General features: G+C 74.3%; 95 protein-coding genes and 2 pseudogenes. 60 read left to right on the top strand and 37 right to left on the bottom strand.

All coding sequences use genetic code 11. The annotated features are described in order from the left end of the window. The 3 genes from ABD990_RS28985 to ABD990_RS28975 form a co-directional block, all read right to left on the bottom strand. Positions 1–274 (bottom strand): MSMEG_0572/Sll0783 family nitrogen starvation response protein (locus tag ABD990_RS28985; RefSeq protein ID WP_345383948.1); only part of this gene is annotated, 274 nt, incomplete at its 3' end. 62 nt (positions 275–336) lie between these two features. Continuing rightward, complete coding sequence (locus ABD990_RS28980) at positions 337–1185, bottom strand: carbon-nitrogen hydrolase family protein (RefSeq protein ID WP_345383947.1); 849 nt, start codon at positions 1183–1185, stop codon at positions 337–339. A gap of 11 nt (positions 1186–1196) precedes the next feature. Next, a complete protein-coding gene (locus tag ABD990_RS28975) occupies positions 1197–2606 on the bottom strand; it encodes an MSMEG_0569 family flavin-dependent oxidoreductase (protein WP_345383946.1) in 1410 nt (469 codons plus the stop codon). A gap of 1218 nt (positions 2607–3824) precedes the next feature. Here ABD990_RS28975 and ectA point away from each other — a divergent pair. The 4 genes from ectA to thpD all read left to right on the top strand — a co-directional run bounded on the left by ectA (position 3825) and on the right by thpD (position 7201). Further along, the gene (gene ectA / locus ABD990_RS28970) at positions 3825–4442 is read left to right on the top strand and encodes a diaminobutyrate acetyltransferase (protein ID WP_345383945.1); all 618 of its coding nucleotides are present in this window, start codon (positions 3825–3827) and stop codon (positions 4440–4442) included. 10 nt (positions 4443–4452) lie between these two features. Next, positions 4453–5709: a diaminobutyrate--2-oxoglutarate transaminase gene (ectB, locus tag ABD990_RS28965; RefSeq protein WP_345383944.1), complete on the top strand. Its 1257-nt coding sequence runs from the start codon at positions 4453–4455 to the stop codon at positions 5707–5709. 7 nt (positions 5710–5716) lie between these two features. After that, complete coding sequence (locus ABD990_RS28960) at positions 5717–6127, top strand: ectoine synthase (protein ID WP_345383943.1); 411 nt, start codon at positions 5717–5719, stop codon at positions 6125–6127. Between the two features lie 159 nt (positions 6128–6286). Continuing rightward, complete coding sequence (gene thpD, locus ABD990_RS28955; RefSeq protein ID WP_345383942.1) at positions 6287–7201, top strand: ectoine hydroxylase; 915 nt, start codon at positions 6287–6289, stop codon at positions 7199–7201. A gap of 66 nt (positions 7202–7267) precedes the next feature. Here the strand turns inward: thpD and ABD990_RS28950 are convergent, their stop codons facing one another. Continuing rightward, complete coding sequence (locus ABD990_RS28950) at positions 7268–8113, bottom strand: SGNH/GDSL hydrolase family protein (RefSeq protein ID WP_345383941.1); 846 nt, start codon at positions 8111–8113, stop codon at positions 7268–7270. A 118-nt stretch (positions 8114–8231) separates the two neighbouring features. On the opposite strand from ABD990_RS28950, the gene ABD990_RS28945 reads away from it, so the two are divergent. Further along, positions 8232–9020 (top strand): DUF3159 domain-containing protein, encoded by a 789-nt coding sequence (locus ABD990_RS28945; protein ID WP_425569681.1) that lies wholly within the window; start codon positions 8232–8234, stop codon positions 9018–9020. A gap of 365 nt (positions 9021–9385) precedes the next feature. Next, positions 9386–10309: a hypothetical protein gene (locus ABD990_RS28940; protein WP_345383940.1), complete on the top strand. Its 924-nt coding sequence runs from the start codon at positions 9386–9388 to the stop codon at positions 10307–10309. A 9-nt stretch (positions 10310–10318) separates the two neighbouring features. On the opposite strand, the gene thiE is transcribed toward ABD990_RS28940, so the two are convergent. Continuing rightward, the gene (gene thiE, locus ABD990_RS28935; protein WP_345383939.1) at positions 10319–10981 is read right to left on the bottom strand and encodes a thiamine phosphate synthase; all 663 of its coding nucleotides are present in this window, start codon (positions 10979–10981) and stop codon (positions 10319–10321) included. Positions 10982–11126: 145 nt separating this feature from the next. Between thiE and thiO the strand changes: the two genes are divergently transcribed. From thiO to ABD990_RS28910, 5 genes are read left to right on the top strand one after another with little or no spacing between them, the layout of a single operon-like run. Beyond that, positions 11127–12191, top strand: a complete 1065-nt coding sequence (gene thiO, locus ABD990_RS28930) for a glycine oxidase ThiO (protein ID WP_345383938.1) — start codon at positions 11127–11129, stop codon at positions 12189–12191. Further along, positions 12188–12388: a sulfur carrier protein ThiS gene (thiS, locus tag ABD990_RS28925; protein ID WP_345383937.1), complete on the top strand. Its 201-nt coding sequence runs from the start codon at positions 12188–12190 to the stop codon at positions 12386–12388. The genes thiO and thiS overlap by 4 nt, the downstream gene beginning before the upstream one ends. Positions 12389–12396: 8 nt before the next feature. Beyond that, positions 12397–13176, top strand: a complete 780-nt coding sequence (gene thiG, locus ABD990_RS28920; RefSeq protein ID WP_425569680.1) for a thiazole synthase — start codon at positions 12397–12399, stop codon at positions 13174–13176. 55 nt (positions 13177–13231) lie between these two features. Then, a complete protein-coding gene (locus ABD990_RS28915; RefSeq protein WP_345383935.1) occupies positions 13232–13759 on the top strand; it encodes a gamma carbonic anhydrase family protein in 528 nt (175 codons plus the stop codon). A 4-nt stretch (positions 13760–13763) separates the two neighbouring features. Then, on the top strand, positions 13764–14729 hold the full coding sequence (locus ABD990_RS28910) for a Gmad2 immunoglobulin-like domain-containing protein (RefSeq protein ID WP_345383934.1): 966 nt from the start codon (positions 13764–13766) through the stop codon (positions 14727–14729). Here ABD990_RS28910 and ABD990_RS28905 read toward each other — a convergent pair. The 7 genes from ABD990_RS28905 to ABD990_RS28875 form a co-directional block, all read right to left on the bottom strand. After that, on the bottom strand, positions 14716–15342 hold the full coding sequence (locus tag ABD990_RS28905; RefSeq protein ID WP_345383933.1) for a hypothetical protein: 627 nt from the start codon (positions 15340–15342) through the stop codon (positions 14716–14718). The two genes, ABD990_RS28910 and ABD990_RS28905, sit on opposite strands and share 14 nt — an antisense overlap. A 264-nt stretch (positions 15343–15606) precedes the next feature. Continuing rightward, positions 15607–16311: a MadR family response regulator transcription factor gene (locus ABD990_RS28900; protein ID WP_425569679.1), complete on the bottom strand. Its 705-nt coding sequence runs from the start codon at positions 16309–16311 to the stop codon at positions 15607–15609. Beyond that, positions 16308–17762, bottom strand: a complete 1455-nt coding sequence (locus tag ABD990_RS28895) for a MadS family sensor histidine kinase (protein WP_345383932.1) — start codon at positions 17760–17762, stop codon at positions 16308–16310. The genes ABD990_RS28900 and ABD990_RS28895 overlap by 4 nt, the downstream gene beginning before the upstream one ends. A 10-nt stretch (positions 17763–17772) precedes the next feature. Further along, a complete protein-coding gene (locus ABD990_RS28890) occupies positions 17773–19092 on the bottom strand; it encodes an iron-containing alcohol dehydrogenase (RefSeq protein ID WP_345383931.1) in 1320 nt (439 codons plus the stop codon). A 273-nt stretch (positions 19093–19365) separates the two neighbouring features. Then, positions 19366–20484, bottom strand: a complete 1119-nt coding sequence (locus ABD990_RS28885) for an XdhC family protein (protein WP_345383930.1) — start codon at positions 20482–20484, stop codon at positions 19366–19368. 38 nt (positions 20485–20522) lie between these two features. Continuing rightward, positions 20523–21686, bottom strand: a complete 1164-nt coding sequence (locus ABD990_RS28880; protein WP_345383929.1) for a vWA domain-containing protein — start codon at positions 21684–21686, stop codon at positions 20523–20525. A gap of 12 nt (positions 21687–21698) precedes the next feature. Beyond that, on the bottom strand, positions 21699–22604 hold the full coding sequence (locus ABD990_RS28875) for an AAA family ATPase (RefSeq protein WP_345383928.1): 906 nt from the start codon (positions 22602–22604) through the stop codon (positions 21699–21701). Between the two features lie 528 nt (positions 22605–23132). On the opposite strand from ABD990_RS28875, the gene ABD990_RS28870 reads away from it, so the two are divergent. After that, the gene (locus ABD990_RS28870; protein ID WP_345383927.1) at positions 23133–23687 is read left to right on the top strand and encodes a LysM peptidoglycan-binding domain-containing protein; all 555 of its coding nucleotides are present in this window, start codon (positions 23133–23135) and stop codon (positions 23685–23687) included. Between the two features lie 28 nt (positions 23688–23715). On the opposite strand, the pseudogene ABD990_RS34595 reads toward ABD990_RS28870, so the two are convergent. Both ABD990_RS34595 and moaC read right to left on the bottom strand, forming a co-directional pair. Continuing rightward, positions 23716–24620, bottom strand: a pseudogene (locus tag ABD990_RS34595) (molybdenum cofactor biosynthesis protein MoaE). A 139-nt stretch (positions 24621–24759) separates the two neighbouring features. After that, a complete protein-coding gene (moaC, locus tag ABD990_RS28855; protein WP_345383924.1) occupies positions 24760–25239 on the bottom strand; it encodes a cyclic pyranopterin monophosphate synthase MoaC in 480 nt (159 codons plus the stop codon). Between the two features lie 412 nt (positions 25240–25651). Between moaC and ABD990_RS28850 the strand changes: the two genes are divergently transcribed. Further along, a complete protein-coding gene (locus ABD990_RS28850) occupies positions 25652–26251 on the top strand; it encodes a LysM peptidoglycan-binding domain-containing protein (protein WP_345383923.1) in 600 nt (199 codons plus the stop codon). 125 nt (positions 26252–26376) lie between these two features. On the opposite strand, the gene ABD990_RS28845 is transcribed toward ABD990_RS28850, so the two are convergent. Then, positions 26377–26964, bottom strand: coding sequence for a nucleotidyltransferase family protein (locus ABD990_RS28845; RefSeq protein ID WP_345383922.1), 588 nt, complete (start codon positions 26962–26964; stop codon positions 26377–26379). Then, positions 26964–27143: a hypothetical protein gene (locus ABD990_RS28840; RefSeq protein WP_345383921.1), complete on the bottom strand. Its 180-nt coding sequence runs from the start codon at positions 27141–27143 to the stop codon at positions 26964–26966. Before ABD990_RS28840 ends, ABD990_RS28845 begins: the two co-directional genes overlap by 1 nt. Positions 27144–27239: 96 nt before the next feature. Here ABD990_RS28840 and ABD990_RS28835 point away from each other — a divergent pair, with 96 nt between their 5' ends. Further along, positions 27240–29483, top strand: a complete 2244-nt coding sequence (locus ABD990_RS28835) for a helicase-associated domain-containing protein (RefSeq protein ID WP_345383920.1) — start codon at positions 27240–27242, stop codon at positions 29481–29483. A 12-nt stretch (positions 29484–29495) separates the two neighbouring features. On the opposite strand, the gene ABD990_RS28830 is transcribed toward ABD990_RS28835, so the two are convergent. The 4 genes from ABD990_RS28830 to ABD990_RS28815 form a co-directional block, all read right to left on the bottom strand. Continuing rightward, positions 29496–30098 carry a GTP-binding protein gene (locus tag ABD990_RS28830; protein WP_345383919.1) on the bottom strand — a complete coding sequence of 201 codons (603 nt, stop codon included), beginning with the start codon at positions 30096–30098 and terminating at the stop codon, positions 29496–29498. A 34-nt stretch (positions 30099–30132) separates the two neighbouring features. Beyond that, complete coding sequence (locus tag ABD990_RS28825; protein WP_345383918.1) at positions 30133–30804, bottom strand: DUF742 domain-containing protein; 672 nt, start codon at positions 30802–30804, stop codon at positions 30133–30135. A gap of 74 nt (positions 30805–30878) precedes the next feature. Then, the gene (locus ABD990_RS28820) at positions 30879–31301 is read right to left on the bottom strand and encodes a roadblock/LC7 domain-containing protein (protein WP_037048693.1); all 423 of its coding nucleotides are present in this window, start codon (positions 31299–31301) and stop codon (positions 30879–30881) included. Between the two features lie 67 nt (positions 31302–31368). Then, entirely contained in the window at positions 31369–37434 is a 6066-nt protein-coding gene (locus ABD990_RS28815; RefSeq protein WP_345383917.1) for a nitrate- and nitrite sensing domain-containing protein, read from the bottom strand. A gap of 550 nt (positions 37435–37984) precedes the next feature. Here ABD990_RS28815 and ABD990_RS28810 point away from each other — a divergent pair. From ABD990_RS28810 to ABD990_RS28750, 13 genes are all read left to right on the top strand, one after another. Then, positions 37985–39646 (top strand): DNA repair helicase XPB, encoded by a 1662-nt coding sequence (locus ABD990_RS28810; RefSeq protein ID WP_345383916.1) that lies wholly within the window; start codon positions 37985–37987, stop codon positions 39644–39646. 116 nt (positions 39647–39762) lie between these two features. Then, positions 39763–39981: a hypothetical protein gene (locus ABD990_RS28805; protein WP_345383915.1), complete on the top strand. Its 219-nt coding sequence runs from the start codon at positions 39763–39765 to the stop codon at positions 39979–39981. Between the two features lie 75 nt (positions 39982–40056). Beyond that, the gene (locus tag ABD990_RS28800) at positions 40057–40305 is read left to right on the top strand and encodes a PspC domain-containing protein (RefSeq protein WP_345383914.1); all 249 of its coding nucleotides are present in this window, start codon (positions 40057–40059) and stop codon (positions 40303–40305) included. Between the two features lie 93 nt (positions 40306–40398). Beyond that, positions 40399–41568, top strand: coding sequence for a GAF domain-containing sensor histidine kinase (locus tag ABD990_RS28795; protein ID WP_345383913.1), 1170 nt, complete (start codon positions 40399–40401; stop codon positions 41566–41568). A 14-nt stretch (positions 41569–41582) separates the two neighbouring features. After that, positions 41583–42188, top strand: coding sequence for a response regulator (locus ABD990_RS28790; RefSeq protein WP_345383951.1), 606 nt, complete (start codon positions 41583–41585; stop codon positions 42186–42188). 132 nt (positions 42189–42320) lie between these two features. Then, positions 42321–43130: an ABC transporter ATP-binding protein gene (locus ABD990_RS28785; protein WP_345383950.1), complete on the top strand. Its 810-nt coding sequence runs from the start codon at positions 42321–42323 to the stop codon at positions 43128–43130. Continuing rightward, positions 43127–43960 carry an ABC transporter ATP-binding protein gene (locus ABD990_RS28780; protein ID WP_345383912.1) on the top strand — a complete coding sequence of 278 codons (834 nt, stop codon included), beginning with the start codon at positions 43127–43129 and terminating at the stop codon, positions 43958–43960. The genes ABD990_RS28785 and ABD990_RS28780 overlap by 4 nt, the downstream gene beginning before the upstream one ends. Then, positions 43957–44835 carry a branched-chain amino acid ABC transporter permease gene (locus ABD990_RS28775; RefSeq protein ID WP_345383911.1) on the top strand — a complete coding sequence of 293 codons (879 nt, stop codon included), beginning with the start codon at positions 43957–43959 and terminating at the stop codon, positions 44833–44835. The genes ABD990_RS28780 and ABD990_RS28775 overlap by 4 nt, the downstream gene beginning before the upstream one ends. A 53-nt stretch (positions 44836–44888) precedes the next feature. Beyond that, complete coding sequence (locus ABD990_RS28770; protein ID WP_345383910.1) at positions 44889–46064, top strand: branched-chain amino acid ABC transporter permease; 1176 nt, start codon at positions 44889–44891, stop codon at positions 46062–46064. Continuing rightward, on the top strand, positions 46061–47329 hold the full coding sequence (locus tag ABD990_RS28765) for an ABC transporter substrate-binding protein (RefSeq protein ID WP_345383909.1): 1269 nt from the start codon (positions 46061–46063) through the stop codon (positions 47327–47329). The genes ABD990_RS28770 and ABD990_RS28765 overlap by 4 nt, the downstream gene beginning before the upstream one ends. Positions 47330–47526: 197 nt before the next feature. Further along, positions 47527–47781, top strand: a complete 255-nt coding sequence (locus ABD990_RS28760) for a WCX domain-containing protein (protein WP_345383908.1) — start codon at positions 47527–47529, stop codon at positions 47779–47781. Positions 47782–47948: 167 nt separating this feature from the next. Continuing rightward, positions 47949–48839, top strand: a complete 891-nt coding sequence (locus ABD990_RS28755) for a DUF559 domain-containing protein (protein WP_345383907.1) — start codon at positions 47949–47951, stop codon at positions 48837–48839. A 1026-nt stretch (positions 48840–49865) separates the two neighbouring features. Next, entirely contained in the window at positions 49866–50138 is a 273-nt protein-coding gene (locus tag ABD990_RS28750) for a hypothetical protein (protein WP_345383906.1), read from the top strand. A 115-nt stretch (positions 50139–50253) separates the two neighbouring features. Here ABD990_RS28750 and groL read toward each other — a convergent pair whose 3' ends face one another. Next, positions 50254–51882 (bottom strand): chaperonin GroEL, encoded by a 1629-nt coding sequence (gene groL, locus ABD990_RS28745; RefSeq protein WP_345383905.1) that lies wholly within the window; start codon positions 51880–51882, stop codon positions 50254–50256. A gap of 197 nt (positions 51883–52079) precedes the next feature. Between groL and moeA the strand changes: the two genes are divergently transcribed. The 4 genes from moeA to ABD990_RS28725 all read left to right on the top strand — a co-directional run bounded on the left by moeA (position 52080) and on the right by ABD990_RS28725 (position 58035). After that, the gene (gene moeA / locus ABD990_RS28740; RefSeq protein WP_345383904.1) at positions 52080–53327 is read left to right on the top strand and encodes a molybdopterin molybdotransferase MoeA; all 1248 of its coding nucleotides are present in this window, start codon (positions 52080–52082) and stop codon (positions 53325–53327) included. Between the two features lie 466 nt (positions 53328–53793). Continuing rightward, positions 53794–54585 carry a phosphatidylserine decarboxylase gene (locus ABD990_RS28735; RefSeq protein WP_345383903.1) on the top strand — a complete coding sequence of 264 codons (792 nt, stop codon included), beginning with the start codon at positions 53794–53796 and terminating at the stop codon, positions 54583–54585. Beyond that, a complete protein-coding gene (locus ABD990_RS28730) occupies positions 54582–55586 on the top strand; it encodes a CDP-alcohol phosphatidyltransferase family protein (protein ID WP_345383901.1) in 1005 nt (334 codons plus the stop codon). Before ABD990_RS28735 ends, ABD990_RS28730 begins: the two co-directional genes overlap by 4 nt. A 97-nt stretch (positions 55587–55683) precedes the next feature. After that, positions 55684–58035 (top strand): AAA family ATPase, encoded by a 2352-nt coding sequence (locus ABD990_RS28725; RefSeq protein WP_425569683.1) that lies wholly within the window; start codon positions 55684–55686, stop codon positions 58033–58035. A 108-nt stretch (positions 58036–58143) separates the two neighbouring features. Here the strand turns inward: ABD990_RS28725 and ABD990_RS28720 are convergent, their stop codons facing one another. Beyond that, positions 58144–58854 carry a LytR C-terminal domain-containing protein gene (locus tag ABD990_RS28720; protein ID WP_345383899.1) on the bottom strand — a complete coding sequence of 237 codons (711 nt, stop codon included), beginning with the start codon at positions 58852–58854 and terminating at the stop codon, positions 58144–58146. Positions 58855–58893: 39 nt separating this feature from the next. Beyond that, the gene (gene napA, locus ABD990_RS28715) at positions 58894–59202 is read right to left on the bottom strand and encodes a nucleoid-associated protein NapA (RefSeq protein WP_345383898.1); all 309 of its coding nucleotides are present in this window, start codon (positions 59200–59202) and stop codon (positions 58894–58896) included. A 182-nt stretch (positions 59203–59384) separates the two neighbouring features. Here napA and ABD990_RS28710 point away from each other — a divergent pair, with 182 nt between their 5' ends. After that, positions 59385–59957, top strand: coding sequence for a peptide deformylase (locus ABD990_RS28710; protein ID WP_345383897.1), 573 nt, complete (start codon positions 59385–59387; stop codon positions 59955–59957). Positions 59958–60531: 574 nt separating this feature from the next. Next, positions 60532–61431 carry a S1C family serine protease gene (locus tag ABD990_RS28705; protein ID WP_345383896.1) on the top strand — a complete coding sequence of 300 codons (900 nt, stop codon included), beginning with the start codon at positions 60532–60534 and terminating at the stop codon, positions 61429–61431. Between the two features lie 138 nt (positions 61432–61569). Here the strand turns inward: ABD990_RS28705 and ABD990_RS28700 are convergent, their stop codons facing one another. Continuing rightward, entirely contained in the window at positions 61570–62001 is a 432-nt protein-coding gene (locus tag ABD990_RS28700; RefSeq protein WP_345383895.1) for a nitroreductase family deazaflavin-dependent oxidoreductase, read from the bottom strand. A 73-nt stretch (positions 62002–62074) separates the two neighbouring features. Between ABD990_RS28700 and thiD the strand changes: the two genes are divergently transcribed. The 5 genes from thiD to ABD990_RS28675 all read left to right on the top strand — a co-directional run bounded on the left by thiD (position 62075) and on the right by ABD990_RS28675 (position 67589). Next, positions 62075–62935 (top strand): bifunctional hydroxymethylpyrimidine kinase/phosphomethylpyrimidine kinase, encoded by an 861-nt coding sequence (thiD, locus tag ABD990_RS28695; protein WP_345383894.1) that lies wholly within the window; start codon positions 62075–62077, stop codon positions 62933–62935. Positions 62936–63117: 182 nt separating this feature from the next. Continuing rightward, positions 63118–65397 (top strand): xanthine dehydrogenase family protein molybdopterin-binding subunit, encoded by a 2280-nt coding sequence (locus ABD990_RS28690; RefSeq protein WP_345383893.1) that lies wholly within the window; start codon positions 63118–63120, stop codon positions 65395–65397. Beyond that, on the top strand, positions 65394–65942 hold the full coding sequence (locus tag ABD990_RS28685; protein WP_345383891.1) for a (2Fe-2S)-binding protein: 549 nt from the start codon (positions 65394–65396) through the stop codon (positions 65940–65942). Before ABD990_RS28690 ends, ABD990_RS28685 begins: the two co-directional genes overlap by 4 nt. After that, positions 65939–66766, top strand: a complete 828-nt coding sequence (locus ABD990_RS28680; protein WP_345383890.1) for an FAD binding domain-containing protein — start codon at positions 65939–65941, stop codon at positions 66764–66766. The genes ABD990_RS28685 and ABD990_RS28680 overlap by 4 nt, the downstream gene beginning before the upstream one ends. 202 nt (positions 66767–66968) lie before the next feature. Beyond that, positions 66969–67589: a hypothetical protein gene (locus tag ABD990_RS28675; RefSeq protein WP_345383889.1), complete on the top strand. Its 621-nt coding sequence runs from the start codon at positions 66969–66971 to the stop codon at positions 67587–67589. Between the two features lie 96 nt (positions 67590–67685). Here the strand turns inward: ABD990_RS28675 and mftM are convergent, their stop codons facing one another. Together mftM and ABD990_RS28665 are read right to left on the bottom strand one after the other, a co-directional pair. Continuing rightward, positions 67686–68384, bottom strand: a complete 699-nt coding sequence (gene mftM, locus ABD990_RS28670) for a mycofactocin oligosaccharide methyltransferase MftM (protein ID WP_345383888.1) — start codon at positions 68382–68384, stop codon at positions 67686–67688. Between the two features lie 224 nt (positions 68385–68608). Then, positions 68609–68950 (bottom strand): winged helix-turn-helix transcriptional regulator, encoded by a 342-nt coding sequence (locus ABD990_RS28665; protein WP_345383887.1) that lies wholly within the window; start codon positions 68948–68950, stop codon positions 68609–68611. Positions 68951–69022: 72 nt separating this feature from the next. Here ABD990_RS28665 and ABD990_RS28660 point away from each other — a divergent pair, with 72 nt between their 5' ends. After that, positions 69023–69985: a zinc-binding alcohol dehydrogenase family protein gene (locus ABD990_RS28660; RefSeq protein WP_345383886.1), complete on the top strand. Its 963-nt coding sequence runs from the start codon at positions 69023–69025 to the stop codon at positions 69983–69985. Between the two features lie 62 nt (positions 69986–70047). On the opposite strand, the gene ABD990_RS28655 is transcribed toward ABD990_RS28660, so the two are convergent. The 4 genes from ABD990_RS28655 to ABD990_RS28640 all read right to left on the bottom strand — a co-directional run bounded on the left by ABD990_RS28655 (position 70048) and on the right by ABD990_RS28640 (position 75598). Then, positions 70048–71589 (bottom strand): VWA domain-containing protein, encoded by a 1542-nt coding sequence (locus tag ABD990_RS28655; RefSeq protein ID WP_345383885.1) that lies wholly within the window; start codon positions 71587–71589, stop codon positions 70048–70050. Further along, positions 71590–72819: an AAA family ATPase gene (locus ABD990_RS28650; RefSeq protein WP_425569678.1), complete on the bottom strand. Its 1230-nt coding sequence runs from the start codon at positions 72817–72819 to the stop codon at positions 71590–71592. 181 nt (positions 72820–73000) lie between these two features. Beyond that, entirely contained in the window at positions 73001–74293 is a 1293-nt protein-coding gene (mdo, locus tag ABD990_RS28645; RefSeq protein WP_345383884.1) for an NDMA-dependent methanol dehydrogenase, read from the bottom strand. Between the two features lie 171 nt (positions 74294–74464). Next, complete coding sequence (locus ABD990_RS28640; protein WP_345383883.1) at positions 74465–75598, bottom strand: GNAT family N-acetyltransferase; 1134 nt, start codon at positions 75596–75598, stop codon at positions 74465–74467. A 198-nt stretch (positions 75599–75796) separates the two neighbouring features. On the opposite strand from ABD990_RS28640, the gene mftA reads away from it, so the two are divergent. The 7 genes from mftA (at position 75797) to ABD990_RS28605 (ending at position 83215) form a co-directional block, all read left to right on the top strand. After that, a complete protein-coding gene (gene mftA / locus ABD990_RS28635; protein ID WP_037048757.1) occupies positions 75797–75898 on the top strand; it encodes a mycofactocin precursor MftA in 102 nt (33 codons plus the stop codon). Beyond that, the gene (gene mftB, locus ABD990_RS28630) at positions 75888–76196 is read left to right on the top strand and encodes a mycofactocin biosynthesis chaperone MftB (RefSeq protein ID WP_345383882.1); all 309 of its coding nucleotides are present in this window, start codon (positions 75888–75890) and stop codon (positions 76194–76196) included. The genes mftA and mftB overlap by 11 nt, the downstream gene beginning before the upstream one ends. Before the next feature lie 23 nt (positions 76197–76219). Further along, positions 76220–77443 (top strand): mycofactocin radical SAM maturase, encoded by a 1224-nt coding sequence (gene mftC, locus ABD990_RS28625; protein WP_345383881.1) that lies wholly within the window; start codon positions 76220–76222, stop codon positions 77441–77443. 66 nt (positions 77444–77509) lie between these two features. Further along, positions 77510–79906: an oxidoreductase gene (locus ABD990_RS28620; protein ID WP_345383880.1), complete on the top strand. Its 2397-nt coding sequence runs from the start codon at positions 77510–77512 to the stop codon at positions 79904–79906. Next, on the top strand, positions 79906–81774 hold the full coding sequence (locus ABD990_RS28615; protein WP_345383879.1) for a mycofactocin system FadH/OYE family oxidoreductase 2: 1869 nt from the start codon (positions 79906–79908) through the stop codon (positions 81772–81774). Before ABD990_RS28620 ends, ABD990_RS28615 begins: the two co-directional genes overlap by 1 nt. 64 nt (positions 81775–81838) lie before the next feature. Further along, on the top strand, positions 81839–82549 hold the full coding sequence (mftE, locus tag ABD990_RS28610) for a mycofactocin biosynthesis peptidyl-dipeptidase MftE (RefSeq protein WP_345383878.1): 711 nt from the start codon (positions 81839–81841) through the stop codon (positions 82547–82549). A gap of 108 nt (positions 82550–82657) precedes the next feature. After that, positions 82658–83215 (top strand): Uma2 family endonuclease, encoded by a 558-nt coding sequence (locus tag ABD990_RS28605; protein ID WP_345383877.1) that lies wholly within the window; start codon positions 82658–82660, stop codon positions 83213–83215. Here ABD990_RS28605 and ABD990_RS28600 read toward each other — a convergent pair. After that, complete coding sequence (locus ABD990_RS28600) at positions 83202–84350, bottom strand: alkaline phosphatase family protein (RefSeq protein WP_345383876.1); 1149 nt, start codon at positions 84348–84350, stop codon at positions 83202–83204. The genes ABD990_RS28605 and ABD990_RS28600 overlap by 14 nt on opposite strands. A gap of 62 nt (positions 84351–84412) precedes the next feature. Here ABD990_RS28600 and mftF point away from each other — a divergent pair, with 62 nt between their 5' ends. The 7 genes from mftF to ABD990_RS28565 all read left to right on the top strand — a co-directional run bounded on the left by mftF (position 84413) and on the right by ABD990_RS28565 (position 93093). Beyond that, positions 84413–85837 (top strand): mycofactocin biosynthesis glycosyltransferase MftF, encoded by a 1425-nt coding sequence (mftF, locus tag ABD990_RS28595; RefSeq protein WP_345383875.1) that lies wholly within the window; start codon positions 84413–84415, stop codon positions 85835–85837. A 276-nt stretch (positions 85838–86113) separates the two neighbouring features. Next, positions 86114–86626, top strand: coding sequence for a (2Fe-2S)-binding protein (locus ABD990_RS28590; protein WP_345383874.1), 513 nt, complete (start codon positions 86114–86116; stop codon positions 86624–86626). Positions 86627–86629: 3 nt separating this feature from the next. Beyond that, positions 86630–89110, top strand: a complete 2481-nt coding sequence (locus ABD990_RS28585) for a xanthine dehydrogenase family protein molybdopterin-binding subunit (protein ID WP_345383873.1) — start codon at positions 86630–86632, stop codon at positions 89108–89110. Then, complete coding sequence (locus ABD990_RS28580; protein ID WP_345383872.1) at positions 89107–89958, top strand: FAD binding domain-containing protein; 852 nt, start codon at positions 89107–89109, stop codon at positions 89956–89958. Before ABD990_RS28585 ends, ABD990_RS28580 begins: the two co-directional genes overlap by 4 nt. Before the next feature lie 154 nt (positions 89959–90112). Continuing rightward, positions 90113–90862, top strand: a complete 750-nt coding sequence (locus ABD990_RS28575) for an SRPBCC family protein (RefSeq protein WP_345383871.1) — start codon at positions 90113–90115, stop codon at positions 90860–90862. 191 nt (positions 90863–91053) lie between these two features. Next, complete coding sequence (locus ABD990_RS28570; protein ID WP_345383870.1) at positions 91054–91944, top strand: alpha/beta fold hydrolase; 891 nt, start codon at positions 91054–91056, stop codon at positions 91942–91944. 135 nt (positions 91945–92079) lie between these two features. Beyond that, complete coding sequence (locus ABD990_RS28565; protein WP_345383869.1) at positions 92080–93093, top strand: P1 family peptidase; 1014 nt, start codon at positions 92080–92082, stop codon at positions 93091–93093. A gap of 47 nt (positions 93094–93140) precedes the next feature. On the opposite strand, the gene ABD990_RS28560 is transcribed toward ABD990_RS28565, so the two are convergent. The 4 genes from ABD990_RS28560 to ABD990_RS28545 all read right to left on the bottom strand — a co-directional run bounded on the left by ABD990_RS28560 (position 93141) and on the right by ABD990_RS28545 (position 96635). Next, positions 93141–93422 carry a MoaD/ThiS family protein gene (locus ABD990_RS28560; protein WP_345383868.1) on the bottom strand — a complete coding sequence of 94 codons (282 nt, stop codon included), beginning with the start codon at positions 93420–93422 and terminating at the stop codon, positions 93141–93143. A 5-nt stretch (positions 93423–93427) separates the two neighbouring features. Continuing rightward, a complete protein-coding gene (gene moaA, locus ABD990_RS28555; RefSeq protein WP_345383867.1) occupies positions 93428–94489 on the bottom strand; it encodes a GTP 3',8-cyclase MoaA in 1062 nt (353 codons plus the stop codon). Positions 94490–94666: 177 nt separating this feature from the next. After that, positions 94667–94987 carry a hypothetical protein gene (locus tag ABD990_RS28550; RefSeq protein ID WP_345383866.1) on the bottom strand — a complete coding sequence of 107 codons (321 nt, stop codon included), beginning with the start codon at positions 94985–94987 and terminating at the stop codon, positions 94667–94669. Between the two features lie 445 nt (positions 94988–95432). After that, complete coding sequence (locus tag ABD990_RS28545) at positions 95433–96635, bottom strand: acyl-CoA dehydrogenase family protein (protein WP_345383865.1); 1203 nt, start codon at positions 96633–96635, stop codon at positions 95433–95435. Positions 96636–96884: 249 nt separating this feature from the next. Between ABD990_RS28545 and modA the strand changes: the two genes are divergently transcribed. The 5 genes and pseudogenes from modA to ABD990_RS28525 all read left to right on the top strand — a co-directional run bounded on the left by modA (position 96885) and on the right by ABD990_RS28525 (position 100998). Beyond that, positions 96885–97670 carry a molybdate ABC transporter substrate-binding protein gene (gene modA / locus ABD990_RS28540; RefSeq protein WP_345383864.1) on the top strand — a complete coding sequence of 262 codons (786 nt, stop codon included), beginning with the start codon at positions 96885–96887 and terminating at the stop codon, positions 97668–97670. A 16-nt stretch (positions 97671–97686) separates the two neighbouring features. After that, complete coding sequence (locus tag ABD990_RS28535) at positions 97687–98529, top strand: ABC transporter permease (protein ID WP_345383863.1); 843 nt, start codon at positions 97687–97689, stop codon at positions 98527–98529. A 50-nt stretch (positions 98530–98579) separates the two neighbouring features. Further along, a pseudogene (locus ABD990_RS34590) lies at positions 98580–99011 on the top strand (ABC transporter ATP-binding protein); the annotation flags it as partial. A gap of 39 nt (positions 99012–99050) precedes the next feature. Next, positions 99051–99629, top strand: coding sequence for a TOBE domain-containing protein (locus tag ABD990_RS34585; RefSeq protein ID WP_425569682.1), 579 nt, complete (start codon positions 99051–99053; stop codon positions 99627–99629). A gap of 151 nt (positions 99630–99780) precedes the next feature. Then, positions 99781–100998: a S8 family peptidase gene (locus tag ABD990_RS28525; protein WP_345383861.1), complete on the top strand. Its 1218-nt coding sequence runs from the start codon at positions 99781–99783 to the stop codon at positions 100996–100998. Positions 100999–101067: 69 nt separating this feature from the next. Here ABD990_RS28525 and ABD990_RS28520 read toward each other — a convergent pair whose 3' ends face one another. After that, on the bottom strand, positions 101068–102111 hold the full coding sequence (locus ABD990_RS28520) for an isopenicillin N synthase family dioxygenase (protein ID WP_345383860.1): 1044 nt from the start codon (positions 102109–102111) through the stop codon (positions 101068–101070). Between the two features lie 100 nt (positions 102112–102211). Between ABD990_RS28520 and ABD990_RS28515 the strand changes: the two genes are divergently transcribed. Continuing rightward, entirely contained in the window at positions 102212–102811 is a 600-nt protein-coding gene (locus tag ABD990_RS28515; protein WP_345383859.1) for a helix-turn-helix domain-containing protein, read from the top strand. A gap of 317 nt (positions 102812–103128) precedes the next feature. On the opposite strand, the gene serS is transcribed toward ABD990_RS28515, so the two are convergent. Continuing rightward, positions 103129–104397, bottom strand: coding sequence for a serine--tRNA ligase (gene serS / locus ABD990_RS28510; protein ID WP_345383858.1), 1269 nt, complete (start codon positions 104395–104397; stop codon positions 103129–103131). Between the two features lie 149 nt (positions 104398–104546). On the opposite strand from serS, the gene ABD990_RS28505 reads away from it, so the two are divergent. Next, a partial coding sequence (locus ABD990_RS28505) for an AMP-binding protein (RefSeq protein WP_345383857.1) occupies positions 104547–104898 on the top strand: 352 nt, incomplete at its 3' end.

Raw genomic sequence — 104898 nt, 5'->3', positions numbered from 1 at the left:
CGCGGGTGGCCAGGCAGTTCAGCGAGCCCGGGCCGTAGAAGTAGATCGCGGACTCGAAGCCCTTCCGCAGCGCCCGGGTGGCCTGCAGGATCGCCACGAAGCTCACCGAGGACTCGTGCGCGATGCCGTGCACCAGCGTGAAGTAGGTCTCGCCGTTCTCGGCCTGGTAGTCCGGGAACACCTTGGTGCCGCCGTAGATCGACGACCCCTCGGGCATCGACGGGTGCGGGATCTCCTCGAGGCTCTGCTTCTCGAGATCGGTCAGGTCGGCCATGTCATCCTCCGATGTGGACAGGTCCTGTGGACGGGTGCGGGACGGGTGGGGAGTGGTCGTGCTCAGACCGGCTGGAGCGCCGGCCGGGTCAGGGCCCCGTAGAGGTCGGGGCGGCGGTCGCGCAGGTTGTTCATGCCGGCGCGGTGGGCGTCGAGGTCGGCGTCGAGGTCGAAGTCGGCGACCACCATCGACTCGGTCTGGCCCGTCGCGGCCACGATCTCGCCGCCGGGGTCGACGATCTTGGCGTTCGCGGCGAAGCGCAGCGAGCCGAACGTGCCGAACTGGTTCGACGCGACCCACACGACCTGGTTCTCCAGCGCGCGGGCCCGGTCGAACAGGTCGAAGCGGCGGGTCCAGCGGTCCTGCGCGGGATCGGGGTGCGGGTTCGTCGCGCTGACCGGCCAGGCCGACATCGAGACGATCACCCGCGCGCCGTCGATCGCCAGGGCCCGGGCCGCCTCGGGGAAGCCCTTGTCCCAGCAGATCTGCATGCCGATGCGGCCGATCGGGGTCTCGAAGGCCTCGAACGCGTCCCCTGCCGTGTAGGTGGCGTCCTCGCGCAGCGGCTGGTGGACCTTCCGGTAGGTGCCGAGCACGCCGTCGCCGGTCACGCAGACCGCCGCGTTGTACCGGCGGTCCTCCGCCGCCTCGCAGTAGCCGGCGGTGACGACGAGGTCCCCGGCCAGCGCGGCCAGGCGGGCGATCTCGGGGCCGTCGACCGCGAAGGCCGGCGGCGGGGAGGCGGATCCGTCGAGGTCGGAGACGTAGCCGCCGAGCGCGGCCTCGGGCAGGGCGAGCAGCTGCGCGTCCTGCTGCTTCGCCTCGTCGACCAGGCGGGCGATGCGGGCGAAGTCGGCCTCGAGGTCCCGGTCGAAGGGGGCCGCGACGGTCGCGACGCGGGTCGTGGGCATGGCGGGGCTCCTCAGCTGGCCGACCGGGGGGCGACCCAGTCGGGATCGTCGGTGGGGTCGGACGGGAAGGTGCTGGTGGGGGTGCCGGCCAGCCAGTGCAGGCCGTCGGCGACGCGGCCGGCGCGGCGGGTCTCGAGGATCCGGCGGACGACGTGCTCGGCGTCGTCGGCCACGCCCGAGAAGCGCCCGGAGCCCCAGGTGTACTGCCAGGGCAGGCCGATGAAGTAGACGCCGGGCCGGCTGGTCACCCCGCGCTGGTGGGTGGGGTAGCCGCGGCCGTCGAAGATCGGCAGCTCGATCCAGCGGTCGTCCCGGCCGTAGCCGGTGGACCAGATGACGGTGGTGATGCCGGCGGCGGCGAGGTCGATCTCCTCCGGCTCGTCGGACTCCGGCGCCCAGACCGGGGCCTTCCGCTCCTCGACGGGGGCGTCGATCCCGTTCGCGGCGATGTACGCGTCGATCGAGTCCTTGATGCCCTCGGCGACGGCGTCGGCTCCGTCCAGGTTGGACCGCAGGTCGCCGGCGAAGCGGAGCCGCCCGGCGGTGATCCCGACCAGCCGGCCGTGCAGGTGCATCCCCTCCAGGGCGAACTTACGCAGGTCGATGTCGCGCCCGCCGTCGCGGCCGGTGACGTAGTGGTTCGTCTTGTGCCGCACCGCCTCCGCGTCGGGGAACTGGTCGATCCCCTTCGTGTAGGTGCCCATCTCGGACAGCCAGGCCACGCAGTCCCGGCCGCGGTAGAAGCGGGCGACGCGCGGCGCGGTGCCGGTGGCGAGGTGGACGGTGCGCCCGGCGAGGTGCAGGTCCTCGGCGATCTGGCAGCCGGACTGCCCGGTGCCGACGACCAGGACCGCGCCCTCGGGCAACTGCTCCGGATTGCGGTACTGGGAGGAGTGCAGCCGGGTCACCGCGTCCGGGAGGCGCTCGGCCATCCGCGGGGTGCGCGGGACCTGGTACGGCCCGGTCGCGACCACGACCTGGTCCGCGGTCACGGTCCCCTTGTCCGTGCCGATCCGGAAGGTACCGTCCTCGACGGCGCGCAGCGAGGTGGCGCGGACGCCCTCCACGAGCGGCGGGTCGAAGGAGGCGACGAACTTCTCCAGGTAGGCGGTGATCTCGTCGCGGACCATGAAGCCGTCGGGGTCCGGCCCGTCGTACGGGAACTCGGGCAGGCGGCACTGCCAGTTCGGCGTGACCAGGCAGAACGAGTCCCAGCGCCGGTCCTGCCACTCGTGCCCGGCGGTCCGCGCCTCGAGCACCAGATGGTCGACGCCGTGGGTGACGAGCCATCGGCTCACCGAGAGCCCCGCCTGCCCGCCACCGACGACCACGACGGAGCGGTGCGCGCCGTCGAGCTCGGCGGTGGCGGGGGCGCGATCGGGGACGGCGCGCAGGTGGGCGGCCGGCTGCGACGGGGACATGGAGAATCAGCTCCTGGGAGGGCTCCGGGACGGTGGGGTGCGAGCCGGGCCGTGACTGGCTCGGGTACCAGTTCACGGCGGAGCCGTTGCGGAGATGTGTCATCCGGAACGCGTCTGCGTTTCCGGATCTTGCTCGTGTTTCGTCGCGGTGAGATCGGAGCGGCGCTCTCGCCGGGATCGCCCGGGCGGCGCCGGGGGATTGCGGGCGAAGGTCGGTCGGGAACGGGGCCGGGACCAGCCACACCTGCCCGTGCTCCCGCACCGGGTGAACCGCGCACCAGCCCAGGGCTCGGACGGTCGGTGCAGCCCCCGCGGGGTCCCGGGCACGAGGGCGCTGACACCGACCGGAGCGCACACCCGCTGCCGCGTCCCGCACCCGGTCGACGAGATGTGGGGCGTACGGGCGGGCTGTGGCGTTCGTGTCGAAGCGGGTGTGGCAGGTCCGGGTTGGTGGGCGGCGGCCTCATCCGCGGGTACTCATCGGGGGCGCTGCCTCTTCGCGGATACGAAAAGTTCAGAAGAGGTCGGCGGCGCAGCGGCGACTTTCCGGGTGTTGTCGTCCGGCGCACGGACGGAAGCGGCTGCGCCGTTCGCGGTATCGGCCGAGAAGTGCCGCAGGTCTCATTGCGGTGTGTGTTATGCCCGGGTCGACGGGCTCGCCGAAGAAGGGTGTTGGGGCCGATTCCGGCCGCCCCGACCCGACACGTCGGAGGCGCGCCGGTGTCGAAGGTCATGACGACGCCGCGACCTACGACGAGGGCCGTGCGAGGTGCGGATGACGATCGAACCGGAGAGCGACAGCGGCGGTTCGGGTGCCCTCGCCGCCCGGCCGTCGCCGAGTCCTGGTGCGTCCCACTCGTCGCTCCGCGCCGCCCGATGTGCCGGCGATCGGGAACGGGTCGCCGACCGCCCGGCAGATGATCCACTGCCCGGCCCCGTCGGCACCCGCCCGCCCCTCGATGGTCCGGTCGGTCCGACCGACTCCGGACTGTTCGCCTCGCGCCGCCGGACCGCTGCCCCTATCGTGCGAGCGGATCGGGATCGTGGCGAGCGTCATGCTCCGTGACGACCCGTGGCGGACGGCGACGGCGCGTAGGGGTCCGCCCACCGGGCCCGCCCGCCGAGGCGGCCGCAGAATCGGTGATGCACCTGCGGAAACTGCGCCGACCATTCACCTGCGCCGCTGGTGCCCACATTCCGGGCCCGATAAACGATGTTGTGGCGACGATCACGGAACCGCGGGATCGAATGTTGTCGACAATCGTCGACGGGTGCAGCTTCGCAATACCCCTGTTACGTTCGTTGGCCATGACAGCAGCCACCACCGACACCACGGATCCGTCCGGCGACGAACCCGGACTGACGGTGGGGCCCCCGACGATCGACGACGGTGTCGACCTCTGGCGGATGGCGGCGGAGTCCCGCGTGCTGGACGTGAACTCCCGGTACGCGTACCTCCTCTGGTGCCGCGACTTCGCCGCGACCTCGGTGATCGCGAAGCTCGACGGCGAGCCCGTCGGCTTCGTCACGGGGTACCGCCGCCCGGACGCTCCCGAAACACTCCTCGTCTGGCAGGTCGCCGTCGGCGCCGCCGCCCGCGGCCGCGGGGTCGCGGGGCGGATGTTGGACACGCTTTTCGCGCAGGTTCCCGACGTCCGTTTCCTGGAGACGACGGTGACTCCGGACAACGACGCGTCGAACGCCATGTTCGCCGCCTTCGCGCGCCGGAACGACGCAGAAGTGTCGAGAACGGAATTGTTCCCCGGCTCCCTTCTCGGCGACGGACACGAGTCAGAGATCCTCTATCGAATCGGCCCGATCCCGACCGAAGGATGATGAGAAGGAAATGACCATCTTCGAGGACGTCGAGTCCGAGGTCCGCTCGTACTGCCGCAACTGGCCGGTGGTCTTCGACACCGCCAAGGGCGCCCGCCTGTGGGACGTCGACGGCAACTCCTACCTCGACTTCTTCGCCGGTGCGGGCGCGCTGAACTACGGGCACAACCCGGAGCCGCTCAAGAAGAAGCTGCTGGAGTACCTGTCCCGGGACGGGATCACCCACGGCCTGGACATGTACACCACGGCCAAGGGTGAGTTCCTCAACACCTTCCGGGAGAAGATCCTCGCCCCGCGCAACCTGGACTACAAGGTCCAGTTCCCCGGGCCGACCGGCGCCAACGCCGTCGAGTCCGCGCTCAAGCTGGCCCGCAAGATCACCGGCAAGGAGGCGATGGTGAACTTCACCAACGCCTTCCACGGCATGACCCTCGGCGCGCTCTCGGTGACCGGCAACTCGATGAAGCGCGGCGGCGCCGGCATCCCGCTGGTCCACGCCACCCCGATGCCGTTCGACAACTACTTCGAGGGCAAGGTGCCGGACTTCCTGTGGTTCGAGAAGGTGCTCACCGACACCGGCTCGAGCCTCAACGAACCCGCCGCGGTCATCGTCGAGACGGTGCAGGGCGAGGGCGGCATCAACCCGGCCCGCATCGAGTGGCTGCAGGGCCTGGCCGAGCTGTGCAAGCGCCACGAGATCCTGCTGATCGTCGACGACGTCCAGATGGGCGTCGGCCGGACCGGGCCGTTCTTCTCCTTCGAGGCCGCGGGCATCCAGCCGGACATCGTCACGATCTCCAAGTCGATCTCCGGTTACGGGCTGCCGATGGCCCTGGTGCTGATCAAGCCCGAGTTCGACATCTGGGGTCCCGGCGAGCACAACGGCACCTTCCGCGGGCACAACCCGGCGTTCGTCACCGGCACCGAGGCGATCCACCGGTTCTGGAGCGACGACACCCTCGAGCGCGAGACGATCCGCAAGGGGGAGAAGGTCGAGGAGGCCTTCAACCGGATCGTCGCCGACACCAAGTCGACCGAGCTCACCGCGAAGGGCCGGGGCCTGGCCCGCGGCCTGCAGTTCGCGCAGGAGGAGCAGGCCGCCAAGGTGTGTGCCGCCGCGTTCGAGCGGGGACTCCTGATGGAGACCTCGGGCCCCCAGAGCGAGGTCATGAAGATCCTCGCGCCCCTGACCATCACCGACGACGAGCTCGACGAAGGCCTCGCCGTCGTCGCCGAGTCCGTCAAGGTCGTCACCTCCGGAGGCTGAGCACTACATGATCGTCCGCAAGATCGATGACGTCACCGGCACGAAGAACCACGTCGACACGCCCGGCTGGTACTCGCGCCGCATCGTCACCGCGCACGACCGGGTCGGTTTCTCCGTCGGCGAGACGGTGCTGCGGGCCGGCTCGACGAACGACTTCTGGTACGCGAACCACGTCGAGGCCGTCTACATCGTCTCCGGCGAGGGCGAGCTGTACGACAAGGACAACGACACGACGTACGAGCTCGGCCCGGGCACGATGTACCTGCTGGACGGCAACGAGAAGCACCAGGTGCGGGTCCGGTCGGACATCACCTGCGTCTGCGTGTTCACCCCGCCGATCGTCGGCACCGAGGTGCACGACGAGAACGGGGTGTACCCGCTGCTCGAGCTGCCGCCGGAGCCGGCCGGCCAGGCCTGACGCCCGGTGTGCGCACCGCCGGGCCCCGGACGGGCCCGGCGGTCGCGCCGTGTACCACTGCACCACGGCACCGCCGGACGACCGAACGCCGCCGCACCCACCGCAGAGGAAGGGCGGAAGCACTCCCGCAGGGACCGACGAGGAAAGGAAGGGACGCGCATGTCTGCCCCGAGCAGCAGCCAGACCCGCACCACCCAGGACCGCTACTACACGCGGGTGTCGACCGAGCCCGCGTTGATCGAGCGCGTCGAGCCGACGGTCTGGGGGAGCGAGTCCAGCGCCGGCATGTTCGGCGCCCAGGAACTGCACGGCCACGCCGAGAACGGCTTCAGCCAGGTGCCCCAGCTGCTCACCCCGGACGAGGTCGCGGGCTACGCGGCCGAGCTCGACCGGCTGGCCAACGACCCGCTGATCCGCGCGGACGACCGCTGCATCGTCGAGAAGAAGTCGAACGAGGTGCGTTCGATCTTCGAGGTGCACAGGATCAGCGACGCCATCGCGCGCCTGGTCGCCGACGAGCGCGTGGTCGGCCGGGCCCGCCAGATCCTCGGCGGCGACGTGTACGTCCACCAGAGCCGGATCAACTACAAGCCCGGCTTCGGCGGCGGCGGCTTCTACTGGCACTCGGACTTCGAGACCTGGCACGCCGAGGACGGCATGCCCACGCCGCGCGCGGTGAGCTGCTCGATCTCGCTGACCGAGAACTACCCGTACAACGGCTGTCTGATGATCATGCCGGGGTCGCACAAGACCTTCGTGAGCTGCGTCGGCGAGACGCCGGAGGACAACTACCGGTCCTCGCTCAAGGAGCAGGAGATCGGCACGCCGGACCCGGACAGCCTCACGGCCCTGGCGAACCGACACGGGATCGCCATGCTCACCGGGAAGGCCGGCTCGGCGACCTTCTTCGACTCCAACTGCATGCACGGTTCCGGGGACAACATCACCCCGTACCCGCGCTCGAACATCTTCATCGTGTTCAACAGCGTGGAGAACACCTGCGTCGAGCCGTACTACGCGCCCAAGCGGCGCCCGGAGTACATCGGCGCGCGGGACTTCACGCCGGTGCGCTGACACCGGTCACGACGGACGGGGCGGCTCCCCTGCGGGAGCCGCCCCGCCGGCGTCGGCGGGCGGGCCTCAGACGGCCGGCGAGCGGCGGTCGAAGACCGTGGTCGAACGGTCCAGCCGCTCCTCCAGCCGCACCAGGGGAGTGAGCTCGGGGCGCTTGGGCAGGTAGCCCTCGCCGGTGTGCCCGCCCCGCAGACGCTTGCGCACGTACGGCATGACGTGGTCGCGCACCCAGGCGAGGTCCTCGGCCTGCCGCGCGCGCCAGCTCGCGCGCTCGACGACCGGCCACGGGGTCCGCCAGTCCGACGGCACGGGCTCGCCCAGGACCTCAAGCGCGCGCAGCGAGACGAGCTCGTGCGCCTCGGGGGTGAGGTGCAGCCGGTCGCTGGCCCACGCGCGGGGGTCGGCCAGCACGTTCATGCCCCAGAGGTCGACCACGCGGCAGCCGTGCCGGTCGGCGCTGGCCCGCAGGTTCTCGTTGAAGGTCGCCACCCGGCCGCGCAGCCGGCGCAGCAGCACGTGCATCCGGCGCAGGTCGAAGCCGGTGAAGATCAGCACGTCCGCCCCGGTCGCCACCAGCCGGGCGAGGGCGGCGTCGAAGCGCACCGCCAGGTCGTCGGGGTCGCACTGCAGGCCGATGATGTCGTTGCCGCCCGCGCAGAAGGAGATGAGGTCGGGGCGCATCACCTCCGCGACGGGCACCTGGTCGGCGACCACCTGGTCGAGGAGCTTGCCGCGCACGGCGAGGTTGGCGTAGGTGAACCCGGGGCGCCCGGCCGCGAGCCGCTCGGCCAGCCGGTCGGCCCAACCGCGCGGCGACCCGTCGTCCCGGAGGTCGTTCAGGCCTTCCGTGAAGCTGTCGCCGATGGCGACGAAGCTGTTCCACCGGTTCACGGCACCCAGCTCCCTTCGCATCCGTTCTCCTCGTGTCCAGAGCATGGCCACCTCCCTGCTCGGACAGGATCACCCAAGTGTCACGAAATCCGCCAGCACGGCGTGATCTCGATGAGGGGATAGGGCACCCTTGCCTCTCGTGAGCACACCCGATGGCCCCCCGGGCCGCCCGGAGCGCGGCACGGGGAGCGGCACCCACGGCGACGGCGGACCCGGGGACGGCCGGGACCGGCGCCGGGAGGGCGCCGAGTCGCTGCGCGCGATCCTCGGCGGCCGCGGCGGGGCGATCGACGCCTCCGTGCCGGTCGGCGCGTTCGTGCTGGTCTGGCTGCTGGCGGGGGCGCTGGGCTGGTGGTCGCCGGTGGGGATCGCGGCGGGCGCGGCGATCCTGGCGGGCGTCGTCGTCGCGATCGTCCGCCTGGCCCGGGGCACGCGCCCGCGGGCGGTGCTGTTCGGGCTGCTGGGGGTGGCCGTCGCCGCGATCGTGGCGCTCTACACGGGCCGGGCGGAGGACTTCTTCCTCGTCCAGATCCTCAGCAACGTCGCCAGCGCGCTCGCCTGGGCCGTCTCGATCGTGGTGCGCTGGCCGCTGCTGGGCCTGGTCGTGGGCACCGCGCTCGGGCAGCGGACGCGGTGGCGGCGGGACCCGGACCTGCTCCGCGGCTACCAGCGGGCGAGCTGGGTGTGGGTGGCGCAGTACGTCGTGCGGGTGGCGGTGTTCGTGCCGCTGTACCAGGCCGAGTGGGTGTTCGCGCTGGGTGCGGCGCGGGTCGCGTTCAGCCCGGCGCTGGTCGCGCTGAGCGTCGTGCTCTCCTGGCCGGCCCTGCGTTCGGCCCTCCCGCCGGACCATCCGGGGATCCGGCACCCCCGGGTGCCGGGCGACGATCCGGGAGGCCCTACGGTGGAGGGTCCCGCCACGGACAGGTGACAACCCTCACTCATGGTGATCGTCAGGTGCGTTTCCTTGATCGCCGACGTTCATACGGGGGAGGTAAGCCCGGTAGCCCTCGCGCGATGTGAAACGGAGTCATGGCCCAGCAGCATCCCCGCCCGCAGTCATCCCGGTACCCGCAGGCCGAGGCCGGCCCCCACAGCCGGCCCGTCCCGCACCAGCCCGGCCCGCCCGACCTCCCGCGCACCGGGGCCGCCCAGCGGCCGGGCGCCGGACGTCCCGACGACCGCCGGCCCGGCCACCCCGGCCCGCAGCGCCGGTCCGGGTCCGGGGACTCCACCGGATCCGCAGGCTCGCGGGGGTCCTCGTCGACCCGTCGCGTCGGGCCACCGTCCTCGGGCGTGCCCACCCAGGTCACGACGGCCACGGGCCCGAACCCGGCCACCCCCCGCCCGCGGACCCCCTCCGGCGGTGTCCCGACCACGGCGATCAGCCCGGCGACGGGCACGGCGGCCACCAGCGCGACCATCGAGGAGAAGACGCCGGACCTCACCGTCAACAAGGTCCTCGCCGGTGCGGGCGCGGCCGCGACCACGGCCGTGTTCGGGTCCTTCTTCGGCGCCACGGGCACGGTGGCCGGTGCGGCGCTGGGCTCGGTCGTGACGACCCTCGGCACCACGATCTACCAGCGCTCGCTCGACCGCACCAAGGAGACGGTGCTGGCGCGGGTGAAGATCCCCGGCCGCAAGGACGCCGTCGTGATCGCGGAGCCGGTGGACCCGCTGGCCACGATCCCGCTGCAGCGCCGCACGGACGAGGGCGGCGGCCCCACCATGCTCCAGCCGGCGCTCGGCGACGAGGCGCCGGAGAAGACCCGTCCCTGGTACACGCGCAAGCGCCTGCTGCTGGCGGCGGCCTCGACCGTCGCCGCGTTCGTGGTGGGCATGGTGGTGATCACCGGCGTCGAGTGGGTCAAGGGGTCGCCGATCTCCGGCGGCACCTCCGGGACCTCGGTCAGCCGGGTCGTCTCCGGGAGCCCGATCACCCCCGAGGACGACACCGACGGGGGCGGCAGCACGGACACCACGGAGACCACCACGCCGACGACGTCCGCGGAGCCGACGGACGAGCAGGACGGGTCCACCGAGCGCCCCGGCACCGAGGAGTCGACGGGCAGCGCCACCGCCACGACCACCCCGCGCACCGGCACGCCGACCCGGACGACCGCGCCCGGCGCGGGGAGCGACTCGGGCTCGCAGACCGGGGACCAGCAGCCGACCGGGCGCAGCGGCAGCGGCAGCGGCGGCGAGAACGCCGGGAACTGATCTTGCGAGCTACCCCAGCCGCGCGCGGAGGGCCCTGGCCGCGGCCTCCGGGTCCTCCGCCTCGGTGATGGCGCGGACGACCACGATGCGCGTGGCGCCGGCGGCGAGGACCTCGTCGAGGTTCCCGCCGTCGATCCCGCCGATCGCGAACCACGGCCGCGCCGGCGCGCGCCCGGCCACCGTGCGGACCAGGTCCAGGCCCGGGGCGGGCCGGCCGGGCTTGGTCGGGGTGGGCCAGCAGGGGCCCACGCAGAAGTAGTCCACGCCGGGCTCGTCCGCGGCCCGCAGGGTCTCCTCGGTGCTGTGCGACGAGCGCCCGACGACGATCTCCTCGCCCGCGACCCGGCGGGCCCACTCGACGGGCAGGTCGTCCTGGCCCAGGTGCAGCACGTCCGCGCCGGCGGCCAGCGCGACGTCCGCCCGGTCGTTCACCGCCAGGAGCCTGTCGTGCTTCGCGCAGGCCTCGGCCAGCACCTCGAGGGCCGCCAGCTCCTGCTTCGCCTCGAGCGGCTCGCCGCCCTTCTCGCGGAGCTGGATGACGTCCACGCCGCCGGCGAGGGCGGCGTCGGCGAACTCCGCCAGGTCCCCGCGGTCCCGGCGGGCGCCGGTGCAGAGGTAGAGCCGGGCGTCGGCGAGCCGGGTCAGCAGCGTCTCACGGTCGAGTCGGGGCACGGTCCGGGAGCGTAGGCTGGGCGGCCGGAAACGGGAGCTGTGGGTGCAGGGCACGGGAGTCCGCGGTCGAGCGGGCTGAGAGGGGACTGGCCGGTCCCGACCGTCGAACCTGATCCGGGTCATGCCGGCGCAGGGAGGAAGCAAGGTGGAGGAGCTCGTCGTCGTCGGTGGCGGCGTCATCGGGCTGAGCTGCGCGTGGCGCGCGGCGCAGGCGGGCCTGCGGGTGACCCTGCGGGACCCCGCCCCGGCGAGCGGCTCGTCGTGGGTGGCGGGCGGCATGCTCGCCCCGGTCACCGAGGCGTGGCCGGGCGAGGAGGGCCTGCTCCGGCTCGGGCTGGAGTCGCTGGAGCTCTGGCCGGACTTCGCGGAGGAGCTCTCCGCGGCCGCCGGGCAGCCGGCGGGCCTGCACCCGGAGGGCACGGTCGTCGCGGCGACCGGCTCCGGGGACCGGGCCGAGCTCGACGCCCTCGCGGAGCACCTGGCCCGGCTGGGCCGGCCCGTCGAGCGGCTGACCGGGCGGGAGCTGCGGCGACTGGAGCCCGCGCTGGGCCCGGACGTCCGCGGCGGGCTGTCGGTCCCGGGCGACCTGTCCGTGGACAACCGGGCGCTGCTCACGGCCCTGCGCGCGGCCGCGGAGAAGGCCGGTGTGGTGATCGAGGAGCGGGCCTGGGAGCCGGGCGAGAGCGCCTTGGGGACCGTGCTGATCTGTGCAGGCGCCCACTCGGCGGCGCTGCACCCGGGGCTCGCCGGCCTGGTCCGGCCCGTCAAGGGCGAGATCCTGCGGCTGACCCACCGGCGCGGCGCCTTCCCGGTGCCCAGGAGGACCGTGCGCGCCCTGGTCGACGGCCGCCCGGTCTACCTCGTCCCGCGCCCGGGCGGCCTGGTCGTCGGGGCCACCCAGAGCGAGCACGGGTTCGACACCGAGCCCACCGTCGGTGGGGTTCGCGACCTGCTGCGGGACGCGGAGCGCATCCTGCCGGGCATCGCCGAGTACGCCCTGGCCGAGGCCGCGGCGGGGCTGCGCCCCGGCAGCCCCGACAACGTGCCGGTGATCGGCCGGCTGGGCGGGCGCACGCTCGTCGCCACCGGGCACAGCCGCAACGGGATCCTGCTGGCCCCGCTCACCGCCCGGCTCGTCGTCGGGCTGCTGGGGGGCGGGACGGTGCCGGCGGCGGTCGACCCCGCGCGCTTCGGGAGGACGGGAACGTGAAGGTGGAGATCAACGGGACCGCGCACGACCTGGCCGACGAGGCCACGGTCACCGACGCGCTGGCCGCGATCGAGGCCCCGGAGAAGGGGATCGCCGTGGCCGTCGACGGGCAGGTCGTGCGGCGGGCCGACTGGGCGTCGACCCGGCTGGCCGCGGGCGCCGCGGTCGAGGTGCTGACGGCGGTGCAGGGAGGATGACGGTGGACGTGAGCCAGGACGAGACGCTGGTGGTGGGTGGCCGCAAGATCGGCTCGCGGCTGATCACGGGGACCGGCGGGGCTGCGAACCTGGAGGTCCTGGAGCGGGCGCTGGTCGCCTCCGGGACCACGCTGACGACGGTCGCGATGCGCCGGATCGACGCGCAGACCGGCACCGGGGTGCTGGACCTGCTGCGCCGGCTCGGCATCGAGATCCTGCCGAACACCGCGGGCTGCCGCACCGCGGCCGAGGCCGTGCTCACCGCGCGGCTCGCCCGGGAGGCCCTGGAGACGGACCTGGTCAAGCTCGAGGTCGTCGCCGACGAGCGGACCCTGCTGCCGGACCCGATCGAGCTGCTCGACGCCGCCGAGCAGCTGGTCGACGACGGCTTCACCGTGCTCCCGTACACCAACGACGACCCGGTGCTGGCCCGCAAGCTGGAGCAGGCCGGCTGCGCGGCCGTGATGCCGCTGGGCTCGCCGATCGGGACCGGGCTGGGCATCCGCAACCCCCACAACATCGAGATGATCGTGGCGCAGGCCGGCGTGCCGGTCGTGCTCGACGCCGGCATCGGCACCGCCTCCGAGGCCGCGCAGGCCATGGAGCTGGGCTGCGACGCCGTCCTGCTGGCCACCGCGGTGACCCGGGCGGCCGACCCGGAGCGGATGGCGCACGCGATGCGGCTGGCCGTGGAGGCCGGGTACGCGGCCCGGCACGCCGGCCGGATCCCGCGGCGGTACTGGGCGCAGGCGTCGTCGCCGGAGATCGACGGGCCGCGGTTCGACTGACACGGCTGCCACGCCGTTCGGCGGGATCCGCCCGCGGGCGTGGCAGGGTGAGGCCGTGCCGCTGTTCTCCTTCGAGGGCCTCGCCCCGACCGTCCACCCGTCCGCCTTCGTCGCCCCGACCGCCACGCTCGTCGGCGACGTGCGGGTCGAGGAGGGCGCCTCGATCTGGTACAACGCCGTGCTCCGGGCCGACTTCGGCCCGATCGTCGTGCGGGCCGGGGCCAACGTGCAGGACGGGTGCGTGCTGCACGGCGGCGACGACCCCGTCACCGAGATCGGTCCGGGCGCGACGATCGGCCACCTGTGCGTGGTGCACGGCAGCGTGATCGGCGCCGAGTGTGTGATCGGCAACGGGGCCACTATCCAGGACGGCGCGCGGATCGGCGCACGCTCGCTGATCGGGGCCGGGTCGACCGTGCCGCCGAACAAGGTGATCCCGGAGGGCACGCTGGTGCTCGGGCCGCCCGCCGCCACGAAGGGCGGGCTGACGCCGGAGGCCGAGCGCTGGGTGCAGACGAACCCGGACATCTACCGGGAGCTCGCGCAGCGGCACGCCAAGACCGTCACCCCCGTCGTCCCCTGATGTCATGACGCCGCGCGGGGGTCGCAGGGGAGCGGTGGCGCTGTCGGCGCTGTCGGCGCTGTCGGCGCTGTCGGCGCTGTCGGCGCTGTCGGAGCCGCGCGGGGGCGGCAGGGGAGCGGCGCTCGCGGCGCTGACGGTCGTGGTGGCCGTCGGCCTCGCCGGGTGCTCCGGGACACCGGCGGCGTCCCCGCCGCCGCCCGCCCCGACCTCCACGGCCGCGCCGGTCGCGGCGCCCTCGCCGCCGGCGGCGAGCACAGGTGGCGTGGTCGTCTGGTTCGTCGGCTCGACCGCGGCCGGCGACCGGCTGTACCGGGAACGCCGGGCGACCACCGAGGGCGGCCCGGACGGGGCGGCGCCGGACCCGGCGGGCGTCGCCGTGCGGGAGCTGCTCGCGGGCCGGCCGGAGGACCCCGACCACCGCTCGGACTGGCCGCCCGGGGTGACCCTGCGTGGCCCCGTGACGCACGCCGACGGCGTGTTCACGGTGGACCTCGGGACGCCCGGGCCGCTGCCCGGACCCGCGGGCCTGGCCCTGCAGCAGCTCGTCCAGACCGTGCAGAGCACCACGGGAAGCGACGACCCGGTACGCGTGCTGGTCGACGGTCGGCCGGCGGCGACGCTGCTGGGGGAGGACGTGTCGCGGCCGCTGACCGCGGACGACCCGCTCCGGGTTCGGGCCCTCGTCCAGCTCGACGACCCGGTGGAGGGTGCGGTCGTCGGCTCCCCGGTGGTGGTGACCGGCGAGGCGGCGGTGTTCGAGGCGACCCTGCTGTGGGAGGTCCGCGACACCGCCGGCCGGACGGTGCGGTCGGGCTTCGCGACCACCACCGAGGGCCAGACCTTCGCGCCGTACCGGTTCGAGGTGCCGCTGGAGCCCGGCACCTACGACCTCGTGGTCTCCGAGGACGACCCGAGCGGCGGCGAGGGCCGGGCCCCGATGACCGACTCGGCGCGGATCACCGTCCGCTGACCGGCCCCGCCGGCTCCCGCGCCCCCCGCAGGCCCAGCGACCGCAGCTCCGCCTCGGCCAGCGCCGCAACGGCGGCGGGATCGCCGGTGCGCCAGGCCCCGGCCGGGTCGGGCGTGATGCGTAGCAGGGTCCGGAGGGGCCGGTGGGCGAGCGCCCGCAGGGCCAGGACGTCCGGGCCGGCCTCGCGCGCGCCGGCCGCCGCCGTGGCCCGCCGCGCGTAGCGGATCCGCAGCGGCAGCCACACCGCCAGCACGGGCAGCAGCCCCAGCACCGCGACCAGCACACCCGCGCCGGTCGCCACGGCGGCCACGGTGTCGATCTGCTGCTGGCCCGCCGCGACGAGCGACGACCCGGCGTCCGCCCCGGGGGCGAACGCCCCGGCCAGCCGGTCCCCGACGAACGGGACCTCCCCGGCGCCGCGGGCCGCGCCGTCGAACGCGCCGCGGATCGACTCGCCCGCCTGCACCAGGGTCCGGCCGGGACCCTGCAGGCGGAGCAGCAGGTCGTGCGCGGCCACGCCCAGGGAGATCCACACGACCGCCCAGACCACCGCCACCAGGTCGGCCAGCACCTGACCGGCGACCCGCTCCGGCCGCTCCGCATACACACGCATGAGGAGGGTCTACCGGCCGGGCCGGGACGGCGCGACCCGGCGCGGGACGGTTCGCGGCGCGGGTACCGGGGTTGCGGGGCTCGGGGCTGCCGGGCCGAGGGTGTCGCGGCGCGGAGGTGCAGTGGCAGCGCGACCTCGGGGCGACGAGCGCACCGGCCGTGATCGCCACTCGCGGTACATCGCGGCCGTGGGTGGCCGTCAGGTACCGCGCAAAGCGATCATGCCGGGCGCCCACGAGGTGCGGAACCCACCGGCGGAGGGATGTCAGAGCAGGCCGAGCTTGGTGGCCGCGTACACCGCCTCGGCGCGGCGGGAGACCATCAGCTTGCGCATCAGGTTGCCGACGTGGAACTTCACCGTGGTCTCCGAGATGAACAGCTCCGCGCCGATGGCCCGGTTGGACAGGCCGCGGGCGAGCAGCCGCAGCACGTCGAGCTCGCGCTCGGTGAGCCGCTCCCGGTCCGGGACGCCGCCGGACAGCGAGCGCACCATCGCCGAGGCGCTGCGGGCGTCGAAGGCGCTCTCCCCGCGCGAGACGGCGCGGATGGCCCGGACCAGCTCGGTCGTGTCGACGTCCTTCACCACGTACCCGCGGGCCCCCGCCTGCACGGACTCGACGACGAGCCGGTCCTCGGCGAAGGTCGTGAGCACCAGCACGCCGATGCCCGGGTGGGCGGCGCAGAGCTTGCGGCAGACCTCCAGGCCGTCCGTCTGCGGCCCGGAGGTGAGCTTGAGGTCGAGCAGCACGACGTGCGGGCGGGTCGCGGCCACCGCGGCGATCGCGTCCGCCGGGGTGCCGGCCTCGCCGACCACCCGCAGGTCCTCCTCGCGCTCCAGCACGGCCCGCAGCCCCTGGCGCATGATCGAGTGGTCGTCGACCAGCACGATCCGCACGGGCATCGGGCGCGCCCGGTGCATCGGCCGCGCGGGCCGGCCCCCGGGAGGTGCGGTGGTGCGAACGGCGCTCATGACGCCACCCCTTTCTCGTGGACCCCGTCGTGAGCCGCCTGCCGTGGGGCGTCCCGGCGCCCCGGCCGGGCGTCGCCGCCGGAACCGCCGACCGGGACGTCGACCTGGACCTGCAGCCCGCCCATGCGGGCCCGGCGGAACGTGACCGAGCCGCCCATCTCCACGGCCCGGGTCTGCATGTTGACCAGACCGCGGTGCTCCCCGGAGGGCGAGAGCGCCGACGCCCGCAGGCTGCGCCGGACCTCCTCGGGCCGGCCCGTGCCGTCGTCGGACACCGTGAGGCGCACGGCCCCGGGCCGGTAGGCCAGCCGGATCGACGCGCGGGAGGCCTCCGCGTGCATGGCGGTGTTGAACAGCGCCTCGCCGGCGATCCGGAACAGCGACTGCTCCTGCTCGGCGGGCAGCCGCACGGGTTCGCCGCCGATCCGGACGTCGATGCGCAGCTCCTCGGGCATGTGCACGGTGGCGAGCTGGCGGAGCATCGCCGGCAGGTCCCGGTCGGCGCTCTCGTGGTGGTTGAGCGCGTAGATCGCCGAGCGCAGCTGCTCCACGGCGCGCCTGGTGAGGTCCTTCGCCGTGTCCAGGTGCTCGAGCAGCCGCGGGTCCCCGACCTCGCCGCGGACCATCTCGATGTGCATGCCGGCGGACAGCGCGTACTGGGTGACGCTGTCGTGCAGCTCGCGGGCGATCCGGTGCCGCTCGTTGTCCAGCACCTCGCGCTGCCGGGCCGCGCCCAGCTGCTCCTGGGTGCGCTGCAGCTCGGCGTTGCGCGTGCGCAGGTCCTCCGCCTGCCGGGCGGTGCGGGCGTAGAGCTTCTCCGAGCGCTCCAGCAGCGCGCAGTTCTGCAGCGCCGACGCCGTCTGGCCGGCCAGGATCCGCATGACGGAGTGGTCGGTGTCGTCGACCTCCCGGTCCCGCGGCGTCCAGGCCACGAACCCGCCGACGGTGCGCCCGTCGAGCCGGACCGGGACGTGCAGGTGGGTGCGGGCGGTGTCCCGGTCGTGGGCGGGGCCCTCGTCCCCGGCGTCGACGCCGCTGCGGACCTTCTCCACGTGCGTCCGGACGGTGGCGGGCACCAGCTCCAGGTTCGACCACTCCACGCCGTCCGGCCCCAGCACGAGGTGCCGCGGGCTGGCGTCCTTCAGCCGGCCGTCGACGAGCGCGAAAGCGACCCAGTCGGCCGAGAGGTGGTCCGCCGCGGCGTCGACCACGGCCCGCACCAGCGCCTCGGAGCCCTCCATCGTGCGGACCAGCGCGGCGGAGATGCGCTCCAGCGCGAGGATCACCCGGCGCAGCCGCACCGCCGAGACCCGGTACTCCGGGTAGAACGACGGCTTGCCGGACCGCAGCCCCGTCAGCGCGTCGAGGTCGGGGCCGGGCCACGAGCGGCCGGCAGGCGCCGGCTCGGCCCGCCGCGGCGGCCAGGGGCCGGAGGAGGGCACGCTCGTCACCGCGGATCCCTCACAGGGCGGCCCGGAACAGCGTCTCGACCTCGTCGACCGAGGCGGGGCGGGGGTTGGTGGTCAGGCAGGCGTCGCCGAGGGTGAGCACGGCGAGCCGCGGGATGTCCGCCTCGGTCACGCCCAGCGCGCCGAGCCCGCTCGGCACCCCGACCTCGTCGCCCAGCTTGCGGATCTCCGCGGCGACCATGTCGACGGCCTCGTCGCCCGGCACTCCGTGCCCGGCCAGGCCCATCGCCTGGGCGATCGGCACGAACCGCTCCGGCGTGGCGGCGCCGTTGAACCGGACGACGTGCGGCAGCAGCACCCCGTTGATCACCCCGTGCGGCAGGTCGAGCATGCCCCCGACCTGGTGGCTCATGGCGTGCGTGGCGCCGAGGATCGCGTTGGTGAAGGCCAGCCCGGCCTCCAGCGCGGCCTGGGCCATCGCCTGCCGGGCCCGCTGGTCGTCCGGCCGGACCATGGTGCGCGCCAGGTTGGCGTTGACCAGCGAGACGGCCTGCAGGGCGTGGTGGTCGGTCAGCGGGCCGTGCGCCAGCGAGACGAACGCCTCGATGCCGTGGGTCAGCGCGTCGAGCCCGGTCGCGGCGTTGAGCCACTCCGGCATCGTGACGAGCAGCCGCGGGTCGATCACCGACACGTCCGGGACCAGCGCCCGGCCCATGATCGTGATCTTGGTGTGCCGCTCGGTGTCCGTGACGATGCAGAACTGCGACACGTCCGCGCCGGTGCCCGAGGTCGACGGCATCATGATCAGCGGCGGGATCGGGTTGGCGATCCGGTCGATGCCCTCGTAGTCCAGGATCCGCCCGCCGTTCGACGCCAGCAGGGCCACGCCCTTGGCCGCGTCGATCACCGAACCGCCGCCCAGGCCCATCACCACGTCGCAGCCGGAGGCCACGTAGTCGTGGTAGCCCTGCTCGATCTCGTGGTCCTTCGGGTTCGGCGTGACGTCCGTCCACAGCCGCGGGGCGAGCCCCGTCGCACGCAGGTGCGCGAGCAGCTCGGCGGGCCAGCCCGCCTCGAACACGCCCGGGTCGGTCACGACGAACGGCCGGCGCGCGCCGAGCCGGACGGCGGCGTGGGCGGCCTCGCGCAGCGAGTCCGGGCCGAACACGATCTCCGGGGCGTGGAACTTCGACAGCCGCGGGTTCGCGGCGCCCGCGGCGGGGGCGCCGCAGCCGCCGCCCCGGTGGACGGTGAGGTCCGGCTCGCGCCCCGGCGCCTCGTCGGCGACGACCTCGTCGACCAGCACGGTCTCGCCCGCCCGCCGACACGCGTCGACGACCCCGGTCGTGGGGGTCCTGCCGTCGAGAGCCACGCTGCCCTCCCACACCTCGTCCGACCGCACACGACGACGTCCGGACACGCGGGGCGTCCGGAACGTGTGAGCCACGCTACTCCGCGCGGAGCGCACGCGGCGCTCCGTGGCGGGGCCGGCGGAGGCCGGGGCGGCGGTGTGCGGCACCCGCATCAGCGACGCCGGGAACGGGGACGGGACATGCGGGACCTCCTCGTCTGCACCCCGGACGGTAGTCGGCGGGCAGGCGAGGCGGACCGGTCCGACGGAAGGGTGCGGACCCTGTCCCGACGGTCAGGTGTGGCTGTGGATGGGGCCCTCCCGTTCGGCGAGCCGGGTCCCGGCGCCGCCCCAGTGCTGCGCGATCATCTCGGCGGCGATCGAGACGGCGGTCTCCTCCGGCGTGCGGGCGCCGAGGTCCAGGCCGATCGGGCTGGACATCCGGGCGATCTCCGCGTCCGTGAGACCGCGCTCCTTGAGCCGCTCGATGCGGTCCGTGTGGGTGCGCCGCGAGCCCATCGCGCCGATGTAGGCGACCTCGGGCAGCCGCAGGGCGACCTCGAGCAGCGGCACGTCGAACTTCGGGTCGTGGGTGAGCACGGTGAGCACCGTGCGCCCGTCGATCCGGCCCTCCTCGGCCTCCTTGGCCAGGTACCGGTGCGGCCACTCGACCACGACCTCGTTGGCGCCGGGGAAGCGGCTGGCCGTGGCGAACACCGGGCGGGCGTCGCAGACCGTGACCCGGTAGCCGAGGAAGTTGCCCATCTTGGCGACGGCGGCGGCGAAGTCGATCGCGCCGAACACGATCATGCGGGGCGGCGGGGCGAACGACTCGACGAAGACCATCAGGCCCTCGCCGCGGCGCTGGCCGTCGACGCCGTAGGTGATCGTGGCGTTGCGCCCGGAGGCGAGCAGGCCGCGCGCGTCGTCGCCGACCGCGGCGTCGAGCCGCTCCGAGCCGGTGCCGCCCTCGACCCGGTCCTCCCACACGATCAGCCGGCGGCCGAGCCGCTCCCCGGGCCCGGAGACGACGGTGGCCACCGCCACCGGGGTCTCGTTCCGGATGGCCTCGGCGATCCGGCCGAACTCGGGATAGGCCTCGGGGGAGACCTCCTCGACGTAGACGTCGAGGATTCCGCCGCAGGTCAGGCCGACGGCGAACGCGTCGTCGTCGGACACGCCGTAGCGCTGCAGCACGGGGCGGTGCTCGCCGAGCACCTCCTGGCCGAGCTCGTACACCGCGCCCTCGACGCACCCGCCGGAGACGCTCCCGACGGCCTCCCCGCCGGGCCCCACCAGCATCGACGCACCCGGCTGGCGCGGGGCGGAGCGGAAGGTCGCGACCACGGTGGCGAGCGCCGCCGGCTCGCCGTTCTTCCACCAGCCCGCGAGCTGGTCGACGACGTCACGCATGGGAAACCTCCACTAACCGGACCTCCCTGTCGGGCCGGTCAAGCATCTCTCATCACCCCGAGCAGGCGCTCCAGGGTCTCCAGGCTGTGCCCGGCGAGCAGTTCGTCCAAGTGCGGCAGGACGGCGACTATTCCGCCCTGGACGGGCGCGTAGCCCTCCTTGCCGGCGTGCGGGTTGACCCACACCACCCGGTGCGCGAGCCGGGAAAGCCGCTGGACCTGCCGGCCGAGCAGGTCGGGCGCGCCCCGCTCCCAGCCGTCCGAGAAGACGACGACGACGGCGCGGCGTGCGGCCCCGCGCTGTCCCCAACGGTCGACGAAGGCCTGGACGGCCTCCCCGAGACGGGTGCCGCCGGACCAGTCCGGGATCGCCCGCGAGGCCTCCCGCAGCGCGCGTTCGGCGTCCCGCTGGCGCAGCTCCCGGGTGACCCGGGTGAGCCGGGTGCCGAGGGTGAAGACCTCCGTGCTGCGCGGCGACCGCCGCACGACGACGTGGGCGAACCGCAGCAGCGCGTCGGCGTAGGGCTCCATCGACCCGGACACGTCGATCAGCAGGACGACCTTGCGCGGGCGCCGGGTGGGGGCGCGCCGGTACAGCGTGCCGATCTCGCCCTCGTTGCGCAGGGCCGCGCGCAGCGTGCGGCGCGGGTCCGGGCTGCCGTGCCGGGACGCGCCGCGGCGCCGGGAGGCGCGGGTCGGCGGGTCGGGCCGCAGCAGGGCCAGCAGCCGGCGCAGGTGCTCGCGCTCCAGCGGGCTGAGCTCACCCAGGTCCCGGGTACGGAGCACCTCGGTACCGGTCGCCGTGGCGCGGACGATCGGCGAGTCCTCGTCCTCGGACTCCTCGCCGTCCTGCTCGCCCGGGTCGCGCGCGGGCATGAGCGACCGCAGCGTGGGCGGGGGCGGCGGCCGGTCGCCGGGCGCCGGCGGCCGGGAACCCTGGGCGGGGTCGAACCAGGCGGCGAACGCGGCGTCGTAGCGGCCGATGTCGTCCGGGTCACTGCACAGGGTGAGCCTGCCGGCCCAGTAGGTCTGCGTCCGGTCGGTGACGTCGAGGATGTCGAGCGCCTCGGTGAAGGCCGCCACCCGGTCGGTCGTCATCGGGACGCCGGCCGCGCGGAGGGCGGCGGTGAAGCCGACGAGCCCGGGGAACGGGTCGGCGTCCGGGGCCGGTCCGGTCCCGGGGACGGCGCTGGGGTACTGCACGTCGGCCGTCCGTCAGGAGGCGAGCAGGGAGTCGAGCCGGTGGCGCACCCGGTCGGCGTCCTCGCGGTACTTCAGCACGGCGCCGAGCGTGCGGGCGGCGCTGTCGACGTCGAGGTTGCGGGCGCCGATCAGCTGCAGCGCGCGGGCCCAGTCCAGCGACTCCGCCACACCGGGCGGCTTGATCAGGTCCGTCGCGCGCAGCTTGTGCGCCGCGGTGGCCACCTGCTGGGCCAGTCGCTCGGGCACCCCCGGCAGCCGGCTGCGCAGGATCTCGATCTCCCGGGCGACGTCCGGGTGGTCCAGCCAGAGGTAGAGGCAGCGCCGCTTGAGGGCGTCGTGCACCTCCCGGGTGCGGTTGGAGGTGAGCACGACGACCGGCGGCACGACGGCCCGGACCTCGCCGACCTCCGGGATGGTCACCGCGTGCTCGGAGAGCACCTCGAGGAGGAAGGCCTCGAACTCGTCGTCCGCGCGGTCGATCTCGTCGACCAACAGCACGGACGGGGTGGTCCGCAGGGCGCGCAGGATCGGGCGGGCCAGCAGGAAGCGGTCCTCGTAGAGGGAGGCCTCCACGGCGTCGGCGTCCAGCTTGTCCCCGTCGACGGTGGCCGCGGCCTCCAGCGCCCGCAGGTGCAGCAGCTGGCGCGGGAAGTCCCAGTCGTAGAGGGCCTGCGCGGCGTCGATCCCGTCGTGGCACTGCAGCCGGATCAGCTCGGCGCCGAGCACCTGCGCGAGGGCCTGCGCGAGCGCGGTCTTGCCGGTGCCCGGCTCCCCCTCGCAGAACAGCGGGCGGTCCATCTGGAGCGCGAGGTACGCGGCGGTCGCGAGACCGTCGTCGGCGAGGTAGCCGGTCGCCCGGAGGGCATCGGCGAGGGCGGCGGGGGAGTCGGGCCGGCCGTCCTGGTGGGCGTGTGTCACCCCACCAGAATGGACCACGCGCGACCCGGCAGCACTGTGAGGCTCCTCGAACACGCTCACTCCGCGTGTACGGCCCGACCACCCTTCGTGGTCAGAAGCTTGTGAGCGAAACGACAATATTTCCGGATCGGTGCGATTCGATCTCTCGTGATGTTTCCGTGATATCAGCGCGCTGACCAGGGGTTACACGGTTATCGAGCCAATCACGGTTGCGTTACCGTGAGCGAGGTCACCGTTGATCGGTTTGACGGAAACCGGCGTTCGAAACGTAGCGTCTTCGTTCGGCTGCCCCACCACGGGGCGGTTCGAAATGCCATCCGGAACCGTCGCGCCAGGCCCCTGTCCCGCGGTTCCCGGTCCGTCGAGAGAAGGGAAGGGGACAGGGCGGGAAAGTATTTCCGGAACGGAAAGGTTCGCGTTCGTGAATCACACGGATGTGAGCCCGCGATTCTCCCCAGGTCGCAGCGTTCGCGGATCCCGGCGACCGGAGGCCCCACTCCGGTCCGGCGCGATAAACGGAGCTCCACGATGAAGCTGACCGGTCGATCCATCCTGCGCCTCGCCGTTGCCGGCGCCGTCGCCGTCGGTGCGCCGGTGGCCCTGGCGGGCAACGCGAACGCCGCCTCCGCCTCCTCCTGGGACGCCCTCGCCAAGTGCGAGAGCGGCGGCAACTGGAGCATCAACACGGGCAACGGCTACTACGGTGGCCTGCAGTTCAACCTCACCACCTGGCGGGCCTACGGCGGGCAGGGCATGCCGCACCAGGCCAGCAAGGCCCAGCAGATCGCGGTGGCCGAGAAGGTCCTCGCCAAGCAGGGCTGGAACGCCTGGCCCTCCTGCTCGAAGAAGGTCGGCGTCCGCGGCGACGTCGCCGCGCCCTCCAAGGTCCGCGCCTCGGCGCCCGCCACCCCGGCCCCGGCTGCGGCCCCGGCCGCTCCCGCCGGTGGGAACTACGTCGTCAAGGCCGGCGACACCCTGAGCAAGATCGCCGCCGCCAACGGCAAGAGCTGGCAGCAGCTGGCCCAGGCCAACGGCCTGGCGGACGCGAACAAGCTGTCGATCGGGCAGCAGCTCGCGGTCTGAGCCGGTCCGCCCGGCGCGGGTGGGTCGCTCAGGTCGAGTTGACCCACTCGTCCGTGCCGTCGGTGAAGGCCTGGTGCTTCCACACCGGGAGCAGCCGCTTGACCTCCTCGACGAGCTCGGAGCACGTCGCGAACGCCTCCTGGCGGTGATCCGCCGAGACGGCGCAGGCCAGGGCGACGTCGCCGATCGCGAGCTTCCCGACCCGGTGGCTGACGGCGATCGCGCGCACGCCACGTGCCCGGCCTGCGACGTCCCGCGCCACCTCGGCCACGACGGTCGCGGCGGTCGGATGGGCGCTGTACTCCAGCCCGCTCACCGACCGCCCGCCGTCGTGGTCGCGGACCACGCCGGCGAAGGTCACCACGGCCCCGGCCGCGGCGTCGTCGACGAGGCGGGCGTGCTCGTCGACGTCGAGCACGTCCTCGGTCACGGTGGCGCGCAGCACGTTCACCGTGACGGTCTCGCTGGTCGGCTCCATCAGTGGTCACCTCCGCGGAGTTGGTCGACCGCATGGTCGAGGACGCCGTCCAGCACGGCCAGGCCGTCCCGGACCCCGCCGGTCGACCCCGGCAGGTTGACGACGAGGGTCCGGCCGGCCACCCCGGCCAGCCCGCGCGAGAGCACGGCGGTCGGGACCTTCGGGGCGCCGTACGCGCGGATCGCGTCCGCGAGGCCCGGCACCTCGTAGTCCAGCACGGCGCGGGTCACCTCCGGGGTCGCGTCCGTGGGCGAGATCCCGGTGCCGCCGGTCGTGATCACCACGTCCGTGCCGGCGGCGACGGCCTCGCGCAGCGCGGCGCCCACGGGTTCCCCGTCGGGCACCACCGTCGGGTCGTCCGTGGCGAAGCCCTTGTCCCGCAGCCACTCCGCGATGATCGGCCCGCCCTTGTCGGCGTAGACGCCCTGGGCGGCGCGGTTGGACGCCGTGATCACGCGGGCCCGGCGGACGGTGCTCGTGCCGGTGCTCGCGTCCGTCGCGGGCGACTCCAGCTCGCTCACGCCGCCTCCTCGCTGGCGCTCGTCGGCCGCGTTCGCGGCGCTGCCGTGTTCAACGGTGAGCTCGCACGCTCGCTCACGGGCGGTCCTCCGGGCGGGTCCAGGTGCCGGTCTTGCCGCCCTCCTTGCGCTCGACGCGCACGGCGTCGAGCACGGCGGCGGGGTCCACGGCCTTGACCATGTCGTGCAGGGTCAGGCCCGCGACGGCGACGGCGGTCAGGGCCTCCATCTCCACCCCGGTGCGGTCGGTGGTCCGCACGGTGGCCCGGATCCGCACCTCGGCCTCGCCGGGCTCGAGGTCCAGCGTGACCCCGCTCAGCGCGATCGGGTGGCAGAGCGGAACGAGGTCCGGGGTGCGCTTGGCGCCCATGATCCCGGCGATTCGGGCCGTGGCCAGCGCGTCGCCCTTCGGCAGGCCGTCCCGGCGCAGCAGGTCCACCACCTCGGCGGTGGTCCGCAGGACGCCGGTCGCGACCGCGGTGCGCGCGCTCGGCTGCTTCTCCGAGACATCGACCATCCGGGCGGCGCCGGCGGCGTCGACATGGGTCAGCTCCACGCACGAACCCTACGTCCGGCGTGCCGGCGGTCGCCGTCGGGGCCTCGGCGAAGTGTGATCTCAATCACAGCGACACAACCATGTCGTTCCGAATCCGATCCGTATCCGCCCCGTTATACGTATCCCTGACCTGCGAAAACGGCGACTACCACAGTTTCGTCCGATAGTGAAGTCGATCATCGGACACGGATCCGCCAGCGCTTTCGTCAGTCGCCCGTCGCACGTACGGTCCGACCCGGCTCAGGCGGACTCCCCCATTGCCGCCCGGCCCCGGAACCGCAGCGCTCCCCTGTCCGGCGGTGACGGCCCCCGAAGCACGACGCGGGACAGGGACGGAACACCCGGCGGCCACCCACCGCCGTCGCGCCGGAAACGGGCGACATTCCGCAGGCGCCGCGACGGAGAACGCGTCATGGCCCGTTACCGCGGCAAGCACCGCAAGCCGTCCACCGCCGGTCGCACGATCGCCCGCACCGCCCTCGCCGGTGCCGTCGCGGGTGCCCCCCTGGTCGTCCTCGCTCCGTCGGCGAACGCGGCCACCGACGCCACCTGGGACCGCGTCGCCCAGTGCGAGAGCGGCGGCAACTGGAGCATCAACACCGGCAACGGTTACTCCGGCGGCCTGCAGTTCGCCGCGCAGACCTGGCGCGGCTTCGGCGGCACCGCCTACGCCCCGGCCGCGCACCAGGCCACCCGCGCCCAGCAGATCGCCGTCGCCGAGAAGGTCCTCGCGAAGCAGGGCTGGGGCGCCTGGCCCGTCTGCTCGCGCAAGGCGGGTGCGACCGGCGAGTCCGCCACCGCGCGCACCGCCCCGACCGCCCCGCCGCAGCAGGTCCGGCTGAGCGCGCCGGCGGCGCCGTCCACCGGCACCTACACCGTGAAGCAGGGCGACACCCTCGGCAAGATCGCGCAGGCGCACGGGATGGCGAACTGGAAGGACCTGCTCGCCAAGAACCCGGCCCTGATCTCGAACCCCAACCTGATCCTGCCGGGCAGCGTGCTCCAGGTCTGAGCCCTCGGTTCCGAACCCGGGACGCGCGCCCGGACCCCCGCCCACCCCGTCACCGCACAGGTGGCGGGGTGGCCGCGTCCCGCTCGCCGGTCGGGGTCGGAGCGGCGGTCGGGGTCGGGCGACGGTCAGGCGTCGCCGCGGGCGCGGGCGAGTTGCTCGGGGGTGTCGACGTCGTCCGGGCGGGCCACGTCGGCGCACTCCACCAGGACGAGGTCCGGATGCCCCTTCAGGTAGCCGCGCGCGCCCGCGTCCCCGCGGGCGCCGGCGGCCACGGCGGCCCAGTGCTCCCGGCCGAGCAGCACGGGATGGGCGGGCTGCCCGTCGTAGGCCGCCCGGGCGAGCGCCCCGGGGGCGGCGAGGGCGGCGAGGCGGGCCACCGCCGCGGGCGTGACGCCCGGCAGGTCCACCAGGTGCACCACGACGGCCTCGGGAACCGGGTCGGCCGCCGCGAGCGCGGCGAGCCCGGCGCGGAGCGAGGCGCCCATGCCCTCGGCCCAGTCCGGCGCGAGGACGATCCCGGTACCCGGCGGCACGAGCGGGCGGACGCGCTCCGCTTCGGCCCCGAGGACCACGGTCGACGGCGCGCAGCCGCCCGCGGCCAGGACTCGCAGGGCCCGGCGGACGAGCGGCTCGCCGTCGAGCTCGACGAGGGCCTTCGGCCCGCCCATCCGCCGGCCGGCGCCGGCGGCGAGCAGCAGGCCCCCGGCGGGCACTACTTGTTGATCTCGGTGACGGGGTGCTCGTACGGGACCTTGTCGAGGGGGAACTCGAGGTCGCCGAAGGGGGACATGTTCCCCTGCACCGGCCCGAGGAGCTCGGTCAGCGGGTGCTCACCGTCGGGCAGGTCCGGCCAGTTCGGGTCGATGCGTCCGGCCTTCATCGGCTTCGCCACGGCTCTCCTCCACGGTCTCGCGTGCGCGGGCGCCCCCAGTATCCCCGATCGGACGGCCGGGCGGGGCACCCCTCCCGACGACTACCGTGGAGGGCGATGACCGCCCCCCTGGTCGACTGGCTGCGTGGCCAGGACGACGAGACCCTGGCCGCGCTCCTGCGGCTCCGCCCGGACCTGGCCGTGCCGCCGCCCGCCGACCTCACCGTGCTGGCCACCCGTGCGGGCATCCGGGCGTCCGTCCATCGCGCGAGCGACGACCTCGACACCGTGGCGCTCGCCGTGCTCGAGGCGCTCGTCGTGGCCGACGCCGACCACGTCGCCGCCGAGCGGGCCGAGATCGCCCGGCTGCTCGGGCCGGACGTCACCGCGGAGGCCCTGGACGCCGCGCTCGCCGCGCTGCGCGCGCGGGCGCTGGCCTGGGGACCGGACGAGGGCCTGCGCGTGGTCCCGGCCGCGCGGGACGTCGTCCCCGCCTATCCGGGCAACCTGGGCCGCCGCGCCGGCGGGCCCGCGGCGTCGAGCGAGCTGCCGAAGTCGATCGCCGGGCTACCGCCGGAGGAGCGCCGGGTGCTCGACGCGTTGATCGCCGGCCCGCCCATCGGGCGTAGCCGGTCCGCGGCGGAGCCGGACAGCCCCGTCGGGCGGCTGCTCGCCAAGGGCCTGCTGATCCGGCTCGACACCGAGACGGTGGAGCTGCCCCAGCAGGTCGGTATCGCGCTGCGCGGCGAGCGGCCGATGGGACGGATCGACGCCACCCCGCCGCCGCTGTCGACCCGCGAGCGGCCGGTCGGCCAGGTCGACGCCACGGCGGGCGGCGCCGCCATGGAGCTCCTGCGCCGCGTGGAGCGGCTCATCGAGCTGTGGGGCTCCGCCCCGCCCACCGTGCTGCGCTCGGGCGGGCTGGGCGTGCGAGACCTGCGCCGGACCGCCCGCGAGCTGGAGACGGACGAGGCGGGCGCCGCGCTGATCGTCGAGGTCGCCCTGGCCGCGGACCTGCTCGGGCAGAGCGACTCGCCCAACCCCGACTGGTTGCCCACGAGCGCCGCCGACGCCTGGCTCGCCGCCGGCGTCGAGCAGCGCTGGGTCGCGCTGGCGCGGGCCTGGCTGGAGCTGCCGCGGCTGCCCGGGCTCGTCGGGCGCCGGGACGACGCGGACCGCCCGATCAACGCGCTCTCGGAGACCCTGCGCCGCCCGGTCGCCCCGCGGGACCGCCGGCGGGTGCTGAGCGCGCTGGCCGACCTGCCGCCGGGCACCGCCGTCACCACCCCGGAGGCGCTGGGGGACCTGCTCGCCTGGCGCGCGCCGCGGCGGGGCGGGCGGCTGCGGGACGAGATCGTCCGCTGGACGCTGGAGGAGGGCACGCTCCTCGGCGCGGTCGCCCTCGACGCGCTCGCCGAGCCGGGCCGCGCGCTGCTCGCCGCACCGCCGGGGGAGAACGGCCCCGTCGTCGCCGCGCTGCGGGCCGTGCTGCCCGAGCCGGTCGAGACCGTGCTCCTGCAGGCAGACCTCACGGCCGTCGCGCCCGGACCGCTGGTCACGTGGCTGGCGCGCGAGCTGCAGCTGATGGCGGACGTCGAGTCCGCAGGCGGAGCCACGGTGTACCGCTTCACCGAGGCGAGCGTGCGGCGCGCCCTCGACGCGGGCCGCTCGCCGGCGGACCTGAAGGAGCTGCTGGAGGCCCGGTCGTCGACACCCGTGCCGCAGGCTCTGACCTACCTCGTCGAGGACGTCGGGCGGCGGCACGGGCGGCTGCGCGGCGGCGTCGCCTCGGCCTTCCTGCGCTCCGACGACGAGGTGCTGCTCTCCGAGGTCCTCGCGCACCCCGAGACCGCGTCGCTGGAGCTGCGGCGGATCGCCCCGACGGTCGCGGTGAGCCCGGTGGCGCTCGCGGAGCTGCTCGACGGGCTGCGGGCCGCCGGCTTCAGCCCGGCCGCGGAGGACGCGTCGGGCGGGGTGCTGGACCTGGGGCCGCGGGGGGCCCGGACGGACCCGCGCCGGCCGCGGAGCCGAGCGGTGCTCGCGGACCCCTCGGAGGAGCGGATCGACGCGGTCGTGACGAAGATGCGGGCGGGCGACGCGCTGGCCGCGGCGCGTCGCGGGGCCGGGAACGCGATGCCCGCCAACGGGTCCAGCCACACCCTCGCCACGCTGCAGGAGGCGGCGCGGGCGCGGCGCCAGGTGTGGATCGGGTACGTCGACGGCCACGGTGTGCAGGGCGAGCGGGTGCTCGCCCCACTCACGGTCGGCGGCGGGATCGTCGAGGGGCGCGACGCCGTCGACGGCGAGGTCTACCGGCTGCCGCTGCACCGCATCACGCGGATCGCCCTCATCGAGAGCTGACCGCGGCGCGGGTCAGCGGCGGGCGCCGGCCGCCATCCGCGCGGCCATGGCGTGCTGGACCAGCGCGATCAGCGTCTGCTTCGTGGACTCCCGGTTGCGGGCGTCGCACAGCACGATCGGGATCGCCGGGTCGATCGACATGGCCTCGCGGACGTCCTCGATCCGGTGCGGCTGGTGCCCGTCGAAGGCGTTCAGGCCGACGACGTAGGGCAGGCCGCGGTCCTCGAAGAAGTCGATCGCCGAGAAGCAGTCCGCCAGCCGCCGGGTGTCGACCAGCACGACGGCGCCGATCGCGCCGCGCACCAGGTCGTCCCACATGAACCAGAACCGGTGCTGCCCGGGCGTCCCGAACAGGTACAGGATCAGGTCCGAGTCCAGCGAGACGCGGCCGAAGTCCATGGCGACCGTGGTCGTCTGCTTGTTCGGCGTGGCGCTCAGGTCGTCGTGCCCGGCGCTGGCCTCGGTCATCACGGCCTCGGTCGTCAGCGGGTCGATCTCCGATACCGAACCGACGAACGTGGTCTTGCCGACGCCGAAGCCACCCGCCACCACGATCTTCGCCGAGATCGTGGTGGGCGTCGGGCCCGGCCGCGGCGCCGGGGACGGGCGGGACATCGCCGGGGTGACCGGCGGCCCGCCGACGGGGTAACTAGAGCCGACGGAGTCCACTCAACACCCTTTCCATCAGTGCGAGGTCCGGCTCGTTGCCGGTACTGCTCGCGGTCTGGTGCACGGTCACCACGCCGAGCCCGGCCATGTCGCCGAGCAGCACCCGGGCGACACCGAGCGGGATCGACAGCAGCGCGGCGACCTCGGCGACCGAGCGAGGGCGGTCGCAGAGGTCCGCGACGGAGCGGTGCTCCATCTGGAGCATCGGGAGCTGCTCACGGCCCTGGGGACTGGTCGAGACCAGCGTCTCGATCGCGAGGTCGAAGCCGGACTTGGTCCGGCCGCGGGTCCAGGCGTAGGGCCGCACCGCCGACGCCCCGGTCGGGACGGCGGGCGGGAGCGGCTCGTCCCGGATCGGTTCGATGGGGCCCGTCTGGTACCCGCCGTACCCGGAGCCGGCGAACCCGGTGTCCCCCTGTGGGCCCTGGGAGTAGGCCACCTCGTTCGGGACCGGGGTGGGCGGCGGCGTGGACGGGTACGCCGTCGGCTGCGGTGCCTGCGGGGCCTCCTGCCGCTCGGCCTCCTCCTCGCCGCGCCGGCGACCCCACCGGCGGCGCTTGCGCGGGCGTCCCGAGTCGAGACTGAACCCGTTCATCACGTCGGCGAACGTCGGCTCCTGCTGACGCGGTGCGTCGTCGGGACCGCTGGTCATGAAAGCTCACCTGCCTCGTGCCGGTCGTTCGTCGGACGGATGGACATGGGGGTCGACCCGGGGCGCCGGCCGCGTCAGGGCCCGAAGGAGCCCTGCAGCTCGGCGCGCAGCTCCGGGGTGAGCAGCTGGCCGACCCGGTCGACGAGCAGCGTCATCTCGTAGCCGATCAGGCCGATGTCGCAGCTCGGCGAGGCGAGCACGGCGAGGCACGAGCCGTCGCTGATGGACATGAGCAGGACGATCCCGCGGTCCATCTCCACGACGGTCTGGACCACGCCGCCCGCGTCGAAGCAGCGCGCCGCGCCCTGGGTCAGGCTGACCAGGCCGGACGCCACCGCGGCCAGCTGGTCGGCGCGGTCGCGGGGGAGCCGGTCCGACGCCGTGAGCAGCAGCCCGTCGGCGGAGACCACGATCGCGTGCGCGACCCCGGGGACCTTCTCCGCGAAGTTGGTGACCAGCCATCCGAACCGGCTGGGCTGGGTCTGTGGTGCGGTCACGCCGCGGCCTCCTCGACGTCGGTCGGGCCGGTGCCGATGGCCGCCGGTGCGGCCTCCTGCCCGATCATCACTTCTCCTCGTCCTGCTCGGTCGTGCTCCGGGCCTGCCCGGTGCCGCCCGCCGCCGACTGGCGGCGCAGCCGGCTCTCCCGGCCCTGCCGGACGCCCTGCTGGTAGCTCGCCAGACGGCCACGGATGGCCTCGGCGTTGCGGGCCGGCCCCGAGGGCGGAGCCAACACCGCGGATCCTGCCGCGCTGCCCGGGACGAGCCGCGCGCGGGGCCTGCGTTTCGGCAACCCGGCCTCGGTGGTCTCGCTCGCGCCGCGCTCGGTCTCGGCGGCCGTGGCCGCCGCGGTCGCGTCGGCGACCCGCCAGCCCTCGTCCGCCGCGGTGGCGAAACCGCCGGGGCCGCCGGCCGGGCGGTCGGCCCGGAGCGGGTCGCCCGACGCCGGCGTGGCCGCCGCGCCCTGCGCGCCCTCCTCCTCCGCGTCCGTCCAGCGGACCGGGACGGAGCGGTTCGAGCGGAACCAGGCCGACGCGATCTCCTCGAAGATCGGCGTGGTCTGGCCGAGGTCGAAGCGGGACGGGTCGTCGGTCGGGTCGTTCCGGCCGCCGGTGGGGGCGGTGGACGCGGCGCCGAGGGGAGCGGCCGGGGTTCCGGTGGGGGTGGACGTGACTCCGCCGGGGGCGGAGGGGGCCGGGGTGCCGGTGCCCGGGAAGCCGCTGCTCGGGGAGCCCGGGGCGGTCCCGGTCGGGCCCTCGCCGGTCAGGGTGCCGTGGGAGCCCGTGCCGGTGGGGCCGGTGCCGGTGGGGCCGGTGGCGCCGGTTCCCGTGGAGCCGGTGCCGGTGCTGCTCGGGCCCGTGCCGGTGGTGCCGCTCGGGCCCGTGGCCTGGGGGCCGGGGCTCGGACGACGGGTCGGCAGGCCGCCCGACGTGCCGGCGCCGTTCGGCATGCCCGGGGCGCCCGGCGTGCCGGTGCCGTAGGCGAGCGCGCCGCCGTTCCGGTACGGGCTCGGACCGGCGGTGCCCGGCTCCTGGGTCGCCGGGTTCTGGCCCAGCGTGTTCTGGCCCAGCGGATTCTGGCCCAGCGGGTTCTGGCCCGTCGGGCCCTGGCCGGCGGGGAATCGGGGGGCCTGTCGAGGGGCTGTGGGTCCGCCGGTCGGGTCCTGGGCCGGCGAGGTCCCGTTCTGGCCGGTCCGGCCGGTCGGGTTCTGGCCGGTCGGGTTCTGGCCGGTCGGCGCGGTGCCGCCGGTCTGCTCCACGGCCGGGGTGGCCGGGCCGCCCGCGGTGGCCGGGCCGGTCGGCGCAGTGCCGTTGGTGCCGGTGGTGTCGCCGGTGGTGGCGCCGTCGACGCTGCCGTCCGTGGCGCCGTCGACGGTGGGGCGGCCCGAGGGGGTCCGCAACTCGAAGGCGCCCGGGCGGCGCAGCTGCCCCGTGGAGTTCGTGTCCGCGGGCGTGGATGCGGAGAACAAGGCCTCCGTGCCCTCGGCCGAGGCGGACATCGGCCGGTCGGGCCGCCGCTGGGGCAGGCCCGCCGGACCCGTGGGGTGCGCAGTGGACCGGCCGTCGGCACCCGGGCTGGTGCCCGGGACGCGCCGGGGAAGGCCCTGCGAGCCCTCGACACCGGCGGCGGGGGCCGCCGGGGCGGCAGGAGCCCCGCCGGGCCGGTCGCCCTGGTCGGTGCGGTCGGTGCGGTCGGTGCGGTCGGCGCGGTCGGTGCGGTCGGTGCGGTCGGTGCGGTCGGCCGGGGTCCGGCCGGGCGTGCCCGGCGTACGACGCGGCAGCCCGAGGCCCTCGGCGGCGCTCTCGGGGCTCTCGGAAGTTGCCGCGGCCGGACGCTCGGGGCGGTCCTCGGGCTCCCCGCCCCGCCGCGGCAGTGCCGAGGGCGGCCCGTCGGGCCGCTCGCCGCTGTTCACAGCGGGCGTGCGCCGCGGGAGGCCCGCCGCGGTCGGCGGGGCCGGCTCGTCCGAGGTGCGGTCGCCCACATCGGGCGCGTCGGCCGCGGCACCGCCGGCGGCCGGAGCACCGGTCGCGTCGGCTCCGGACGCCCGCTCGGAGGCCCGGGCCGCGGTGGTGTCGATGGCGTCGGTGCGCTCGGCCGGATCCGCGGACTCGGCGGCGGTGCTGCTCGGGGCGCCCGTGCCCGGGGTGGTCGTGCGCGAGCTGACCGGGCCCGGAGCGGCCGGGTCCGGGGTGGATCCGGAGGTCGAGCCGCCGGTCGCGCCCTGGGTGCTCGTGCCCGCCGTGTTCGCGCCCCGCGTGCTCGTGTCCTCGGTGCTCGTGCTCTCGGTGCTCGTGCCCTTGGTGCTCGTGCTCTCGGTGCTCGTGCCCTCGCTGCTCGTGCTCTTCGCGGTCTCGCCGGTCCGTCCGGAGCGGATGCCGGCGGCGCCGGCGAATGCGGTCCCGGCCCCCGCCGCGAAGGCGGCGCCGGTCCCGGAGCGGTCCGTGGGGTCCGAGCGGTCGGTGCCGGCGCGCTCGCCGGTCCCGGTGCCGTCGACCCACGTGCCCTCGACTCCCGCGCCGGTGCTGCCGGTGCTGTCGGTACCGGTGCTGCCTCCGCCGGTGGGCTTCGCCCCGGTGCCCTCGGTCCCGGTGCCCGGGGTCGGGCGGCCCGCGGCGCCACGGCTCTCGGCCGTGCGGCTGTCGGCCTCGCCGCCGCGCTCGACCGCGGCGGACCCGGACGTACCCGCGGGCCTGGTGCCGGAGGGCGCGTCGGTGTCGGTGCCCGAGGACGCGGCCTCGGAGGCGGTGCCGGCGGTGGTGCCGGAGACCGTCGACTCGCTGCCGGTGGCACTCGTCGTCGGCTCGGCCGTGGCATCCCTGGTCGCCGTGGACTCACCGGCGGGCTTCGCATCGACGGCCCGCGTGGCCGCGTCGGGCGTGCCGCTCGAGGGCACGGTCGTCGCCGCGTCGCCGGTCGGCGAGAACGCGCTCGGGGTCGAGCCGTTCGCCCGGGTGACCGGGAGACGGGTGGTGGCGGGCTCGTCCGCGGCCCGGGACGCGGCGCCGGCCTCGGCGGCCGACGTGGCCGCACCGGCCTCGGGCCGCGCGACACTCCCGTCGCGAGCGGCCGCGGTGCCCGTGGCGGGCGTGTCCGCGTCCGCCGCGGCCGAGCCGGCCGGCGGGGTGCGGTCGTCCGCCGGGGCGTCGGCGGTGGACCCCTCGGAGTCGGCGCGCTCCGCCTTCCCCTCGGTGTCCTTCTCCTCGCCGTCCTTGCCGGACTTCCGCAGTGCGGCCGCACCGGCGAGACCCGCGGCCGCACCGGCCAGCGCGGCGCCGGCCGCGGCCACACCGCGCCCGAGCTTCTCGCCGGGCCGGTCGGATCCGGACTTCTGCGGGTCCTCCTGCGCGGCGCCCTGTGCTGCGGTGCCGTCCTCGACAGCACCGTTGCGAGCAGTGCCGTTGCGCAGCGCCTCGTCCGGCTGCGCGCCGCCCCGCGGGGTCCCCTGCTCCCGACCGGTCGGCCGGTCGCCGGTCCGCTCCTGTTCGCGCGTGCCGCGCTCCGCGTCGCCCGGCGTCCCGCCGCGCGGCGTGCGCTTGGGCAGCGCCGGGAGGTCGCCCGAGGCACCCGGGCGGTCGCCGTGGAAGGAGTGCCCGTTGGTCGGGCGGGTCGGGACGGCGGAGCCGTTCGGGGGCCTCCGCAGGCTCTCCACCGGCCACGGGCCGCGCTCCGGACCGGCCGGACGCACGTCCGGGGCCTGTCGGCCCTCCTGCCCGTCGACCACCTGCCCGTCCACGACCTGTCCGGCTGAGCCCCGCCCCTCGGGACCCCGGCCGGGGCCGTACCCGTTCGTCGCCGGGTCGCCGGCCGCGCGCTCCGGCCGGGTGGCCTCGTCCGAGGGCTCGTCGGGCCGCTCGGCCTGCACCGCACCGGTGCCGAAGGCGTCGAACCCGTCGTCCGGGCCGGCGCCGTCCTGCGGGGGGACCGACCCGGGCCGGCGCTGCGGCAGGCCCTTCCCGTTGACGGGCGGTGCGGGCGGGCGCCCACCGCCGCCGAAGGCGGGGGCCGGGCTCATCGGCCCGTCGTCGCCCTGGACCAGGGAGGAGAGCGACGACGGCCGGCCGGGCCCGGTACCGGCGGGCCGCGGCGCGGGCACGGTGCCGGTGCCGGGCGCGGTGGGGCCGCCGCCGAAGGAGGACGCGCCCTGCCCGGCGGCCAGGGCCGCCGGAGCGGCGCCGGTGCGCACCGGCTGCCGGTCCACCGGCTCGGCCGACGGGACCAGCACGGCGGGGACGGTGACCGAGGCGGTGAGGCCGCCGGCGGCGCCGGCCATGCCGCCGGCGAGCCGGATGCCCAGACCGTGCCGGTTGGCCAGGCGGCCGACCACGAACAGGCCCATCCGCCGGGAGGCCGACACGTCGACCGCGGCGGGGGAGGCGAGGCGCTGGTTGGCCTCGCCGAGCTCGTGCTCCGCCATGCCGACGCCGCGGTCGGCGATCTCGATGATCAGGGAGCCGTCGCCCACTCGGGTCGTGCTCATGACGACCTGCGAGTCTGGCGGGGAGAAGTTGGTGGCGTTGTCCAGCAGCTCGGCCAGCAGGTGGACGAGGTCGCTCGCGGCACGCCCGGCGACCGTCGCCACGGGCGGCGGCTGCACGACGACGCGCTGGTACTGCTCGATCTCGGACACCGCGGCGCGCAGGACGTCGACCACCGGGACCGGGGCGACGTTGCGCTTCGCGAGGTCGGTGCCCGCGAGGACCAGCAGGTTCTCGCTGTTGCGCCGCATACGGGTGGCGAGGTGGTCCAGCTGGAAGAGGTTGGACAGCTGGTCCGGGTCCTGCTCGTTGCTCTCCAGCTGCTCGATCAGCTGCAGCTGGCGCTCGACCAGCGCCTGCGAGCGGCGGGAGAGGTTGACGAACATGTTCGAGACGTTCGCCTGCAGCGCGGCCTGGTCCGCGGCGAGGCGGATGGCCTGCCCGTGCACGGCGTCGAACGCCCGGGCCACCTGGCCGACCTCGTCCCGGCCCGCGAGCGGCACCGGCTCGACCATCGCGTCGAGGGGCTGGCCGGAGCGCATGGTCTCGACCGCCTGCGGCAGCCGGCGCTCGGCGACGTCGAGGGCGGAGCGGCGGAGCACCCGCAGCGAGCGGATCAGGCTGCGGGCGAGCAGCACGATGATCGCGATGCCGAGCAGCACGCCCAGCATGAGCAGCACGGAGTTGACGCCGGCCTTGTTGCTCGCGTCCTCCTGGGCCTGCGTGGAGGTGGCGGTCAGCTCGTCGCCGACGCCGGACCCGGCGCGCTCGACGACCTGGGCGGCCTGCTGGTACGCCGCGTCCCACGCCGCCGGGTCCGCCGCCAGCGGGCGGTCGGTCGGGGTGGCCATGATCTGGGTCCGCAGCCGCTCGAAGTCGACGTTGGCCCCGTCCGTGGCGAAGTTGCCGAAGCGCGCGAACTGCTCCGGCGTGAGGCCCACCTGGTAGTCGGCGAAGGCCGTGGCGAACGCCGCGGCGGCGCCCGTCACCGTGATCTTGTCCTGCTCGCTCAGCCGGCCCGCGGCGATCGCACCCGCGAGCACCGTGTGCTGGAGGGCCAGGGCCTCGCGCGCCTCGCCGGTCGCGGTGAGCGCGTCCCCCAGGCCGCCCGCGTAGGTGGTCTCGCCCTGGTGGATCAGTGCCCGATCCAGGACGTCCGTGCGCTGGACGATGGTCGTGTACCGGGTGGTGATGTCGTCGATCCCGGCCGGCGAGCCCGCCGCGTCCGTCCGCAGCACGGGGAGCTGGGTGAACCCGCCCTCGGCCTGCTGCAGCGCGGTGGTGCCGCTCGCGTCGAGCTGGGCGGTGTCGGCCAGCGCCGCGCGCACCTCGCCGAGCCTCGCGTCCGTGTCCGCGGCGGCGCGGGTCAGCGCGCCGCGGTCGCCCGTGCGCCCGCCGGCGACGAACAGCACGGCGGTGTTGCGCTCCGCCTGCAGGGCCTGCGCCGCGGCGGAGACGTCCTGGCGGATCTCGAGCAGGCGGTTGTCCCGGCCCAGCTGCTCGGCCACGCCCGCCTGGTCGGAGATGCGCAGCACGCCCAGCACCAGGGCCAGCAGGGTGGGCACGAGGCCCACGGCCACCAGCTTGGCGGCCAGGCTCCAGTTGCGGGGGTTCAGCCGCTCCGACCACGCGGGGTGGCGTTCGGTGCTGGTCACGTCAACGTCTCCCTGATGTGGCTCGCGACGACCTGACCGACCTTGACACGGGGACCCGACGATTCGCGCCCCGCGGGCACCTGGGGGAGCCGAGGTGCCCGCCGGTTGCGGCCAGTGGCCGAGCGGCTCGCACGCGTGTTCGGCGAGGCCGGGGGCGGTGCGGGGGAGCCCGCGGGGAGCGGTGCGGTGATCGTTCGGGCCTTCCGGTCGGGGCCGGACGCGCGCCCCCGCCCGGCCGAGGCCGGGCCCGGGGCGCTGCCGGTTGGCTTCTCGTGCAGTGGTTTCGCGCGTGGTGTCCGCGACACGCGGCGGCTGGGGAGGCCGCCCACCCGCGAGCGCGGATAGGATCGTCGCGGCACACCTGCGTACTGCGGACAGTGCCCGGCCAGCATAGCCGGAGGTGGCGGGACACCCGCCCCGGACGAGCGCCTCGTCCCCGCCCCCGAACGGGTGGCGCCGCCGCCGACCGCTCACCGTCCGTGAGACACCGCCCGGCTCACGACGAGTGGCGGGCCGTGTACCCGATCGACATCCCCGAAGGGACCCGCGAGTGACCGACGGACCGCTCATCGTCCAGTCCGACAAGACGCTGCTGCTCGAGGTCGACCACCCGGCGGCGGACGAGGCGCGGATGGCGATCGCCCCCTTCGCGGAGCTGGAGCGCGCGCCCGAGCACGTGCACACCTACCGCGTCACGCCGCTCGCGCTGTGGAACGCGCGGGCCGCCGGGCACGACGCCGAGCAGGTCGTCGACGCCCTGGTCCGCTTCTCCCGCTACGCCGTCCCGCAGCCGCTGCTGGTGGACGTCGTCGACACCATGGGCCGGTACGGCCGGCTCCAGCTGTCCAACGACCCCGCGCACGGCCTGGTCATGACCGCGCTGGACCGCGCGGTGCTGGAGGAGGTGCTCCGGCAGAAGAAGATCGCCCCGATGCTGGGCGCCCGGATCGACGACGACACCGTCGTCGTCCACCCCTCGGAGCGCGGGCACCTCAAGCAGATGCTGCTCAAGGTGGGCTGGCCGGCCGAGGACCTGGCCGGCTACGTCGACGGCGAGGCGCACCCGATCGAGCTGGTCCAGGACGGCTGGACCCTGCGGGACTACCAGGCCCAGGCCGTCGACGGGTTCTGGGACGGCGGCTCCGGCGTGGTGGTCCTGCCCTGCGGCGCGGGGAAGACGCTGGTCGGCGCGGCGGCGATGGCCCGGGCCAAGGCCACCACGCTGATTCTGGTGACCAACACCGTCTCCGGCCGGCAGTGGAAGCGCGAGTTGGTGGCGCGCACCAGTCTCACCGAGGACGAGATCGGCGAGTACTCGGGCGAGAAGAAGGAGATCCGCCCGGTCACGATCGCGACCTACCAGGTGATCACGCGCAAGACCCGGGGCGAGTACAGGCACCTGGAGCTGTTCGACTCCCGGGACTGGGGCCTGGTCGTCTACGACGAGGTGCACCTGCTGCCCGCGCCCGTCTTCCGGATGACGGCGGACCTGCAGTCCCGCCGCCGGCTGGGGCTGACCGCGACGCTGGTCCGCGAGGACGGCCGGGAGGGCGACGTCTTCTCCCTGATCGGGCCCAAGCGCTACGACGCCCCGTGGCGGGACATCGAGCAGCAGGGCTGGATCGCCCCCGCCGAGTGCACCGAGGTCCGCGTCACGCTGACCGAGAGCGAGCGGCTCGGCTACGCGACCGCGGAGGCCGAGGAGCGGTACCGGATGGCGTCGACGGCGCGCACCAAGCTGCCCGTCGTCAAGGCCATCCTGGACCGGCACCCGGGGGAGCCGACGCTGGTCATCGGGGCCTACCTGGACCAGCTCGACGAGCTCGGCGAGGTGCTGGACTGCCCGGTGATCCAGGGCTCCACGAAGAACAAGGAGCGCGAGGCGCTGTTCGACGCCTTCCGTGCCGGCGAGCTGAAGCGCCTGGTCGTGAGCAAGGTCGCCAACTTCTCCGTCGACCTGCCGGAGGCGACCGTGGCCGTGCAGGTCTCGGGCACCTTCGGGTCCCGGCAGGAGGAGGCCCAGCGGCTCGGGCGGCTGCTGCGGCCCAAGGGCGACGGGCGGCAGGCCCACTTCTACTCGGTCGTGTCGCGGGACACCCTGGACACCGACTACGCCGCGCACCGTCAGCGGTTCCTGGCCGAGCAGGGGTACGCGTACCGCATCGTGGACGCGGACGACCTGCTCGGTCCGGCCCTACCGGAGGTGGGCTGACCGGAGCGTGACGGACCGCTCCCCGGACGGGCGTACCGGCTCACCCCGATGCGCCCGTGCGTCGAAAGGCCAGGTCGTGGACACTCGGTGGCGCAACCGTGACAGGGAGCCGAGGAATGTCCGTCGCCGGCTGGATCGTCGTCGGGGTGCTGGCCTGGGTGGCCGTCGCCCTGGTCGTCGCGGTGCTCGTCGGGCGGATGGTGCGGCTGCGGGACCGGCAGGTGCCCGAGGACCCCTTCCCCCGCCCGGCACCCCCGCCCGAGCAGGACCCGTCCTGGCCGCACACCGGCGGGCGCGCACCCCGGACCCCGGAGCCCCGCCGACCCCGGCGCTGATCCGGGTCGGTCTCCGGGAGGGATCCGGGGCCGACCCCGAGGTGCGGGCCGGGCGCCGGCGGCAGGCTCGTGGTCATGGAACAGCAGACCACTGTCACCCCCGACCAGCCGACCGTCGTCCCCGCGCCGCGGGAGCAGAAGCCCTTCCGGCTGCACCGCAGCCGCCGGGACAGGATGCTCGCGGGCGTCTGCGGCGGGCTCGCCGAGAGTCTGGGCGTCGACGCGGGCCTCATCCGGATCGCGCTCGTCGCGCTGACGATCCTCGGGTTCGGCTTCGGCATCGTCCTGTACCTCGCGGCCTGGATCCTCGCGCCCGAGGAGTGAGCCCGGACCGAGCCCGGGGTGGGCCCGGGGCGGAGGGCACACCTCTGCACTTGGGTGTGTCGCAGCTCACCGGGTGTGTGTCATCGTCCGCGCGTGCGCCAGAACCCCGCGACCGAGCGGGCCGCCGAGCGGCGGCACCTGCTCGACCTGCTGCTCGCCGAGCGCGAGGGCCTGCTGTCCGTCCTGGACCGGGTCCTCGCCCTGCGGGGCACCGCCCGGCTGATCCGCGAGGCGGCCGGCGCCGACGCCGGGTTCCTCGGCGAGCGGGTGCCGGGCGGCGGGACCGTGATCCGCTGGACGGACGGCACGCGCACGGACGCCCTGCAGGACCTCGCGGTCGACGTCGGGCGCGGCGTGGGCGGCCGCGCGCTCCTGCTCGGGGAACCGGTCGCGGTGCAGGACTACGTGTCCGCCCCGACCATCACCCACGACTACGACGAGCGGGTCCGCCGGGAGGCCCTCGGCGCCCTGGTCGCGGTCCCGGTCCTGGACCGCGACTGCCCGCTGGCCGTCGCCTACGCCGGGCTGCACGGGCCGGGGACCTTCGGCGACGCCGCGGTCGACGCCGTGCGCCGGGCCGCCGAGAAGGCCGTCCCGACCCTGCGGCTGGCCGACGCCGCCGCGGCCAACGTGGACGGCGCCGTCGCCGCCGAGCGCCGCCGCATGCAGGCCTCGCTGCACGACTCGGTCGGCGCGATGCTCTTCTCGATCGGCGCGCAGGTCCGCGACCTGCGCGCCGACCTGCCGGACAACCCGGCGCTCGCCGGGCGGCTCACCCGGATCGAGGCAGACGTCTCCGAGGCCTCCCGCGCCCTGCGGGAGGCCCTGCTCGCGCTGGCGGAGAGCTCGCCCGAGCGCGCGCTGCCCGTCGAGCTGGCCGAGCACTGCCGCAGCTACCAGACCCGCACCGGGGTGACCTGCCGCTTCGTCCAGCTCGGCCCGGTCGCACCGCTCGACGCCGAGCGCACCGCGATCCTCGTCGCCGTCGCCCGGGAGGGCCTGCTCAACGCCGAGAAGCACGCCGGCGCCAGCACCGTGATCGTCAGCCTCGCGCCGGACGACGCCGGCGGCGTCCAGCTCGCGGTGGCCGACGACGGCGGCCCGGCCGAGCCCGCCGGCGGCACGGCCGGCACGGGGCTGGGCGTGCGGATGCTCTCGGCCCGCGCCGAGCGGCTCGGCGGGCGGGTCGGGCTGATCCACGACGAGGACGGCGGGACCACCCTGCGCGTCGCCCTGCCGGCCGCCCCGGTGCCCGGCCCGTGAGCGCCGCGCGAGTGATGGTCGTCGACGACCATCCCGTGGTGCGCGACGGCGTCGCGCTGCTGCTGCGCGGCGAGCCGTCGCTCTCGGTGGTCGGGTCCGCCGAGTCCGGGCGCACCGCGCTCGACCGGGCCCGCGAGCTGCGCCCCGACCTGGTGCTGCTCGACCTCCGGCTGCCGGACATGCTGGCGCCCGAGGTCGTCGTCGGGCTGCGGGAGGTGTGCCCGGGGGCCCGGGTCGTCGTCTTCACCGCGCACGGGGACCACCACGGGATCCGTGCCGCGCTCGACGCCGGCGCCCACGGCTGCCTGGTCAAGGACGCGGCGGCGACCGATCTCGTCGCCGCCCTGCGCGCGGTGCTCCGCGGGGAGCGCGTGGTGGACCCGCGCATGGTCCCGGCCGCCGACGCCGCGGCCTCGGCGCTCGAGCGCACCGGCCTGACCCGACGCGAGTACGAGGTGCTCCGGCTGGCCGCCCAGGGCCGGACCAACCCGGAGATCGCCGAGGCCACGGGCCTGACCCGCAACACCGTGAAGACCTACCTGCAGTCCGCGCTGCACAAGCTCGGGGCCCGCAACCGGGTCGAGGCGATCGGCAAGGCCAGCGAGGCGGGTCTGCTCTAGCCGTTCTGCACGTTCCGTGATCGTGACACCCCGTTCGTCCGAACCTCTCCACCTGGGGGTGTGGCGGGGCGTGTGACCGGCACCACGATGTGCGCCGACCGGCCGCGGCGGCCGGGGGAGGCGGTGCGACGGGTGCTGAGCGTGCGCGGGCTCTCGGTCCGCTACGGGCGGTCGGTACATGCCCTCGAGGAGGTCGACCTCGAGGTCGGCGCGGACAGCGTGCTGGCGGTCCTGGGCGGCAACGGCGCCGGGAAGTCGACCCTGCTCCGCGCCGTCTCGGCCACGCTGCGGCTGCACGGCGGCGCCGTCACGGCCGGCGAGATCCGGTTCCGCGACGAGCGCCTCGACAAGCTGGACCCGGCAGCGGTGGTGCGGCACGGCGTGGTCGCGGTGCCGGAGGGCCGCCAGGTGTTCGCCCGGATGACGGTCGAGGAGAACCTGCGGGCCGGCGGCCTCGGCGCCCGGTCGGCCGCGGTCCGGTCGTCGGCGCGCGAGCGGGTGGCCGAGCTCTTCCCCGTGCTGGCGGAGCGGGCGTCGCAACGGGCGGGCCTGCTCTCCGGCGGCGAGCAGCAGATGCTGGCCATCGGCCGCGCCCTGATGTCCGGCCCCGAGCTCCTGCTGCTCGACGAGCCCTCGCTCGGCCTCGCACCGCAGATGGTCGGCCGGATCGCGGGGATCGTCGGCGAGATCCACGCCCAGGGCACCGCGGTCGTCCTGGTGGAGCAGAACGCCACCATGGCGCTCGAGGTCGCCGACCACGCCGCCGTCCTCGAGGTCGGCCGGATCGCGCTGACCGGGACCGCCGCCGAGCTCGCCGCCAGCGACGACGTCCAGCGTCTCTACCTCGGCGGGCACGCCGAGTCGACGAAGACCGCCGAGGCCGAGCAGGCCGAGGCGCTGGCCCACCGCCCGCGCCGTTCCCTGACGAGGTGGGCCGGATGAGCGCCGCCCCCGAGGCCGTGTCCGAGCCGGGCCTCCCCGAGGTCCGCGACGACGTCCGGACCCTCGCCGTCGACGACGTCACGCTGCGGTTCGGCGGCATCACCGCCCTGTCCGAGGTGACCTTCACCGTCCGCCCCGGCACCGTGCACGCCCTGATCGGGCCGAACGGCGCGGGCAAGTCCAGCTGCTTCAACGTGATCAGTGGGCTGTACCGGCCGACGTCCGGCCGGGTCCGGCTGGGGGACACCGAGCTCACCGGCACCCCGCCGCACCGGCTGGCGGCCCTCGGCGTCGGCCGCTCCTTCCAGAACATCGCGCTCTCGCCCGGCAGCACGGTCCGGGACAACGTGCTGCTCGGCCGGCACGCCCTCACCCGCGGCGGGTTCGTCAGCGGCGGGCTGCGGCTGCCGCGGACCGTTCGCTCCGAGCGCCGGCACGTCGCCCGGGTCGAGGAGATCTGTGCCTTCCTCGGCGTCGCGGACCGGCTGGACGTCCCGGTCGGGGCCCTGCCCTACGGCGTCGCCAAGCGGGTCGACATCGCCCGGGCACTGGCCGTCGAGCCGACCCTGCTGCTGCTCGACGAGCCGGCGGCCGGGCTGAACGCCACCGAGACCGCCGAGATGGGCGTGACGATCCGCGACCTGCGGGACGCCCTGGGGATCTCGGTGCTGCTCGTCGAGCACGACATGGGGCTGGTCATGGGCATCGCGGACCGGGTGAGCGTCCTCGACTTCGGGCGGCTGATCGCCGACGGGCCGCCCGCCGAGGTGCAGGCCGATCCCGAGGTGGTCCGCGCGTACCTGGGGACGGGCGGGGAGGAGCCGGAGTGAACACGTTCCTGCAGCTCGTGCTCAACGGGCTGGGCAAGGGCGCGGTCTACGCCCTGCTCGCGCTGGGCTTCGTCGTGATCTTCAAGGCGACCGAGGTGGTGAACTTCGCGCACGGCTCGCTCGTGCTGATCGGCGGCTACCTGGTCTACGCCACGAAGGACGCGCTCGGCTGGGCGGGCGCGGCGGCGCTCGGGATCGTCGCCGCGGCGCTGGCCGCCCTGCTGATCGAACGGCTGCTGATCGCCCACGCGCGCAACGCCGACGTCAACAGCCTCGCCCTGCTCACCATCGGCGTCGACGTGATCATCACCGAGGAGATCGTGCGCCGGCTGCGCGCGGACATCCCCTTCATCGGCGACCCGTACGACGCCCAGCCGCTCCAGTTCGCCGGGCTGACGGTCTTCCGGACCCAGCTCGTGGCGCTCGTCGTCGGGATCGTGCTGATCACGGCGTTCTTCCTGGCCTTCCGCTTTTCCAACTGGGGTGTCGCGATGCGGGCCCAGGCCGAGAACCGCGAGGCCGCGGCGCTCATGGGGATCCGCAGCTCGCGGGTCACGGCCACGGCCTGGCTGCTCGCCGGCGCGCTGGCGGGCGTCGCCGTGCTGTTCATGGCGACCCAGGACTTCTCCGGAGCCGGGCTCGGCCGGGGCACGCACGCGATCGCGCTGATCGCCTTCCCCGCGGCGATCCTCGGCGGGCTCGACTCGACCGCCGGCGCGGTCGTCGGCGGGTTGATCGTGGGGCTGACCGAGGCGCTGTCGGCCCAGTACGTCTCCTTCGAGTTCTCCAAGAGCGCGGTGTTCCTGGTGATGCTGCTGATCCTCGTCGCCAAACCGAGCGGTCTGTTCGGGACGAGGGAGCTGAGTCGTGTCTGAGCGGAGCGTGCGGAGCGAACGACGACTCGAGCGAAGCGTGCGGAGCGAACATCATGTCTGAGGTGACGGTGACGCCGCCGGAGACGGCGGAGGCGCCGCCCGCGCCGGCGCCGCGCCGGCCCCGGAACTGGGCGAAGATCGCCGGGGTCGCGCTGCTGCTCCTGGTGCTCGTGCTGTTCCCGGTGATCACGGGGACCGAGGTGGCCTACCTCAAGGCCGGGCAGTACGTCCTGATCGGCGTGGTCGGCGCGATCGGGCTGACCATGCTCGTGGGCCAGGCCGGCCAGCTCTCCCTCGCGACCCCCTTCTTCCTGCTGGTCGGCGCGGTGAGCTACGCCGTGCTGGCGGGCGACTCGGGGGACACCGGGGACCTCGTCGGGCTCGGCTGGCCGCCCCTGCTCGCGGTGATCGGCGCCGTCGTGATCTGCGGGCTGGTCGGCCTCGCGTTCGCGCCGGTGTCCGGCCGGCTGCGCGGGATCTACCTCGGTGTGGCCTCCCTGTCCCTGGTCTTCCTGGGGCTGTACCTGGGCCAGTCGCTGGACATGCTCAGCGGCGGCACCTCGACCGGCCGGCCGCCGCCCACCTTCGACCTGTTCGGCTTCCGGTTCGCCAACACCGAGCCGGCGCCGACGATCCTCGGCGTCGCGGTGCAGAAGCAGCAGCGGCTCTGGTACCTGTTCCTCGTCCTGGCCGTGGGCGCCTACCTGCTGGCCCGCGGCGCGGTGCGCAGCCGCATCGGCCGGGCCTGGCGCGCCGTGCGGGACAACGAGGCCGCGGCCACCGCGATGGGCGTGCACGTCAGCCGCGTCAAGGCCGGGGCGTTCACGATCTCGTCGGCCTACGCGGGCCTCGCGGGTGTGATGACGGCGCTCTGGCTCGACCTGGTCAAGCCGGACGAGAACGAGTTCGTCGGCACCTACTCCATCACCGTCGCGATCGGCTACCTCGCCATGGTGATCATCGGCGGTCTCGGGTCGATCCCGGGCGCCGTCGCCGGCGCGGTGCTGGTCAACGGCCTGCCGCAGCTGCTCACCCTCGGCGCCACCGAGTTCGGCTGGTTCGCCGACGCCCAGTTCGGCGGCCCGTCCCCGGTCCTGATCAGCGCGTTCGTCTACGGCGTGGCCGTCGTGCTGGTCGTGATGTTCGAACCCGGCGGGCTCGCGGCGATCGGCCGCCGGCTCGCCCACGTCAGGGCAGCCCGCCCCACCCGAGGAGGAGATCGACGATGATCGACAGGCGGAGGCGGCTGGCCGCGCTCGCCGGCGGACTCGCAGCCGGCCTGGTGCTGGCCGCGTGCGGCAGCACCGCGGACAACGCGTCGTCGGGCGGCGGGGCCGGCGGGGTCAAGACCGACAAGGGCGTCACCGACACGACCATCACCCTCGGCGTGATGACCGACCGCACCGGCGTGTTCAAAAACCTCGGCGAGGCCCTGACCGGCGGCAACGAGCTGTGGGTCAAGGACGTCAACGCCGCGGGCGGCATCTGCGGGCGCCAGCTGGCGCTCGAGATCGTCGACCACGGGTACAAGGCGGACACCGCGAAGACGCTCTACCCGCAGCTCGAGCCCAAGGTCCTCGGCATCACCCAGCTCGTCGGGTCGCCGGTGCTCGCGGCGCTCAAGCAGAACCTGATCGACGACAACGTGCTCACCGCGCCGGCCTCGTGGTCGTCGGAGATCCTCAACAACCCGAACGTCATGATGATCGGCACCACCTACGACCTGGAGATCATCGACGGCCTCGCCTACCTGCAGCAGCAGGGCATGATCGCGGACGGCGACACCATCGGCCACATCTACATCGACGGCGAGTACGGCGGCAACGGCCTGCGCGGCTCGAAGTACTACGCCTCCAAGCACGGCATGACCGTGCAGGAGGCCAAGATCACCTCCACGGACAACGACCTGGCCAACATCGTCACCGGGCTCAAGGGCGCCGGGGTGAAGGCGATCGTGCTGACGACGACGCCGGGCCAGACCGCGTCCGCGATGGCGAACAACGCCGCGCTCGGCCTGAACGTCCCGGTGCTCGGCAACAACCCGACCTTCGACCCGGCGCTGCTGCAGAGCCCAGCCGCGGCGTCGCTGGACAAGCTGTACGTGGCGGCGTCGAGCGCGCCGTTCTCGTCGCCGACGCCCAAGGCGGTCGAGGTCGCCAACGACTACAAGGCGACCTACCCGGACAAGCCGAAAAACGCCGGCGCGCAGGCCGGGTACGTGGAGAGCCTGGTGTGGCAGGCGGTGCTGGAGAAGGCCTGCCAGAACGGCGACCTCACCCGCGCGGGCGTGCAGACCGCGTTGAAGTCGCTGACCTCGGTCACGACGGAGAACCTCGTCGCGCCGCTGGACTACAGCATCCCGGGCGCCCCGCCCACCCGCGGCGTCTACATCGCCAAGGTGGACCAGAACGCCGAGGGCGGGCTGACGGAGGTCGCCCCGCTGTTCACCGCCCCCGACGCCCAGGGCTACAAGGCCCCGCACCAGCAGTCCTGACGGCGGGCTCTGGGCTTCCGCGAGTCGGTTCTGGGCTTCCGCGAGTCGGGCTCTCGGCTCCCGCGAGTCGGGCTCTGGGCTTCCGCGAGTCGCGCTCTGGGCTCCCGCGAGTCGCGAGTTCCGGTAGCGCGAGTCGGCAGTTCCGGGACACCGAGTCGGCGATCCCGGGAGATCGGACAGGGCCGGGGCGGCTCCCCATGAGCGCCCCGGCCCTCGCACGTCAGCGGCGGCGGCCCGACCAGTGGGGGTCGGCGGTGAGCAGCGGCCATGGCGCCGGAACCGTCGGAACCGGCGTCGGCTGGTGCGTGGTGACCGCCTCCTTCGGCGATCTCCGACACGCGATCCGTGTGCTCCGGTCGCTGGCCCCCGACGCGAAGGCCCTCGACCCGCCGGAGCCGGCGACCGCTCTCCGCGAGCGCGCCGACGCCGTCGCCGCCGCCCACTCCCTGTGATCCATCCGACGGTCACGGGAGTGCGAGGCCGCGAACGCTCCTGTGACTCTCGGGTCGATCATGAAGCCGGTGAGCGATCCGAGCGCTACTCGAGCGTCGCAAGCCGAACCACACCTGCCGCTCGGAAGGATCATGAACGGCGTCGAGCCGGGTTCCGTCCAAGGAGCGTGCTGAATCGACCGTTCCGGGGCTCCGCGGCGGTGGCCGCCGGGTGGGTCACGCCCGGGCAGCTGCGCGGACCCCGCTTCCACCGCCTCTTCTCCGATGTCTACGTCCCCGCTGCACCCGGGCTGGACCCGTCGCACCTGGCGGTGCGGGCGAGGGGCGCCTACCTGTTGGTCGAGGGACGCGGGGTAGTGGGCGGTTGGGCCGCGGCCGAGCTGCTGGGCGCGTCCTGCGGGCCGGCGGACGCGCTGGTCGACGTCGTGGTGCCGGGTGGCTCGCAGCGCGCACAACCGGGGCTGCGGGTTCGTCGGGGGCAGCTCTTCCCGGACGAGGTCACGCTGGTGGACGGCGTGCGGGTCACCTCGGCGAGGCGTACCGCGTTCGACCTCGCCCGGCGCTGCACGCTGTGGGACGCGATCGTGGCCGTCGACGCGCTGGCCAGGGTGGGGGAGTTCGAGCCGGCCGAGTTGCTGGTGATGCGGACGCGGCACCTCGGCGCGCGGGGAAGCGCGCGGCTGCCGGAGATCGTGCGTCGCGCCGACCGACTCTCCGGTTCGCCGATGGAGACCCGGATCCGACTCGCGATCGCCGACGCGGGCCTGCCGCGCCCGGTTCTCCAGCATCCCGTCGGCCCGTACGAACTCGACCTCTCCTACCCGCGCCTGCTGCTCGCATTCGAGTACAACGGCGGCGACCACCTCGAGCCCGAGCGAGCCCTGCGTGATCTCGCGCGGGAGGCACACCTCGCCCGAGCGGGCTGGCGGGTCGTGCGGTTCTCGGCGCTCGAGGTCCACCGCCGTCCCGACCTCGTCGCGGCACGGGTCCAGCGTGAACTGCTGGCCGCCTGCGAGGCCCGCGGGCTCGACCCGGCCCGGCTGGCCGACCACCTGTGATCGCCACGACCGACACAGGTGAGCTGTCGGGGCAGCGGTCCTGTCGCGCTCGGAACGATCATGCTGCGCGAGCGTCACGGGGAAGCTGTCGGAGCAGCGATTCTGTCCCGCTTGGAGTGATCATGCTGTCGCGAGTGGGATCGGGGGCGAGTGGCACCGGGAGGGGTGTCGATCCAGCGTTCCTGGCGCAGTCGAGCGATCATGCTGAGTGAGCGTCACGGGAGGCTGTCCGCGAACGGCAATCCTGCCGCCCAGACCGATCATGCTGTCCGAGCGGCACGGAAGGGTCGCCAGGACAGCGGTCCTGTCGCGCTCGGAACGATCATGCTGCCGCGAGCATAACGGAGGAGCTGGCGGGGCAGCGGCCCTGTCCCGCTCGCAGCGATCATGCTGCCGCGAGCGTCACGGGAGAGGTGGTGGCGCAGCGGTCCGGTACCGCTCGGAACGATCATGCTTCGTGAGCGTCACGGTGCTGCTGTCGCGGCAGCCGCCGGGTGACGCGCGGACGGATCACGTGGTGACCACCGGCCGTGTGTGGTGCTGGCACGACTGTCTCCCGGCCCGGCCGTTCCTAGCGTGATCGGCATGACGACGACGCCGCACGACGCCCCGGGACGGACCGGGCGCCGCTCCACCGGACCCGGCTCGCTGACCGCGGGCCTGGGGCATCCCGGCGCCCTCGTTCCGGCACGCCGACCGGCACCCGTCTCGGCGCCCGTCCCGGCGCCCGTCTCGACGTCCCGTCCGGCGCCCGTCCCGGCGTCCCGTCCGGCGACCATCCCGGCGCCCCTCTCGGCGCCCATTGCGGCTTCCGTTCGGGCATCCGCTCCGGTACTCCGTCCGGCGGCCATCCCGGCACCCGTTGCGGCTTCCGTTCGGGCATCCGCTCCGACACCTCTTCCGGCGGCCGTCCCGCCGGCGCGTCTCCCCGACAGCCCGTTCGCCGAGCAGCCCTACCTGCGCTTCCCCACCTCGTCCCGCCCACCCGAGCAGCCGGACGCGGGGCGCGGGCCGGCGCCCACGGGGGTGCTCGCGACCAGGGTCGTCGGGCTCTGCCTGACGACCCTGTGCGCGCTCGTGCCCGCGTGGTTCGGGCTGATGGCGGTCGCGTTCGGGCTGGGCCTGGCGCACTGGGGCGGGGTGGCGTTCGGCGCGGTCCTCGGTGTGGTCGCAATCGCCTGGCCGGTCGGCTTCTGGTTCGCGACGACGAGGGCACGTCGGGTCTGGCCCGTACTCGTCGCCCTGGTCCCGACCGCCCTGATGATCGGCGGGGGCGTCTGGTTCTGGATCACCGGCTGAGCAGGCCCGGGTCGTCCCGAGAACGCCGCAGGGGCGGCGGGCCGAAGCCCACCGCCCCCGCGGGACGAACTCGCCGAACGGACGCGGAACCGATGCTTCGCTCCGCAAGCTCCGCTCAGAAGTCCATGCCGCCCATGCCGCCGGTCGGGTCGCCGGCCGGAGCGGCGTTCTTCTCCGGCTTGTCGGCGATGACCGCCTCGGTGGTGAGGAACAGGGCCGCGATCGAGGCCGCGTTCTGCAGCGCCGAGCGGGTGACCTTGGCCGGGTCGATGATGCCGGCCTTGACCAGGTCCTTGTACTCACCGGTGGCCGCGTCGAGGCCCTCGCCCGCGGGGAGGTTGCGCACCTTCTCCGCGACGACGCCGCCCTCGAGGCCGGCGTTGACGGCGATCTGCTTGAGCGGCGCCTCCAGGGCGACCTTCACGATGTTCGCGCCGGTCGCCTCGTCGCCGTCCAGGCCGAGGCCCTCGAACAGGCCCGCACCGGCCTGGATCAGGGCGACGCCGCCGCCGGCGACGATGCCCTCCTCGACGGCCGCCTTCGCGTTGCGGACGGCGTCCTCGATGCGGTGCTTGCGCTCCTTGAGCTCGACCTCGGTGGCCGCGCCCGCCTTGATGACCGCGACACCGCCGGCCAGCTTGGCCAGGCGCTCCTGCAGCTTCTCGCGGTCGTAGTCCGAGTCGGTGCGCTCGATCTCGGCGCGGATCTGGTTGACGCGACCGGCGATCTGGTCGGCGTCCCCCGCACCGTCGACGATGGTGGTCTCGTCCTTGGTGACGACGACCTTGCGCGCCCTGCCGAGCAGCGACAGGTCGGCGTTCTCCAGCTTGAGGCCGACCTTCTCCGAGATGACCTCGCCGCCGGTCAGGATCGCCATGTCGGCGAGCATGGCCTCGCGGCGGTCACCGAAGCCCGGGGCCTTGATGGCGACGGACTTGAAGGTGCCACGGATCTTGTTGACGACGAGCGTGGCCAGGGCCTCGCCCTCGACGTCCTCGGCGATGATCGCCAGCGGCTTGCCCGACTGCATGACCTTCTCCAGCAGCGGGAGCAGGTCCTTGACGGTCGAGATCTTGGAGGAGACGAGGAGGACGTACGGGTCCTCGAGCTCGACCTCCATGCGCTCCGCGTCGGTCACGAAGTACGGGGAGATGTAGCCCTTGTCGAAGCGCATGCCCTCGGTGAGCTCGAGCTCGAGCCCGAAGGTCTGCGACTCCTCGACGGTGATGACGCCTTCCTTGCCGACCTTGTCCATCGCCTCGGCGATGAGCTCGCCGATCTGCTTGTCGGCGGCGGAGATCGACGCGGTGGCGGCGATCTGCTCCTTGGTCTCGACCTCCTTGGCCGACTTCAGGAGCGCCTGCGAGACGGCCTCGACGGCCTTCTCGATGCCGCGCTTGAGACCCATCGGGTTCGCGCCGGCGGCGACGTTGCGCAGGCCCTCGCGGACCAGCGCCTGCGCCAGCACGGTGGCGGTGGTGGTGCCGTCCCCCGCGATGTCGTCGGTCTTCTTCGCGACCTCCTTGACGAGCTCGGCGCCGATCTTCTCCCAGGCGTCCTCGAGCTCGATCTCCTTGGCGATCGACACACCATCGTTGGTGATGGTGGGCGCGCCCCACTTCTTCTCCAGGACGACGTTGCGGCCGCGCGGGCCGAGCGTCACCTTGACGGCGTCGGCGAGGGTGTTCATGCCGCGCTCGAGCCCGCGGCGCGCCTCCTCGTCGAACGCGATCTGCTTCGCCATGGGGGTGGTCCTCCGTTGGGATGACTCGTCGGTTCGAACACGGCGCCCGCGACGGACGGCCGGCAACCCTGCGCCGGCCTCACCGGCCCGACCTGGCACTCCCGACAGGCGAGTGCCAGCGCCGTTTTTAGCACTCGGGGTGGGCGAGTGCAACCGAGCCCGGGGCGACCCCGCCCCCGTGGCGGTCCTGCGGCAGGATGGCCGGTGTGACCGCCGCGAAACCGCCCCGCACCGTCGAGGAGCACAGGGCCGTCGTCGCGGCCCTCCTGCCGCCGACCGGCGTGGTCGTGGTGCCGCTCGCCGAGGCGCGCGGGCGGGTGCTGGCGGAGCCGGTGACCGCGGCGATCTCCCTGCCGCCCTTCGACAACTCGGCGATGGACGGGTACGCCGTGCGGGCCGCGGACGTCGCCGGGGCGAGCGAGGCGGCGCCCGTCACCCTGCCCGTCGCCACCGACATCCCCGCCGGCCGTACGGACGTGCCGCCGCTCGAGCCCGGCACCGCCGCCCGGATCATGACCGGCGCCCTCGTGCCGGCGGGTGCCGACACGATCGTGCAGGTCGAACTGACGGACGGCGGGACCGGGCGCGTCGCGATCTCCGCCGCGCCCCCGCCCGGGACCCATGTGCGGACCGTCGGCGAGGACGTCCACGAGGGCACGGTGGTGCTCGACGCCGGCACGGTCCTCGGCGCCGCACAGATCGGCGTGGCCGCCGCCGTCGGCCGGGACTCGCTGCCGGTACGCCGCCGGCCGCACGTCCTCGTGCTCTCCACCGGCTCCGAGCTCGTCGCGCCGGGCGAGCCGCTGGAGCGGGGCCAGATCTACGAGTCCAACGGCTCCATGCTCGCCGCCGCCGTCCGGGACGCGGGCGCCACCGCCGAGCAGCTCCGCTTCGTGCCGGACGACGTCGAGCAGTTCCGGAAGGTCCTCGCCGAGCGGATCGTCGCGGGCGTCGACCTGGTGCTGACCTCCGGCGGGGTCAGCGCCGGCGCCTACGAGGTGGTCAAGGACGCGCTGACCGGGCACGGGGTCGAGTTCGTGAAGGTCGGCATGCAGCCCGGCGGGCCGCAGGGCGCGGGCGTGGTGGAGCTCGGCGAGGTGAGCTGCCCGGTGGTGACGCTGCCGGGCAACCCGGTGAGCTCCCAGGTCTCCTTCGAGGTGTTCGTCCGGCCCGCGCTGCGCCGGGCGATGGGCCACCCGTACCCCGACCGCCCGGCCGTCACGGCCCGGTCGCGGGACGCCCTCCGCTCGCCCGCCGGGCGCACGCAGTTCCGTCGCGGCACGCTCGACGCGCGAGACGGCACGGTCGGCGAGGTCGGCTCGCCCGCCTCGCACATGCTCGCGGCCCTGGCCAGGGCGGACTGCCTGTTCGTGGTGCCGGCGGAGGTCACGGTGGTCGAACCGGGTGACGAGGTCGAGGTCTGGCTGCTCGACAACGGCCTGTGAGGGGTCTTTAGGGGGTACCGCGCCCCCCTGTCACCCGGAAAGTGGTACGCGTCACATGCAGGGGGTGCAACGCTTCGCCCGTTCCGGACGTCTTACCAGGTGAGCGTTCGGCCGATCGGTGCAGATCATCCAGTTCCTCGGGGATTGATCTGGACGATCGGTCGGGTGCTGGGGATACTTTGAGCGGGGGGCGGGTAACCACCTTCCGACGCACAGGACCTACCGCCCGTCGCTGGGGAGCGGACGAGCGGTTCCAAGGCCGGGGTCGCCGTCTCGGGGGATGGCGGCCCCGGCCCTTTGCTGTCCCCGGTTCTCCCCCTTTCGTCCGTGCCTCGCGGCCGTCCCGCGCGCAGGGGCCCCACCGGCTCGTCCCGGGATCGCAGTAGCGTGGCGGCCGCGCCCTCCCTCCCGCACCGGCCGGGAGACCGGGAGAAACGGCGCAGCCGACGAGGAGCCGCTGGCGACCATGGCCGCCACCACCCCCGCGACCCCGCCCCCGGGCGCCCCCGGGGGCCGTCCCGAGCCGAGCCCCCCGACCGCCCCGCGTGCCACCGGCGGGGAGAACCCGCTGCTGCACGCCGCGAAGCTGGTGCGCGAGGCCGTGCCGCCGCTGCACCCCGGCGGACGCCCGATCATCGCCGCGGTCGTGGCCGCGGCCGGCGCGGTCCGGCTGCTGACCGGCCGGGGCACGGGCGCCGGGCTGCTGGCCACCGCGGCCACCGCGGCCTTCTTCCGTGAGCCGCGCCGGGTCCCGCCGCCGCGCCCGGGAGCCGTCCTCGCCCCGGCGGACGGCACCGTCGCGCTGATCTCGGAGGTCGTCCCGCCGGCCGAGCTGGACCTGCCGCGCGAGCCGGTCACCCGGATCAGCGTGTTCCTCTCGGTGCTCGACGTGCACGTCCAGCGCATCCCGATGCACGGCCGGATCCGGTCGGTCGAGTACCGCCCGGGCGCCTTCCTCTCCGCGGACCTGGACAAGGCCAGCGAGGACAACGAGCGCAACGCCCTGGTCCTCGAGACGCAGACCGGGCACCTCGTCGGGGTCGTGCAGATCGCCGGCCTGCTGGCCCGGCGGATCCGCTGCGACGTCCGGGCGGGGGACGAGGTGGCCGCCGGCGAGACCTACGGCCTGATCCGGTTCGGCTCGCGCGTCGACACCTACCTACCGCCGGGCGTCGCGCCCGAGGTGTCGGTGGGGCAGCGCACCATCGGCGGCGAGACGGTGCTCGCGGACCTCGCGGTGACGAAGGACGGGCCGTGAACCCCTACCAGGCGGGTGTGCGGCTGCTGCCCAACGCCGTCACCGTCCTCGCCCTCTGCGCCGGGCTCTCCGCGGTCAACTTCGCGCTGCACGGGCGCTTCGAGCTGTGCATCGCCGCGGCGGGGGTGGCCGCCCTGTGCGACGCCCTCGACGGTGGTCTCGCCCGCCTCCTCGACGCCAGCAGCCGGATCGGGCAGGAGCTGGACTCGCTGGCGGACCTGGTGTCCTTCGGCGTCGCCCCGGCCCTGGTCGTCTACATCTGGGCACTGCAGGGCACCCGGCTCGGCTGGGTGGTCGCGCTGATCTTCGCCGTGTGCATGGCGCTGCGGCTGGCCCGCTTCAACACCCTGATCGACGACGAGGACCAGCCCCCGTTCGCCAAGGAGTTCTTCGTCGGCGTCCCGGCCCCGGCGGCCGCGCTCACCGCCGGGATCCCGCTCTACCTCTTCCTGCACTTCGGGCCCGGGTGGTGGTCGTCGCCGGTGACCGTCGGGGTGTGGGCGCTGTGCACCGCGGCGTTGATGGTCAGCCGCATCCCCACGCTGTCGCTGAAGACGGCGCGGGTGCGGCCGCGGTACGTCGCGCCGCTGCTGGTGCTGGTCGGGGTGGCCGCGGCGATCCTGCTGACCGCGCCGTTCCTGGGGATGGCGCTGATCGCCGTCGGCTACCTGCTGCTCATCCCGTACACCGTCTACCGGTACAAGTGGCTGGAGCGGCACCCGGAGGCGTGGGGCGTGCCGGTGCGGGAGCGCCGGGCCGTCGCGCGCGCCGCCCGGTCCGCCCGCCGGCTGGGCCTGCGGCCGCCGCTGCGCCGCCGGGTCGCCGGCCGGACGATGGCCGTCGCCCGGGGGATGGGCGGGATGGTGCGGCGCCGCAGCGCGGAGGACCCGGTCGAGCCCTTCGACGCCGGTCCGGCGCGCCCGGTGCGGCCGATGCGACCGCTGGGCGGGAACCGCCGGCTTCCCAGCACCGAACGTCGGCGGGGGCTGCGCCGCCGCTGAGTCGACCGGGCTTCCGCGCCGCCGCTGAACGGCCGGTGCTGCGGCGGCCGGACCCGGCGGAGCGGTTCGGACGGATCGATACGGTTAACCGGTGCCCGTGATCACGCTGGTCGCCCGCCTCGCCACCTCCGCCGTCGACGCCCGGCGCGGGGTCGTGCGGCTCCACCCCGAGGTGCTCGACGCGCTGCACCTGCGCAGCTGGGAGGCCGTCACGCTCACCGGCGGTCGGGTCACCAGCGCCCTCGCCGTCGCCGGCGACCCGACGGCCGCTCCCGGCCAGGCCCTGCTCGACGACGTCACGCTGTCCAACGCGGGCCTCACGGACGGGGCGTCCGTGGTCGTCGGGCCGGTCGCGGTCGCCCCGGCGCGCCGGGTCGTGCTCGCGGGCTCGCGGCTGGTGCGCAGCGCGGTTCCGCCGGCGACGGCCCGGCTCGCGCTGCTCGGCAAGGTCCTCACCGCCGGCGACGCGGTCTCCCTGCTGCCGCAGGACATCGCCCCGCCGCCGGGGGCTGACGTCCCGCGGGCCCGCCGCGCCCTGGCCGCCGCCATCGGCGGGGCCTGGACCAGCGAGCTGGTCACGGTGTCGCAGGTCGACCCGCCCGGTCCGGTGTCCGTGCACCCGACCACCGTCGTCGGCTGGCTGGACGGGCCGACCACCGCGGACTCGCCGGCCGCCCCCGCCGCCGCACCGCGGACGTCGGCCCGGCCCGCCACGCAGACCCCGGCCCCGCCCGCACCGCCCGCTCCGGTGGAGCCGGCCGAGACCCCGCTCCCGCTCGACGCCCTGGTCGGCAACACCGCGGCCGCGCGCCGGCTGGTCGAGTGGCTGGAGCTGACCTTCTCCCGGCCGGAGCTGCTGGTCCGGCTCGGCGGCACACCCCGGCTGGGGGTGCTCGTGACCGGACCCGAGGGCGTCGGCAAGACGACGCTCGTGCGCAGCGTCGCCGCCGCCGTCGGGGCGGGGTGCGTGGAGCTGCCCGGGCCCGCGATCGCCGCGCTGGAGCCCGCCTCGGCGGCCGCGCGGGTGCAGGAGTGCCTGACCCGGGCCCGCGGCGAGGCAGGCGCCGGACGACCGGTGGTCCTGCTGGTCACGGACGTCGACGCGCTGCTCCCCGCCGCCTCGCCCCCGCCGCTCGCCACGCTGGTCCTCGACGGGCTGCGGGAGGCGATCGGGACCGCGAACCTGGCCCTCGTCGCGACGACGGCGGCGCCCGAGGCCGTCGACCCGCGGCTGCGCGCGCCGGACCTGGCCGACCGCGAGCTCGGGCTCGCCCTGCCGGACGCCGCGGTCCGGGCGGACCTGCTGCGCCGGCTGCTCGCCGACGTCCCGCTGGCGGACGACGTCGACCTCGCCGACGTCGCCTCGCGGACCCCCGGGTTCGTCGTGGCCGACCTCGCGGCGGTCCGGCGGGAGGCGGCGGTCACCGCCGCGCTGCGGCACGGCCCCGGGGAGCCCGCCGACGTCCCCGCCCCGGCCGTCGTCGACGACGCCGCGCCGGGGCCCACGGACCCGGCGGACGCGCCCGCGGGGACGGACGCCGCGCGCACCGACGGGGCGCGCATCGAGATGTCCGACCTGCTGGGCGCGGTGGGGTCGGTGCGTCCGATCTCCATGTCCTCCACCGGCACCCTGCAGACCGGTGGCCTCACGCTCGACCAGGTCGGCGACATGGCCGAGGTGAAGCAGGCGCTCACCGAGGCGGTGCTCTGGCCGCTGCGCTACCCGGACTCCTTCGCGCGGCTCGGCGTGGAGGCCCCGCGCGGTGTGCTGCTCTACGGTCCGCCCGGCGGCGGCAAGACCTTCCTGCTCCGCGCGCTGGCGGGGTCGGGCCAGCTCAACGTGTTCTCGGTCAAGGGCGCCGAGCTGCTGGACAAGTACGTCGGCGAGTCCGAGCGCGCGGTCCGCGAGCTGTTCCGCAAGGCCTCCGACGCGGCGCCCGCGCTGGTGTTCCTCGACGAGGTCGACGCGCTCGCCCCGCGCCGCGGCGGCTCGACCGACTCCGGGGTGGCCGACCGGGTCGTGGCCGCCCTGCTCACCGAGCTCGACGGGGCCACGCCGCTGCGCGAGGTCGTGGTGGTCGGCGCGACCAACCGGCCCGAGCTGGTCGATCCCGCGCTGCTGCGCCCGGGACGGCTGGAGCGGCTGGTGTTCGTGCCGCCGCCGGACGCCGAGGCCCGCGCGGACATCCTGCGCGCCGCGGGCCGCAACACCCCGCTGGCCGGGGACGTCGACCTCGACGCCCTCGCCGCCGACCTCGAGGGCTACTCGGCCGCCGACTGCGCCGCGGTGCTGCGCGAGGCCGCGCTGACCGCGATGCGGGAGTCGCTCGACGCCACCGAGGTCACGGCCGCGCACCTGGACAAGGCCCGCCGCGCCGTGCCGCCGAGCCTCGACCCGGTGCAGGTGGCCGAGCTGGAGGCCTACGCTGCCCGGCGCGCCTCGGATTGACCGCGTCCCCGGTGCGCCGGGGCCCGAACGGCGAACGGCGCGCCCCGGAGTGAGGGGCGCGCCGTGCGCTGGGGAGCGGATCGGTCTCAAGGGCTTTTCAGCCGGGCGTCACTTGGCCTTGTAGTCCTTGGTGACGATGACGATGAGGCCCGGGCTGGCGTCCTGGATGCCGTCGAAGCGCGGCTCCACGCGCAGCCCGTACTCCTGGGCCAGGCGGTCGGCCGAGGCCTGTTCGCCGGTGCCCTGGCGGTAGTAGACGGTGCTCGTCGGGATGACGCCGTAGGGGTAGCCGGTGGTGTCGGTGACCGTCCAGCCGCCGTTGCGGAAGTCCGACGCCGCCCGTGCGGCCAGGCCCTCGACGGTGCTGTTGTTGTAGACCCGCAGCGGCAACGTGGGGGCGAGGGCCGAGCCGCTCCCGTAGGTCCCGGCGCCCGCCGCGCCCGCCGCACCTGCTGCACCGCCGGCGCCCCCGCTGCCGTCGGCGCCTCCTACGCCACCGACGCCACCGACGCCCCCTGCGCCCCCTGCGCCCCCTGCGCCCACCGGCGGCGCGCCCGGCGCGCCCGCGGCGGTCGGCGCCAGCGCCGTCGGCGTGGCGGAGAAGGAGGGCAGCGGCACCTCGTCCGTGCCCGTGCCGGGCGGGGTCGCGGGCGCGACCGAGGCGGTGGGCGGGGCGGCGGTGGAGCCCGACCCGTCGTCCGACCCCCCACCACCCGTGCCCAGGGTGACCAGCCCGATCACGGCGGCGATCACGGCGACGCCGATCAGCGCGATGCCGCCGACCTTCAGCGGTGACGGTCCGGACGCGGGTGCGGTCACGTCAGTCCTCCGGTGCGGGGGCGGCGGTCGGGTGGGTCGTCACCACGGCTCCATGCCGAGGCGACGGGCGGCGCGGGTGCGCTGCCGGCTGGCGCGCAGCCGGCGGAGCCGCTTGACCAGGAGGGGATCGGCGGCGAGCGCCTCGGGGGTGTCGACCAGCGCGTTGAGCACCTGGTAGTAGCGGGTGGCCGACATGTCGAACAGCTCGCGGATGGCCTGCTCCTTGGCCCCCTGGTACTTCCACCACTGACCCTCGAAGGCGAGGATCTCGCGCTCGCGGCGGTCCAGCTCGCGGACCTGCGGGCCGGCGGGACGGCTCGTCCCACTGGGTTCCGTGGCGGACTCCATCACGCTCCTCGCGCAGTCGCTCCGACGTGGAATGACAGGGCTGTCATTCGCGGGCGCCATTGAACCACGATGGACCGACGGAAACGGGGCGGACGCGCCACTCGGCGGCGTGAATCGGCGGACCGCGCGGTGGGCGGTGGCCGGACACGGGGCGGCCCCGGCGCGGACATTACTGTTCCGGTGTGGCCGTCCGTCCCATCGTCATCTTCGGCGATCCCGTCCTGCACACCCCCACCCGCCCCGTCGAGACGTACGACGACGAGCTCCGGGCGCTGGTCGCGGACATGTTCGACACCATGGCGGCCGCGCACGGGGTGGGACTCGCGGCCAACCAGATCGGCGTCGGCCTGCGCGTGTTCGTCTACGACTGCCCCGACGAGGAGAGCCGCACGATGCGCCGCGGCGTCGTCGTGAACCCGGTGCTGACCACCTCGGAGAAGCCGGAGGGCATGCCCGACCCGGAGGAGGACGAGGAGGGCTGCCTCTCCGTCCCGGGCGAGCAGTACCCGACGGGCCGGGCCGAGTGGGCGAGGGTCACGGGCACGGACGAGTTCGGCGAGCCGGTCGAGGTCGAGGGCAAGGGCTTCTTCGCCCGGTGCCTGCAGCACGAGACCGACCATCTCGACGGCGTCGTCTACGTGGACCGCCTCGTCGGCCGCAACCAGCGCGCCGCGAAGAAGATGCTGCGCCGGCACGGCTGGGGCGACCCGGGCCGCACCTGGGACCCCGCCACCCAGCAGGCCGAGGAGGTCTGAGGGCGGGCCAGGCCCTCGAGCACGGCGGGTCGGCCGTCGAGCACGGCGTGCCGGACGTCGGGTCCGGTGAGTGGCGTCGCCTACCGGGCCTCGACGCCGTTCGCGGCCGAGCGACGCTCTGATGCGGCGCCGGGCCCGCGTACGGTCCGGCGCGGTCCCGGCTCACATCGCTCCGCGCGTCGCACACCTGTCGCGATCGCGTCGCACACCCGGCGGCACCGTCGCACACCTCGTCGACGGGCTGTGCCGCGCCGCGACGGGTGTGGGAGCACCGGCCGACTCAGGTCGATCTCGGCCGACCGCCCGGCGCAGCGGGGACGCGCCCCTCGCGCACCCTTCGCACAACCACTGGGGTGTCGCGCAGGGCGTCGACGGGGTGTGCCGTGTGCAGTTCCGATGTGCGGCGGTGCGTCACGGGGTGTGCGGGCGGGGACGCGGCCCCTCGCACACCCACCGGAACGTCGCGCAGGGCGACCCGCATGGCCGTCCGGCGATCCTCGTCGTGTGAGCCCGGGAACACCGGGCCCAGCCGTCCCGTTGAGCCTCCTGCAACGCTGTAATCAGGAGGCTCGTCATGGAGGAGCTCGACGCCTACTCCCGCACGGTCAGCACGGTCGCCGCGGAGCTCACGCCCCGCGTGGCGGCCGTCCGGTTCGGCCGCGGCTCCGGCTCGGCGGTCGTGGTGGCGCCCGGGGAGCTGCTGACGAACGCGCACGTCGTGGGCCGCTCGGACCGGGGCCGGGCGGACTTCGCCGACGGCGCGCAGGTCCCGGTCCGGGTGGCCGGGTCCGATCCGCTGTCCGATCTCGCGCTCCTGCGCGCCGACGAGCCGCTCCCGGACCCCGCCCGGCTCGGCGAGGCGGACGCGCTCGTCGTCGGGCAGCTCGTGGTCGCGGTCGGGAACCCGCTGGGGCTGGCCGGGTCGGTCACCGCCGGGGTCGTGAGCGCGCTCGGCCGGGCCCTGCCCACGCGGGACGGGGCCGCGGGCCGGGTGGTGGAGGACGTCATCCAGACCGACGCGGCGCTCAACCCGGGCAACTCCGGGGGCGCGCTCGCCGACGCCCGCGGTCGCGTGGTCGGGATCAACACCGCCGTCGCGGGGACGGGCCTGGGCCTGGCCGTGCCGATCAACGCGACGACCCGGCGGATCGTGGAGACGCTGCGCCGGGAGGGCCGGGTGCGCCGCGCCTACCTCGGGGTCGTGGGTGCCCCGGCGCCGGTGCCGACGGTGGTCGCCGACCGCTACGGCCGTCGCAACGGGCTGCGGCTCGCCGAGGTGGTGACCGGCAGCCCCGCCGACCGAGCCGGCCTGCGCCGTGGCGACCTGGTGCTGGACGTCGGCCGCACGCCGGTCGAGGACGCGCAGGGCATCCAGCGCCAGCTGTTCGGCGACGCGATCGGCCGCCCGCTGCCCGTCACCGTGCTGCGCAACGGGGCGATGGTCGACGTCGTCGCGGTGCCCACCGAGCTCTAGAGAAGTCGCGGTGCCCACCGAGCTCTAGAGAAGTCGCGGTGCCCACCGAGCTCTGCAGAAGTCGCGGTGCCCACCGAGCTCTGGAGAACACGTGAGCGGCGACCACCCCGGGGCGGTCGCCGCTCACGAGCAGGAGGGTTACTTCGGGTCGAGCACGAAGACCGGGATCTTCCGGTCGGTCTTCTCCTGGTACTCCGCGTAGGACGGGTAGGCCTCGACCGCGCGCTCCCACCACGCGGCGCGCTCCTCGCCGTCGACCTCGCGGGCCACGTAGGTCTTCGTCTCGGTGCCGTCCTGGAGCGGGAACTCCGGGTGCGCCTTGATGTTGTGGTACCAGACCGGGTGCTCCGGGGCGCCGCCCTTGGAGGCCACGACCGCGTAGCTGCCCTCGTGCTCCACGCGCATCACGGGCGTGTAGCGCAGCTTCCCGGACTTCGCACCGCGCAGCGTCAGCAGCACGACCGGGCTGCCGAGGATGTCGACGCCCTCGGTCGTGCCGGTCTCCAGGATCTTCTTCGTCTGGTCCTGAACCCAGCCCTCGGGGCTGAGCTCCACCTTCTCGTCGGCCATGCCCGACAGAACCCGATCTCCGCGCCCGGCATTCCGTGCACCGGGGTGAATCACGTCGGGCTACCGTCCTCCCATGCCCGAACCGTCCCTCGGCACGACCCCGCCCCGCGTCATGACGATCGCGGGGACAGACTCCGGCGGCGGCGCCGGGATCGCCGCGGACCTGCGGACCTTCGCGGCCTGCGGGGTGCACGGCTGCCTCGCCGTCTGCGCGGTCACCGTGCAGAACTCGGTGGGGGTCACGGGCGTGCACACCATCCCGCCGGAGACCGTCGCCGCGCAGATCGCCGCCGTGGCGTCGGACATCGGGCTCGACGCGGCCAAGACCGGCATGCTGGCCGGGGCCGAGATCATCGAGGCGGTCGCCCGGGCGTGCGACGAGAACGGCATCGGCGCCGACGGGCGCACGCCCCTGATCATCGACCCGGTCGCCGCCTCGATGCACGGCGACCAGCTGCTCGCGGACTCCGCGCTCGACGCCTTCCGCGGCCTGCTCTTCCCGCGCGCCACGCTGGTGACCCCGAACCTCGACGAGGTGCGCCTGCTCGTCGGGATCGACGTGCACGACCGCGAGGGCCAGTACACGGCGGCCAAGGAGCTGCACGCCCTCGGCCCGCGCGCCGTGCTGGTGAAGGGCGGGCACCTCGCCGAGGACACCGACGGCTGCCTCGACCTGTTCTTCGACGGCGAGACCTTCACCGAGCTGCCGGGCCCGCGCTTCGCCACCGGGCACACCCACGGCGGCGGCGACTCGCTGGCGTCGGCGATCACCGCCGGTCTGGCCCGCGGCCTGGCGCTGCCCGAGGCGGTGCGGTTCGGCAAGCGCTACATCGTGGAGGCGGTGCGCCACGCCTATCCACTCGGCCAGGGCCACGGCCCCGTCTCGTCGCTGTGGGCGGTGCGCCCGTGGTGGGACGCTGCGCCATCTGTGTGAACGACCGTTCAACCGCGCAAGGGCACCCCGGATGCGAGCCGCAGGTGCGGTGTGCTCCACCCCGACCCTTCCGCTGCAGCGGATCCGATTTCCGATGCAGCCGTCTTAGGGTGGGCTAACCTGCAGGTCAGGGACCTGTGGCATGTCGCATGCGGCCGCGCGCGGGTCTAGTGTCGCGCCCGATGAGCATCTTGGGCACGCGCGTTGTCCGTACCGAGGACCCGGTGTTCCTCACACGGGGCGCGACATACACCGACGACCTGACCGACGAGCGGCTCACCGGGGCGCTGCACCTCACCCTGGTCCGCTCCCCGCTGGCGCACGCCACGATCAACTCCATCGACGTCGAGGAGGCGCGCAACGCCCCCGGCGTCGTCGCGGTCTTCACCGGCGCGGACTGCGACATCGCTCCGGCCCTGCTGTTCCCGGCCGCCAACAAGGCGATGGTCCGGCCCTTCCTGGCCACCGACCGGGTGCGTTACGTCGGCGAGGCGGTCGCGGCCGTCCTCACCGAGGAGGCGTACCAGGGCGAGGACGCCGCCGACCTGGTCGACGTCGACTACGAGCCGCTCGACGCGGTGGTCGGCATGAAGGAGGCCCTCAAGGACGAGATCCTCCTGTTCCCCGAGGCGGGCACCAACACCGTCACGGGGATGCACCTGGCCAAGGAGGACCCGGGCGACGAGCTGTTCGCCGACTGCGAGGTCGTGGTCAGCCGGGAGATCGTGAACCAGCGCGTCGCCGCGGCGCCGCTGGAGACCCGCGCCGCCTCCGCCTACTGGGGCGAGGACGGCCGCTGCACGATCTTCTGCTCCACGCAGAACGCGCAGAGCGCCCGCGACGAGGTCGCCGCCTGGATGGGTATGGACGCCAAGGACCTCCGGCTGATCCTGCCGGACGTCGGCGGCGGCTTCGGCGCGAAGATCGGCGCCGACCCCGAGTTCGCCCTGGTCGCATGGCTGTCGAAGAAGGTGGGCCGGCCGGTCCGCTGGAACGAGAGCCGCTCGGAGAACATGACCGGGATGGTGCAGGGCCGCGGCCAGGTACAGAAGATCACCATCGGCGGCGACCGGGACGGCACGGTGAAGGCCTACCGCCTCGACGTCGTGGCCGACGCCGGCGCGTACCCGCGCCTCGGCGTCGTCCTCCCGATGTTCACGCGGATGATGGCGCCCGGCACCTACGACATCCCGAAGGTGTTCTCCTCGGCGCAGGTCGTCGCGACCAACACGACGTCGACCGCCGCCTACCGTGGGGCCGGCCGCCCGGAGGCCACCCAGGCCATCGAGCGCGCGATGGACCTCTTCGCGGACGAGATCGGGATGGACCCGGCCGAGCTGCGCAAGAAGAACGTGATCAAGCCGGAGCAGTTCCCCTTCACCACGAAGGGCGGCGCCGAGTACGACTCGGGTGAGTACGCCAAGGCGATCGACCTGGCCTGCCAGGCGGCGGACTACGAGGGCCTGCGGGCCGAGCAGGCGCGCCGCCGCGAGCGCGGGGACGCGCTGCAGCTGGGCATCGGCGTCTCGTCCTACGTCGAGATCACCGGCGGCGGGGCGTTCGTGGAGAACGCGACCGTGCAGGTCCACGCGGACGGCACCGTCACCGTGCTCACCGGCACCTCGCCGCACGGCCAGGGCCACGCGACGGCGTGGGCGATGCTGGCCAGCGAGGAGCTCGGCATCCCGGTCGAGAAGATCACCGTGAAGCACGGCGACACGGACCTGATCCCCACCGGCGCCGGCACGATGGGCTCGCGGAGCCTGCAGACCGGCGGCGTCGCGGTGCACAACGCCGCGGTCGAGCTGGTCGAGCTGGCCAAGCAGCGCGCCGCCGACGTGCTCGAGGCCAACGTCGACGACCTGGAGCTGGACAAGGCGAACGGGTCGATCGTCGTCAAGGGCGCCCCGGGTGCGAAGAGCGTCTCGCTGGCGGACCTGGCCGGGCAGGAGGAGCTCAAGGTCTTCCACGAGTGGGACGCCAAGAAGCCGACCTTCCCGTTCGGCGCGCACGTCGCCGTCGTCGAGGTCGACGTGGAGTCCGGGAAGGCCACCGTCGAGCGCATCTGGGCGCTCGACGACGCGGGCCCGATCCTCAACCCGCTGATCTTCGACGGCCAGCGGCACGGCGGGATCGCGCAGGGCATCGCGCAGGCGATGCTCGAGGAGGTCGTGTTCGACCCGGAGGGCCAGCCGCTCACGGCGACCTTCGCGGACTACGGCATCCCCTCGGCCGCGGAGCTGCCCAGCTTCGACCTGGTCAGCATGGAGACCCCCACGACCATCAACTCCATGGGCTACAAGGGCGTCGGTGAGGCCGGGACCATCGGGTCCTGCCCCGCCGTGCACAACGCGGTGATCGACGCCGTGTCGCACCTCGGCGTCCGCCACATCGACATGCCCCTCACCCCGGTGCGGGTGTGGACCGCCATCCACGAGGCCCAGAAGGAGTCGGCCAAGTGAAGGTAGAGATCACCGTCAACGGCGAGCGCACCAGCCACGACGTCGAACCGCGCACGCTGCTCGCGCACTACCTGCGCGAGAACCTCGGCCTGAAGGCCACCAACATCGGCTGCGACACCACCTCGTGCGGCGCCTGCACCGTCCTCGTCGACGGCGAGTCGGTGAAGTCCTGCACGGTGCTGGCGGTCCAGACCGACCAGCAGTCGGTCACCACCATGGAGGGCCTCGACGGGGCCGCCCAGGGCGAGCTCGGCCACCCGGTCACCAAGGCCTTCCGCGAGGAGCACGGCCTGCAGTGCGGGTTCTGCACCCCGGGCATGGTGATGTCGGCGATCAGCCTCATCGAGGAGAACCCGGACCTCACCGAGAAGGACGTCCGGGAGGGGCTGGAGGGCAACCTCTGCCGCTGCACCGGCTACCACAACATCGTCCGGGCGGTGCTGGTCGCGGCGGGCAAGGACCCCGACGCCGCCCAGCGGGTCGAGGCCGAGTCCGGCGAGCGCACCATGGCGCCGGGCTTCTCCACCGGGGAGGGCGACAAGTGATCCCCGTCGGCTTCGACTACCGGCGCCCGGATTCGATCGACGCGGCCCTGGCCCTGCTGGCCGAGCACGGTGACGACGCCACCGTGCTGGCCGGCGGGCACTCGCTGCTCCCGGTCATGAAGCTGCGCCTGGCCGCGCCCGAGGTCGTCATCGACATCGGGCGCCTCGCCGAGCTCAACTACATCCGGGTCGACGGCGACGAGGTCGCCATCGGCGCGGGCACCCGCTACCGGGACATCGTCGTCTCGGACGTGCTGGCCAAGGAGTGCGCGCTGCTCCAGGCCGTCACCCGGACGGTCGGCGACCCGCAGGTCCGCCACCGCGGCACGCTGGGCGGCGCGCTCGCCCACGGCGACCCGGCCGGCGACCTACCGGCCGCGATCCTCGCGCTCGAGGGCACGATCGTGCTCCGCAGCCCGCGGGGCGAGCGGAAGGTCCCGATCACCGAGTTCTACACCGGCATCTTCTCGTCGGTGAAGGAGCCGGACGAGCTGATCGTCGAGATCCGGGTGCCGCGCACGGGCAGCACCGGCTGGGCCTACGAGAAGTTCACCCGGCGCAGCAACGACTGGGCGATCGTGGCCGTGGCCGTGGTGACCGCCCCGGACGGTGCCCGCCGGATCGGGCTGGTCAACATGGGCTCCACCCCGCTGCGGGCGAAGGCCACCGAGGCCGCGCTGGCCGAGGGCAGGAGCATCGAGGAGGCCGCCGCGCTGGCTGCCGAGGGCACCGAGCCCCCGGCCGACAACGCGGGCACCCCGGAGTACCGCCGCCACCTGGTGACGGTGCTGACCCGGCGGGCGCTGCAGACCGCCGCGGGCTGACACCGCCTGCTCGCACCTCCGACGTCCCGGTTCCCCGCCACGGGGGCCGGGACGTCGGCGTTCCCCGGGGCGTTCCGCCGAGTGCGTCCCCGGGGGCGGGGACGGGGGCCGGAGGTCCGTTGTGCGCCCGGCCGCCCCGGAGGACCCTGACCGGCGCCGGCGGCGCCGCCGGGGTGCCGCCCCGACCGGAAGGGAGTGGACCGTGTACGCACGCTCCACCACCGTCCTGGCCCACCGGGAGAGCATGGACCGCGGCATCGCGATGATCCGTGACGAGGTCATGCCCGCGGTGCTCGACATGGCCGGCTGCATCGGGTTGTCGATGCTGGCCGACCGGGAGTCGGGCCGCTGCATCGTGACGTCGGCGTGGGAGACGCGGGAGGCGATGCACGACTCGGAGCCCATGGTCCGGCCGTTGCGCGACCGGGCGGCCGACGCCCTCAGCGGGACCGCCCAGGTCGACGAGTGGGAGATCGGGGTCCTGCACCGGGCCCACACCTCGGCGCCGGGCGCGTGCACCCGGGTGACCTGGGTGCGGATGGACCCGGGCGGTATGGACCGCGGGCTGGAGACCTACCGGACGACGCTGCTGCCGGCCATGGGCGAGATGGACGGCTTCTGCAGCGCCAGCCTGCTGATGGACCGCGACGAGGGCATCACGGTGTCGTCGGTGACCTTCGACTCGGCCGAGGCCATGGCGGCGAGCCGGGACTTCGCGGCCCGGCTGCGGTCCGAGGCCGCCGAGAGCCTCGGCGCCGAGATCGTCGAGGTCCGCGAGTTCGAGCTGGCGCTGGCCCACCTGCGCGTGCCCGAGATGGTGTGAGGGCCCCGCTCGGGACGCCGGTGGGTGCGCGCCGGCGCCCCGGGCGGCGACCGTGGCCCCCCGCTCGACGGGACTCCGGAACCCCGGGGCGGGTCGTCACCGGTCGATGACCAGCCACCCGCCGTGGTGGAGCGAGATCTCGTACGGCAGCCCGGTGGCGGCACCGAGCTCGTCCAGGGCGGCCTCGTCGAAGGTCGTCACGTGCCCCCAGGTCTCGTTGGGCACCTCCTCGAACGGCACCGCGACGACGACCCGGCGGCGGGCCAGCCGGAGGGCCTCGGCCACCACGGCCTTGCCCTCCTCCGCCGGCAGGTGCTCGAGGAGGTGCACGGCCAGCACGGTGTCCACGCTGCCGTCGGGCAGGGGGACGGCCCGGGCGTCCGCGACCAGGGTGTCGACGGCGAGCCCCAGCCGCGGGGCCATCCGGTCGAGCAGGCCGACGGTGCCGGGCACGAGGTCGGTCGCGATGACCTCGTGCCCGGCCTCCGCCAGTCGGAGCGCGAGGAACCCGAAGCAGGTCCCCAGCTCCAGCACGCTCCCGACGGCCAGGTCCGCGGCGCGCTCGTGGACGGGCTTGAGCTCGGCGTTCGTGCCACCCGGCTCCGGGTCGCCGCGCAGGGCGTCGAGGGTGTTGCGGTAGAAGGCCAGCCAGGCGTCATCGGGGTCGGGGGCACCGGAGGTGACGATCGCGACGAAGGCCTCCTCGAACCGCTCCGGCGGCAGGACCCCGGGCACGACGAGCGTGCGGTCCAGCCAGCCGGCCAGGTCGTTGTCCAGCCGTGCGAGCCCGATCATGGCGCTCCCTTCCGCGTCCCCTCCGACGCTAGGGAGCAGGGGGCCGCCGCGGGCCGGGAACCGTCCGGCCCGGCACCCCGAACCCTCCGACCGGGCAGGGCGGGATCGGCCCGTCCGGGGGACGCGGACGCGGTGGTCCAGGAGATCGGCCGCGGGAGGTCGTCAGGATCGGCCGCTGGATCGGCGCCCGGATCGGCCGCGCGGGGCGGGTCCGGCGGAACGGCTCAGGGGAAGCGCTCGATGTTGGCCTCGACCCAGCGGCGCAGAGCGTCGAGCGGGCCGTTGGCGTCCCGGCCCAGCTCCGTCAGGGCGTACTCGACGTGCAGCGGGACGGCGGGGTACACGGTCCGCTCGACGAGCCCGTGCTCCTCGAGCCGGCGCAGCACCGCGGTGAGCACCTTGGGGCTGATGCCCTCCAGCCGTCGCCGCACCTCGCCGAACCGCAGCGGCCCGTCGACCAGGGCGCCGAGGGCGAGCGCGCTCCACTTGTCGGCGAGCAGGTCCAGCACGGAGCGGCACGGGCAGTTGGCCAGGTAGGCGTCGGGCGGCGCGTTCAGGGTGGGCACGAACTGCATGGTATCCGGAGGGAAGCAGGTTCCCTTGCGGGTAACCGGTACCCCTCGCATACCGTCGCGGCCATGGCCACACGCACCACCGCGATCGACGCCTCCACCTTCACCGAGATCGAGCACGAGGTGGCCGACCCCGGCCCGCACGACCTGCTCGTCGAGGTGCGGGCGGTGTCGGTGAACCCGGTGGACACCAAGGTCCGGGCCGGGCTGGACGCGCCGCGGGTCCTCGGCTTCGACGCCGCCGGCGTCGTCCGGGCGGTCGGGTCGGCCGTCACGGCGTACGCCCCCGGGGACGAGGTGTACTACGCGGGGACGATCGACCGGCCCGGCTCGAACGCCGGGTTCCAGCTGGTCGACGAGCACATCGTGGGCCGCAAGCCCGGCACCCTGGACTGGGCGGGGGCCGCCGCGCTGCCGCTGACCACGATCACCGCCTGGGAGACCCTGTTCGACGCCCTGCGGCTCGGCCCGTCCAGCACCGGCCGCCTGCTCGTCGTCGCGGCGGCCGGCGGGGTCGGCGCGATGGTGACCCAGCTGGCCAAGGCGCTGACCGGCGTCGAGGTGATCGGCACGGCGTCCCGCGAGGAGTCGGCGGAGTTCGCACGGGCCATGGGTGCCGACCACATCACCGACCACCACGCGCTCGTCGAGTCGGTGCGCGCGGTCGTGCCGGACGTCCGGTACGTCTTCTCGCCGGTCTCGGGGAAGAACATCGAGGCCTACGCCGAGCTGCTCACCCCGCGCGGCGAGATCGTGGCGATCGACGAGCCGCCGGGCATGGACCTGCTCCCGCTGAAGTCCAAGAGCATCACCTGGCACTGGGAGCTGATGTTCACCCGCCCGCTGTTCCAGAAGACGGACGCGACCCAGCGGGACATCCTCAACCGCGTCGCCGACCTGGTCGACGAGGGCACCCTCCGCACCACCCTCACCACGACCTTCGAGGGCCTGACCGGCGAGAACCTGCGCAAGGCCCACGAGCAGCTCGAGTCCGGCCGCACCGTCGGCAAGGTCGCCCTCACCCTCTGAGATGAGCGAACGGCGCTCTCGCTCACCAGGAACGAGCGAGAGCGCCGTTCGCTCACAGGGGGTCAGCGGCCGATCAGTTCGCCGGCCATCTCGTTCGTGGTCTGCTCCAGGCCGGTGAGGTCGCGGACGACCCGGACGCGGTCGCAGTACTCGGCGTAGTCCGGGAGGTCGCAGCGGCCCAGCCCCCACGAGTAGCGGGGCTCGGGCGTCAGCCAGATGGTCTCCCGGGCGCGCCGGGTGATCTCGACGAACGCCTCCATGTTCGGGTCGTTGCCGTTGCCCCGCCCGTCGCCGAGGATCAGCACGGTCGACCGGCGCGTGACGGCCGAGCCGTGCTCCTCGAGGAACCGGCCGAACGCCAGCCCGTAGTTCGAGTTGGCGTCGACGTCGATCACGTCCCCGCCGAAGACCAGCCCGAGCGCGTGCTCCACCGGGTGGTCGGCGAACAGCTCCGTGATCTCGGCGATCTCGTCGACGAACGCGAACGACCGGACCTGCCCGAAGAGGTCCTGCAGCCCGTGGACCAGGTGCAACGTGAACCGGGCCGTGGCCCGCACGGACAGCGACACGTCGGCCAGGACCACGAGCCGGGGCTTGTCCTCCTGCCGGCGCACCGTGACCGGGGTGAACGGGACGCCGTCGAAGCGCATGTTCTTGCGCATCGTGCGGCCCGAGTCGATCCGGCCCTGCGGCGAGACCCGGCGGCGGTGGGTGAGCGCGCCGTGCAACGTCTTCGCCAGCCGCCGCAGCGAGTCCTCCAGCTGCATCCGCTCGGTCTCGGACGCGCGGTCGACCTGCGCGACCCGGCCGTCGCCCTCGCCGCCGTCGATGATCCGCTGCTCGATCTCCAGCAGCTTCTCCAGGTGCGCCTTGATCGCCTCCGGGAGGTTCTGCAGGACGCCGGCGAGACGGCGGCGCAGGGCCGCGGCGTCGTCCTCGGTCCCCTCCGTCGCGGCGACGTCCTCCTCGGCCGCGGTCAGCCAGCCCAGCAGGGCCTCCTGCTCGGCGACGGAGAGGTCGGCGTCGACCTTGGTGCCGGCGGCCGTCGAGATGTCGCCGGGCAGGCCCGCGCCGGAGAGCCGGTCGGTCTCGATCTGGACCCGGTTGCCCTCCGACAGCGGCGACGCCTGGTTGTCCTTCGAGAAGACGATCTCCTCGGTCATCGCGGCCAGGTCGATCTTGTTGGCCTCCTGGTGCAGGTTGTACTGCTGCGCCAGATCCTCCGGGTCGAAGTAGTCCCGGATGTCGACGGGCTTGCCGTGCTCGTGGCCCTGCTGCGGCGTCTCGGACGGGTCCTCGGAGAAGGTGAAGTCCTCGAGCGCACCCTGGTCGGAGAGGTCGCCGTGGCCGTGCCCGTGGCCGTGGCCGGCCTCCGGCTCACCCACCCTGACCAGGGAGAAGAAGAGGTCGAACACCTCGTCGAAGGTCGCCTCGTCCCGCCGGTCCTTCACCAGCGCGACGCGCAGCGCCTCCTTGAGCACGCACCTGTCGGCCAGCACGCCCGGCTGCGAGGCGCACCGCATGGCGTCGACGGCCTCGGAGACCGAGATCCGCACGCCGCGGATGCGCAGCAGCCGGACGAACCGGTGGATCGACGCCTCCATCTAGAGCGCCCTCTTGCGTCCCAGCCCGAAGGACCGCGAGCCCTGCCCGGCGGTCACGTCGCGGGGCTTCGCCGGGCCGGGGTCCTTGTCGGTGCCCTTCGCGTAGTTCGGGGTCCCGTAGGCGCCCTCGCCGTGCCGGCCCGCCGTGTCCTTCTCCGCCCGCTTCCGCCTGCCGTCCACATCCCCGTCGTCGTCGTGGGTGTGGCCGTGCCCATGGCCGTGCCCGTGACCGTGGCCGTGCCCGTGGCCGGGCTCCTCGATCTCGGCGTTCGGGTCGACGAGGCGGGGCAGCGCGTCGAGCGCCTTCTTCACGTCCTTGTCGTACTTGACGACGACGGAGACGGTGTCCGAGAGGATCTGCGAGTTCAGCTCGTCGACGCCGAGGACGGCCAGCGTGCGCGCCCAGTCGATCGTCTCGGAGATGCTCGGCGCCTTGCGCAGCTCGAGCTCGCGCAGCCCGCGCACGACGTTGACCAGCTCCTCGGCGAGGGAGTCCGCCAGGCCGGTCTTCTTGGACCGGACGATCTCCAGCTCGCGCTCGGCGGAGGGGTAGTCGAGGAACAGGTGCAGGCAGCGGCGCTTGAGCGCGGCGGCGAGGTCGCGGGTGTTGTTCGAGGTCAGCAGCACGTACGGGCGGTGCTTCGCGGTGAAGGTGCCGACCTCGGGGACGGAGATCTGGAACTCGCCGAGGGTCTCCAGCAGCACGGCCTCGAGGGCCTCGTCGGCGCGGTCGACCTCGTCGATCAGCAGCACGACGGGCTGCTCCGAGCGGATGGCCTCGAGCAGCGGGCGCGGGGCGAGGAAGCGCTCGGAGAAGAACACGCTCTCGTTCTCGCCGATCCGCTCCACGGCCGTGGCCAGGTCCGGGGCGTCCTCGACGACCTGCCCGATCTTCTCGCGCAGGATCTGCGTGTACATGAGCTGCTTGCCGTAGTCCCACTCGTAGAGGGCCTTGGTCTCGTCCTGGCCCTCGTAGCACTGCAGGCGGAGCAGCCGGCGGCCGGTCGCCGCGGCGAGCATCTTGGCCAGCTCGGTCTTGCCGACGCCCGCCGGACCTTCGAGCAGCAGCGGCTTGTCCAGGCGGGTGAGCAGGAAGACCGTCGTGGCGAGCCGGGTGTCGGCGATGTAGCCCTGGTCGTGGAGCGCGGCCACGACCTCGTCGACGGACTCGAACGGCGGGTCGGGATCGGTCTGCGGGCCGTCGGAGAGGCCGTCGGACAGGCTGGTCAAGGCCGGAACTCCTTCCGCACGGCTCGCCGGCGAGCCGCGCTGGTGCGCACGTGAGGGAGGCGCTCGGCAGGAGGGCCCGCCACGGATCCAGTGTGCGTCGGATTCGCGTGGCGGGCCCGCCGAGGCCTGACGCGGTCGTGGGTGGCAACCGCCGCCGGAGGGGCAGTCGTCACCCACGGGGTCAGCTGAGCAGGTCGTCCAGGTCGCCGTTGATGCAGTGGTCGACGACCGGACGGACGGTCTCGAAGGTGCACTCCTTGGGGTTGCCCGGGGTGCACGCGTCGCCGAGGACGTGGTTGGTGATCCGGTCGACGTCGGCCGCGTCGCCCTTGATCTCCTTGGCGTTCTCGTAGTACTTCGTCGGGCCCTGGCCCAGGCGGTTCTTCGAGTAGGTGTCCTGCTTGACGTCGATGAACCGCTCCGGGATGCCCACGTCGCGCAGCAGCCGGATCGCGGCGGCCAGCGCGGCCTCCGCGGCCTGGACCTTGGTCATGCCGTGGGTGTCGATGCCCATGGCCTCCGCGATGTCCGCGAACCGCTCGTAGGCGACCGGCATGTTGAAGGCCCACACGCGGGGGAGCGCGATGGCGTTGTTCAGGCCGTGGTGGGTGTCGTAGAAGGCCGACACCGCGTGCGAGATCGAGTGGATGATCCCCAGACCACCGGAGTTGAACGCCTGGGCGGCGATGTACTGCGCGTACATCATGCCCTCGCGGCCGGCGAGGTCCTGGCCGTTCCACACCGCCGCGCGCAGGCTCTGCGCGGTCAGCTTGATCGCGTGCAGCGCGTTGCCCAGCGACGGCTGGAAGTTCAGCCGGGACACGTACGGCTCGGAGGCGTGCGCGAGCACGTCGAACCCGCACTGCGCGGTGTAGTCGATCGGGCAGTCGTAGTAGAGGACCGGGTCGTCGATCGCCAGGCTGGTGACCGAGGCGTCGTCGAACGCGACGTACTTGTGGGGGTTGTCCGGGTCCGTCGTGGTGTCGGTGATGACGTACGCCCAGGAGGTCTCCGAGCCGGTGCCGGCCGTGGTGGAGACCGCGATGTGCGGCGGGTTCTGCGGGTTCTCGGACTTGTTGAAGCCCTCGAACTCGTTGACGTTGCGGCCGTCGTGGGCCACCGAGATGCGGGCGCCCTTGCAGGCGTCGTGGCTGGAGCCGCCGCCGATGGAGACGAACGAGTCGCAGTTGTTCTGCTGGTAGAGGCCCACAGCGTCCATGACGTTGTAGTCCTTGGGGTTCGACTCGACCTGGTCGTACACGACGACCTCGAGGCCGTGGTACTTCATCGACTCGACGATCTTGTGGACGATGTTCGTGCCGCGGAGGCCGGACGTCATCACGAGCGTCTTCTTGAAGCCGAGCTTCAGGGCCTCCGGCCCGATCATCTCGTGCGCACCCGGGCCCAGCAGAGCCTTGGGGAACGGGTGGAACTCCTTGAGCGGGAACGGCTTGAGCAGTTCGTCGACCTGCATGTCAGCCCTTTCTGGTGCAGGTGATGTCGGTCGACGGCGACGCTAGGACCGGCGTGACGGCGGGCACAGAGGGCCGCGGGGGAAACCGTCAAGAGGTGGGGGCGGAAACCGTCGGGTCGGAGGGGTGGACCGCGGACCGCACGCCCACTGTTGCACAGACTTGGCAACAGATCACCTCTCGAGGCCGGCCGACCAGCGTTCGCCGACCACCGTGAATCCGTGCCGCGCGTACCAGTCGCGGGGTGTGCCGTCGGCCTGCGCGTCGAGTGCGAGGAGGTCGCAGCCGGCCCGCGCCGCGACGGCCAGGGCCCCGGTGAGCAGGGCGTTCCCGTGGCCGCGGCCCCGGTGCGCCGCCGCCGTCTCGACCGCCTCGAGCACCGCGGTGGCGCCGTCGAGGAACAGGGCGGCCGCTGCCACGACCTCGCCGTCCGCGTGACCGCCCTCGCGCACGGCGAGGAACCGGAGGTCGGTCCCGCGGTCGTCGACGGCGTACCGGTCGGCGAGCCGGAGCCGCCGCGGGTCGTCGGCCGGCAGGTCGGGGCGCCAGGCGGCCGCCCAGAGCTCCCTGACGGCATCGAGCGGCACCTCCTCGGCCCCCGGGCCCGCGTCCGGGGCCGAGGAGGTGCCGACCTCACGGGCCATCACGACGTCGTGCTGCACCCACCAGCCGGACCGGCCGAGCTCGCGGGCGACGGGCCCCGGGTCGGTGCCGCGGATCGTCACGCAGCGGTGGTGGCGGCCGGCCCCGCCGAGCACCCGGTCCGCCTCGGCGACGATCTCCTGCGCCGGGGTGGAGTCGTCGACGAGGAGCCGGTTGAGCGCGGGGGCCCACGGGACGTCGTCGTTGAGGACGGCGACCCCGCCGGTGACGGGCTCCTCGGCGGACGCCACCCGGCGCGGCAGGGAGTCGGCGAGTGCCCGCAGACGCCCGGCGTGGTCGGCGCGCGCCGGCGGCTCGGGCGGGTCGGGGAAGGTGCCCGCCGGGCCCGGGCGACAGGTCGAGACGGCGACGACGGACGAGGTCGGCACCGGACCGTAGGCGTGCGGGAAGCGCATCGCGGCGGGGTCGCCGTGGGTTCCCGGCTCGTAACGGATCTCGCAGCCGACCGAGGCGGCGTCGACGGCGAGCAGCAGCAGGTCCCCGCGGCCGGCGAAGAGCCGGTCCGCAGGGAGGGCCACCTGGTCGGCCGTCGAGAGGTGGACGAAGCCGACCTCGGCGAGCGAGGGCGGGACCACGGCGCCCGTGCGGAGCGCCGTGCGCCACTCGGCGGGGGTGATCAGGTGCAGCAGGGTCGCGGCGGGCACCGGCTCAGCATGCCCTCCCCACCAGGCCGGATGCGCCGCCGCGGCGCGCCGGGAGATCGCGCGGGCCGCGCGGTGGCCTCTCCGAACGGAGGGGGCACCCACCACACCCTTGCTTCCGGCACCCGGTGCCAATATCGTCCGAGCTGCCGGCCGGCACGTCCGACACCGTTGTCCCCAGGTCGCACCAGGAGGTTCGCCATGGCCCCGATCGAGCAGTCCGAGCAGGTCGAGGACGCCCCCGTCGTCGAGGAGACCCTCGTCGAGGAGGTCTCCATCGACGGCATGTGCGGTGTCTACTAGGAGCGCCGAGAGCGCAGGTGCCGCCGGGGTCGGCGACTTCGACCCCGGCGCCCCCTACCGGTGCAGCCCGCAGGTCTCGCTGCGGCCGGAGCCCTTCGGCGCGCTCGTCTACCACTTCGGAACCCGCAAGCTCTCCTTCCTCAAGACCCTCCCGCTCGTGGAGGTCGTCAAGGGGCTCGAGCACCACCCGGACGTCCACTCCGCCGTCGAGGCCGCGGGCGTCGAGGAGGCCCAGCGTCCGGCCTACCTGAAGGCCCTGGCCGGGCTGGCCGCCTCGGGAACGATCGAAGCCCGCTAACCACCACACCGGAGTGCCCTGAGATGAAGCTGGTCGATCACTTCCAGTACGGCCTCAACTCGCCGATCTGCCTGACGTGGGAGCTCACCTACGCCTGCAACCTGTCCTGCGCGCACTGCCTGTCCTCGTCCGGTCGCCGCGACCCGCGCGAGCTGTCGACCGCCGAGGCCAAGGGCGTGATCGACGAGCTGCAGCGGATGCAGGTCTTCTACATCAACATCGGCGGTGGTGAGCCGACCGTGCGCCCGGACTTCTGGGAGCTGCTGGACTACTCGATCGACTCAGGCGTCGGCGTCAAGTTCTCCACCAACGGCCTGAAGATCGACAAGCAGCGGGCCGCGCAGCTGGCGAACACCGACTACGTCGACATCCAGATCTCGATCGACGGCGCGACGCCCGAGGTCAACGACTACGTCCGCGGCCCCGGCTCGTACGACATGGCGATCCGGGCGCTGGAGAACCTGGCCGAGGCCGGGTTCGCGCAGCCGAAGATCTCGGTCGTCATGACACGGCAGAACGTCGACCAGCTCGACGAGTTCAAGGCCATCGCGGACAAGTACGGCGCCCAGCTGCGGATCACGCGGCTGCGCCCGTCCGGCCGCGGCGCGGACGTCTGGGACGAGCTGCACCCGCTGCCCTCGCAGCAGAAGCAGATGTACGACTGGCTCGTCGAGCGCGGCGACCAGGTGCTCACCGGGGACTCGTTCTTCCACCTCTCGGCGTTCGGCGAGGCCCTGCCCGGGCTGAACCTGTGCGGCGCCGGGCGCGTGGTCTGCCTGATCGACCCCGTCGGGGACGTCTACGCCTGCCCGTTCGCCATCCACGAGAACTTCCTCGCCGGCAACGTCCGCGACGAGGGCGGATTCCAGAAGGTGTGGCAGAGCTCGGAGCTGTTCACCGAGCTGCGCCAGCCGCAGACCGGTGGCGCCTGCCGGTCCTGCATGCACTACGACTCCTGCCAGGGCGGGTGCATGGCGGCGAAGTTCTTCACCGGCCTCCCGCTCGACGGGCCGGACCCGGAGTGCGTGCGCGGGTTCGGCGAGCAGGCCCTCGCGGCCCGCGGCGAGGACCACGTGATCCCGAAGTCCGAGGTCGACCACTCGCGGACGAAGCTCGGCAAGAAGGCGCCGGTCCTGCTGCAGCTGTCCATGGGCCGTCCCGACCGCGCCTGCGAGACCAGCCCGCTCGCGGGCATGGGCGCCTCGGAGACCGACTCGGGCCTGCGACTCCCGGTCGCGGGTTCGTAACCCACCACAGACCGCCGGCGCCGGACCCGGGGACGACGGGTCCGGCGCCGCGCGACCCACCTTGCGATGCTGACCTCGCCGCTGCAACTCCGCGGTCGGTCGGCGCCGTCGCGGATCCTGTTCGGGCCGCACGTCACCAACCTCGGACGGGGCCGGGCCCTCACCGAGCGGCACGTCGCCTACTACGCCGAGCGGGCCGTGGGCGGGTGCGGGGTGATCGTCACCGAGGCGGCGTCCGTGCACGGGTCCGACCGGCCGTACGAACGGGCACCGCTGGCGTCGTCGTGCCGCGACGGGTGGCGGGCGATCCGTGCGGCGTGTCCCGACACCCTGGTGCTCGCCGGGCTCGGGCACGCGGGCTCGCAGGGCAGCACCGCCTTCACCGGGCAGGCGCTGTGGGGCGCCTCCCGGGTGCCGGACGTCGTGTCCCGCGAGGTCCCGCAGGTCATGGAGCAGCCGGAGATCGACGCCCTCGTCGCCGGCTTCGCCTCGGCCGCGGCGGAGGCGGCGGCCGCCGGGCTCGACGGGGTCGAGATCCAGGCGGGACAGCACTCGTTGCTCCGGCAGTTCCTGTCCGGGCTCACCAACCACCGCCCCGACACCTACGGGGAGGATCGCTCCCTGCTCCTCCGCGAGGTGGTCGGGGCGGTACGGGCCGCCCTCGGCCCGGACCACGTCCTGGGCCTGCGGCTGTGCTGCGACGAGCTCGCCCCCTGGGCGGGCATCACCCCCACCTCCGCCCACGCCCTGCTGACCACACCGCTGCCGGACCTTCCCGCGAGTCGCGCTCTGGCCTCCCGCGAGTCGCGCTCTGAGCTTCGGCGAGTCGCGCCCTCCGCCTCCGCGAGTCGCGAGTTCCTGCAGCGCGAGTCGGGAGCTCCAGGACCGCGAGTCGGCAGTTCCGATCCCGCGAGTCGGCACGTCGAGGACACCGAGTCGGCAGTTCCGGGAGACGCGGCGACCCTCGCGCAGCTCGTCGACTACCTCGTCCCCGTGCGGGGGTCGGGGCTCACCGTCCCCGCGACCCGCCCCGACCTGCACACCCCGCCCGGGTTCAACCGTCCCCTCGCGCGCTCCTTCCTCGGACTCGGCGTACCGATCGTGCTGCAGGGCAGCGTGGTGGACCCGGACATGGCCGAGGAGGAGCTGGGGGCCGGCGTCGCGCTCGTCGAGATGACGCGGGCGCAGATCGCCGACCCCCGGCTCGTCGCGCACGTCCGGGCGGGGACGCCCGAGCGGATCCGCCCCTGCACCCTGGCGAACCAGCACCGCGCCCGCGACCCACGGAACCCGCTGATCACCGACGAGGCGGAGCCGCGGTCGGGCCACGAGACCCTCGACCCCGCGCTGCCGCTCGAGCCGAACGGCGCGGCGGGCGAGCTGCTCGTCGTCGGCGGGGGTCCTGCCGGGTTGGAGGCCGCGCGGACGGCCGCGCTGTACGGGCACCGCGTGCGGCTCGTGGAGCGCGCGCCGCAGCTCGGCGGGGCGCTGCGATACGCGGCGGCGGTGCACGGGCGATCGCGGTTCGGCCTGCTCGTCGAGTGGTGGGAACGGGAGCTCGACCGGTTGGGTGTGGAGGTGACGCTCGGCGTCGAGGTGGGCCGCGAGGACCTGACCGGGGACGTCGTGCTCGCCACCGGGTCCGTGCCCTCGCCGGCCGCCCTCGTCGCCGCACCCGACGTCGTCGTGCTGCCGGCCGGCGAGTTCGAGGCCGCGGTGCTCGCCGCGGCCGGACCCCGCCGCCCGTCCGATCCGCCCACGTCCGAGGGGACGGCCGCCGTGCTGCCCGCCGGCACCCACGTCGTCGTGCACGACCCGATCGGCGACTGGACCGGGGTCGGGATCGCCGAGCAGGTGGCCGCGGCGGGACTGCCGTGCGCGCTCGTCACGCCCGACGCCGTCGCCGGCACCCAGCTCTCCCGGACGGGGGACCTCGCCGAGGCCAACGCCCGGCTCGAGCGGGCGGGCGTCGCGCGCGAGCTGTTCACCCGCCTCCGGTCGGCCGGCGGAGGGACCGCGCTGCTCACCGACGTGCATCATGGCGCCGCGCGGGAGATCCCCTGCACGGTGGTGATCGACTGCGCCCACCGCCTTCCCGACGACGGTCTGTGGCGCGGCCACGAAGGCCTCCTGCGCGGGGGCCACCTCGCGACTCGCGCTGCCGGAACCCCCGACTCGCGCTGCCGGAACTCCCGACTCGCGGGAGCCCAGAGCGCGACTCGCGGGGGCTCACAGCGCGACTCGGGGGAGCATGGGGCGCGACTCGCGGGAGCCGAGAGCGCGACTCGCGGGGGATCGGAACGTGGCGTGGCGGCGCGGCTGGTGGTGGCGGGGGACTGTGTGGCGCCACGGACCGTGCATGAGGCGGTGCGGGAGGGGCGGCGAGCGGTGCACTGTCTGCGCAGCTCAGCAGGGGTCGTGAGTGCGCACGGCCCCTCCAGGGACAGCTCACGGGTGTCGTGATGCTGCACGAACCGCTCCACGCCGGACGGCTCCGGCTGCGGAACCGCGTCGTCTTCACCGCCCACCTCACCGGCTACGCGACGGACGGCCTGCCCACCCCGCGGCACACCGCCTACTACGCCGCGCGGGCCGCCGGCGGGGCCGGGCTGGTGATCACCGAGGAGCACTCGGTCCACCGGCACGACCGGCCCTACGAGAAGCTGATCCGCGGCCACGATCCCGCGGTGCTGCCGGGCTACCGCGCGCTCACGGACGCGGTGCACGCCCACGGCGCCGTCGTCCTCGCGCAGCTCAACCACAACGGCCCGCAGTCCTCCGGGCTGTACTCCCGCGAGCCGGTCCGCGGCCCCTCCGCGGTGCCCGACCCGATGTTCCGCGAGGTCCCCGTCGCGATGACCGAGGCCGATCTCGACGAGGTGGTGGCCGGCTACGCGCTGACCGCGCGGCACTGCGTCGAGGGCGGGTTCGACGGCGTCGAGCTGCAGTGCTCGCACGCCTCCCTGGTCCGCTGCTTCCTCTCGCCCGCCACCAATCACCGCGACGACGCCTACGGCGGCACCCTGGAGAACCGCGCCCGGCTGCTCCTGCGGATCGTCGCCGCGGTCCGGCGGGAGCTGGGCGACCGGGTGCTCGGCGTGCGGCTCGGCGGTGAGGAGGGCATCGAGGGCGGCATCGGGCTGGACGAGGGCGTCGCGCTGGCCCGCCTGCTCGAGGGGACCGGCGAGGTCGACCACCTGAACACCTCGATCGGCGTGGCCACGGCCTCGCTGCACCTCATCGAGGCGTCGATGCACACGCCGGCCGACTACGCGACCTTCATCCCGTCGGCGATCCGCGCGGCCGTGCGGGTGCCGGTGATCGCGGTCGGCCGGTTCACCGAGCCCGCGGTCGCGGAGCAGGCGCTGGTCGAGGGGCACTGCGACGTGGTTGGCGTCGCACGCGGCCAGATCGCCTCGCCGGACTTCGCCGCCCCGGGCGGCCCGACGCGGGTGTGCGTGGGGTGCAACCAGGAGTGTGTCGGTCGGGTCGGGATGAACCAGCCGCTGGGCTGCGCGGTGAACCCGCGGGCCGGGCACGAGTCCGTCGCGCTTCCGATGCCGGCCGTGCCGCGGCGCGTGATCGTGGCCGGCGGCGGGCCCGCCGGGCTGCGGGCCGCGGCGACCGCCGCCGGGCGCGGGCACCGGGTGACCCTCTACGAGCGGGGACGGCTGGGCGGCCAGCTCGCCCTCGCGGCCCTGGCCCCCGGCCGCGGCGAGCTCGCCCACGTCGTCCGGGACCTCGTCGCGGAGTGCGAACGGGCCGGGGTGGAGATCGTCCGCGGTGAGCCGGGCGACCTGGGGGGTGCGGACGTCGTCGTCCTCGCCACCGGGGCGCGTCCCGCCCGCCGGTGGCCGGGTGCCCTCGACGTCCGGGACGTCCTCGACGGCGCCGCCGCGCCCACCGGCGCCGTGCTCGTCGTCGACGAGCTGGGCTTCCACCACGCCACCTCGGTGGCCGAGCTGCTCGCCGCCCGCGGGTGCACCGTCGAGATCGTGACGCCCGGGATGGTGGTCGGCCAGGACCTCGGGCTGACGCTCGACCGGGAGGGCTTCCGCCGCCGGGCCCATGCGGCCGGCATCCGGCTCACCACCGACCGGCTGGTGACGGCCGTCGAGCCCGGCCGGGTCACGCTCGTGCACCATCCCACGGGCAGGACCGAGACGAGGGAGGTCGACGCCGTGGTCTGTGCGGTCCCCGCCGAGCCGGACGACGCCCTGTGGTCCACACTGCGTGACCGGCCCGGGGTCCACCGGATCGGTGACTGCCTGGCCCCGCGGCGGATGGACGCCGCACTGCGCGACGGCGAGCGGCTGGCGGTGAACCTGTGAAACCTGAGAGTGGTATCCACCTGTGGATCCACCCTGTGGACAACTTCGTCCGCGCAGGTCGGGAATGAAGGCCGACGGGCTCACGTGGACGGCCCTCGGTGACGGTCCACCCCGGACCCTGGTCGTTCCCGTCGGTTCGGTCGAGCAGCACGGGCCCCACCTGCCCCTCACCACGGACGTGCGCGTGGCGGAGCGGGTCGCCGCCCGGCTGGAGCAGCGCGACTCCGGACTGGTGCTCGCCCCGGCGGTCGCCTACGGCGCGGCGGGGGAGCACGAGGGCTTCCCCGGCACCGTCTCGATCGGGCACGAGGCGTTGCGGGCGGTGCTGGTCGAGCTGGGTCGGTCGGCCTGTCGCTGGGCGGCGCGGCTGCTGTTCGTCAACGGCCACGGCGGCAACGTCGGCACCCTGGTCGAGGCCGTCCGGCTGCTGCGTCACGAGGGCCGGGACGCCGCATGGGTGCCCTGCGTGGCACCCGACGTCCCCGGCGACGCGCACGCCGGCCGCACCGAGACCGCGCTGATGCTGGCGCTCGACCCCGCCCGGGTCGGCCCCGGGCGCGAGCCCGGCGCGACCGCCCCGCTGCGCGAGCTGCTGCCGGTGATGCGGGAGAAGGGAGTGGTCGGGGTGAGCCCGAGCGGCGTGCTCGGCGACCCGCGCGGTGCGACCGCCGAGGAGGGCGAGGCCCTGCTCGCCGCGATGACGGACGCCCTCGCCGGCGCCGTCGCGCGGTGGGAGCCGGACGAGGCGACGGGCCGGCTGCCGTTCGGCGCGTGAGGCGTTCACGCTGGTGAACGGTGCCGCGGGTTTCCGCGCCCGATCGGGCCGACCTGCCCCGGATCGTCGGTCCCGGCTGCCATCATGGGCCCGGGAAGGAGACGCGCGATGAGTCTGACGTGGCCCGACCACCCCATCACGCTCGCCGAGTGGGAGGCGCTGCCCGAGAGCGGCGACCTGCGGCTCGAGGTGGCCGAAGGGATGTTGGTGGTGTCGGCGAAGCCGGTGTTCGGTCACCAGCGGGCTTGCCTGCGTCTCACCGCTCGGCTCGACGAAGCTCTCCCCGACGATCTGATCGTCCTCGGCGACGTCGAGGTCATGCTGGAGGAGTCACCGCTGACGATCCGGGCGCCCGACGTGGTCGTCATGCGAACCGACGTGTACGAGCCGGACCGCGCGCGTGCCGAGGCGGCGGAGGTGCTGCTCGCCGTCGAGATCCTCTCCGACGGGACACGCCGGGTCGACCGGGTGTTGAAGTACTCCGAGTACGCGGACGCCGGGATCCGGCAGTACTGGATCGTCGACCTTCTCGGCCAGGTGACCCTGACGGCCTTCCAGCTCGTCGACGGAGAGTACGAGCTGACGGGGGAGTGGACGGGCAGCGCGTCGCCGCAGGTCGCCAGCGTCCCCGTCACCCTCGACCTCGACCGGCTCACTGCGCGGTAGCCACCAGCAGCGGCACCAGCTGCTCCTCCGCGGTCAGCGAGCCGTGCTGGCCGGGTAGGCCCGCGAGCACGGGTTCGGCGACCGTCCGCACCACCCCCGCCGACCCCCGCAGGGCGACGACGAGGTCGCCGATCCGGTCCGCGACGTGCGGCCCGAGCGGACCGAACCAGTCCGCGGCCACGGCCTCGTCGCGGGTGACGATCCAGGCGTCGCCCCCGAGGGTCTCCCGCCACGCGGCGTGGACCTCGTCGAGCGCACCCTCCTGGACGTAGACGTGCCGGGCGCGGGGATCGCCACCGAGCAACCGGACGCCGAGCCGCAGCGAGGTGAGCTCGTCGGCGTCGTAGCGGCGGGTCACCTGCACCATGCCGTGGTCCCCGGTGACCGCGAGCAACGCGTCCTGCGGCAGCCGGTCGGCGATCGTCGCGGCGAGCCGGTCGATCTGCCGCAGCTGGTAGCGCCAGGCGACGGAGCCGGGGCCGTGCACGTGCCCGAGGGTGTCGAGGTCGGCGTGGTAGCCGTAGCAGAGCCGGCGGCCCGGCCCGGCGAGCGCCTCGACGACCCCGGCGGCGAGGTCGCCCAGGGCCAGCACGCTCCGGTACTGCCCGCCGCGCAGCGCCGCGCGGGTCAGGCCCGAGCCGCGGAAGGCCCTGGGCCCCACCGACGTGACCTGCACGCCCGCGGCCGCGGCCCGTTCGAGCGCGGTCGGCGCGGGCTGCACCTGCTCGGGCGGCAGGGTCTCGCGCAGGTCGGCCGGCTCCGGCTCGCCGTAGGAGGTCCACCTGAGGGAGTCGAGCAGTGCGTCGCCGCACGCCCGGAAGCTGATCCCGACCACGCCGTGCCTGCCCGGCGGCAGCCCGGTGCCGAGCGAGGTGATGCTGATCGAGGTGCTCGACGGGAACCCGACGGTCAGCGGCTCGCCGCCGAGCGAGGCCAGGAACGGGGCGTCCTCGGCGTGGGTCCGCAGCAGCTCGGCGCCCAGCCCGTCGACGAGCAGGACCGCGGCCGCGCGCACCGGCGGCAGCGGGATCGCGGGCGCCGGGCCCGGCACGCCCAGCGCGGCGAGGACGGCCGGGAACACCTCGGCCAGCGAGCGCTCGCCGTAGCGGGGCAGCAGCGGATCACCGGAGGACACGGGGTGAGAGTGCCACGTCACCGCCCGGGCCCCGAACCGCCGCGGCGTGTTTGGATCCCCGGGTGGGTTCGACGGGGACGCTGCCGGACGGGATGCGCGTGGTGCTGGACCGGCGGGTGCGCCGGCTGGCCGGACGCGACGGCGGGTCGGCGCTCCTGGGCGGGGCCCCGCCGAAGCTCGTCCACCTGACCCCGCGGGCGCAGGCCGTGCTCGGCACGGGCGACTCGGTGACCGTCGCCGACCCCGTCTCCCGGGCCCTGGCCCGCACCCTGCTCGACTCCGGCTTCGCCCATCCCGCCCACCCGATCCCGGGCGGCCCGGGGCGGGGCGAGGTCACCGTCGTCGTCCCGGTGAAGGACCGCCCGCTCGACCGGCTGCTCGCCGCCCTGCCGGCGGACCTCGGCGGCCTGGTCGTGGTCGACGACGGCGGCGCGGACCCCGAGGGACTGGCGGCCACGGTCAAGGCCGCGCACGGCCGCGTGATCCGGCACGAGACCCCGCGCGGACCGGCCGCCGCCCGCAACGCCGGCCTGGTCGCGGCCACGACGCCGCTGGTGATGTTCCTGGACTCGGACGTGGTGCCGCAGGAGGGCTGGCTCGACCCACTGCTGGACCACCTCGCCGATCCGGCGGTGGCGCTGGTGGCCCCGCGGATCGTCGCGCTGCATCCCGTGCGGGGAGCGGTGGGCCGCTACGAGGCCGTGCGGTCCAGCCTGGACCTGGGCCCCGATCCCGCGCTGATCGTGCCGCGCAGCCGGGTCGCCTACGTGCCGAGCGCCGCGATGCTCGTCCGTCGGGACGCCGTCGGCGCGGGGTTCGACGAGGACATGCACGTGGCCGAGGACGTCGACCTGGTGCTGCGGCTGCATGCGGCAGGCCGGCGCCTGCGTTACGAGCCGGCCGCCCGCGTCGCGCACGACCACCGGACGTCGCCGCGGGAGTGGTGGCTGCGCAAGGCCTACTACGGCACCGGGGCCGCGCCGCTCGCCCGCCGGCACCGGGGCGCGGTGCCGCCCATGGTGCTCAGCCCGTGGACGGCGGCGGCCTGCGCCGCCCTGCTGGCCCAGCGCCGCTGGTCCGTGCCCGTCGCCGCGGCGGTCACCGCTGTCGCCGCGGAACGCTTGTCCCGCAAGCTGTCCCGGCTCGAGCGGCCGCGGTTCTCGGCGGCCCGGCTGGCCGGCCTCGGGCTCTCCGGCGCGGGCCTGCAGGTGGCGAACGCGCTGCTGCGCCACCACTGGCCGCTCGCCGCCGCCCTGGTCCCCTTCTCCCGCCGCGCCCGGCGCGCGGTGCTGCTCGCCGCCCTCGCGGAGGGGCTGGGGGACTGGTGGACCCACCGGCGGTACGACCCGGCCGTCCGACCGGATCCCGTGACCCACCTGGTCGCCCACCGCCTGGACGACCTGGCCTACGGGGCGGGGCTCTGGTGGGGGGCCTTGAAGGCCCGCGACACGGCCGCACTGCGCCCGGCCTCACCCGGTCGGAAGTGAGGCAGCCCCCCGTCCGGACTGGTCCGGACGGGTGATTGGGCTTCCGCTCCCCGTCCGCGGCTGCGGAGTCCGCTGCGCCACCGGTCCGCGCCTGCGGATCTCCGCTCCCATGGTCCGTCCGCGCTGCCCGGAGGCGGTCCGCGGTCCCTTGCACCACCTGAAGATCGGGAGTGTGATGTGCTCGCCGCCACAGCCATGTGCGCGGCCCGAGAGCGCACCGACCACCGGTGGCTCTCCCGGAGGACGCGACCACCACCGCGGTTGGGAGAGAGACTCATGGCAGAGGTCCGGGTCACCGTCGACGGCGTGAACTACGCCGACGAGGTCGAGCCCCGCATGTTGCTGGTCCAGTACCTCAGGGAACGGCTCGGCAAGACGGGCACGCTGGTCGGCTGCGACACCAGCAACTGCGGTGCCTGCACCGTGCACCTGAACGGGCAGAGCGTGAAGAGCTGTTCGGTGCTGGCGGTGCAGGCCGACGGCGGGGAGGTGCTGACCATCGAGGGCCTGGCCCGCGACGGTGAGCTGCACCCGGTGCAGAAGGCCTTCAACGAGTGCCACGGCCTGCAGTGCGGCTACTGCACCCCGGGCATGATCATGGCGGCCGTCGACCTGCTCGGGGACAACCCCGACCCCGACGAGAACGAGGTGCGCGAGGGCATCGAGGGCAACCTCTGCCGCTGCACCGGCTACCAGAACATCGTCCGCTCCGTGCAGCGCGCGGCCCAGATGATGAAGCCCGGCGCGTCCGCCCCGACCGAGACGCCCGCCCCTGTCGCAGGAGACTGAGAGATGACCGCGACCGCCGACACCACCGCGCTCGAGTTCGGCAAGTCCCGCGTCCGCAAGGAGGACGCGCGCCTGATCACCGGCCGCAGCCGCTACACCGACGCGATCACCCCGCCCGGCACCCTGCACGTGGCGATCGTCCGCTCCCCGCTGGCGCACGCGCGCATCACCGGCATCGACACCACCGAGGCGAAGCGCGCCCCGGGCGTGCACGGCGTCTACACGGTCTCGGACCTCGGCGCCGACGAGGTCGGCATGCCCTGCGCGTGGCCGATCACGCCCGACCAGAAGGCCCCGCAGCGCCCCGTCCTGGCCAAGGACACCGTCCACTTCGCCGGCGAGGGCGTGGCGGTCGTGGTCGCGCGCAGCGCCGCCGAGGCCAAGGACGCGGCCGAGCTCGTCGAGGTCGACTACGACCCGCTCGACCCGGTCCTGGACATGGAGGCCGCGCTCGCCGAGGGCGCCACCCTGGTGCACCCGGACCTGGGCACCAACGAGTCCGCCACCTGGGTCTTCGACTCCGCCGAGGCCGGCACGGGCGGCAGCGCCGCCGACGCGATCGCCGCGGCCGAGTCCGACCCGGACCAGGTCGTCGTCCGGCGCCGGTTCCGCCAGCAGCGCCTCATCCCGGCGTTCATGGAGCCGCGCTCCTGCGTGGTCGACCCGACCGGCGAGCAGATGGTGATCTGGTCGGCCACCCAGATCCCGCACATCCTGCGCACCATGACCACGGTGACCCTCGGCATCCCCGAGTCCAAGGTCCGGGTCATCGCCCCGGACGTGGGCGGCGGCTTCGGCGGCAAGATCGGTGTGCTGCCCGAGGAGATGATGACCGTCCTGCTGGCCCAGAAACTGGGCAGGCCGGTCAAGTGGACCGAGACCCGGTCGGAGAGCATGCTCGCCGCCCACCACGGGCGGGACCAGATCCAGGACATCACGATCGCGGCGCGCAAGGACGGCACGATCACCGCCCTGGACGTCAAGCTCCTCGCCGACATGGGCGCCTACCTGGGGCTGGTCGGCCCCGGCGTGCCTGTGCTGGGCGCGTTCATGTTCAACGCGATCTACAAGATCCCGGCCTACCGCTTCCAGGACACCAACGTCTTCACCACGAAGACCCTGACGGACGCCTACCGCGGCGCCGGCCGTCCCGAGGCGACCTTCGCCATCGAGCGGATCATGGACGAGCTCGCCGTCGAGCTGGGCCGCGAGCCGCTGGAGCTGCGCGAGCAGAACTGGATCAAGCACGAGGAGTTCCCGTTCACCACGGTGTGCGGGCTGACCTACGACTCGGGCAACTACGAGCAGGCCACCGCCCGGGCCAAGGAGCTCTTCGACTACGAGGCCCTGCGCCGCGAGCAGGCCGAGCGCCGCGAGCGCGGCGACAAGGTCCAGCTGGGCATCGGCATCTCGACCTTCACCGAGATGTGCGGCCTCGCGCCCTCGCGGGTGCTGGGCTCGCTGGCCTACGGCGCCGGCGGCTGGGAGGCCGCGAGCATCCGGATGCTCGCCACCGGCAAGGTCGAGGTCATCACCGGCGCCTCCGCGCACGGCCAGGGCCACGAGACGGCGTTCTCCCAGATCGTCGCGGACAAGCTGGGCGTGCCGTTCGAGGACGTCGAGATCCTGCACGGCGACACCGCGTCGTCGCCCAAGGGCCTCGACACCTACGGCTCGCGCTCGCTCGTCGTCGGCGGCATCGCGATCACGATGGCCGCGGACAAGGTCATCGAGAAGGCGAAGAAGATCGCCGCGCACCTGCTCGAGGCCGACGAGGGCGACATCGAGTTCAACGCCGGGCAGTTCACCGTCCGCGGCACGGACAAGGGCAAGGCGATCCAGGAGATCGCGTTCGCCGCGTTCATGGCGCACGACTACCCGGAGGGCATGGAGCCGTCGCTCGACTCCGACGCGGTGTACGACCCGGAGAACTTCTCCTTCCCGCACGGCACCCATCTCGCCGCGATGGAGGTCGACACCGAGACGGGCCGGGTGAACCTGCGCCACTACGTCTGCGTCGACGACATCGGCAACGTCGTCAACCCGCTGATCGCCGAGGGCCAGGTCCACGGCGGCCTCGCCCAGGGCATCGCGCAGGCGCTGTTCGAGGAGGCCAACTACGACGACCAGGGCACCCTGGTCAACGGCACCTTCGTCGACTACACCGTGCCGTCCGCGGCCGACCTGCCGAGCTTCACCACGGAGATCGTCAGCACCCCGGCCACGTCGAACCCGCTCGGCGTCAAGGGCGTGGGCGAGGCGGGCACCATCGCCTCCACCCCGGCGATCGTCAACGGCGTGCTCGATGCGGTCCGCCACCTCGGCGTCGAGGACATCGAGATGCCGACGACCTCCCAGCGCGTGTGGCGCGCGATCCAGGAGGCGCAGGGCCGCTCCACGCAGGAGACCCCGGTCGACACCCACTCGCCGGGCGCCGGGCTCGGCTCCATCGACCCCAACAACCCGCAGGGAGAGGTCCAGTGATCCCCGCCAAGTTCGACTACGTCCGGCCGTCGTCGGTCGAGGAGGCCGTCAGCGCGCTGCAGCAGGGCGGGGACGACGCCAAGATCCTCGCCGGCGGGCAGAGCCTGCTGCCGGTCCTCCGCCTGCGGCTCGCCGCGCCGTCCGTCGTCATCGACCTGGGCGGCATCGCCGAGCTGCGGCAGATCAGCGAGGACGGGGACCGGATCGCCATCGGCGCGATGGCCCCGCACCACGACGTGATGCGGGACGACCTGGTCAAGCAGCACGTGACGCTGCTCTCGCAGGCCACCGCGACCGTGGCGGACCCGCAGGTGCGCCACCGCGGCACGCTCGGCGGCGCGCTGGCGCACGCCGACCCGGCCGGCGACCTGGGCGCCGTCGCCCTGGCCCTCGACGCCGAGTTCGTGATCGCCGGGTCCTCCGGCACCCGCACGGTCCCGGCGGGCGAGTTCTTCGTCGACTACTTCACCACCGCGATCGGCGAGGGCGAGATCCTCACCCAGGTCCGGTTCCCGAAGTACACCGGCTGGAGCACGCACTACGAGAAGTTCAACCGCACCGCGCAGGCCTGGTCGATGGTGGCCGTCGCCGCGGCGCTGCGGGTGGAGGGCGGCTCCATCGCCGAGGCCCGCATCGGGCTGACCAACATGGGCACCACGCCGATCCGGGCCACCGGGGTCGAGCAGGCGCTCGTGGGCCAGCCCGCGACCGCGGACACGGTGCGTGCCGCGGCCGAGCACGCGACGGAGGGCACGTCGGCTCCGAGTGACGCGGATGCCGCAGCCGACTACCGTGAGCACCTGGCCAGGGTGCTCACCGGCCGGGCGGTGCTGGCGGCCGCCGGCTGAGCGCAGCTTACGGAGCGGACGTCGTCTCCGTAGGCATCCGCGAGGACGGCCGGACGCCTGCCCGGGTTCCGGGCAGGCGTCCCGCCGTCTCTCCTACCTGGAGCTCCGCCCGCCGCGAGGCGCGGCGGACTCGCCGACGAGGAGACTGGAAGTCATGCAGCTGGAGAACAAGTTCACGATCGCGGCGCCCATTGCGGACGCCTGGGCGGCCCTGAACAACCCGGAGACCGTCGCCCCCTGCTTCCCCGGCGCCACGCTGACGGAGTACACGGGCGACTCCTTCACCGGGACCGTGAAGGTGAAGCTGGGCCCGATCTCGCTGACCTACAAGGGCAAGGGCACCTACATCGAGCGCGACGACGCCAACCACAAGGTCGTCATCGACGCCACCGGGCGCGACTCGCGCGGCAACGGCACCGCCGCCGCGAAGGTCACGGGCACGATGAAGGCCGACGGCCCGGACAAGACCGAGGTCACGATGGTCACCGACATGACCATCACCGGCCGGCCGGCGCAGTTCGGCCGCGGCGTGATCTCGGACGTCGCCGACAAGATCATCGGCCAGTTCTCGTCCTGCCTCGCGGACAAGCTGACCGAGAAGGAGCAGGCGCCGGCCGAGCCCGTCACCCCGGCCACGACGGCCGCCCCGGCCACCCCGACCGTCGGCGGCGTGGCCTCGGAGACCCCGGACGCCACCGTCCCGTCGCCGATGGGCACCGAGCCGAGCGCCAGCGCGGCGAAGCCGGCCACCACCACGCCCGCCCCGATGAAGAGCAGCGTCGACGCCATCGACCTGCTCGACACCGCGGGCGCGCCGATCGTGAAGCGGCTCGTCCCGGTCGCGGGTGTGCTGGGCGTGCTGCTCGCGATCTTCATCATCGTCCGCAACCTGCGGAAGAGCTGAGCCGGACACACGCACGGCCGAGGGCCGGCGACCCGCAAGGGTCGCCGGCCCTCGGCGTTCTCGGGCTTCTGCCCGTCGTCGCCCGCTCGGTGGTCCGGCTACGGTCGCGCCCGCCGCGCCGGTGCGGTCGCGGCGCCCGGCGTGGCGTCCCGTCCGGCCCAGCAGGGGCCGGACCCCGAGGGAGGAGTGCCATGCAGGAGTTCCAGCGGGGTACCGTTCGCGCCAACAACCTGACCTTCGAGTATTTGACCGCCGGGGACGGGCCGCTCGCCCTGTGCATGCACGGCTTCCCGGACTCGCCGTTCACCTACCGGTACCTCCTCCCCGCCCTGGCCGACGCCGGGTTCAGGGCGGTGGCCCCGTTCAACCGCGGGTTCGCGCCGACGGAGCTGCCGATCGACCGCCACCACGTCCACAGCTCGACGATGGTCGCGGACCAGATCGCGCTCCACGAGGCACTCGGCGGGGACGAGCGTGCGGTCGTGATCTCCCACGACTGGGCCGCCCTCGGGACGTGGGGTGCCGCCGCGAAGGAGCCGGAGCGCTGGTCGCGCTGCGCCGTCGTCAACATCCCGCCGTTCGCGATCTTCGGCGAGAACATCGTGACCTACGACCAGATCAAGCGGTCGTTCTACTTCTGGTACTTCCAGATGACGAACGTGGTCGAGCAGATCGTGGCGGCGGACGACTTCGCCTTCATCGACCGCATCTGGGCGGACTGGTCGCCGGGCTACGACGCCTCCGAGGACCTGCCGCTGGTGAAGGCCTGTATCCGCGAGCCCGACCACTTCCGGGCCGCCCTCGCGTACTACTGGGGGCAGTTCGATCCGAAGCGCTTCGGCACCCCCGAGTGGGCGGCCGAGCAGGCGGACGCGTGGGGTGCGGACATCCCGCAGCCGACCCTGTACCTGCACGGCACGGACGACGGCTGCCATGGCATGACGCAGGAGCAGGTCGACCGTGTGCCCTCGCACTGCGGGCCGGGGTCGCGCTCCGAGCTGATCCCGGGCGTCGGCCACTTCATGCACGTGCAGCGGCCCGGCGACGTGAACAAGCGGATCGTGGAGTTCCTGAGCGGCTGACCCGCTCCGGGAGGTGGGCTGAGAAGCGGAGGCGGGCTGCGATCAGCACCGGTGCTGTCGGAGCATGATCGGGGGACCGTGGTGCTGATCTCACGGCGGCTCTGCTCGGGGCGCCGCGGGTGCGAGGATCGGGGCATGCGCGCCGGACCGCACAACGGGATCACCGACGTCCCCGGGATCCGGGTGGGTCACGCGACCGTGGCCGGGGAGGACGCGTTGAGCGGCACGACGGTGGTGCTCTGCCCGCCCGGCGGGGCGGTGGCCGGTGCCGACGTCCGCGGCGCGGCACCCGGTACCCGGGAGATCGACCTGCTCGCGCCGGGCAACACCGTGCAGCGGGTGCACGCGATCGTGCTGTCCGGGGGCAGCGCCTATGGCCTCGCCGCGGCTCACGGGGTCATGGAGCGGCTCGAGGCCGCGGGGGAGGGGTTCCCCGTGACGGGCGGCGTCGTGCCGATCGTGCCCGCTGCGGTCCTCTTCGACCTCGGGCGCGGCGGCCGGTTCACGGCCCGCCCGACCGCGGAGACCGGCGCCGCGGCCTACGACGCGGCCACGGCCGGACCGATCGCGCAAGGTGTCGTCGGTGCGGGCACGGGGGCGACGGCCGGTGGGTTGAAGGGCGGCGTCGGCACGGCCAGCGCCGTCCTCGACAACGGAATTACGGTCGCCGCCCTGGTCGCGGTCAACGCCGTCGGGTCGCCCGTGCACGGGCCGACCGGGCGGTTGCTGGGTGCTCGGCACGGCCTGCCGGGGGAGTTCCCCGACGCCGAGCTCCCGGCCGACGCCGTCGGCGCGCTCGCCGGCGCCCGGCGCCGCCCGGGTGTGGGCGACCCCGGCACGGCAACGACGCTCGCGGTCGTCGCGACGGACGCGACGCTGGACAAGGCGGGGTGCGGGCGGCTGGCGACCGTCGCCCACGACGGCTACGCCAGGGCGCTCGACCCGGTGCACACCATCATGGACGGGGACGCGATCTTCGCGCTGGCCACCGGCGACCGTACGATCGCGGGCCCCGAGGAGCAGTTCGCGCTGCACGCGGCGGCGGCCGACGTCGTCACCCGCGCCGTGGTGCACGCCGTGCTGGCCGCGACCCCGGTCACCACCGCGGGCGGCTCCTGGCCCTCCTACCGCAGCACGACGGCGCTCTGAGCCGCGGCGTGGCGGGGTCGAGCGCGGTCGGCCGGCTGCGAGCGCGCTCAGCCGCCGGCGAAGGGCGGCAGGACGTCGACGACGGCGCCCTCGGGCAGTACCCGCTGCGGGTCCCGCACCGCGATCTCGTCGACCAGGTAGGAGCAGCGGGCGAGCACCCGCGCGAACTCGGGGCCGTACCGCTCGGCGAGGGTGTCGCCGAGCGCGGCGACGGTCGCGTCGGCGGGCACCGCGAGGGTCTCGGCGTCCCGGCCGGCCGCCGCCTTGGCGGCCGCGAAGTACCGGACCGTCACGGTCCGGAGGGCGGTGGTGGTGGTCACGGTGCCCATCCTCCTCACCCGCCGATGGCGCTCATCGGGCGGTCGGGCTGCAGGAACCCGGGGTCGTCGATGCCGTGCCCGGCGAGCTTGCCCCACATCGCGTACCGCCACACGTCGGCGATCTCGGCGTCGCTCGCCCCGCCTCGGACCAGCGCGCGCAGGTCGGTCTCGGTGCGCGCGAAGAGGCAGGAGCGCACCTGCCCGTCGGCGGTGAGCCGGGTGCGGTCGCAGGCGCCGCAGAAGGGCCGGGTGACCGAGGCGATCACGCCGACGCGGGCCGGGCCGCCGTCGACCAGGTAGCGCTCGGCGGGGGCGCCGCCACGCTCCTCGCCGTCCGGCGTGAGGGTGAAGCGCGCCGACAGCCTCTCCATGATCTCGCCGGCGGTGATCATCTCGCTGCGCTCCCAGCCGTGCTGGGCGTCGAGCGGCATCTGCTCGATGAACCGCAGCTCGTAGCCGTGCTCGACGGCGAAGGCCAGCAGGTCGGTGGCCTCGTCGTCGTTCACCCCGCGCAGCAGCACGGTGTTGATCTTGACGGGCTCGAGGCCGGCGGCCCGCGCGGCGGCGAGCCCCGCGAGCACGTCCGACAGCCGGTCGCGGCGGGTGATGGTGGCGAAGCGCTCGGGGCGCAGCGTGTCCATCGAGACGTTGAGCCGGTTGACGCCGGCCGCGGCCAGCGCCTCGGCGCGGCGGGCCAGCCCGATGCCGTTGGTGGTCAGCGAGATGTCCGGGCGCGGCTCCAGCGCGGCCGAGGCGGCGATGACCTCCTCGAGCCCCTTGCGCAGCAGCGGCTCGCCGCCGGTGAAGCGCAGCTCGTGCACGCCGAGGTCGCGGACCGCGATCGCGACCAGCCGGACGAGCTCCGCGTCCGTCAGCTGTTCCTCGCGTGGCATCCAGTCGAGGCCCTCGGCGGGCATGCAGTAGGTGCAGCGGAGGTTGCACCGATCGGTCAGCGAGATGCGCAGATCGGTGGCGACCCGGCCGAACCCGTCGATCAGGCGGCTGTCGTCGGGGCGGCCCGGGTCCCGCTTCGCGGTGCCCCGCAGTGCGGGGAGACCCAGCTCGGTTGCCGTCACGTACACGAGGGTAACCGCCCGCCGCGATCTTCATCCAGGGCCCAAAACGCCAGGTCAGAGCGCTCCGCAGATGCGGATCGGAAAGCCGTCGCGGGGCGCAGGAGCGGCCCGCGACGGCCGGCCCGGCCTGTCCCGAAGGCGAGGACCACCCCGCCCGCCGGACACTGGGTGCCGGGCTCAGATCTCGGTCTTGAGGATGCAGATCGCGAGGTGCGCGTCGAGCACGGCCTCGCGGGTCTTCGGGTCGATGCCCGGGTCGGCCTCGGCCGCCGCCTTGGCGCTGTCCGCCGCCTGCTCGAGCTCGACGACGGCGTCGTGCGCCGCCGCGTCGCTCTCGGCGGCCAGGCGCCCGGCCTTCGCCGCCTTCGAGTCGTACTCCCGGACGACGGCGAGCAGGACGACGGACGCGCCCGTGTCCGCCTCGGCGGCGCGCAGCGCGGCCCCTGACTTCTCCCGGCACTCGGCGAGCCGGGTCTGGACGTCGGTGGTCGTGAGCATGGGTGACTCCCGTGGTGGTGCGAGCACGGTCAGGAGCCGGACCCGGCCCGCCGGTGGCGGGCGGCTCGTCGCAGCGGGAGGGAGATGGCGGAACCGGGCCCGGACACCGTGGCGCTCCCGCGGGCACGCACTCTTCGCACGGGCATCGCCTCCGTCACGCCTCCGCGGCACCCTCCACGGCGCCGCCGTCACGCCCCACGGCCGGGCGCGCTCCACCGTGACCCCGTCCGGCGAACCGGACAAGGGCCGTTCGGGGGAGCACTCGCCCGGCCGTCGGAGCTCCTAGGGGGCGTCTGGTGGTTCACCGTCGAGGGGCTCGGTGATCCGGGCGGCTCCTGGCAAGGCGGAGCCGGGTCCTCATACCGGGCGTATTCGGGCCCGGCGACAACGCAGCCAGGGGTCGTCCGGGCGCCGAGGCCGCGGCGGATGATCCACCAGACGCCCCCTAGTGCTGCGCGAGCTCCTGCCGGGCGACGGAGCGGATGTGGACCTCGTCGGGCCCGTCGGCGAAGCGCAGGGCCCGGGCCCACGTGTAGAAGTAGGCCAGCGGGAAGTCGTCGCTCATCGCGCCGCCGCCGTGGACCTGCATGGCCCGGTCGATCACCGCGCACGCCATCCGCGGCACCACGACCTTGATGGCCGCGATCTCGCTGGCGGCGCCCTTGGCGCCGAACTTGTCGATCAGCCAGGCGGTCTTGAGCACCAGCAGCCGGGACTGCTCGATCTCCATGCGGGACAGCGCGATCTGCTCGCGGACCACGCCCTGCTCGGCCAGCGGCCGGCCGAACGCGACGCGGTCCTTGGCCCGCTTGACCATGAGGTCCACCGAACGCTCGGCCATGCCGATCAGCCGCATGCAGTGGTGGATGCGGCCCGGCCCGAGGCGGGCCTGGGAGATGGCGAAGCCGCCGCCCTCCTCGCCGAGCAGGTTCGACACCGGCACCCGGACGTCCGTCAGCCGCAGCTCCGAGTGCCCGTGCTGGTCCTGGTAGCCGAAGGTCGGCAGGTGGCGGGTGATCTCCAGGCCCGGGGTGTCCCGCGGGACCAGGACCATCGACTGCTGACGGTGCTTGGCCGCCTCGGGGTCCGTCTTGCCCATGACGATGAAGATCGTGCAGCGCTCGTCGGCGGCGCCGGAGATCCACCACTTGCGGCCGTTGATGACGTACTCGTCGCCCTGCCGCTCGATGCGGGTCTCGACGTTCGTGGCGTCGGACGAGGCGACCTGCGGCTCGGTCATCGCGAAGGCCGAGCGGATCTCGCCCTCCAGCAGCGGGTCGAGCCACTGCTCCTTCTGCTCGGGCGTGCCGAACAGGTGCAGGGTCTCCATGTTCCCGGTGTCCGGGGCCTGGCAGTTGATCGCCTCGGGCGCGATCACCGGGGACCAGCCGGACACCTCGGCCACGGCGGCGTACTCCAGGTTCGACAGCCCCGAGATCGCCGGCAGGAACAGGTTCCACAGCCCGCGATCGCGGGCCTTGGCCTTCAGCTCCTCGACGACGGGCGGCAGGTCCCACTCCTGCGGGGTCCCGCGGCGTTCGGCGCGGAAGGCGTCGTACGCGGCCTCGGCGGGGAGGACCTCCTCGTCGAGGAACGCGCGCATGCGCTTGGTGTAGTCGGCAGCGGCGGCGCTGGGTTCGAAGTCCACGGGGGAATGACACCACAATGCAGGTGCATTAAACAACGAGCCCGACGTGATGTGCGTCCCCCGACCGGTGGCGATCCGCGCAGACGCGGACATAGGATCTCGCCCGTGCCGCAATTCCGGATCACCGAGGCGTGGGCCGCGCCGGAGCGTCTCGTTGATGCGCAGGGAGGCGGTCCGCGACCTCGGGTCGCTCGCGGTGGCCCTCGTCGAGTCCACGAACGTCGTGGTGGAGATCCCCGGAGGAAGTTCATGAAGCGTCCCGTGGCCGTCGGTGTCGCCGGCCTGGCCGTCGTGCTCGCCGCGGCGTGCAGCTCGCCGTCGCAGGCCCCGGGCACCGGCGGATCCGCGGCGGCGCCCGAGGCCCGCACGCTCACGGTGTTCGCCGCGGCGTCGCTGACCGAGTCGTTCGACGCCCTGGAGAAGCAGTTCGAGACCGACAACCCGGGCGTCGACGTCAGCCTGAACTACGGCGGCTCGTCCGACCTCGCGCAGCAGATCGTCAACGGCGCCCCGGCCGACGTCTTCGCCGCGGCCAGCGACCCCACCATGAAGACCGTGTCCGACGCCGGCCTCACCGCCGCCGCGCCGACGGTGTTCGCCACCAACGTCCTGCAGATCGCGACCGCGCCGGGCAACCCCAAGGGCGTCGCCGCGTTCGCGGACCTGGCGAAGCCCGACGTCAAGACCGTGGTGTGCGCGCCCCAGGTACCGTGCGGGGCGGCCACCACGAAGGTGGAGCAGAGCACCGGTGTGCAGCTGCAGCCGGTCAGCGAGGAGAGCGACGTCAAGTCCGTGCTGAGCAAGGTCTCCACCGGCAACGCCGACGCCGGCCTCGTCTACGTCACGGACGTCAACGCCGCGAAGGGGCAGGTCCAGGGCGTGAGCTTCCCGGAGGCCGCCGCCGCGAAGACCGACTACCCGATCACCGTCGTCAAGGACGCGCCGCAGGCCGAGCTCGCGCAGAGGTGGGTGGACCTGGTGACCGGCGAGACCGGCACGAAGGCCCTCGAGGCGCAGGGGTTCGGCGCCCCGTGAGGACCGTGGGCACGGCATGACGGCTCCCCCGGACAGCCGGGCGCGGGCCGCCCGCAGGCCCGACCGGCACGAGGAGCCGGTCGGGCTCCCGTGGTTCGTGTGGATCCCCGCCGGTCTCGCGTTCCTGCTGATCGCGCTGCCGGTCGTCGGGCTGTTGTGGAAGGCCGACTGGACGCGGATGCCCGAGCTGCTGCTCGGCGACGCCGCGCTGGACGCGCTCCGCCTCTCGCTGGAGACCGCGGCCGTCTCGACGCTGCTCTGCATCCTGCTCGGCGGGCCGCTCGCCGTGGTCCTCGCCCGCGGTCGCCTGCGCGGGCAGCGGGCCCTGCGCGCGATCGTCCTGCTGCCGCTCGTGCTGCCCCCCGTGGTGGGGGGTCTGGCGCTGCTGTTCCTGCTCGGCCGCACCGGGCTGGTCGGGCGCGGCCTGGACCTGGCCTTCGGGATCACCGTCCCGTTCACCACGGCGGCCGTCGTGCTCGCCCAGACCTTCGTGGCCCTGCCCTTCCTCGTCGTGTCGCTGGAGGGGGCGCTACGCACCGCCGGCCGGCGCTACGAGGCGGTGGCGGCCACGCTCGGCGCCTCCCCGTCGCTGGCCTTCCGGCGGGTCACGATCCCGCTGGTCCTGCCCGGGCTGGCCTCCGGTTCGGTGCTGGCCTTCGCCCGCTGCATGGGCGAGTTCGGGGCGACCATCGCCTTCGCCGGCAGCCTGCAGGGCACCACCCGCACGCTCCCGCTGCTCGTCTACCTGGAGCGGGAGACGGACGTCGACGGCGCCGTCGCGCTCTCCCTGCTGCTGGTCGCGGTGGCGATCGTCGTGATCCTGGTGGGGCGGCCCCGGGGCTCCGAGGGGCTCTCGTGAGCCTCGAGGTGGAGGTCCGGCTCGACCGGGAGGGTTTCTCCCTGCAGGTCGCGCTGACGGCCGCGCCGGGCGAGGTCGTCGCCGTACTCGGCCCCAACGGGGCGGGCAAGTCGACGCTGCTCGGCATCCTGTCCGGACTGCTGCGACCCGACGCCGGGCACGTGCGGGTGGGCGACCGCACCGTCACGGACGTCGAGGCGGGCGTCTTCGTGCCCGCGCACCGGCGCGGCGTCGGGTTGCTCGCGCAACAGGCCCTGCTCTTCCCGCACATGACCGCGCTGGCCAACGTCGCGTTCGGGCCGCGGGCGCAGGGCGTGCCGAAGCGGGAGGCCGAGGCGCGGGCGCAGGCCCTGCTCGCCGACGTCCTGCCCGGCCTGCCCGAGCTGGCCGGCCGCAAGCCCGCCCAGCTCTCCGGCGGCCAGCAGCAGCGGGTGGCGCTGGCCCGCGCGATCGCGCCGGAGCCCGGCCTGCTGCTGCTCGACGAGCCGCTCGCCGCCCTCGACGTCGACGCCGCACCGGCCATGCGCTCGCTGCTGCGCCGCGTGATCCGGGACGGCAAGCAGACCGCGGTGCTGGTCACGCACTCGGCGCTCGACGCGCTGGTGCTGGCCGACCGCGTCGTCGTGCTGACGCACGGACACGTGGTGGAGCAGGGGCCGACGCGGGAGGTGCTCGGGCGGCCACGCAGTGCCTTCACCGCCCGGATCGCCGGCCTCGACCTGATCCCCGGGGTGCGCGAGGGCGGCGCGCTCCGCACCGTCGACGGCAGGGTGATCACCGGGCGGGGCGACGCCGGCTCGGAGGACGACGGGGCCGGTGAGCCCGCGGTCGCGGTGTTCCCGCCCTCGGCGGTGGCGGTGTTCGCCGCCGAGCCGCACGGCAGTCCCCGCAACGTCCTGCCGGTCCGGCTGGCCTCGATCGAGCCGCACGGCGACGTCGTCCGGCTGCGGGCGGCGCCTCGGGAGGGCGGCCCGGACTGGCTCGACGGCCTGGCCGCGGACGTCACGCCCGCCGCGGTCGCCGACCTCGGGGCCGAGCCCGGGGTGCCCCTCTGGTTCGCGGTGAAGGCCACCGAGGTCGAGATCCACCGGGCGGGATAGGCCGCTGCGGCGCTTCGCTCCCGACCCGGATGCGGGCACTCGGTCCGCTCAAACCTTCGCAACCGAACGTCACCTCATCGGTCACAGGGGTCACCCGGGCCACTATCGTGTACCTATGTCGCGGGGCGGTGGGGGCCTACCGTCGCTTTCCGTGACACGCCAGCTGCTGCGGCTCGCCTCCGTCGCGATCGCGATCGGGCTGCTCCCGGTGACCGGCTCCGTCGCGCTGGCGAGTCCGGCGGCCGACACGGTCGAGGCCGGGACGGCCGTGACGATCGGGCCGGCCGCGACGGGCCTGCCCGGTGACTACGTCGTCCTCGCCCGGGACGCGCAGCGCGCGACGGACGCCGCGACCGAGCTCGGGGTCTCCCCGACGACCGTCTTCACCCGGGCGTTGACCGGCTTCGCGGCCCGGCTCAGCGCCGAGCAGCTCGCCCGGCTCAAGGAGCTGCCGGGGATCCTCGGCGTCGAGGAGGACCGGCGGTTCGACCCGCTGGGACCCCGCGCGGCACGGCAGCCCGGGCTCACCGAGGCCGTCCAGGAGAACCCGCCGAACTGGGGACTGGACCGCATCGACCAGCGCGACCTGCCGCTCGACGGCCGCTACACCACTCGCGCCACCGGCCAGGGCGTCACCGTCTACGTGGTGGACACCGGGGTCGACGTCACGCACCCGGACTTCGGCGGCCGGGCCAGCTGGGGCACCAACACGATCGACGGCACGGACACCGACTGCGACGGCCACGGCACGGTCGTCGGCGGGATCGCGGCCTCGCGCGGCTACGGCGTGGCCAAGGACGCGCAGGTCCGCGCGGTGAAGGTGCTCGACTGCAACGGTTCCGGCACCCTCTCCTCGCTGCTCTCGGGCCTCGACTGGGTGCTGCAGAACCACCGGACCGGCCCGGCGGTCGCGGTCATGTCCTGGAGCTACGGGCCCTCGGACGCGCTGCTCTCCGCGGTGACGAACCTGGTGGACGACGGGGTGTTCGTCGCCTCCTCGGCCGGCAACAGCGGGGCCGACGACTGCGGCGTCGCCCCGCGGGCGGCCGCCGGCGTGCTGGTCGTGGCCAACTCGACCATCGACGACCGGCGCAACAGCTCGTCGAGCACCGGGCCGTGCGTGAGCCTCTACGCGCCCGGGACCAGCATCGTCGCGACCACGCCCGGCGGCCGGACGGCCTCCTACACCGGGACCTCGATGGCTGCCCCCTTCGCCGCTGGCGTCGCGGCGCTGTACAAGCAGACCTACGGCGACGCCCCCAGCGCCACGATCAAGAAGTGGATGCTGGACAACGCCGTCCCGGGCAAGATCGCGGGCGGGGACACGGGCGGCACCCCGAACCTGCTCCTCAACACCGCTGGCCTGTAGAGGCACGAACGGCGCTCTCGCTCAGTAGGAGTGAACGAGAGTGCCGTTCGCTAGGGGGTCAGCGCGTTCTCAGCGGGACAGGCGGGCGGCCTCGCGGTCGGCGCCCTCGGTCAGCACGCCGCCGCGGGAGCCGGCGAGCTTCGCGTGGAGGTGCTCGCGGACCGTCACCGGCTCGTAGAGGGCGGGGTGTTCGGCGTCGACGCAGGTGGGCAGCGGGGCGATCACCGCGTCGACGTCGCCGTCGTGGAAGAAGGCGGCAGAGCGGCGCGGGACGAGCCGGCCGTCGACCCGCGGGGCGGCGACCCGGTGCAGGGTGGAGATCCAGCGGTCGTTGGTCCAGCGGGCCAGCGCGTCGCCGAGGTTGACCAGCAGGGCGCCCGGCGCGGGCTGCACGGGGTGCCAGCGGCCGTCGCCGTCGAGGATCTCCAGGCCGGGCACCGCGTCGGCCCACAGCACGGTGACGATGCCGTAGTCGGTGTGCGCGCCCATGCCGACCTGGTCGGGCTCGAGGTCGGCGTCCGCGGACGGCAGGCGGTAGTTGATCATCCGCAGGACGTCGACGGAGTGCCCGGTGAACCGGGTCAGGTGGTCCTCGCCGAGCCCGAGCGCGCGGCCGAACACGCGCGTCATCGTCCGGGCGACCTCGCCGGCGGCCGCAAACCAGGCCTCGACGGCGGGGCGGAAGCCCGGGACGTCCGGCCAGACATTGGTCTCGTAGTCCTCCTCCGAGAGGTTCAGGCCCGGGAAGTCCGCGGCCTGCGCGCCGACGTTGAAGGCCTCGAAGAGGTCGGCGGCGGAGACCAGGCCGAGGCTGTTGGCCAGCGACTCGGACCGGGGCGGGGTGTAGCCGCGGTTCACGCCGGGCGGGCAGCGGTGAGCGGACTTGGTCGCGAGGTCCTGGGCGAAGAAGGCGTCCATGGCGGCGGTGAACGCGTCGAGCGTCCGCACCGGGATCCCGTGCCCGACGACCTGCATGAACCCGACCGTCCGCGCGGCGTGGTCCACGGCGCGGGCCACGGCATCGCGGTCGGCGTCCGAGCCCGCGGTGCGGAACGGGGTCAGGTCGATGATCGGGACGTCGAGGACGCCGTCGCGGGTCTCGGCGACTGCCATGGGGCTGCTCCTGGTGAGAAGTGATTGCTCGCGACTATCGTTCGGTGATGTTCGACTGTCAAGGACTGTCAGTCGGGGTCGGCTCGGGCAGGAGGAGCGGGTGGAGGACGAGGCGGCGCTCAACGCGCGGGTCGGGGCCACGATCCGCGCGCTGCGGGAGAAGGCCGGGCTGTCCATGCGCGAGCTGGCGCGGCGGGCCGGGGTGAGCCAGCCGTTCCTCTCGCAGATCGAGCGGGGCGTCAGCGCGCCGTCGATGGTCACGACCTACCGGCTGGCGGAGGCGCTCGGCGAGCTGCCGGGCGCGCTGCTACCCGCCCCCGCGGGGACGGGCGTGACCGTGGTGCGGGCGGGCGAGGGTCGGGAGATCCCGGTCGCGAACCGGCCGGACGCGGCGCGCGGGCGGGCGCTGGTGATGCAGCCGGGGAACCCGCTCGAGGTGATCGAGTACGTCGTCGCGCCGGGGGAGTACCTCGAGGAGTGGTTCGCGCTGCCCGGCGACATGGCGGTCTACGTGGTGAGCGGGGAGCTCGAGGTGGAGGTCGAGGGCGCGGACCCGGTGGTGCTCGCGCCGCGGGAGCTCGCGTCCCACCCCGCCTCGGCCCGGCACCGCTGGCGGGTGCACGGCGACGCCCCGGTCCACGTCCTGCTGGCCATCGCCCATCCCTCCGACGGCCCCACCCTCCGCCCGCCCCGCTCCTGACCGGCGCCGTGCAGGTGAGCACTGCCGCGAGTCGGGACTTCCTGCAGTGCGAGCGGGACGTCGTGCACGGTGTGGCGCGAGGTGGCTGCCGACTCGCGGCGCTGCTGCTCACGACTCGCGGGAGCCCAGGGCGCGACTCGCGGGAGCTCAGAGCCCGACTCGCGGGAGTTCAGAGCCCGACTCGCGGGAGCCCAGGGCGCGACTCGCGGGAGCTCAGGGCCCGACTCGCGGGAGCTCAGAGCCCGACTCGCGGGAGCTCAGGGCACGACTCGCGGGAAGGGTGCGCGAGTCGGGGCGTCGGCTTCCGCGAGTCGGGGTCAGGCGGGGGTGAGGGTGTCGAAGCCCGTGTAGGGGACGAGGGCGGGCGGGATGCGGACGCTGCCGTCGGGCTGCTGGCCCTGCTCCAGGACCGCGACCAGGGTGCGGCCGATCGGGAGGCCCGAGCCGTTGAGCGTGGCCGCGAAGCCCCGCGCGCCGTCCTTCGCCTTCGTCCGGATGCCGGCCCGGCGGGCCTGGAACGTGCCGAAGTCCGAGACCGAGCTGATCTCCCGGTAGCGGCCCTGGCTGGGCAGCCACACCTCGATGTCGTAGGTGTACTCGGCGGAGAAACCGATGTCGCCGGCCGCGAGCCGCACGACGCGGTAGGCCAGCCCGAGCGCCTGGACGACGGCCTCGGCGTGCCCGAGCAGGACCTCCAGCTCCTCGCGCGCACGGGCCGGGTCGACGATGCGGACCAGCTCGACCTTCGAGAACTCGTGCACGCGGATGAGCCCGCGGGTGTCCTTGCCGTAGGAGCCGGCCTCGGAGCGGAAGCACGGCGTCTGCGCGGTGTAGGCCAGTGGGAGCTCCTCGGCGGCGAGGGTCTCGCGGGCGTGCAGGTTGGTCAGCGGCACCTCGGCCGTCGGGATGAGGAACAGCTCCCGGTCGGCGACCTCGGTGCGGAACAGGTCCTGCTCGAACTTGGGCAGCTGCCCGGTGCCGGTCATCGTCGGGCGCGTGACCAGCGCCGGCACCGACCACTCGGTGTACCCGTGGTGCTCGGTGTGCAGGTCCAGGAAGAACCGGGCGAGCGCACGCTCGAGCGCGGCACCGCGGCCCTTGAGCACCGCGAACCGCGGGCCGGACAGCTTGGTCGCCCGCGGCAGGTCCAGGATCCCGAGCTTCTCGCCGAGGTCGACGTGGTCGAGCGGGTTCTCGACGGCCGGGATCTCACCCCAGGTCCGGACCTCCTGGGCGTCCTCGTCGCTGGCGCCGTCCGGCAGCTCGTCGGCGGGCAGGTTCGGGATCTCCAGGAGGTACTCGGTGAGCTGGGCCTCGAGGGCCTTGTGCTCCTCCTCGGCGAGGGTGATCGCGGCCTTGGTCTCCCGCGCCTTCTCGACGAGGGCGGGCCGCTCCTCGGGGGACGCCCCCTTGACCGCCTTCTGCAGCCGGTTCGCCTCGGCCCGGGACTCGTCGCCCCGCTGGATGGCCGCGTTGCGGCCGCCGAGCAGCTTCTCGAGGCGCTCCAGATCGAGCGAGTAGCCGCGGCGCGCGAGCTTGCGCACCGCGTCGGTGGCGGGATCGAGCAGGACGCGGGGGTCGTGCATCGCCCGAGCGTATCGCCCGGCCGCAGCGCGTTTTCCGGCTCCTCCCCCGTAGGAGGGTGGCGCTCGGGGGCGGGTCGTCGGCAGGATGAGTCGCGATCACGTGACCGGGCGCACAACGCTGCGCCGCCCGACCCTTCGAGGAGGATGCAGTGACCACCTCCACCCCCGCGCTGCCGTCGTACGCCTCCGGCATCTCCGACGTCCCGTTGCTGGGGGACACCATCGGGGACAACCTCGACCGGACGGTCGCGGCGGACCCGGAGCGGGAGGCGCTGGTCGAGGTCCCGACGGGCCGGCGGTGGACCTACGCCCAGCTGCGGGCGGACGTCGACGCCCTGGCGCTCGGGCTGCTCGACGCGGGGGTCGTCAAGGGTGATCGGGTGGGGATCTGGGCGCCGAACATGGCGGAGTGGACGCTGTTGCAGTACGCGACGGCGAAGATCGGCGCGATCCTGGTCAACATCAACCCGTCCTATCGCACGCACGAGCTGGAGTACGTGC

The sequence above is a fragment of the Pseudonocardia yuanmonensis genome, assembly GCF_039542425.1.
Taxonomy (GTDB): Bacteria; Actinomycetota; Actinomycetes; order Mycobacteriales; family Pseudonocardiaceae; genus Pseudonocardia; species Pseudonocardia yuanmonensis.
The sequence above is the reverse complement of the archived record's forward strand: the minus strand, read 5'-3'. Positions and strand labels throughout refer to the sequence as shown.

What these genes read in the sequence shown, in the direction of transcription:
- ectB (WP_345383944.1), top strand. Translation starts at nt 4,453, where the DNA reads ATGACCATCTTCGAGGACGTCGAGTCCGAGGTCCGCTCGTACTGCCGC.
- ABD990_RS28910 (WP_345383934.1), top strand. Translation starts at nt 13,764, where the DNA reads ATGACGCCGCGCGGGGGTCGCAGGGGAGCGGTGGCGCTGTCGGCGCTG.
- mftC (WP_345383881.1), top strand. Translation starts at nt 76,220, where the DNA reads ATGAAGCTGGTCGATCACTTCCAGTACGGCCTCAACTCGCCGATCTGC.
- ABD990_RS28585 (WP_345383873.1), top strand. Translation starts at nt 86,630, where the DNA reads ATGACCGCGACCGCCGACACCACCGCGCTCGAGTTCGGCAAGTCCCGC.
- ABD990_RS28765 (WP_345383909.1), top strand. Translation starts at nt 46,061, where the DNA reads ATGATCGACAGGCGGAGGCGGCTGGCCGCGCTCGCCGGCGGACTCGCA.
- ABD990_RS34585 (WP_425569682.1), top strand. Translation starts at nt 99,051, where the DNA reads ATGCGCTCGCTGCTGCGCCGCGTGATCCGGGACGGCAAGCAGACCGCG.
- ABD990_RS28800 (WP_345383914.1), top strand. Translation starts at nt 40,057, where the DNA reads ATGGAACAGCAGACCACTGTCACCCCCGACCAGCCGACCGTCGTCCCC.
- modA (WP_345383864.1), top strand. Translation starts at nt 96,885, where the DNA reads ATGAAGCGTCCCGTGGCCGTCGGTGTCGCCGGCCTGGCCGTCGTGCTC.
- ABD990_RS28885 (WP_345383930.1), bottom strand. Translation starts at nt 20,484, where the DNA reads ATGCGTGACGTCGTCGACCAGCTCGCGGGCTGGTGGAAGAACGGCGAG.
- napA (WP_345383898.1), bottom strand. Translation starts at nt 59,202, where the DNA reads ATGGAGTCCGCCACGGAACCCAGTGGGACGAGCCGTCCCGCCGGCCCG.
- ABD990_RS28835 (WP_345383920.1), top strand. Translation starts at nt 27,240, where the DNA reads ATGACCGCCCCCCTGGTCGACTGGCTGCGTGGCCAGGACGACGAGACC.
- ABD990_RS28735 (WP_345383903.1), top strand. Translation starts at nt 53,794, where the DNA reads ATGGCCGCCACCACCCCCGCGACCCCGCCCCCGGGCGCCCCCGGGGGC.
- ABD990_RS28655 (WP_345383885.1), bottom strand. Translation starts at nt 71,589, where the DNA reads ATGGAGGCGTCGATCCACCGGTTCGTCCGGCTGCTGCGCATCCGCGGC.
- serS (WP_345383858.1), bottom strand. Translation starts at nt 104,397, where the DNA reads ATGCACGACCCCCGCGTCCTGCTCGATCCCGCCACCGACGCGGTGCGC.
- ABD990_RS28905 (WP_345383933.1), bottom strand. Translation starts at nt 15,342, where the DNA reads ATGCGTGTGTATGCGGAGCGGCCGGAGCGGGTCGCCGGTCAGGTGCTG.
- ABD990_RS28550 (WP_345383866.1), bottom strand. Translation starts at nt 94,987, where the DNA reads ATGCTCACGACCACCGACGTCCAGACCCGGCTCGCCGAGTGCCGGGAG.
- ABD990_RS28590 (WP_345383874.1), top strand. Translation starts at nt 86,114, where the DNA reads ATGGCAGAGGTCCGGGTCACCGTCGACGGCGTGAACTACGCCGACGAG.
- ABD990_RS28960 (WP_345383943.1), top strand. Translation starts at nt 5,717, where the DNA reads ATGATCGTCCGCAAGATCGATGACGTCACCGGCACGAAGAACCACGTC.
- ABD990_RS28950 (WP_345383941.1), bottom strand. Translation starts at nt 8,113, where the DNA reads ATGCGAAGGGAGCTGGGTGCCGTGAACCGGTGGAACAGCTTCGTCGCC.
- ABD990_RS28790 (WP_345383951.1), top strand. Translation starts at nt 41,583, where the DNA reads ATGGTCGTCGACGACCATCCCGTGGTGCGCGACGGCGTCGCGCTGCTG.
- ABD990_RS28575 (WP_345383871.1), top strand. Translation starts at nt 90,113, where the DNA reads ATGCAGCTGGAGAACAAGTTCACGATCGCGGCGCCCATTGCGGACGCC.
- ABD990_RS28975 (WP_345383946.1), bottom strand. Translation starts at nt 2,606, where the DNA reads ATGTCCCCGTCGCAGCCGGCCGCCCACCTGCGCGCCGTCCCCGATCGC.
- ABD990_RS28560 (WP_345383868.1), bottom strand. Translation starts at nt 93,422, where the DNA reads ATGGGCACCGTGACCACCACCACCGCCCTCCGGACCGTGACGGTCCGG.
- thiD (WP_345383894.1), top strand. Translation starts at nt 62,075, where the DNA reads ATGCCCGAACCGTCCCTCGGCACGACCCCGCCCCGCGTCATGACGATC.
- mftA (WP_037048757.1), top strand. Translation starts at nt 75,797, where the DNA reads ATGGCCCCGATCGAGCAGTCCGAGCAGGTCGAGGACGCCCCCGTCGTC.
- ABD990_RS28565 (WP_345383869.1), top strand. Translation starts at nt 92,080, where the DNA reads ATGCGCGCCGGACCGCACAACGGGATCACCGACGTCCCCGGGATCCGG.
- ABD990_RS28830 (WP_345383919.1), bottom strand. Translation starts at nt 30,098, where the DNA reads ATGTCCCGCCCGTCCCCGGCGCCGCGGCCGGGCCCGACGCCCACCACG.
- ABD990_RS28770 (WP_345383910.1), top strand. Translation starts at nt 44,889, where the DNA reads ATGTCTGAGGTGACGGTGACGCCGCCGGAGACGGCGGAGGCGCCGCCC.
- ABD990_RS28825 (WP_345383918.1), bottom strand. Translation starts at nt 30,804, where the DNA reads ATGACCAGCGGTCCCGACGACGCACCGCGTCAGCAGGAGCCGACGTTC.
- ABD990_RS28780 (WP_345383912.1), top strand. Translation starts at nt 43,127, where the DNA reads ATGAGCGCCGCCCCCGAGGCCGTGTCCGAGCCGGGCCTCCCCGAGGTC.
- mdo (WP_345383884.1), bottom strand. Translation starts at nt 74,293, where the DNA reads ATGCAGGTCGACGAACTGCTCAAGCCGTTCCCGCTCAAGGAGTTCCAC.
- ABD990_RS28570 (WP_345383870.1), top strand. Translation starts at nt 91,054, where the DNA reads ATGCAGGAGTTCCAGCGGGGTACCGTTCGCGCCAACAACCTGACCTTC.
- mftE (WP_345383878.1), top strand. Translation starts at nt 81,839, where the DNA reads ATGAAGGCCGACGGGCTCACGTGGACGGCCCTCGGTGACGGTCCACCC.
- ABD990_RS28605 (WP_345383877.1), top strand. Translation starts at nt 82,658, where the DNA reads ATGAGTCTGACGTGGCCCGACCACCCCATCACGCTCGCCGAGTGGGAG.
- ABD990_RS28980 (WP_345383947.1), bottom strand. Translation starts at nt 1,185, where the DNA reads ATGCCCACGACCCGCGTCGCGACCGTCGCGGCCCCCTTCGACCGGGAC.
- ABD990_RS28690 (WP_345383893.1), top strand. Translation starts at nt 63,118, where the DNA reads ATGAGCATCTTGGGCACGCGCGTTGTCCGTACCGAGGACCCGGTGTTC.
- ABD990_RS28700 (WP_345383895.1), bottom strand. Translation starts at nt 62,001, where the DNA reads ATGGCCGACGAGAAGGTGGAGCTCAGCCCCGAGGGCTGGGTTCAGGAC.
- ABD990_RS28850 (WP_345383923.1), top strand. Translation starts at nt 25,652, where the DNA reads ATGGCCCGTTACCGCGGCAAGCACCGCAAGCCGTCCACCGCCGGTCGC.
- ABD990_RS28535 (WP_345383863.1), top strand. Translation starts at nt 97,687, where the DNA reads ATGACGGCTCCCCCGGACAGCCGGGCGCGGGCCGCCCGCAGGCCCGAC.
- ABD990_RS28660 (WP_345383886.1), top strand. Translation starts at nt 69,023, where the DNA reads ATGGCCACACGCACCACCGCGATCGACGCCTCCACCTTCACCGAGATC.
- ABD990_RS28620 (WP_345383880.1), top strand. Translation starts at nt 77,510, where the DNA reads ATGCTGACCTCGCCGCTGCAACTCCGCGGTCGGTCGGCGCCGTCGCGG.
- ABD990_RS28900 (WP_425569679.1), bottom strand. Translation starts at nt 16,311, where the DNA reads ATGAGCGCCGTTCGCACCACCGCACCTCCCGGGGGCCGGCCCGCGCGG.
- ABD990_RS28520 (WP_345383860.1), bottom strand. Translation starts at nt 102,111, where the DNA reads ATGGCAGTCGCCGAGACCCGCGACGGCGTCCTCGACGTCCCGATCATC.
- ABD990_RS28705 (WP_345383896.1), top strand. Translation starts at nt 60,532, where the DNA reads ATGGAGGAGCTCGACGCCTACTCCCGCACGGTCAGCACGGTCGCCGCG.
- ABD990_RS28805 (WP_345383915.1), top strand. Translation starts at nt 39,763, where the DNA reads ATGTCCGTCGCCGGCTGGATCGTCGTCGGGGTGCTGGCCTGGGTGGCC.
- ABD990_RS28760 (WP_345383908.1), top strand. Translation starts at nt 47,527, where the DNA reads ATGAGCGCCCCGGCCCTCGCACGTCAGCGGCGGCGGCCCGACCAGTGG.
- moeA (WP_345383904.1), top strand. Translation starts at nt 52,080, where the DNA reads ATGGCCGGTGTGACCGCCGCGAAACCGCCCCGCACCGTCGAGGAGCAC.
- ABD990_RS28870 (WP_345383927.1), top strand. Translation starts at nt 23,133, where the DNA reads ATGAAGCTGACCGGTCGATCCATCCTGCGCCTCGCCGTTGCCGGCGCC.
- thpD (WP_345383942.1), top strand. Translation starts at nt 6,287, where the DNA reads ATGTCTGCCCCGAGCAGCAGCCAGACCCGCACCACCCAGGACCGCTAC.
- ABD990_RS28615 (WP_345383879.1), top strand. Translation starts at nt 79,906, where the DNA reads ATGCTGCACGAACCGCTCCACGCCGGACGGCTCCGGCTGCGGAACCGC.
- groL (WP_345383905.1), bottom strand. Translation starts at nt 51,882, where the DNA reads ATGGCGAAGCAGATCGCGTTCGACGAGGAGGCGCGCCGCGGGCTCGAG.
- mftM (WP_345383888.1), bottom strand. Translation starts at nt 68,384, where the DNA reads ATGATCGGGCTCGCACGGCTGGACAACGACCTGGCCGGCTGGCTGGAC.